The organism is Phyllobacterium brassicacearum, from assembly GCF_003010955.1.
Lineage (GTDB): Bacteria > Pseudomonadota > Alphaproteobacteria > Rhizobiales > Rhizobiaceae > Phyllobacterium > Phyllobacterium brassicacearum.
On the sequence record NZ_PGGO01000015.1, the window covers coordinates 57,672 to 151,923 of the forward strand.

The 94,252-nt window shown below is 57.6% G+C and carries 97 protein-coding genes and 1 pseudogene (1 of these 98 running past the window's edge); 43 read left to right on the forward strand and 55 right to left on the reverse strand.

Features of this window, described 5'->3' with window-relative positions:
* From CU102_RS18830 to ppa, 5 genes are all read left to right on the forward strand, one after another.
* A protein-coding gene (locus CU102_RS18830; protein ID WP_106712644.1) for a GcvT family protein crosses the window boundary here: on the forward strand, window positions 1-877 show its 3' portion. The gene continues 1,565 nt to the left of window position 1, outside the view; only the last 877 of its 2,442 coding nucleotides appear in the window; its start codon lies beyond the left edge, outside the window; its stop codon occupies window positions 875-877.
* 436 nt (window positions 878-1,313) lie between these two features.
* The gene (gene mgtE / locus CU102_RS18835) at window positions 1,314-2,699 is read left to right on the forward strand and encodes a magnesium transporter (protein WP_208113855.1); all 1,386 of its coding nucleotides are present in this window, start codon (window positions 1,314-1,316) and stop codon (window positions 2,697-2,699) included.
* Between the two features lie 136 nt (window positions 2,700-2,835).
* A complete protein-coding gene (typA, locus tag CU102_RS18840) occupies window positions 2,836-4,665 on the forward strand; it encodes a translational GTPase TypA (protein ID WP_106712731.1) in 1,830 nt (609 codons plus the stop codon).
* Between the two features lie 128 nt (window positions 4,666-4,793).
* Window positions 4,794-5,300, forward strand: a complete 507-nt coding sequence (locus CU102_RS18845) for a GNAT family N-acetyltransferase (protein ID WP_106712646.1) — start codon at window positions 4,794-4,796, stop codon at window positions 5,298-5,300.
* A gap of 187 nt (window positions 5,301-5,487) precedes the next feature.
* Entirely contained in the window at window positions 5,488-6,024 is a 537-nt protein-coding gene (ppa, locus tag CU102_RS18850) for an inorganic diphosphatase (RefSeq protein WP_106712647.1), read from the forward strand.
* 1 nt (window position 6,025) lies between these two features.
* Here ppa and CU102_RS18855 read toward each other — a convergent pair whose 3' ends face one another.
* Both CU102_RS18855 and CU102_RS18860 read right to left on the reverse strand, forming a co-directional pair.
* Entirely contained in the window at window positions 6,026-6,355 is a 330-nt protein-coding gene (locus CU102_RS18855; protein WP_106712732.1) for a DUF167 family protein, read from the reverse strand.
* On the reverse strand, window positions 6,352-6,642 hold the full coding sequence (locus CU102_RS18860; protein WP_106712648.1) for a YggT family protein: 291 nt from the start codon (window positions 6,640-6,642) through the stop codon (window positions 6,352-6,354). Before CU102_RS18860 ends, CU102_RS18855 begins: the two co-directional genes overlap by 4 nt.
* A 259-nt stretch (window positions 6,643-6,901) precedes the next feature.
* On the opposite strand from CU102_RS18860, the gene aqpZ reads away from it, so the two are divergent.
* Window positions 6,902-7,624 (forward strand): aquaporin Z, encoded by a 723-nt coding sequence (gene aqpZ, locus CU102_RS18865; protein WP_106712649.1) that lies wholly within the window; start codon window positions 6,902-6,904, stop codon window positions 7,622-7,624.
* Window positions 7,625-7,752: 128 nt separating this feature from the next.
* Complete coding sequence (locus tag CU102_RS18870; protein WP_106712650.1) at window positions 7,753-8,994, forward strand: MFS transporter; 1,242 nt, start codon at window positions 7,753-7,755, stop codon at window positions 8,992-8,994.
* Window positions 8,995-9,003: 9 nt separating this feature from the next.
* On the opposite strand, the gene CU102_RS18875 is transcribed toward CU102_RS18870, so the two are convergent.
* The 6 genes from CU102_RS18875 to hemC all read right to left on the reverse strand — a co-directional run bounded on the left by CU102_RS18875 (window position 9,004) and on the right by hemC (window position 15,083).
* Window positions 9,004-9,738, reverse strand: a complete 735-nt coding sequence (locus CU102_RS18875; RefSeq protein WP_245425413.1) for a glutamine amidotransferase — start codon at window positions 9,736-9,738, stop codon at window positions 9,004-9,006.
* An 11-nt stretch (window positions 9,739-9,749) separates the two neighbouring features.
* The gene (locus CU102_RS18880) at window positions 9,750-10,226 is read right to left on the reverse strand and encodes a tellurite resistance TerB family protein (protein ID WP_106712652.1); all 477 of its coding nucleotides are present in this window, start codon (window positions 10,224-10,226) and stop codon (window positions 9,750-9,752) included.
* 117 nt (window positions 10,227-10,343) lie between these two features.
* Window positions 10,344-12,026 carry a heme biosynthesis protein HemY gene (locus CU102_RS18885; protein WP_106712653.1) on the reverse strand — a complete coding sequence of 561 codons (1,683 nt, stop codon included), beginning with the start codon at window positions 12,024-12,026 and terminating at the stop codon, window positions 10,344-10,346.
* A 13-nt stretch (window positions 12,027-12,039) separates the two neighbouring features.
* Entirely contained in the window at window positions 12,040-13,341 is a 1,302-nt protein-coding gene (locus tag CU102_RS18890) for a COG4223 family protein (RefSeq protein ID WP_106712654.1), read from the reverse strand.
* 99 nt (window positions 13,342-13,440) lie between these two features.
* Window positions 13,441-14,151 carry a uroporphyrinogen-III synthase gene (locus CU102_RS18895; RefSeq protein ID WP_106712655.1) on the reverse strand — a complete coding sequence of 237 codons (711 nt, stop codon included), beginning with the start codon at window positions 14,149-14,151 and terminating at the stop codon, window positions 13,441-13,443.
* A gap of 2 nt (window positions 14,152-14,153) precedes the next feature.
* A complete protein-coding gene (hemC, locus tag CU102_RS18900) occupies window positions 14,154-15,083 on the reverse strand; it encodes a hydroxymethylbilane synthase (protein WP_106712656.1) in 930 nt (309 codons plus the stop codon).
* Window positions 15,084-15,177: 94 nt separating this feature from the next.
* Between hemC and tsaD the strand changes: the two genes are divergently transcribed.
* From tsaD to CU102_RS18925, 5 genes are read left to right on the forward strand one after another with little or no spacing between them, the layout of a single operon-like run.
* Window positions 15,178-16,260 carry a tRNA (adenosine(37)-N6)-threonylcarbamoyltransferase complex transferase subunit TsaD gene (gene tsaD, locus CU102_RS18905; RefSeq protein WP_106712657.1) on the forward strand — a complete coding sequence of 361 codons (1,083 nt, stop codon included), beginning with the start codon at window positions 15,178-15,180 and terminating at the stop codon, window positions 16,258-16,260.
* Window positions 16,257-17,243, forward strand: a complete 987-nt coding sequence (locus tag CU102_RS18910; RefSeq protein WP_106712658.1) for an NAD(P)H-dependent glycerol-3-phosphate dehydrogenase — start codon at window positions 16,257-16,259, stop codon at window positions 17,241-17,243. The genes tsaD and CU102_RS18910 overlap by 4 nt, the downstream gene beginning before the upstream one ends.
* Before the next feature lie 14 nt (window positions 17,244-17,257).
* A complete protein-coding gene (locus CU102_RS18915; protein WP_106712659.1) occupies window positions 17,258-17,548 on the forward strand; it encodes a YciI-like protein in 291 nt (96 codons plus the stop codon).
* A gap of 9 nt (window positions 17,549-17,557) precedes the next feature.
* A complete protein-coding gene (locus CU102_RS18920; protein ID WP_106712660.1) occupies window positions 17,558-17,986 on the forward strand; it encodes an EVE domain-containing protein in 429 nt (142 codons plus the stop codon).
* A 9-nt stretch (window positions 17,987-17,995) separates the two neighbouring features.
* Window positions 17,996-18,667, forward strand: a complete 672-nt coding sequence (locus tag CU102_RS18925; RefSeq protein ID WP_106712661.1) for a class I SAM-dependent methyltransferase — start codon at window positions 17,996-17,998, stop codon at window positions 18,665-18,667.
* Here CU102_RS18925 and CU102_RS18930 read toward each other — a convergent pair.
* Window positions 18,664-19,197, reverse strand: coding sequence for a L,D-transpeptidase family protein (locus tag CU102_RS18930; RefSeq protein WP_106712662.1), 534 nt, complete (start codon window positions 19,195-19,197; stop codon window positions 18,664-18,666). The genes CU102_RS18925 and CU102_RS18930 overlap by 4 nt on opposite strands.
* Window positions 19,198-19,327: 130 nt before the next feature.
* Here CU102_RS18930 and CU102_RS18935 point away from each other — a divergent pair, with 130 nt between their 5' ends.
* Complete coding sequence (locus CU102_RS18935) at window positions 19,328-20,011, forward strand: response regulator transcription factor (protein ID WP_106712663.1); 684 nt, start codon at window positions 19,328-19,330, stop codon at window positions 20,009-20,011.
* Between the two features lie 38 nt (window positions 20,012-20,049).
* Window positions 20,050-20,508, forward strand: a complete 459-nt coding sequence (locus CU102_RS18940; protein WP_106712664.1) for a cyclic nucleotide-binding domain-containing protein — start codon at window positions 20,050-20,052, stop codon at window positions 20,506-20,508.
* A 133-nt stretch (window positions 20,509-20,641) separates the two neighbouring features.
* Here the strand turns inward: CU102_RS18940 and CU102_RS18945 are convergent, their stop codons facing one another.
* The 6 genes from CU102_RS18945 to tesB form a co-directional block, all read right to left on the reverse strand.
* On the reverse strand, window positions 20,642-21,448 hold the full coding sequence (locus CU102_RS18945; protein WP_106712665.1) for an exodeoxyribonuclease III: 807 nt from the start codon (window positions 21,446-21,448) through the stop codon (window positions 20,642-20,644).
* A 97-nt stretch (window positions 21,449-21,545) separates the two neighbouring features.
* Window positions 21,546-22,217 carry an outer membrane lipoprotein carrier protein LolA gene (locus CU102_RS18950; RefSeq protein ID WP_106712666.1) on the reverse strand — a complete coding sequence of 224 codons (672 nt, stop codon included), beginning with the start codon at window positions 22,215-22,217 and terminating at the stop codon, window positions 21,546-21,548.
* Between the two features lie 191 nt (window positions 22,218-22,408).
* On the reverse strand, window positions 22,409-25,036 hold the full coding sequence (locus CU102_RS18955; protein WP_106712733.1) for a DNA translocase FtsK: 2,628 nt from the start codon (window positions 25,034-25,036) through the stop codon (window positions 22,409-22,411).
* A gap of 201 nt (window positions 25,037-25,237) precedes the next feature.
* Complete coding sequence (locus CU102_RS18960) at window positions 25,238-26,662, reverse strand: ammonium transporter (protein WP_106712734.1); 1,425 nt, start codon at window positions 26,660-26,662, stop codon at window positions 25,238-25,240.
* A gap of 26 nt (window positions 26,663-26,688) precedes the next feature.
* The gene (locus CU102_RS18965) at window positions 26,689-27,027 is read right to left on the reverse strand and encodes a P-II family nitrogen regulator (protein ID WP_106712667.1); all 339 of its coding nucleotides are present in this window, start codon (window positions 27,025-27,027) and stop codon (window positions 26,689-26,691) included.
* A 252-nt stretch (window positions 27,028-27,279) separates the two neighbouring features.
* A complete protein-coding gene (gene tesB / locus CU102_RS18970) occupies window positions 27,280-28,149 on the reverse strand; it encodes an acyl-CoA thioesterase II (RefSeq protein WP_106712668.1) in 870 nt (289 codons plus the stop codon).
* Window positions 28,150-28,243: 94 nt separating this feature from the next.
* Between tesB and CU102_RS18975 the strand changes: the two genes are divergently transcribed.
* Window positions 28,244-29,485, forward strand: coding sequence for a ubiquinone biosynthesis hydroxylase (locus tag CU102_RS18975; protein ID WP_106712735.1), 1,242 nt, complete (start codon window positions 28,244-28,246; stop codon window positions 29,483-29,485).
* Here the strand turns inward: CU102_RS18975 and CU102_RS18980 are convergent.
* On the reverse strand, window positions 29,482-30,516 hold the full coding sequence (locus tag CU102_RS18980) for an aldo/keto reductase (protein ID WP_106712736.1): 1,035 nt from the start codon (window positions 30,514-30,516) through the stop codon (window positions 29,482-29,484). The two genes, CU102_RS18975 and CU102_RS18980, sit on opposite strands and share 4 nt — an antisense overlap.
* 37 nt (window positions 30,517-30,553) lie before the next feature.
* The gene (locus CU102_RS18985; protein WP_106712669.1) at window positions 30,554-31,009 is read right to left on the reverse strand and encodes a hypothetical protein; all 456 of its coding nucleotides are present in this window, start codon (window positions 31,007-31,009) and stop codon (window positions 30,554-30,556) included.
* 252 nt (window positions 31,010-31,261) lie between these two features.
* On the opposite strand from CU102_RS18985, the gene CU102_RS18990 reads away from it, so the two are divergent.
* Window positions 31,262-31,699, forward strand: coding sequence for an OsmC family protein (locus CU102_RS18990; RefSeq protein ID WP_106712670.1), 438 nt, complete (start codon window positions 31,262-31,264; stop codon window positions 31,697-31,699).
* Between the two features lie 217 nt (window positions 31,700-31,916).
* On the opposite strand, the gene CU102_RS18995 is transcribed toward CU102_RS18990, so the two are convergent.
* From CU102_RS18995 to CU102_RS19015, 5 genes are all read right to left on the reverse strand, one after another.
* Complete coding sequence (locus CU102_RS18995) at window positions 31,917-32,696, reverse strand: succinate dehydrogenase iron-sulfur subunit (RefSeq protein WP_106662103.1); 780 nt, start codon at window positions 32,694-32,696, stop codon at window positions 31,917-31,919.
* Window positions 32,697-32,714: 18 nt separating this feature from the next.
* Window positions 32,715-34,538 (reverse strand): succinate dehydrogenase flavoprotein subunit, encoded by a 1,824-nt coding sequence (gene sdhA / locus CU102_RS19000; protein WP_106712671.1) that lies wholly within the window; start codon window positions 34,536-34,538, stop codon window positions 32,715-32,717.
* An 8-nt stretch (window positions 34,539-34,546) separates the two neighbouring features.
* A complete protein-coding gene (gene sdhD / locus CU102_RS19005) occupies window positions 34,547-34,930 on the reverse strand; it encodes a succinate dehydrogenase, hydrophobic membrane anchor protein (RefSeq protein WP_106712672.1) in 384 nt (127 codons plus the stop codon).
* 13 nt (window positions 34,931-34,943) lie between these two features.
* Window positions 34,944-35,342, reverse strand: a complete 399-nt coding sequence (gene sdhC / locus CU102_RS19010; RefSeq protein WP_106712673.1) for a succinate dehydrogenase, cytochrome b556 subunit — start codon at window positions 35,340-35,342, stop codon at window positions 34,944-34,946.
* A gap of 371 nt (window positions 35,343-35,713) precedes the next feature.
* Window positions 35,714-36,187 (reverse strand): GNAT family N-acetyltransferase, encoded by a 474-nt coding sequence (locus CU102_RS19015; protein WP_106712737.1) that lies wholly within the window; start codon window positions 36,185-36,187, stop codon window positions 35,714-35,716.
* A 174-nt stretch (window positions 36,188-36,361) separates the two neighbouring features.
* Between CU102_RS19015 and CU102_RS19020 the strand changes: the two genes are divergently transcribed.
* From CU102_RS19020 to queF, 5 genes are all read left to right on the forward strand, one after another.
* The gene (locus CU102_RS19020) at window positions 36,362-36,766 is read left to right on the forward strand and encodes a hypothetical protein (protein ID WP_106712674.1); all 405 of its coding nucleotides are present in this window, start codon (window positions 36,362-36,364) and stop codon (window positions 36,764-36,766) included.
* A gap of 77 nt (window positions 36,767-36,843) precedes the next feature.
* Complete coding sequence (gene queC / locus CU102_RS19025; RefSeq protein ID WP_106712675.1) at window positions 36,844-37,554, forward strand: 7-cyano-7-deazaguanine synthase QueC; 711 nt, start codon at window positions 36,844-36,846, stop codon at window positions 37,552-37,554.
* Window positions 37,551-38,210, forward strand: coding sequence for a 7-carboxy-7-deazaguanine synthase (queE, locus tag CU102_RS19030; protein WP_106712738.1), 660 nt, complete (start codon window positions 37,551-37,553; stop codon window positions 38,208-38,210). The genes queC and queE overlap by 4 nt, the downstream gene beginning before the upstream one ends.
* Window positions 38,211-38,318: 108 nt before the next feature.
* Window positions 38,319-38,705 carry a 6-pyruvoyl trahydropterin synthase family protein gene (locus tag CU102_RS19035; RefSeq protein ID WP_106712676.1) on the forward strand — a complete coding sequence of 129 codons (387 nt, stop codon included), beginning with the start codon at window positions 38,319-38,321 and terminating at the stop codon, window positions 38,703-38,705.
* Window positions 38,702-39,163, forward strand: coding sequence for a preQ(1) synthase (gene queF, locus CU102_RS19040; protein ID WP_106712677.1), 462 nt, complete (start codon window positions 38,702-38,704; stop codon window positions 39,161-39,163). The genes CU102_RS19035 and queF overlap by 4 nt, the downstream gene beginning before the upstream one ends.
* 63 nt (window positions 39,164-39,226) lie before the next feature.
* On the opposite strand, the gene leuC is transcribed toward queF, so the two are convergent.
* The 6 genes from leuC to rimM form a co-directional block, all read right to left on the reverse strand.
* Window positions 39,227-40,636 carry a 3-isopropylmalate dehydratase large subunit gene (leuC, locus tag CU102_RS19045; protein WP_106712678.1) on the reverse strand — a complete coding sequence of 470 codons (1,410 nt, stop codon included), beginning with the start codon at window positions 40,634-40,636 and terminating at the stop codon, window positions 39,227-39,229.
* A gap of 153 nt (window positions 40,637-40,789) precedes the next feature.
* Complete coding sequence (locus CU102_RS19050; RefSeq protein WP_245425415.1) at window positions 40,790-41,626, reverse strand: amino acid ABC transporter permease; 837 nt, start codon at window positions 41,624-41,626, stop codon at window positions 40,790-40,792.
* Window positions 41,616-42,410 carry a transporter substrate-binding domain-containing protein gene (locus CU102_RS19055; RefSeq protein WP_106712680.1) on the reverse strand — a complete coding sequence of 265 codons (795 nt, stop codon included), beginning with the start codon at window positions 42,408-42,410 and terminating at the stop codon, window positions 41,616-41,618. The genes CU102_RS19050 and CU102_RS19055 overlap by 11 nt, the downstream gene beginning before the upstream one ends.
* A gap of 152 nt (window positions 42,411-42,562) precedes the next feature.
* On the reverse strand, window positions 42,563-43,015 hold the full coding sequence (rplS, locus tag CU102_RS19060) for a 50S ribosomal protein L19 (RefSeq protein ID WP_106712739.1): 453 nt from the start codon (window positions 43,013-43,015) through the stop codon (window positions 42,563-42,565).
* Window positions 43,016-43,234: 219 nt separating this feature from the next.
* Window positions 43,235-43,945 (reverse strand): tRNA (guanosine(37)-N1)-methyltransferase TrmD, encoded by a 711-nt coding sequence (gene trmD / locus CU102_RS19065; RefSeq protein WP_106712681.1) that lies wholly within the window; start codon window positions 43,943-43,945, stop codon window positions 43,235-43,237.
* Window positions 43,942-44,523, reverse strand: coding sequence for a ribosome maturation factor RimM (gene rimM, locus CU102_RS19070; RefSeq protein ID WP_106712740.1), 582 nt, complete (start codon window positions 44,521-44,523; stop codon window positions 43,942-43,944). The genes trmD and rimM overlap by 4 nt, the downstream gene beginning before the upstream one ends.
* Before the next feature lie 122 nt (window positions 44,524-44,645).
* Here rimM and CU102_RS19075 point away from each other — a divergent pair, with 122 nt between their 5' ends.
* The 3 genes from CU102_RS19075 to CU102_RS19085 all read left to right on the forward strand — a co-directional run bounded on the left by CU102_RS19075 (window position 44,646) and on the right by CU102_RS19085 (window position 47,239).
* Window positions 44,646-45,602: a tyrosine recombinase XerC gene (locus tag CU102_RS19075; RefSeq protein WP_106712682.1), complete on the forward strand. Its 957-nt coding sequence runs from the start codon at window positions 44,646-44,648 to the stop codon at window positions 45,600-45,602.
* 81 nt (window positions 45,603-45,683) lie between these two features.
* Window positions 45,684-46,751, forward strand: a complete 1,068-nt coding sequence (locus tag CU102_RS19080) for a TraB/GumN family protein (RefSeq protein WP_106712683.1) — start codon at window positions 45,684-45,686, stop codon at window positions 46,749-46,751.
* 152 nt (window positions 46,752-46,903) lie between these two features.
* Window positions 46,904-47,239, forward strand: a complete 336-nt coding sequence (locus CU102_RS19085; protein ID WP_208113854.1) for a hypothetical protein — start codon at window positions 46,904-46,906, stop codon at window positions 47,237-47,239.
* 72 nt (window positions 47,240-47,311) lie between these two features.
* On the opposite strand, the gene lpdA is transcribed toward CU102_RS19085, so the two are convergent.
* The 11 genes from lpdA to CU102_RS19140 all read right to left on the reverse strand — a co-directional run bounded on the left by lpdA (window position 47,312) and on the right by CU102_RS19140 (window position 60,235).
* Window positions 47,312-48,718: a dihydrolipoyl dehydrogenase gene (gene lpdA, locus CU102_RS19090; protein ID WP_106712684.1), complete on the reverse strand. Its 1,407-nt coding sequence runs from the start codon at window positions 48,716-48,718 to the stop codon at window positions 47,312-47,314.
* A gap of 34 nt (window positions 48,719-48,752) precedes the next feature.
* Window positions 48,753-49,283, reverse strand: coding sequence for a hypothetical protein (locus CU102_RS19095; protein WP_133624618.1), 531 nt, complete (start codon window positions 49,281-49,283; stop codon window positions 48,753-48,755).
* A gap of 8 nt (window positions 49,284-49,291) precedes the next feature.
* On the reverse strand, window positions 49,292-49,930 hold the full coding sequence (locus CU102_RS19100) for a LysE family translocator (RefSeq protein ID WP_106712686.1): 639 nt from the start codon (window positions 49,928-49,930) through the stop codon (window positions 49,292-49,294).
* A gap of 2 nt (window positions 49,931-49,932) precedes the next feature.
* A complete protein-coding gene (locus tag CU102_RS19105; RefSeq protein WP_106712742.1) occupies window positions 49,933-50,370 on the reverse strand; it encodes a VOC family protein in 438 nt (145 codons plus the stop codon).
* A gap of 175 nt (window positions 50,371-50,545) precedes the next feature.
* Window positions 50,546-51,829 (reverse strand): 2-oxoglutarate dehydrogenase complex dihydrolipoyllysine-residue succinyltransferase, encoded by a 1,284-nt coding sequence (odhB, locus tag CU102_RS19110; RefSeq protein ID WP_106712687.1) that lies wholly within the window; start codon window positions 51,827-51,829, stop codon window positions 50,546-50,548.
* 27 nt (window positions 51,830-51,856) lie between these two features.
* Window positions 51,857-54,874 carry a 2-oxoglutarate dehydrogenase E1 component gene (locus tag CU102_RS19115; protein ID WP_106712688.1) on the reverse strand — a complete coding sequence of 1,006 codons (3,018 nt, stop codon included), beginning with the start codon at window positions 54,872-54,874 and terminating at the stop codon, window positions 51,857-51,859.
* A 140-nt stretch (window positions 54,875-55,014) separates the two neighbouring features.
* A complete protein-coding gene (sucD, locus tag CU102_RS19120) occupies window positions 55,015-55,929 on the reverse strand; it encodes a succinate--CoA ligase subunit alpha (protein WP_106712689.1) in 915 nt (304 codons plus the stop codon).
* A 3-nt stretch (window positions 55,930-55,932) separates the two neighbouring features.
* Window positions 55,933-57,129 (reverse strand): ADP-forming succinate--CoA ligase subunit beta, encoded by a 1,197-nt coding sequence (sucC, locus tag CU102_RS19125; protein WP_106712690.1) that lies wholly within the window; start codon window positions 57,127-57,129, stop codon window positions 55,933-55,935.
* Window positions 57,130-57,199: 70 nt separating this feature from the next.
* Window positions 57,200-58,162 carry a malate dehydrogenase gene (gene mdh / locus CU102_RS19130; protein ID WP_106712743.1) on the reverse strand — a complete coding sequence of 321 codons (963 nt, stop codon included), beginning with the start codon at window positions 58,160-58,162 and terminating at the stop codon, window positions 57,200-57,202.
* Window positions 58,163-58,464: 302 nt separating this feature from the next.
* Window positions 58,465-59,658 (reverse strand): cell division protein ZapE, encoded by a 1,194-nt coding sequence (gene zapE, locus CU102_RS19135; protein ID WP_106712691.1) that lies wholly within the window; start codon window positions 59,656-59,658, stop codon window positions 58,465-58,467.
* Window positions 59,659-59,698: 40 nt separating this feature from the next.
* Window positions 59,699-60,235 carry a protease inhibitor Inh/omp19 family protein gene (locus tag CU102_RS19140; protein ID WP_106712692.1) on the reverse strand — a complete coding sequence of 179 codons (537 nt, stop codon included), beginning with the start codon at window positions 60,233-60,235 and terminating at the stop codon, window positions 59,699-59,701.
* A 332-nt stretch (window positions 60,236-60,567) separates the two neighbouring features.
* On the opposite strand from CU102_RS19140, the gene CU102_RS19145 reads away from it, so the two are divergent.
* From CU102_RS19145 to CU102_RS19170, 6 genes are all read left to right on the forward strand, one after another.
* Window positions 60,568-61,374, forward strand: coding sequence for a siderophore-interacting protein (locus CU102_RS19145; protein ID WP_106712693.1), 807 nt, complete (start codon window positions 60,568-60,570; stop codon window positions 61,372-61,374).
* A gap of 132 nt (window positions 61,375-61,506) precedes the next feature.
* Window positions 61,507-62,397 carry a diaminopimelate epimerase gene (dapF, locus tag CU102_RS19150; RefSeq protein WP_106712694.1) on the forward strand — a complete coding sequence of 297 codons (891 nt, stop codon included), beginning with the start codon at window positions 61,507-61,509 and terminating at the stop codon, window positions 62,395-62,397.
* Window positions 62,397-63,683, forward strand: a complete 1,287-nt coding sequence (mtaB, locus tag CU102_RS19155) for a tRNA (N(6)-L-threonylcarbamoyladenosine(37)-C(2))-methylthiotransferase MtaB (RefSeq protein ID WP_106712744.1) — start codon at window positions 62,397-62,399, stop codon at window positions 63,681-63,683. The genes dapF and mtaB overlap by 1 nt, the downstream gene beginning before the upstream one ends.
* Before the next feature lie 25 nt (window positions 63,684-63,708).
* A complete protein-coding gene (ftsY, locus tag CU102_RS19160) occupies window positions 63,709-65,241 on the forward strand; it encodes a signal recognition particle-docking protein FtsY (RefSeq protein ID WP_106712745.1) in 1,533 nt (510 codons plus the stop codon).
* Window positions 65,241-65,909, forward strand: a complete 669-nt coding sequence (locus tag CU102_RS19165; RefSeq protein ID WP_106712695.1) for a septation protein A — start codon at window positions 65,241-65,243, stop codon at window positions 65,907-65,909. The genes ftsY and CU102_RS19165 overlap by 1 nt, the downstream gene beginning before the upstream one ends.
* Window positions 65,910-66,014: 105 nt before the next feature.
* Entirely contained in the window at window positions 66,015-66,440 is a 426-nt protein-coding gene (locus tag CU102_RS19170; protein WP_106712696.1) for a hypothetical protein, read from the forward strand.
* Window positions 66,441-66,447: 7 nt separating this feature from the next.
* On the opposite strand, the gene CU102_RS19175 is transcribed toward CU102_RS19170, so the two are convergent.
* From CU102_RS19175 to ccmA, 5 genes are read right to left on the reverse strand one after another with little or no spacing between them, the layout of a single operon-like run.
* Window positions 66,448-67,047 carry a DsbE family thiol:disulfide interchange protein gene (locus tag CU102_RS19175; RefSeq protein ID WP_106712697.1) on the reverse strand — a complete coding sequence of 200 codons (600 nt, stop codon included), beginning with the start codon at window positions 67,045-67,047 and terminating at the stop codon, window positions 66,448-66,450.
* Window positions 67,044-67,217, reverse strand: a complete 174-nt coding sequence (gene ccmD / locus CU102_RS19180; RefSeq protein ID WP_106712698.1) for a heme exporter protein CcmD — start codon at window positions 67,215-67,217, stop codon at window positions 67,044-67,046. The genes CU102_RS19175 and ccmD overlap by 4 nt, the downstream gene beginning before the upstream one ends.
* A complete protein-coding gene (locus CU102_RS19185; protein ID WP_106712699.1) occupies window positions 67,214-67,996 on the reverse strand; it encodes a heme ABC transporter permease in 783 nt (260 codons plus the stop codon). The genes ccmD and CU102_RS19185 overlap by 4 nt, the downstream gene beginning before the upstream one ends.
* Window positions 67,997-68,043: 47 nt before the next feature.
* Window positions 68,044-68,709, reverse strand: coding sequence for a heme exporter protein CcmB (gene ccmB, locus CU102_RS19190; RefSeq protein WP_106712700.1), 666 nt, complete (start codon window positions 68,707-68,709; stop codon window positions 68,044-68,046).
* Window positions 68,709-69,314, reverse strand: a complete 606-nt coding sequence (gene ccmA, locus CU102_RS19195; RefSeq protein WP_106712701.1) for a heme ABC exporter ATP-binding protein CcmA — start codon at window positions 69,312-69,314, stop codon at window positions 68,709-68,711. Before ccmA ends, ccmB begins: the two co-directional genes overlap by 1 nt.
* Window positions 69,315-69,603: 289 nt before the next feature.
* On the opposite strand from ccmA, the gene acnA reads away from it, so the two are divergent.
* From acnA to CU102_RS19215, 3 genes and pseudogenes are all read left to right on the forward strand, one after another.
* A complete protein-coding gene (gene acnA / locus CU102_RS19205; RefSeq protein ID WP_106712703.1) occupies window positions 69,604-72,291 on the forward strand; it encodes an aconitate hydratase AcnA in 2,688 nt (895 codons plus the stop codon).
* 188 nt (window positions 72,292-72,479) lie between these two features.
* Entirely contained in the window at window positions 72,480-73,253 is a 774-nt protein-coding gene (locus CU102_RS19210) for a DUF1223 domain-containing protein (RefSeq protein ID WP_245425417.1), read from the forward strand.
* A 471-nt stretch (window positions 73,254-73,724) separates the two neighbouring features.
* Window positions 73,725-74,012: pseudogene (locus CU102_RS19215) on the forward strand (DUF2794 domain-containing protein); the annotation flags it as partial.
* A gap of 15 nt (window positions 74,013-74,027) precedes the next feature.
* Here the strand turns inward: CU102_RS19215 and CU102_RS19220 are convergent.
* The 4 genes from CU102_RS19220 to CU102_RS19235 form a co-directional block, all read right to left on the reverse strand.
* The gene (locus CU102_RS19220) at window positions 74,028-74,576 is read right to left on the reverse strand and encodes a GNAT family N-acetyltransferase (RefSeq protein WP_106712746.1); all 549 of its coding nucleotides are present in this window, start codon (window positions 74,574-74,576) and stop codon (window positions 74,028-74,030) included.
* A 167-nt stretch (window positions 74,577-74,743) separates the two neighbouring features.
* Complete coding sequence (locus CU102_RS19225; RefSeq protein ID WP_106712706.1) at window positions 74,744-75,520, reverse strand: Bax inhibitor-1/YccA family protein; 777 nt, start codon at window positions 75,518-75,520, stop codon at window positions 74,744-74,746.
* Between the two features lie 190 nt (window positions 75,521-75,710).
* Window positions 75,711-78,260, reverse strand: coding sequence for an ABC transporter permease (locus CU102_RS19230; protein WP_106712747.1), 2,550 nt, complete (start codon window positions 78,258-78,260; stop codon window positions 75,711-75,713).
* Window positions 78,261-78,274: 14 nt separating this feature from the next.
* Window positions 78,275-78,979 carry an ABC transporter ATP-binding protein gene (locus tag CU102_RS19235; protein WP_106712707.1) on the reverse strand — a complete coding sequence of 235 codons (705 nt, stop codon included), beginning with the start codon at window positions 78,977-78,979 and terminating at the stop codon, window positions 78,275-78,277.
* A gap of 70 nt (window positions 78,980-79,049) precedes the next feature.
* On the opposite strand from CU102_RS19235, the gene CU102_RS19240 reads away from it, so the two are divergent.
* Together CU102_RS19240 and thpR are read left to right on the forward strand one after the other, a co-directional pair.
* A complete protein-coding gene (locus CU102_RS19240; protein WP_106712708.1) occupies window positions 79,050-79,715 on the forward strand; it encodes an arylesterase in 666 nt (221 codons plus the stop codon).
* Window positions 79,716-79,868: 153 nt separating this feature from the next.
* A complete protein-coding gene (thpR, locus tag CU102_RS19245) occupies window positions 79,869-80,465 on the forward strand; it encodes an RNA 2',3'-cyclic phosphodiesterase (RefSeq protein WP_106712709.1) in 597 nt (198 codons plus the stop codon).
* Here the strand turns inward: thpR and CU102_RS19250 are convergent.
* Window positions 80,417-80,887, reverse strand: a complete 471-nt coding sequence (locus CU102_RS19250) for a low molecular weight protein-tyrosine-phosphatase (protein ID WP_106712710.1) — start codon at window positions 80,885-80,887, stop codon at window positions 80,417-80,419. The genes thpR and CU102_RS19250 overlap by 49 nt on opposite strands.
* Before the next feature lie 213 nt (window positions 80,888-81,100).
* Here CU102_RS19250 and CU102_RS19255 point away from each other — a divergent pair, with 213 nt between their 5' ends.
* The 4 genes from CU102_RS19255 to CU102_RS19270 all read left to right on the forward strand — a co-directional run bounded on the left by CU102_RS19255 (window position 81,101) and on the right by CU102_RS19270 (window position 84,073).
* On the forward strand, window positions 81,101-81,499 hold the full coding sequence (locus CU102_RS19255) for a YkvA family protein (protein WP_106712711.1): 399 nt from the start codon (window positions 81,101-81,103) through the stop codon (window positions 81,497-81,499).
* Between the two features lie 286 nt (window positions 81,500-81,785).
* A complete protein-coding gene (locus CU102_RS19260) occupies window positions 81,786-82,289 on the forward strand; it encodes an invasion associated locus B family protein (RefSeq protein ID WP_106712712.1) in 504 nt (167 codons plus the stop codon).
* Window positions 82,290-82,415: 126 nt separating this feature from the next.
* A complete protein-coding gene (rlmN, locus tag CU102_RS19265) occupies window positions 82,416-83,654 on the forward strand; it encodes a dual-specificity RNA methyltransferase RlmN (protein WP_106712713.1) in 1,239 nt (412 codons plus the stop codon).
* Window positions 83,651-84,073, forward strand: a complete 423-nt coding sequence (locus CU102_RS19270; RefSeq protein WP_106712714.1) for a hypothetical protein — start codon at window positions 83,651-83,653, stop codon at window positions 84,071-84,073. Before rlmN ends, CU102_RS19270 begins: the two co-directional genes overlap by 4 nt.
* 8 nt (window positions 84,074-84,081) lie before the next feature.
* On the opposite strand, the gene CU102_RS19275 is transcribed toward CU102_RS19270, so the two are convergent.
* A complete protein-coding gene (locus CU102_RS19275; RefSeq protein ID WP_106712715.1) occupies window positions 84,082-84,723 on the reverse strand; it encodes a LysE family translocator in 642 nt (213 codons plus the stop codon).
* A 317-nt stretch (window positions 84,724-85,040) separates the two neighbouring features.
* On the opposite strand from CU102_RS19275, the gene CU102_RS19280 reads away from it, so the two are divergent.
* The gene (locus tag CU102_RS19280; protein ID WP_106712716.1) at window positions 85,041-86,264 is read left to right on the forward strand and encodes an argininosuccinate synthase; all 1,224 of its coding nucleotides are present in this window, start codon (window positions 85,041-85,043) and stop codon (window positions 86,262-86,264) included.
* A gap of 155 nt (window positions 86,265-86,419) precedes the next feature.
* On the forward strand, window positions 86,420-88,471 hold the full coding sequence (locus CU102_RS19285) for a M3 family metallopeptidase (protein ID WP_106712717.1): 2,052 nt from the start codon (window positions 86,420-86,422) through the stop codon (window positions 88,469-88,471).
* Between the two features lie 6 nt (window positions 88,472-88,477).
* Here CU102_RS19285 and CU102_RS19290 read toward each other — a convergent pair whose 3' ends face one another.
* Together CU102_RS19290 and CU102_RS19295 are read right to left on the reverse strand one after the other, a co-directional pair.
* The gene (locus CU102_RS19290; RefSeq protein ID WP_106712748.1) at window positions 88,478-89,299 is read right to left on the reverse strand and encodes an alpha/beta fold hydrolase; all 822 of its coding nucleotides are present in this window, start codon (window positions 89,297-89,299) and stop codon (window positions 88,478-88,480) included.
* A 196-nt stretch (window positions 89,300-89,495) separates the two neighbouring features.
* The gene (locus tag CU102_RS19295) at window positions 89,496-89,918 is read right to left on the reverse strand and encodes an organic hydroperoxide resistance protein (RefSeq protein WP_106712718.1); all 423 of its coding nucleotides are present in this window, start codon (window positions 89,916-89,918) and stop codon (window positions 89,496-89,498) included.
* Window positions 89,919-90,079: 161 nt separating this feature from the next.
* On the opposite strand from CU102_RS19295, the gene CU102_RS19300 reads away from it, so the two are divergent.
* The gene (locus CU102_RS19300) at window positions 90,080-90,550 is read left to right on the forward strand and encodes a MarR family winged helix-turn-helix transcriptional regulator (RefSeq protein ID WP_106712719.1); all 471 of its coding nucleotides are present in this window, start codon (window positions 90,080-90,082) and stop codon (window positions 90,548-90,550) included.
* A gap of 46 nt (window positions 90,551-90,596) precedes the next feature.
* On the opposite strand, the gene CU102_RS19305 is transcribed toward CU102_RS19300, so the two are convergent.
* Window positions 90,597-91,631 carry an aspartate-semialdehyde dehydrogenase gene (locus CU102_RS19305; RefSeq protein WP_106712720.1) on the reverse strand — a complete coding sequence of 345 codons (1,035 nt, stop codon included), beginning with the start codon at window positions 91,629-91,631 and terminating at the stop codon, window positions 90,597-90,599.
* Between the two features lie 104 nt (window positions 91,632-91,735).
* Window positions 91,736-91,867, reverse strand: coding sequence for a hypothetical protein (locus CU102_RS30880; protein ID WP_280951909.1), 132 nt, complete (start codon window positions 91,865-91,867; stop codon window positions 91,736-91,738).
* Window positions 91,868-92,206: 339 nt separating this feature from the next.
* On the opposite strand from CU102_RS30880, the gene CU102_RS19315 reads away from it, so the two are divergent.
* A complete protein-coding gene (locus CU102_RS19315; protein WP_106712722.1) occupies window positions 92,207-94,093 on the forward strand; it encodes an MFS transporter in 1,887 nt (628 codons plus the stop codon).
* Window positions 94,094-94,159: 66 nt separating this feature from the next.
* Here the strand turns inward: CU102_RS19315 and CU102_RS19320 are convergent.
* The coding region (locus CU102_RS19320) for an IS3 family transposase (protein WP_146146475.1) at window positions 94,160-94,252 on the reverse strand (93 nt) is incomplete at its 5' end.

The following is a 94,252-nucleotide window of genomic DNA, read 5'->3' on the forward strand; positions in this document are numbered from 1 at the left end:
CCTCAATACGCGCGGGGGCATCGAATGCGACCTGACCGTTGCACGGCTCTCCGATGAGAGGTTCTACGTCGTCACCGGCACCGGCTTTCGCACTCATGACTTCGCCTGGATCCGGGATCACATCGGCAAAGACCTGGATGTGAAACTCACCGACGTAACCGAGGACTTCGGTACCCTGTCGCTGATGGGCCCCAAGGCCCGCGAAGTCTTGCGCCAGGTCACCAACACCGATGTCAGCAACAACGCCTTTCCGTTTGGCCATGTTCGCGAGATCGAAATCGCAGGGAAAACCGTTCGCGCCCTACGTATCACCTATGTCGGCGAACTCGGCTGGGAGTTGCACGTTCCGATCGCTGCAACCGGCGCTGTCTTTGACGCTCTCATGCAGGCCGGCGCGGAATTCGATATCCGGCCGACCGGCTATCGCGCTATTGAATCGCTGCGGCTCGAAAAGGGCTACCGCGCCTGGGGTTCCGACATCACTCCAAATGACTCGCCGCTCGAATCCGGACACGGCTGGGCTGTCAAACTCGGCAAGAACATCGACTTCATCGGACGCAAGGCGAGCGAGGCCATTCACGCCGTCCCGCTGAAAAAACGCCTCGCCTGTTTCACGATTGCAGACAAGAGCGTTGTCCTCCTCGGCCGAGAGACGATCCTGCGCAACGGCGAACCGGTCGGTTACCTGACGAGCGGCGGTTATGGCTACACCGTCGATCAACCCATCGGCTTCGGCTACGTCCGTAATGCCGACCATGTGAGCGACGAATTCCTGGCCAGCGGCAAGTACGAGCTTGTCGTCGCCAATGAACGCTTCGCTGCCAATGTTCATCTGGAGCCACTTTACGATCCCGGCAATGAACGGGTTAGGGGGTGAGCCCTGCTGCGACAAAATCGCCCTGACCGCAAGGCATCCAAACGGCGTCGAGAACTCTCGGACGTGCGAATCTGAATCCGGAACTGTTTTTGGACGAGATGACACGGATCTTGTACAAGAATCATCAAAAGCGGCACAGGAATTCCAGATTCTGGTACAAGATTCTCAATCTCAGCGGGTATTTAAGGTGCACGAAGTTGTGTTGGTGCCAGCCAATCGCTGGGGGTTGACTTTGCCAGCGGACGGGACCAAATGACCCCACGCAGAACGTGCATCTCGCAAGCCCTGCGTAATTTCAACCGGAGTTTATCTCTTATGCCCAACGACGACAGTCATAGTCGATTGTTTGCGCCGTCCCTCGGCGATCGTGGCCTGATTTAGAGATCAGCTCGCCTCGATCCCCTGTGACGGCGGATCGACAGAAAGGCGAGCTAAAATGAACGACCTTCGCTTTACGATGGATGCTGTCCATGCCGGACACGCACCTGTTTTGACCCTTCCCGAGCAGCTTGCAACCATGCAGGCTGCTGATGCCGTCGAGCTACTCAACGAGCTTGAACTGGCTGATGCCATTGACATTATCGCCGGAATGCCGCGCGATCATGCCGTGTTGATCCTCGATCAGCCTGAGCTGCATTCGGCTGCCGAGATCATCGAGGCCCTGCCCGTCGCAACCGCGCAGGAACTACTCGACGCCATGTCGGCAGACCGCGTCACCGACATTTTCCACGAATTCGATACCGAGACCCGTTCCCGCCTCGTTCCTGGCCTCGGCCACGAAACGAAACTGGCGTTGAACAAGCTCCTGCGCTACCCGCCTCACACGGCTGGCAGCCTGATGACGACCGAATTCGTGAGCGTTCCGGCCGACTGGAGCGTTGCCCGGACGCTGCAGCATATCCGTGAGGTGGAGCGTTCGCGCGAGACCATTTATGCCATTTATGTCATTGATCCTGCTACAAATAGATTGTTGCGGGCGGTGGCTCTGCGCCGGCTGATCACCACTGAGCCAGACGTATCCATCATGCATGTCGGCCGCGATGTCGCCCCGGTGACGGTCGCACCGCTGGCCGATCAGGAAGACGTTGCCCGGCTCTTCCGCAAGCATGATTTGCTCGCCGTTCCAGTAGTCAATGACGGCAACCAGATCATCGGCATCGTGACTGTCGATGATGTGATCGACGCCATGACCCAGGAAATGACCGAGGACACTTTGAAGTTCGGCGGCATGGAAGCTTTGAACAAACCCTACATGCAGATCGGTTTTCTCCACATGATCCGCAAGCGTGCCGGCTGGCTCGGTATTTTGTTCCTCAGCGAGATGCTGACCGCCAGCGCTATGCAGCATTTCGAGGGCGAACTGGAAAAGGCGGTCGTCCTGACCCTGTTCATCCCGCTGATCATGAGTTCCGGTGGCAATTCCGGTTCGCAGGCCACCTCTCTGCTGATCCGAGCTCTGGCGCTGCAGGAATTGCGCCTGAAAGACTGGTGGCGGGTTGCCTTGCGTGAAATTCCCACCGGCCTTGTGCTCGGCTCTTTCCTTGGGCTGATCGGTGTTGTCCGCATCACCACATGGCAAATGCTCGGGCTCTACGATTATGGCGAGCATTGGCCGCTTATCGCCGCAACCGTGGGTACGGCCCTCATCGGAATTGTGACCTTCGGGTCGCTCACAGGCTCCATGCTGCCTTTCATTCTGCAGAAGACAGGCTTTGATCCCGCCAGCGCCTCGGCGCCTTTTGTTGCCACATTGGTCGATGTCACCGGACTGGTAATCTACTTCAGTATTGCCGTGGCAATCCTGTCAGGGACACTGCTTTAATCCATGGCCTGCATGGCAGCCATGCAGGCCATAACGCTTTGCCCCCTTTCGCGATTGCGAAAAAACATGTATGGAGCGCGCAAATGTAAAGCGGCGCATCATATGTGGCGTCCACAATCCTCCAAAAGAGATATTCATGAAACTGCGCAACATCGCGATCATCGCACACGTTGACCATGGCAAGACCACCCTTGTCGACGAACTATTGAAACAGTCCGGTAATTTCCGCGACAATCAGCGCGTTGCCGAGCGCATGATGGATTCCAACGACATCGAAAAGGAACGCGGGATCACCATTCTCGCCAAGGCGACGTCGGTTGTCTGGAAAGACACGCGCATCAATATTGTCGACACGCCCGGCCACGCCGATTTCGGTGGCGAAGTCGAACGTATCCTCAGCATGGTCGACGGCGCGATCGTTCTTGTCGATGCTGCCGAGGGCCCAATGCCGCAGACGAAATTCGTCGTTGGCAAGGCTCTTAAGGTTGGCCTGCGCCCGATCGTCGCCATCAACAAGATCGATCGCCCCGATGCGCGCCACGAAGAAGTCGTGAACGAAGTCTTCGATCTCTTCGCTGCGCTCGACGCGACCGACGAACAGCTCGATTTCCCCATCCTTTACGGCTCGGGCCGCAGCGGCTGGATGGCCAAGAACCCGGAGGGTCCGCAGGACCAGGGTCTCGGCCCGCTTTTTGATCTGGTTCTCGACCACGTACCGGAACCAACTGTTGGCGAGGGCCCGTTCCGCATGATCGGCACGATCCTCGAAGCCGACCCTTTCCTCGGCCGCATCATCACCGGACGCATCCACTCGGGCACGGTCAAGTCGAACCAGCAGGTCAAGGTTCTGCACGGCGACGGTACACAGCTTGAAACCGGCCGCATTTCCAAGATCCTGGCTTTCCGCGGCCTTGAACGCCAGCCGGTTGAAGAAGCCCATGCGGGTGACATCGTGGCGATCGCCGGCCTGCAGAAAGGCACCGTTGCTGACACGTTCTGCGCGCCCGAAGTTACCGAACCGCTCCAGGCCCAGCCAATCGATCCGCCGACCGTTACCATGTCCTTCATCGTCAACGATTCTCCGCTGGCCGGCACCGAAGGTGACAAGGTAACGAGCCGCGTCATCCGTGATCGCCTGCTCAAGGAAGCGGAAGGCAATGTTGCCTTGAAGATCGAGGAATCGAGCGACAAGGATTCGTTCTTCGTTTCCGGCCGCGGCGAATTGCAGCTCGCCGTTCTCATCGAGAACATGCGACGTGAAGGCTTTGAGCTTGGTGTATCGCGCCCGCGTGTCGTCATGCAGAAAGACGAAGACGGCAACATGCTCGAGCCGATTGAGGAAGTGCTTATCGACGTCGATGAGGAATATTCCGGCACGGTTGTGCAGAAGATGTCCGAGCGCAAGGCCGAAATGGTCGAACTTCGTCCGTCCGGCGGCAATCGCGTGCGCATGGTGTTCTACGCACCAACCCGCGGCCTCATCGGCTATCAGTCGGAGCTTCTCACCGATACGCGCGGTACTGCGATCATGAACCGCCTCTTCCGCGCCTATGAGCCTTACAAAGGCGAAATCGCCGGTCGTAACAATGGCGTTCTGATCTCCAATGATCAGGGCGAGTCCGTGGCGTTTGCCATGTGGAACCTCGAGGATCGCGGTCCGATGGTTATCGACGCGGGCGTCAAGGTCTATGCCGGCATGATCATCGGTATCCATTCGCGCGACAACGATCTTGAGGTAAATGTACTCAAGGGCAAGAAGCTGACCAATATCCGTGCTGCCGGCAAGGACGAAGCGGTCAAGCTGACGCCGCCGATCCGCATGACACTGGAACGCGCTCTGTCCTGGATCCAGGATGACGAACTCGTCGAGGTTACGCCGAAATCCATCCGGCTGCGCAAGCTCTATCTCGATTCGAACGAACGCAAGCGTTTCGAAAAGGGCAGCAAAACTGCAGGCGCGGCGTAACACGCCATCACCGCCAAGAACTGAGAAAGCGGCGAAACTCGCCGCTTTTCTTTTTCGTGCGAGAAACCAAGATTCATTTTCGCGGATAGTTGCGAAACCTTGGGCAGCGGGTCTATGGTTAAAGAACCATGAACACCCGTGTGATCGAAATTAGACGAGCTGAGTTGGCCGACGCTGAGGCGATTTCGGACATACACCTCGCTGCATGGAAGGGTGCCTACGCAGGAATCATTCCGCATCGGGCCCTCAATACCATGCTGGAGCGGCGTGGGACCGCCTGGTGGACACGTGCTATTCGGCGTTCAACACAAGTTCTAGTTGCCGACGTGGGCGGCGTTGTCGCCGGTTACGCCACGCTCGGACCCAATCGTGCGCGGCAACTTCCCCAAAAAGGCGAAGTCTACGAGCTATACATCAGACCGGAATACCAAGGCTTCGGGCTTGGTACCCGGCTTTTGGGCGCGGCCCGTCGCAGTCTGGTTGACCAAGGTCTCAAGGGCCTGGTTGTATGGGCTCTTGACGACAATGACATCGCGCTTTCGTTCTATCGTGGCGCTGGCGGGCGCGACGTCGCCGAGGGCGTTGAGTGCTTTGAAGGCAAGACGCTCAAGAAAATCGCCTTCGTCTGGAATTGACGGCGAAACGGGATGACATTCGCTCCCTTTGACGCTTCCGTACGCCGCCAGTTCGGCCTCGTTTTTTGCCAATCCAGGTCAAAAAGTCTATCAAACTCCCTCATAGCCGCCTAATGGGCGCGCGAATTGTTGCGCCGCGGCGTAAAAATCAGTACAGCACTCCCAAACCAACAAGGACTCTGAAAACATGCGCATCGATGCCATTTCTGTCGGCAACAATCCCCCTGAAGATGTCAACGTAATCATCGAGGTTCCGGTCGGCGGTCAACCGATCAAATATGAGCTCGACAAGGACTCCGGCGCACTGTTCGTCGATCGCTTCCTGCACACGCCAATGACCTATCCGGGCAACTACGGCTTCGTACCGCACACGCTCTCGGACGACGGTGATCCTATCGATGTTCTGATCTGCAATACCCGTGCGTTGATGCCAACAAGCGTGATCAATGTGCGCCCGATTGGCGTTCTGGTGATGGAAGACAACAAGGGCCAGGATGAGAAGATCATCGCTGTGCCTTCACCGCACCTGACCCTACGCTACGAAAAGGTGCACAACTACACCGATCTGCCCGAGATAACACTCAAGCAGATCCAGCACTTCTTTGAGCACTACAAGGACCTGGAACCCGGCAAATGGGTGAAGATCGGCGACTGGGGCGATGAAGATGCGGCCCGTCAGCTTATCACCGAGGCCATCGAGCGCCACAAGGCCAAAAAGGCCTGATCTATGATTGCTCGGGCGGTGCGAGAGCGAAAAGCTTAACAGCCAAAGCTTCCGGATCGCCCGAAATTCTTATCTGCTTCAGCCGCGATGTTGCACCCGACGCAATCGTTACGTCCCGCGGAGCAAGCTCCAGCCATTTCGCCAACAGCTTCTCCAGTGCCGCATTTGCCTTTCCGTCTTCCGGAACCGCACGAACACGTGCTTTGATATAAGCCCGCCCGTCATCCGTTGTTTCCAAACCTTCAATCGCATCCCTGGAAGACTTCGGCGTCAGCCGAACGAAGAGCGTGACGCCGTTGTCGTCCTTGCGAAAGAAGCAGGGTGTGTTCAAACCAGCATCGGTGCGATTGTAGTCCACAGAAGCTGCCGAATGAAAAAGATGATCAACAGGAGGACAATCGGTGAAATATCGATCCCGCCCAGATCTGGAAGAAAGCGGCGGATCGGCCGCAAAGCCGGTTCCGTGACACGGTAGAGAAAATCTCCAACAGAAGCGACGAAACGGTTGCTGGAATTGATCACGTTGAAAGCGAACAGCCACGAAAAGATCGCACTGGCAATGATGATCCAGGTGTAGATATCGAGAGCCAGATCGATGGTACGGATAAGGGCGAGCATATATTTCTCCTAGAGCAATCACGCGACATGTAGCGATTGGCTGGCTCGCGAGCAAGGGGTTGTCGCGAATGCCGCCTGAATGTCCGAGATGCCCGGAGCGCTTTATAGTATTCGTGGCAAGATGATCGACGGAAATACGAAAGTCTAAGGTATTCGTTCAACACGATATTGAACGATATTGTTGAATTCAAAAAACAGGAATAACTTTGCGCTTGTGATTCGGGCTATCCCGGCCTGCTCTCCATCCAAGGGGGTTTCCATGCTCAATAAACTGTCAGCCGAATTCTTTGGCACATTCTGGCTCGTCTTGGGCGGTTGCGGCAGCGCTGTTATTGCCGCTGCATTTCCCGATGTCGGTATCGGTTTGCTTGGCGTTTCCTTTGCATTTGGTCTTACCGTACTAACAATGGCCTACGCTGTTGGCGGTATTTCCGGCGGCCATTTCAATCCTGCTGTTTCGCTTGGTCTTGCCGTCGCGGGACGGTTCGACTTCAAAGATCTGATCCCGTATTGGGTCGCACAGGTTGCGGGTGCGATTGCAGCAGCGACAGTGCTCTATCTGATCGCATCCGGCAAAGCCGACTTTGTAGCCGGCGGCTTCGCGTCCAACGGCTACGGCGAACTTTCGCCCGGCAAATACGGTCTGACCGCCGCGCTTGTCGCAGAAATTATTTTCACTGCCTTCTTCATCATCATTATTCTTGGCGCAACGTCGGCTGCTGTCCCGGCCGGGTTTGCACCAATCCCCATTGGCCTTGGTCTGACACTGATCCATCTGGTTTCGATCCCGGTGACCAATACCTCGGTCAATCCGGCGCGCTCCACGGGCGTTGCCCTTTTTGCTGAAACTGCAGCGCTCGGCCAGCTCTGGTTGTTCTGGGTTGCTCCGCTCATTGGCGCGGTGCTCGGTGCAATCATCTGGAAATCCCTGCTAAGCAATGATTCCAACGCTTCTGTAACCGACACTGTAAATGCAGCTTGAATCGAAACAGGCCGGCTCCGGCCGGCCCCATTTCATTCCCTGCCACGTCTTGTTCCTGATTTTTCTTATCCCCATTCTCCCCGAACTGGTCTAGAAGAAGGCTCCAGATTCCGGAGCCTTTCAACGAAATGTCCGTCCCCGAAATGACCGCGGCCGATGATCGCTATGCCGCTTTCCGCCATTCGTCATTCACCCTCTATTGGCTGGCCCGCTTCTTCGGTTCCTTCGCCATACAGATCATCAGCGTGTCTGTCGGTTGGCAAATCTACGATTTGACACGAGACCCTTACTATCTGGGTATCGTTGGCCTCGTTCAGTTTGCTCCATCACTGCTGCTTGTGCTGGTTACTGGTGCAGCATCCGACCGATTCGGACGGCGGCTGATTATGGGCCTGTCCCTCTGCGTGGAAGTCATCTGCGCCGCACTGCTCCTCCTGCTGACGGTGACCCATCAATTTACGCCAGGCCTCGTCTTCGTCATTCTCGCTGGCTTTGGTGTCGGGCGCGCTTTCCTTGGGCCCGCCTCGGCATCGCTTGTGATCAATCTCGTCCCGACCGAAACTTTCTCAAATGCCGTATCGTGGAATTCGTCGGCCTGGCAGGTCGCAACGATTGTCGGTCCCGTAGTGGGCGGACTGCTATACGGCATTTCGCCCACGGTCGCTTATGGCGTTGCCAGCATCATGCTCGCGATAGCCACCATCTGTACGTTTGCCATACCCAAGCCCGCTCAGCACACTTTATCTGAAAAGAGGTCGCTTCAGACACTGCTTGCCGGCTTCCATTACATCTGGAAAGAGAAGGTTGTTCTGGGTGCAATCTCACTCGATCTCTTCGCCGTTCTGCTGGGTGGTGCCGTTGCCCTGCTTCCTGTCTATGCACGCGATTTTCTCCAGCTCGGCCCCTGGGGCCTCGGCATGCTGCGCGCGGCACCTGGCATCGGTGCCATCCTGACCGCCGTCTGGCTGACCGGCCATCCGATCCGGGACCATGCGGGATTGATCATGTTCGCCTTCGTCGCGCTGTTTGGCCTGCTCACCATCATGTTTGGGGTGTCGAACATCGCGTGGCTGTCGATCATTGTGCTCGCGCTGATGGGCGCGGCAGATATGATCAGCGTCTATATTCGCGAAACGCTGCTGCAGCTGTGGACACCCGATCATGTGCGTGGCCGCGTCAATGCCGTCAACATGGTCTTCGTCGGAGCATCCAATGAGCTGGGTGAATTCCGTGCCGGCATCATGGCTTCGTTAATCGGAACGGTTCCTGCTGTGGTATTTGGCGGCTTCGGAACCGTGGCTGTCGCGGCCCTTTGGGCTTATTGGTTCCCGCAATTGCGCAAGGCGCGCAACCTCCAGGGCAGAAGCTGAAGACACGTCTCAGGCAAGGACAGGGGTTCCAAAAATCGTGCCAAGAAATTGGTGCAGCCAAGCCTTGAGCACAGCATCATGGATCATCCTGCCTTCCAGATGATCCCTGCCATGCTGCGCGCCGCATAGCGCAAAGCGTTCGGAGCCGCGCACAACCCAGCGCTGCATCATGGCGCGCGTGAGTTCGGCATGGAACTGCACACCCCAAGCATTTTTGCCGTACCGAAAAGCCTGGTTCGGATAGTTCTCGCCAGTCGCGAGCAGAGTTGCCGTCTGCGGCAGTTCAAAGCCCTCACGATGGAAATGATAGACCATCGAAGGCCAGTACATCAGCGCCTGTCCGGCAGCGGTCGGCTCCAAAGGGTACCAGCCAATTTCGACAAGCCCGTCTGGATGCGGGGCAACCCTTCCGCCGATATGGTTGGCAAGCATCTGCGCTCCAAGGCAAATGCCAAGGAACGGCTTGTCTTCTTTCAAGGGTACCGCGAGCCAATCGGTTTCAGCACGGACGAAATCTTCGGGATCATTGGCACTCATTGGACCGCCAAAGATCACAGCGCCTGCATGATCTTCCAGGGTTTGGGGGAGGGGATCACCAAGGGGCGGACGCCGGATGTCGAGCGCGAAACCGGCTTCGACTAGCAGGTGACCGACCCTGCCGGGACTGGACCTTTCCTGATGCAACACCGTCAGGATTTTCGGGCGTCGTGACTGCCTGCTTTCCATCCAGTCGGTCTGGAACATCCGCCTTGGTCCTATTCCTCTTGCACCGTTTGCTTGGCGCGAAGTGCGGCCTTCTGCTTCATCATCACGCGATCACGCGTCGAGACACCAATCAATTCCGCAACCCGCCAGACGACATTGTCCTCCAGCTCATGAGCGCTTCCATCTGCGAAAACGACGTCCCACATGAGCTCAATGAATCGGATACGTGCCGCTTCGTCAAGATTGCGTTTGATGATGCTGGTGAAGCTATAAAGGTCGACCGCTTCCTGATCCGCCTGCTCGCCATCATTCAGCAAGCGTTTCAACGCTTCGCCCTTGAGACCATATGCTTCGGAAATAAGCTGCGAGACACGCTTCCGCTCAACGCTAAGGCTCTCACCATCCGCATCCATGACGTGGAACAGCAAGGCCGCAGCTGCGAGGCGCGGATCATTCCTGGAAAAGTGCTCCTTACCGTTTTCTCCAGGCGGCAAGGATTTAAGAAACGTCACAAGACGGTCGAGCATATAGGAATATCTTTCAGGTTCACCATGGGCAGTGTGGAATCAACAGATAGCGTGCCAATACTGTTCCCGCTACTGTTCATCTTGCCGCAAAGGGCCACTGAACATCTTTATCCTCCATCAGAAAAGCCGGAACTTCTTGCCCGATCGTTCCGCTTCATCCTCGGGGCGCACGCCCGGGTCGTCCGGTACGGGAAAGGCAAGATCTTCGTCTTTCTGCTTGGAATCGACCTTCTGCTCCTGAAAAGGCGGCAAAACCGACGCGATTCGCTCATTGCCGTCCGATTGCGCCGACTTTGGGCCAGCCTGATTCGATGCCTTTGCACGAGGCTCCAACTGCAAGACCTCAGCGTCCAAGATATCTTCCTTGTCCAGTCGCACTTTGGAAAGCGTCTCGGCAGTGACTGATTTTGCCGGGATAAGGGGCTTCAAATCTTCGCGAGGTGGCGCGGACCGCACAGGTTCCGTGGCAAGCGCTTCATCGAAATCGCCACGATAGTCGATCACGGGCCCCAGCTGTTCGACCGGAACTTTCCACTCAAACGCATTAAGTCTACCGGTGACTGGCGAAGCGGGCGCCCAGCGATCGGACACATAACCGTCAGCCGTCCATGCTGGATCGCGTGGTGCCTTGACCGCGCGGGACAGCCACTGACGTACCCTGCCCTGATCGCCCGTCTGGGCTTCCTCGATATCGGCTAGCAACAGGTACGCACTTTCGCGCGGCGCAGTGCGTAGAACGGCCTCCGCCGCCTCCCGCGCTTCCTTGAGTTCGCCTGCCGCAAGAGCGGCATGCGCGATCGCAAGGCTGGATTCCGGATGATGCGGATACATCGCCGCCAAATGGCGGGCTCGCTTCAGGCGGTCGATCGCTGAATCGCCGATTCGGGCATGAACATAGGTCTCCGCAACTTCCGGATGCGGCTGCTTCTTCCACGTATATTCGAGGATCTTGGATCCCTTGCGCAGATCGCCTTGCTGGAACAGCGCTTTCGCAGCGATAATTGCTGCCGGCACCAGATCCGGCGCCAGCTTGTTGGCTTCGACAGCAATTGTTTTGGCGCTCATCGGATCCGCGTCGAATGTTTCCATTGCCTTGGCAGTCAGCAATGCTGCGCGCTCACGTTTGGCCTTTTCCTTGTCGATCTGCTTGGTTGCCTTTTGCTTCTCGAGTAGCAGCAGTGCTCCATCCCAATCGCCATGCGTGGTCTTTTGCCCGAGAGCGGCCGACGACGCCCACTCGACATTGGGCGCGAGCAAAGCGGCTTCCTCGGCGTAGTGACGCGAGGCGTCACGAGCGCCAAGACGCTGCGCTTCCAGATAAAGTCCGCGCAGGCCAAGCAGCTTCGTTTCCGGATCATCGAGCATCGCCTCGAATTTGGCTCGCGCATCCTCCGCGCGGCCTTCCAGCATGGCTGCCTGCGCATCGAGCAGCTTGATCAGTGGCTCCTGATCGACATTCAGCAACTTTTGGGCCTGGCCAATCATCCGTCGTGCTGTCTGGCCGTCACCGGCACCGGCAGCGATCAGACCTGTCGATAGGGACTGGTAACCGCGGTCTCGTTTCCGGGCACGAAAATGCCTGCGCAGCGCATAGGGCGATGCAACAAGGCTCTTGATGATCCACCAGGTGAGCATGACAGCCGCGACGATCGCCACAACGGCCGAGGCTGCCACCATGAGGGTAACCTTGTACTGCATACCGGCAAAGGTGATGACGAGGTCGCCGGGCCGGTCGGCAAGCCATGCAAAACCGGCACCGAGTAAGAGAACAACGAAGAAGAAGCATAGAATACGGATCATGATCTTCTTGCTCCTAATTAGCCGCCGGCGATTTGATCCCGGTCAATGCATCCGATAGCGCCTTCGACACGAGCTCTCCCGCTGCCTGGCGCGCCTTCATTGTATTGGCAAAATCCATGGAAACGGCTTTGGCGTTTTCGGGCAGCTTTTCCCACTCGGCAATGGCCACTGGAAGATCGCCAGCGTTCAGATGCGCCTCGATGCGCGCTGTTATTGCGTCGACCCCCTCGCCCTCGACCATCCCGACGGGACGGGCTTCAACAAGGCCCTCGGCACTTGCCCATAGGCGATCCAAAACGCCCGCATTGGGGTCGACGTTACGGGCAGTTGCAACAATTTTCGGCGCCACATCGCCAAACTGGCTCGCGAGCATGCTGACTGTCGGCACACCCTTTGCCGCAGAAGCACGAAGACCGTCAATGGCACCAGGGTCAGCCGCCACTGCCGCATAGGTCTCAAGTTCAGCTGCAAAGGGCGCGCCTCGTTCAATCGCGGCCTTCAGACCGGTCGCCGCCATCGCAAGTGCCATATTTGTCTGGCCGGATGCGTCATTGACCTTTGCTTCCAATGCGTTCAACCGCTCTGTTGCTCCGGAAGCCGCACCATCGGCATGTTCGGCTGTCTGCTGACTGGCGTTCAGCCGCGTTTCGAGCGCTGCGATGCGTTCATCAATGGCGCTGGTGTCAGCGCCTGCACCCGCAGCCGCATTCTTCTGAATGTCGGCGATGGTTTGTTTGATCGAACCGATCTCATCCGCAAGGCTTGTCATCTGACCAACGGCCTGTTTGGCATTCTCTACGGCACCGTTCAGCGCCACCTGTGCTCCTTCATCCAGCGCCTGTCCTGTCGCAGGCGTAATTCGCAATTCTGCAATCTGACGTTCAAGCGCCGAAATGTCCGTGCTCGGGGAGGGCAGTATCCCGGACCATTGCAGGGCAGCGGCACCCAGGAGTGCGATGACACCGCCAATGAGTCCCGCTCCGAGGCGGCCAAACATATCATTTGATACCTGCCTGGATACTGGAACCACCTTATCCTCCCTGGCAGCGCCAGAAGATTGCTCGCGCCCAAACGATTGCGATTGGGCCGATGGGGCGGTCACTGCCGGTTGCGCGTCATCGTGAGGTGCAAAGCCGTCACTGGTCGCACTCGTCTCTGCATGCTTCGCATTGATATCCGGTTCAAAGCCAACCGGTTCGGGCTGGGGTACGGTCTTCGACGTCGGCTTTGTCTCGGCCGCAGGCGAAGACTCCAGTTCTATGGTTGCCGGCTTGCGGGCGGATTTTGAATGACGCGGGACGGAAGGTCTGGCCATGAAATGATTCTCTCGGGCTAAAATCTGGTCAGTGAGAGGCTAGCAAGGAAGTTCCGCGGACGAAACGGTACAATTTTAAGCGAGACGAGACAAAAAGGATTACCTCCGTTGGATAAGTTCAAGGAGAGCGCTCTCGTTCGGCTTGTCTGCGACATAAATCAAGGTCTTGTCCAATCCATTCAACGCCTCTGCAATCCGGGGAGAAAGGCAGAAAATAGGCGTATTATCAAAATGATGCGCGATCTCATCCCTGCTGATCAAGCGCCTGAATTCTTCCGCACCCCAGTGGGAATAGAGGAGGCAGCAATCAATCCTCCCCGCACTGAAAAATTTCACCAAAAAATCAGTTGTATAACTGACTGAAACCGTATCATAGGTCTTCATCGTGCGAAAATGAACGCCGGATTTTCGCAATGCGTGCTCGAAATCTGGCACGCGGACACGCCCCGTCAAATAGAGAATACGGTGTTTGGTGCACAACTCCTCAACCACCGTCTGCGCGAGGGAGGAGCCATCTCCATCCCCCGTCGTAACCGTTTCGAACCCACGGGAACGGGCCGCTGCGGCCGTCGCTTCGCCAACGACGAAACAAGGCAATCTGAGGAGCGGCTCCAGCGTCTGGTCCGGAGCCTGCCGCAATGCGCTCGCGCTCGTTACCGCAACAGCGTGAAACTTGCCGCTAGGACTTTTCACCGGCAGCGGAACAATCTCCGTCAACGGCAAAACCAGGGGTAAGAAACCGCTACAGAGCAAGCGTTCGGACGTTTTGGTCGCACCAGGCTGAGGGCGTGTGACCAAAACGGTTCTCATAACTAGATCCAATCCGTGAAGAAATGTGCACCGGCCTGCTTTCTGATCCGCAACGCTGCGTCCCGGCCAATTTCTATGGCGTCAGAAAGTGCGCCCTCTCCCATCACTTCATGGGCTTCGCTTCCGTCCGGCAGAAGAACCATCCCGTGGAACTGCACGCTCTCGCCCGAAACCGTAGCAAGACCGGCTATCGGCGTCCGGCAGGAGCCATCAAGGCCGGCAAGGAAGGCACGTTCGCAGTTGAGCGCCGTTGACGTGGGCAAATGATTGAGGGGCGCAAGCAGTGCATCGATCCGCTTATCGCCGATGCGACTCTCCACCGTAATTGCCCCCTGCCCAGGTGCAGGGGGAAAGGTTCTGACATCCATCAACTCGGTAACGACATCCGCAAGGCCGAGACGGCGCAAGCCAGCATAGGCGAGGAACGTCGCGTCAACGTCGCCAGAGCTGAGCTTGCGCAGGCGTGTTTCGACATTGCCGCGAAAATTGACGATCTTGAGATCGGGACGGACACGGCGGATCAGTGCCTGCCGCCGCAAGGAAGCAGAGCCGACCACAGCCCCGTGCGGCAAATCAAGCAGCCGCTCGACATCCCGGCCTATGAATGCATCGCGGGGGTCCTCACGCTCCAGGAAGATCGAGAGATGCAAGCCCTCAGGCAGGAAGGTGGGCATGTCCTTTGATGAGTGAACCGCGAGATCGATACGGCCATCAGCCAGCTGTTCTTCGATCTCAAGCGTAAACAGACCCTTGCCCCCGACTTCCGCCAGGGGCCGGTCCTGAATACGGTCGCCGCTGGTGGAAATGACAACGATCTCGATTTCTTCCTCGCGAAGTCCGTGTGCTTTTATCAGCCGGTCACGCGTCTCACGGGCTTGTGCGAGCGCGAGCGCACTCCCACGTGTACCGATCTTGAGCGTTTTTGTTTGCATTGGCCGCTGTCCGTGTTACGCGAGTTCAGATTGGAAGATCTAATAACGACCTTCCCTTCGACGGGCAATGCGGCGAAGGATATCAGAATTATCGATGCGTGTTCTGGGAATTGAGACAAGTTGTGACGAAACAGCGGCTGCGATCGTCGAGCGCGACGATCAGGGCCACGGCCGCATTTTGTCGAACGTCGTTCTAAGCCAGATTGCCGACCATGCGCCCTATGGCGGCGTGGTTCCGGAGATCGCGGCGCGTGCCCATGTCGAAGTGCTGGACCGTCTGATCGGCCAGGCATTGCAAGAGGCGCACATCACGCTGGACGATGTCGATGCAGTGGCCGCTACCGCGGGTCCAGGATTGGTGGGCGGTTTGATCGTCGGACTGATGACCGGAAAAGCAATTGCCATGGCGGCACAAAAGCCTTTTTACGCCATCAACCACCTCGAAGGTCATGCACTAACCCCGCGCCTGACAGATCGCATCGATTTTCCCTATTTGCTTCTGCTGGTATCCGGCGGTCATACACAGATGGTGCTTGTCAAAGGTCTCGGTGACTATGAGCGCCTTGGCACGACCATCGATGACGCGCTTGGCGAAGCCTTCGACAAGACCGCCAAATTGCTTGGACTTCCTTATCCCGGCGGGCCCGAGGTGGAGAAGGCGGCCGTTCTGGGCGATCCCGACCGTTTTACTTTGCCGCGCCCGTTAAAGGGCGAAGAGCGCCTGGATTTCTCGTTCTCCGGTCTGAAGACGGCGGTGCGCCAGTTGGCTACAACATTGGAGCCACTGTCTCAAACAGACATCAACGATATTTGTGCCGCATTCCAGACTGCTGTCGCAGACACTCTCGACGATCGGGTATCCCGGTCTCTGCGGCGATTTCGTCAGAGCTTCCCCGATGTCGAGGAGCCTGCACTGGTCGTCGCAGGAGGCGTTGCCGCCAACAAGGTCTTGCGTGATGGTCTGCAAGAGCTCTGCTCGGAAAATGGCTTTCGCTTCGTCGCGCCACCACTGGCGCTGTGTACCGACAATGCCGCAATGATTGCCTGGGCAGGTGCCGAACGCGCCAGTGATCAGGCGCCGGCCGATTCCCTTGACATTGCGCCGCGCTCGCGGTGGCCTCTAGATATGCAATCGACACCATTGATTGGTGCTGGCCGAAGAGGTGCCAAGGCATGAGCAGTCAACCAACAATCGCAGTCCTCGGCGGCGGCGCCTGGGGTACCGCCCTCGGCACGATGGCGGCTTCCAACGGCAATGCGGTTCGTCTCTATGCGCGCGATGCTCTGGCCGTTGATTCCATTAACAGAAATCACCGCAACAACACTTATCTTCCGGACATCGATCTCCATCCGATGCTGAAGGCCAGCACCGACGCCGAAGAAGTGATGAGCAACAGCGACCTCATCCTGTGTGTCGTTCCAGCTCAGTCCCTGGCAGATGCGATGGAAGGATGGAAAGACCTGATCCCAACGGCAACGCCGCTCGTCGTCTGTGCCAAGGGCATTGAGCGCAAGAGCGGACTGCTCATGTCCGATCTCGTCGCCAAAATTTTGCCGGGTCATGCACTTGGAGCTTTATCCGGACCAAGCTTTGCCACCGACGTGGCCAAAGGACTGCCGACCGCCGTGACCGTGGCTGCACGCAGTCAGGCGCTTGCCGACCGTATCGCACAGATACTGTCGGGCCCAACCTTCCGCTGCTATTCGACCGACGATCTGACTGGCGTGGAGGTCGGTGGAGCGCTCAAGAATGTGCTCGCCATCGCCGCGGGGGCGGCAGTTGGAAGGGGGTTCGGCGCCAGCGCCCAGGCGGCACTTGTTACGCGCGGATTTGTGGAGCTGCGCCGCATCGGCCAAGCGCTTGGCGCAAAGCCGGAGACTATCATGGGGCTTTCCGGCCTTGGGGATCTGATGCTTACCTGCTCGACGCCACAATCGCGTAACTATTCCTATGGGCTTGCCCTCGGCAGAGGCGAGGACTTGGACGGTCGACCGCTTGCGGAGGGCGTTGCAACAGCCGCTGTCGCTGCCGAGCTCGCCGTCCGCCACAAGATCGAAGCGCCGATCATCGCAGCCGTGGCGGAAATCCTCGACCGCCGCATTACCATTGACGAAGCGATGGAGGCCCTGCTTGCGCGTCCGCTCAAGAACGAAGACTAACCCGGAGACGACGAATGCTCTATGCCCTCCTTTGCACCGACAAGCCCGACCACCTGCAGGTGCGCCTTGACACTCGCGCCGCACATCTCGACTATTTGAATGGCTTAAGTGATCAGATAAAATTTGCCGGGCCATTCCTCGGTGAGGATGGGAAGCCCAATGGCAGTCTCGTCGTCGTCGACGCTGCCGATCCTATGGCAGCAAAAAATATCGCCGCCAGCGATCCTTACTCCAAGGCTGGCCTCTTCGCTTCTGTCGAGATTCGCCCATGGAACTGGGCAATCAAAAACCCGGACAACAATTAAGGCTCCAAAATGGCTTTCTGGCTTTTCAAATCCGAACCGGACGCATGGTCGTGGGATAAACAAAAGGCGGCTGGTGCCAAGGGCACAGAGTGGACCGGCGTGCGCAACTACCAGGCACGCAACAACATGCGCGCCATGCAAATCGGCGACAAAGGCTTCTTCTATCACTCCAATGAGGGGCTGGAAGTTGTCGGTATTGTCGAGGTATGCGCGCTGGCACATCACGATTCGACGACGGACGATCCGCGCTGGGAATGCGTCGATATCCGTGCCGTCAAGGATGTACCCGTTCCTGTGACCTTGAAGGACGTCAAGGTCAATCCGAAGCTGGAAAAGATGGCGCTGGTCACGTCCATGCGGTTGTCGGTGCAGCCGGTAACAGCGGACGAATGGAAAGAAGTCTGCCGTATGGGCGGACTCGTCCCGGCTCCGGAATGACCTTCGCCGATGGATGAGGCTGCCCTCGACCCTGACACTGATCGCTATCGCCGGTTCGTGCTGGCCAACACTGTTCTCCAATCGCCGCCACACGTGCCGGAAATAGCGCTTTATCTTGCCGATGAAGCTCATGATCTCTGGCACCGGACGGAAGAGGAACTGACAACACTCGGATTACCGCCACCATTCTGGGCCTTCGCCTGGGCGGGCGGTCAAGGCGTGGCACGCTACGTCCTCGACAATCCTGTGACCGTCGCCAATGCCGCCGTGCTCGATTTTGCATCGGGTTCCGGTCTCGTCGGCATTGCGGCGACCAAGTCGGGCGCTGCGCGCACTATCGCCTGCGATATCGATCCGTTTGCCCGTCCGGCAATTGCACTCAATGCCAATGCAAATCAGGTGACCCTCGAAGTCAGTATCGAGAATTTGATCGGGAGTGACGGCGGTTGGGATGTCGTGCTGGCGGGTGACGTTTTCTACGACAAGACGCTGGCCGACCAGCTCCTGCCCTGGTTCACGCGCCTTGCGAAACGTGGCGCCAGCATCATTATAGGCGATCCGGGCCGATCCTATCTTCCCAAGGATATCCTCGAACCTCTCGCCGTCTACTCGGTTCCGGTGACGCGGGCGCTCGAGGATACCGAGGTCAAGCGGACGACTGTCTGGCGCTTCAAGCCCTAGCGCAATACGCGAATAATGGTTCGGCAGGACAGATGCGGAAGGAGCCGATCCATATCGGCACGGCTCAACGCAATGCAGCCTTCGGTCGGTGTGTATCCCGGTCTTGCAAGGTGAAAGAAAATGGCGCTGCCATTGGCGCGGCGCCGTGGCCTTATGTTCCAGTCCATGACGATGCAGATATCGTACAGACTATCCTTGCGCCACATCGTCTCGTGGCTCGCGCCATATGGTATGCGAACTCTACGGTTGTAGTTGCGATCGCTACTAACTTCGCACCAGCCGTCATTGCTGCGCAGTGGACTTAATCTCAGCGCGCTGGGGCTTGCCACGTTCTTGTCGGGACGTTTGAAGCCATAAAGGAGCCGCATCTGTGCGAGCGGCGTCGCACCGTCACCCTCACGTTTGAAAGCCGTGATTCCGCCTTTGCCAAGCGCGCAACGAAGAATGTTGTTGCCGGCGATCAACTGGCCCTGACTAGGGTGACCTGGCCTCGGACGAACATCAATCAATTTCAATAACCTGCGACTCATGCTTGCCTCATAAAAAGCATTTTTGTGTCAGACTGATGCGCTGCATACGCAATATCAAGTCGATGCTCTTTCTTTCCTGTCTAATTCGACTTAAATTCCAACGACTTCTTTCCAATTTGCGGGAGATCTGATGACAGCGCGTACCATTCTTATCGTCGACGACGATTCGGACCTGCGAGCAATCCTGGTTGAACAGCTCAGCCTTTATGAGGAGTTCCAGATCATAGAGGAAGACAACGCGACCAAGGGTGTCCAGGCAGCACGAAACGGGGTCGTCGATCTTCTGATCATGGATGTCGGCCTGCCCGACATGGATGGACGCGAGGCGGTAAAACTGCTTCGCAAGGGTGGATTCAAGGCTCCCGTTATCATGCTGACCGGCCATGACACCGATTCGGACACCATTCTCGGTCTTGAATCGGGTGCTAATGACTATGTGACCAAGCCTTTCCGGTTTGCGGTGCTGCTAGCGCGCATCCGCGCGCAGCTTCGTCAGCATGAACAGAGCGAAGACGCGACCTTTGTCGTCGGGCCCTATACGTTCAAGCCCGGGCAAAAGATGCTGATCGACGCGAAGGGCGGCAAGATCCGGCTGACCGAGAAGGAAGTCGCCATCATAAAATATCTTTACCGCGCGGGGGGTAAGGTCATCACCCGCGATGTTCTGCTGGAAGAGGTTTGGGGTTACAATTCGGGGGTGACCACGCACACGCTGGAAACCCACGTCTACAGGTTGCGGCAAAAAATTGAGCACGATCCGTCGAATTCGACCATACTCGTTACCGAAAGCGGGGGATACAAGCTCATTCCTTGATGCCGATGGGGCCAATCTAGGTATATGTCTGTAATTGCATGGCAATTGAAGATGATATTCGCATTCTGGAGACGGTGGGGCTGTTCGAGACGTTTACGCGCGACCAGTTGCGGTTGCTTGCCTTCGGAACGGAGCGGCTTGTCTTAAGGGAGGGCCGCGAGCTTTACCGCGAAGGTCAGTCCGCCGATTGCGCCTATGTCATTGATCGCGGTGAGATTTCTCTGTTTCGCGAAGGGCCGTCAGGTCGCATTGTCTTGAAAACCGTGGGGCCTGGCGCTGTCCTCGGTGAGATGGCCATAATTGCCCAGACCAAGCGATTGACCAGCGCCATGGCCGAGACCGAGACTGAAGTCATCCGCCTCAATCGCTCGCTTTTCCGGCGCATTCTCGAGGAGTATCCCGAAATTGCCGCCGCCCTGCACGATCAGATCGCCGCGGACCTGAACGATATGATCGAGGCCATCACCGGGTACGAGCATCTGTTCGGCGAACGCTAAGTACGCGTCAGCACAACCAAATTTCCCGCGCCAGTTGAGAATCTTGTACCAGAATCGCGAATCCCAGGATGGGAATCACCAGAACCTGTACGGAATTCGAACCATTCTGTCCGATTCGTGTTTCTGATTCCGATCAATCGAGATCGAATCGGGCAATGACCGGCACATGGTCCGAGGGTCGATCCCAGCCGCGCGCCTCACGCAGCACGGTGATATCGGTGAGGTCGTTTTCGAGGTCTGGCGAACCCCAGATGTGGTCGAGGCGGCGGCCACGATCGGCAGCCGCCCAATCGGCCGCGCGGTAGCTCCACCAAGTGTAGATTTTCTCATGTCGCGGAATGTGGTGGCGCATGAGATCGCTCCAGCCGCCATTCTTCCGCAGGGCTTCCAGTCCCTCGGTCTCGATCGGCGTATGACTTACAACCTTCAGCAACTGTTTGTGCGACCAGACATCGGTTTCCAATGGCGCAATATTGAGATCGCCGACAAGCAGGGATGCATGTCCATCGCCATAATCGCCATTCATGGCCTTCATCTCGTCGAGGAAGCCAAGCTTGTGAGCGAACTTCGGATTGATCTCCGGGTCTGGCTCGTCACCGCCGGCCGGGACGTAGAAATTGTGAATGCGCAGACGTTTCGATCCGGCAGTCACCACTGTGCTCAGATGCCGGCAATCCGCAATATTGCAAAACCCTACCCTTGCCGTATCCCTCAAGGGACGACGCGAAAGCGTAGCAACGCCGTGATAGCCCTTTTGGCCGCTGACTTCGACATGTTCGTATCCCGCCTCGCGAAAGGCATCGCGCGGAAAGAACTCATCGGGGCATTTCGTTTCCTGCAAGCACAACACATCCGGCTGATGATCAGCAAGGAACTGCAGAACCAGCGGCAAGCGCAGGCGCACCGAATTGATGTTCCAGGTAGCAACGGAGAAAGGCATGGGAGGCTGGTCTCGCGGTATGGGAATGGAGCCGTGAGACTAGTCGAAGTGCCGTCGAATGAAAACCAAAAGGCCGGTCATCCACAGGAGCCGATGGTTACTTCTTCATCGCAATCCGGGTGTAGTCGATTTTGAACATGTCATCGGCAAAACGAACGCCGGTACGAACGTTTGTGATCATCACCGTCGTATCCAGCCCCTGGGCATCGGTGATCGTCCACTGACGCAGATCGTATGATCTCGGGTCGAACATCATCGTGATGGTTGAATTACCGAAGACCGACTTGTCGCCAAGCACGATTGTGGTCATGTCCGGTTCCTGTTTGACCGATTTGACCTTGCCGCCGGAAAGATCGATCTGATTGCTGAGAAGCAGCTTCAACGGAGTTTTCGACAGCGGGTAAAGGTCCCATGTGTCGAGTTTGCGATTGTTGATCACAACCGAACTGCCGTCCGAGATCACGCGTATCGGCGATGGTTTGTTATAGTTGAAGCGTATCTTGCCTGGCCGTTCGATATAGAACGTGCCTTCGGTCTGTTCGCCGCGCGGGCCGAACTGAACGAAATTTCCTGTCAGCGTTTTAACGCCAGAGAATTTGTTGGCTATTTCTTGCGCCGCACCTATTCCGGCGGGCGCCGCCTGGGCGAGAGCCGGGGTTACCAGTGCGGCGCTTGCACCAACAAGCAATCCCATTCCGACCATGGACGCAACCGCCGAAGCTCTGGCCAGCGAGCCAATTGCGCGAAACGGTACTCTTGTCTTTGTCATGGTCGTATCTCCTGTCGTCTTGTCTCGCTTCTACGCTGCCAGTTTGGCTTCAGTATGGCTAAGAAACGGCAGCTGCCCGTTTCTTGTTCCGCATTGACGTTACGTAACCGCACTATTTGAGCGTTATGTAATGATCCCATCGTAATCATACCATAACAGACCGCAAATTCGTTACGTTACGGCACATTTTGTCAAAACTCGTCATCCTGTGTCGGCACGAGAATTTCTCGCTTACCAGCGTGGTTGGCCGGTCCGACGAGCCCTTCCTGTTCCATGCGTTCGATGATGGAAGCCGCGCGATTGTAACCGATACCAAGCCGGCGCTGGATGTAACTGGTCGAGGCCTTCTTGTCGCGAAGAACGACCGCAACCGCCTGGTCGTAAGGATCATCGGAATCCTCGAGGTTGGTGGTCCCCACTGGCCCGCCGCCCTCATCCTCGTCATCCTCTTCGGTAATGGAATCGAGATATTCCGGAACACCCTGCAGCTTCAGATGCTGAACGATCTTTTCCACCTCGTCATCGCCTACAAATGGTCCGTGCACGCGCTGGATGCGACCGCCACCGGCCATGTAAAGCATGTCGCCCATTCCGAGCAGCTGCTCGCCGCCCTGCTCCCCGAGAATGGTGCGCGAATCGATTTTTGACGTCACCTGGAACGAGATACGGGTCGGGAAATTTGCCTTGATTGTACCGGTGATCACGTCAACCGACGGGCGCTGCGTCGCCATGATCACATGAATCCCCGCCGCACGCGCCATCTGTGCCAGGCGCTGCACCGCGCCCTCGATGTCCTTGCCGGCAACCATCATCAGGTCGGCCATCTCATCGATGATGACAACGATGTAGGGCATCGGCTTCAGATCGAGTTCTTCCGTCTCGTATACGGCTTCGCCCGTTGCCCGGTCGAAGCCGGTCTGCACAGTACGGGCAATGCGCTCACCCTTCTTGTGCGCCTGTTCGACACGCTGGTTGAAGCCGTCAATATTGCGCACGCCGACCTTCGACATCTTCCGGTAGCGGTCTTCCATCTCCTTGACCGTCCACTTGAGCGCAACGACGGCCTTCTTCGGATCGGTGACGACTGGCGTTAGAAGATGCGGAATCCCGTCATAGATCGACAGTTCCAGCATCTTGGGATCAATCATGATCAGGCGGCACTGCTCCGGGGTCATCCGGTAGAGCAGCGAAAGGATCATTGTATTGATGGCAACGGATTTACCCGAACCGGTGGTGCCGGCCACCAGAAGATGCGGCATTTTCGCAAGATCGGCGATGACCGCTTCGCCATTGATGGTCTTGCCTAGCGCTAGCGCCAGCTTGGTCTTGGTCTGTTCGAAATCCCGACTCGCCAGAAGTTCGCGCAGATAAACCATCTCGCGAGTCTGGTTCGGCAGTTCGATGCCGATGGCGTTCCGTCCAGGGACAACGGCGACACGTGCAGCGATGGCGCTCATCGATCTGGCGATATCATCGGCAAGCGTGATGACCCGCGAAGACTTGATACCGGGCGCGGGTTCCAGTTCGTAAAGTGTAACGACGGGGCCTGGACGAACATGGATGATCTCTCCACGCACGCCGAAATCTTCAAGGACGCCTTCCAGCAACCTTGCATTCTGTTCCAGAGCCTCCTTGGACAGGCTCGGGTTGCGCACGACATTCTTGGGTTCGCTGAGAAAGTGCAGGGATGGCATCTCGAATTCATCAGATTTGATGAGTGAGGCTTGAGCCTCGCGCTGAACACGCGCACCGGCCCGTGGCGCGGGTGCCGGCGTATCGATGCGTGCCGTGACGGGGCGGGCGGGCGGCATGGCTTCCGCTCGTCCGGGCGCCCTTTGCGGCGCCCAATCGTCGATATCCTCGTCCTCATCGTCGAATGCAACCGGATCAAAGCGATTGGACCTCTCATCGAAGTCGCGCCCGATATCGATCGATGGCGCCTCGACCCGTGGTGCTTCGTCATAGAATCCGGGCTCACGGCGCACACTGCTACCATGCTGGCGCGGGGCCGGAACGTCGTCGAGGAAATCGTCCTCACTCCGGCGGATGTTGCGGGCGCTACCATAGAGACCTGCGCCATGCCCGAAAATACGGCGGAACAGTGCCTTTGCGCTCAGGAACCAGTGGGTGAGGGCGCCGAGAGCCAGCAGGCCGCCGCCCTCGTCCTCATCATCCTCATCATCGCCATAGTCATCATCCTCCGCCACATGGCGCTTGGATTTCTTGAGGATGGCTGGTTCGCTGTCGCGGTAAGTGATCCCGCTGGCGAAGGCAAAGGTCCAAAGGGTCGGGATGGCCAGGACGGCAACGAGGATCATTGCCAGGCCGCCGCGGGGAAATGTACCGATGAAGATCCCTGGAATCTTGAGGACCATATCGCCAAAAACGCCGCCAAGACCGATCGGCATCGGCCAGCTTGCGGGAATCGCAAAACAACCGGCCATAGCGGCGGCCATCAGCGAAGCACAGAACCAGGCAATAATGCGGCGCGGCATGCGGTCGACACCGCGCCCGGTCAACAGCAAACCACCCCAGAAGAGCGCGGGCATCAGCGCAGCAAGCATCGACAGTCCGAAGAACTGCATGCCGAGATCGGAGAAGACTGCACCGGGGTATCCGAGGGCATTGCGGGTCGGATTCGACGTGGCGTGACTGAAGCTGGGATCGGTAACGTTCCACGTGGCAAGGCTGCCAATGGCGAAGGCAACAAAGCAAAACAGCACCAGACCCCAGAGGATATGAATCTGCCTGCGGAAGATGCGGGTCAACCCCTGCCGCTCGTCCTCAATTGCATAAGACGCTGAATAAGCTTGACGCATGAAATCCGGTCCCACGTGAACGCATATTGGCGGCTGTGACATGCCGCAGATTCGAGAGCTCTCAAATTAAGACGCGGATGGTTAAGGGGGCATTAACCATGGGAAGGAGCAGGGCGAATTTAACGAAAGGACAGGTTGGGCCCCAAAAAACAGATGGGCCAGGAGAACCAGGCCCATCGGATTGCAGTCAAAGCAAGCCTGTTACGAGTGATAGGCAGCTTCGCCGTGCGAGGTGAGGTCGAGACCTTCACGTTCGGCTTCAGGAGCGGCACGCAGACCGACAATCAGATCGACGATCTTGTAGAGGATCGCACTGCCGATGCCAGACCACAGGAGCGTAACAGCTACGCCCTTGAACTGCGCCCAAACCTGAGTTGCAGTTCCTGCGTAACCGGCAGCAAAGTCGGCCGTCGAATAATCGACAATGCCCGCACCGCCGAGAGCCGGGTTGACCAGGATGCCAGTACCGAGAGCACCGACGATGCCGCCAACGCAATGGATGCCGAAGACATCGAGACTGTCATCATAGTCGAATGTGTTCTTCACGACGGCAACGAAGAAGTAGCAGACGACCGTTACGATGGCGCCGAGAACGATGGCGCCCATTGGACCGGCAAAGCCGGCTGCAGGCGTAACCGCAACAAGACCGGCAACGGCACCCGAAACCGCACCCAGCATGGAAGCTTTTCCGCGCAGGATGGATTCCAGCAGGATCCACACGACGGTCGCCGCGGCGGTTGCCACGAAGGTGTTGATCATTGCAAGAACGGCATAGGCATTGGCTTCGAGGTTCGAGCCTGCATTGAAGCCAAACCAGCCCACCCACAGCAACGAAGCACCGACCATGGTGAGTGTCATGGAGTGAGGCGCCATGATGTCTTTCTTGTAGCCGGCACGCTTGCCGATCATGAGGGCGCCAACCAGGCCGGCAATACCAGCATTGATGTGAACGACCGTACCGCCGGCGAAGTCGATTGCCCCAAAGCCAAAGATCAGACCTGACGGGTCAGAATAGGCGCTTGGACCGCCCCAGAACCACACCATATGGGCGATGGGGAAATAGACGAACGTGACCCAGAGGATGACAAACAGCACGACTGCCGAGAACTTGATACGTTCGGCAAAAGCGCCGACGATCAAAGCGGGCGTGATGCAGGCGAACGTCATCTGAAAGACGACGAAGACCAGTTCAGGGATGGCAACGCCCTTCGAGAAGGTTTCCGACAGCGTCGTCACGTCTACGCCGGCCAGAAATGCCTTGGAGAACCCGCCGAAGAATGCATTGCCCGGCGTGAATGCAAGGCTGTAGCCATAGAACACCCAGATCAGCATCACGACGGCCGTGATGGTGAAGACCTGCATGAGAACCGACAGCATGTTTTTGGCGCGGACAAGCCCGCCATAGAAGAGGGCGAGGCCCGGAATGGTCATCAACAGCACGAGGACCGTTGAGATCATCATCCAGGTGGTGTCACCTTTGTCGACTGTAAAGGCTGGCGCTGCGGCGGCGGGAGCAGCTGGCGCGGCTTCCTGAGCGAAGGCAGCCAGCGAACCGAATGCGATCAGCGCCAGCGATCCCAATAGGGTGCTGCGCGCCGCAGATGTCAGACTGGTTGGAATTTTCATTATGCTCTCCTTGAACCCCAAATAACTCATAACGCGTCGGTGTCGGTTTCGCCGGTGCGAATACGGACTGCCTGCTCGATACTAAGAACGAAGATTTTTCCGTCGCCGATCTGGCCGGTTTTCGCGGCTGTTGTAATGGCTTCGACGGCGGTGTCGACGAGCTCGGAAGCGACCGCCACCTCGATTTTCAGTTTTGGCAGAAAGCTGACCGCATATTCGGCACCGCGATAAATCTCGGTGTGCCCTTTCTGGCGGCCATAACCTTTCACCTCGGTGACGGTCAGGCCCTGGATGCCGACAGCGGTGAGTGCTTCCCGCACTTCGTCCAGCTTGAACGGCTTGATGATGGCCATCACAATTTTCATTGACTATACCCCTGCGCTAGCGCGGTACCCCCGGGTGGAATTACCCGAAGAGCAGCAAACCGCGTTGAACCCATCGCCTAAAGCCCTAATGGCCATGGTGACTGCTCAGGAGTATTCAAGTTCCGTGCCAGACTCGAAGGAGGCCGCCAACTTATTGATTACAAATAGATATTTTTAGTCGACAGTGATTACACTATACGATTCGCAGCAACATGCTTAAAAAATAGGCAGCTACGAGGGATTCAATAAATCTCATTCCTTAGGATGCACACGAATTAGGCCCTCTTGGGCCGTCGAGGCAATCAAAGCGCCGTCACGGCTATAGATTGCACCACGATTGAAGCCACGCGCACCGGATGTACTCGGGCTGTCTGCCGTATAAAGCAGCCAGTCATCGAAACGGCAGGGCCTGTGGAACCACATGGCGTGGTCGAGGCTGGCGACCTGCAAATCGCGATCGAAGATCGACCGGCCGTGCGCATAGAGCGAGGTATCGAGGAGCGTCATGTCCGACAGGTAGGCGAGAACGGCCGCCTGCACCGCGCGGTCATCCGGCACGGGTCCGGTGGCTCTGATCCAGACATTTTGTTCCGGCGGCAGCTTTTCACGCGAGAAATAGTGCGTCAGCGATAGCGGCTTCAACTCGATCGGCCGGTCCTGCTCCCAGTACCTGCGGATATTGGCAGGCGCATTCTGCAGATATTGTTCTTTCAGGTCCTTGTCGCTGATCAGCTGCTCGGGGGGCGTAATATCGAGCGGGCGCGGCTTCTGGTGGTCCAGCCCTGCCTCCTCGATCTGGAACGATGCCTCCAGTGAGAAGATTGCGTGGCCATGCTGGATGCCGACGACACGGCGGGTAGTGAAACTCGAGCCGTCTCGGATCCGGTCGACTTCGTAGATGATCGGCACTTTCGGATCACCCGCGCGCATGAAATAACCGTGCAGCGAATGTACGTGCCGGGCAGGATCGACGGTGCGCTGCGCCGCGACCAAAGCCTGACCAATGACCTGTCCGCCAAAGACCCGCTGCCAGCCGACCTGCGGGCTGCGACCTCGAAACAGATTGTGTTCCAGCGTCTCAAGGTCGAGTATGGACAAAAGCTCTTTCATGGCGTCAGACATGATCGTGCATCTCCTGTTGGCGTATCTTCAACGCTTGCAACAGGAACAGGCAAACAAGTCAAGCACTGCATTGGGCACAAACCCGGAGGCAACCATGGTTGAACGAACCCGGAAACAGGAACCAGCCACCGACGTCATCATCGCCGGCGCAGGCTATGTTGGTCTCGCGACCGCGGTGGCGCTGAAATCCTCGGCGCCGCATTTGGGCGTTACGGTCATTGACGCGGCACCCGCGGGCGTCTGGCGCAACGATACGCGCGCCTCGGCCATTGCAGCGGCAGCAAGCCGCATGCTCGACAGGCTGGGCTGCTGGGACGCGATTCTTCCTGAGGCGCAGCCGATCAACGAAATGACTGTTACCGATTCGCGCACCGCCGATCCGGTGCGGCCGGTATTCCTGACCTTTAATGGCGAGATCGAGCCGGGTGAACCCTTCGCGCACATGGTGGAGAACCGCGTGCTCAATGCGTCGCTGCGCGCCAGGGCCGAAGAGCTCGGCGTTAGCTTCATCGAAGGGGCGCCGGTGGGCGGCTTCGAGCACGGCGAAGCACACCTGACGGTCCACTATGCAAACGGCAAGAGCCTGCGTACGCGGCTCCTGATCGCTGCCGACGGCGTGAAATCGCGGCTGCGTGACATGGCGGGAATCAAGACGGTCAATTGGGAATATGGCCAGTCCGGCATCGTCTGCACCGTCGCACATGAGCGTCCGCATCATGGCCGCGCCGAGGAGCATTTCCTGCCTGCCGGCCCCTTTGCGATCCTGCCGCTCAAGGGCAACCGCTCATCGCTGGTATGGACCGAACGGACGGACGATGCCGAGCGGCTGATCAAAGAGGACGATTTCGTCTTCGAACATGAGCTCGAACAGCGCTTTGGCCTGAAGCTCGGCGAGCTGCGCGTCGAAGGCGGCCGTAAATCATTCCAGCTCGGCCTGACGCTGGCGCGCGATTTCGTCAAACCGCGCTTTGCCCTTGCCGGCGACGCGGCGCACGGCATTCACCCGATCGCCGGCCAGGGCCTCAATCTCGGCTTCAAGGATGCGGCAGCACTTGCAGAGACGATCGTCGACGCCGACCGGCTCGGGCTCGATATCGGCTCGGTGGCGGTACTCGAGCGCTACCAGACCTGGCGGCGCTTCGATACGGTGCAGATGGGCGTTACCACCGATGTGTTGAACCGGCTGTTTTCGAATGACAGCGTGCCGGTACGGGCGCTGCGCGACTTCGGGCTCGGCCTCGTCGAACGGATGCCGCGGCTCAAGGGATTCTTCATCCGCCAGGCCGCGGGATTGTCGACGACAGCGCCGAAACTACTGCAGGGCCAGCCGATCTAAAGCGGGCGCGGATATTTCCGGTAGATCGCTTCGATTTCCTTGAGTACCTCGGATGAAAGCGTGACCGTGCTTGCCCAGATGTCGGTCTTCAATTGCTCCATCGTCGTCGCTCCGATGATGACAGAGGTCATGAACGGCCGCGTCAGGGCGAAGGCGATCGCCATCTGCGCCACATCGAGCCCGTGCTTGCGCGCCAGGTCGATATATGCCCTCACCGCGGGTACGGAATGCTCATTGTTGCGCCAGAGACCGCCCGGCTGGATCGCGCCGCGTGTTCCGGGCGGCGTCTTCCCGTCGAGATACTTGCCGGTCAGGACGCCGGAGGCCAGCGAAGAATAAGCCAGCAGCCCGACATCCTCGTGGTGACTGACTTCGGCAAGATCGAGATCGAACACGCGCTGCAGCAGGCTGTATTCGTTCTGCACCGAGGACACGCGCGGTAGGTCGTGGCGTTCGGCGAGCTTCAGCCATTGGCCGATGCCCCACGCCGTCTCGTTGGAAAGACCAATATGCCGGATCTTGCCTTCCTTCACCATGTCGTCGAGGCCAAGTAGCGCGTCTTCGATCTGCGCGGTGACGCGCTGCTTGTCCTGGTTCTGCGGCGCATATTTCCAGGCCGAGCCGAAATGATAATGCCCGCGGGCAGGATAATGGACCTGATAGAGATCGATGTAATCGGTTTGGAGCCGCTTGAGACTGCCTTCCACTGCCTCGCGCACCGATGTCCGGTCCGGAGGCGTTCCGTGGCGAATCCAGCTGTTGCCTCCTCCGGATATTTTGGTGGCAAGCACAAACTGGTCACGCTTGCCAGTCTTCTTGAACCATGTGCCGATATAGGTCTCGGTCTTGCCATAGGTCTCGGGGCTTGACGGAATCGCATAGACTTCCGCCGTATCCATGAAATTGACGCCTGCATCGAGCGCATAGTCTATCTGCCGATGCGCATCCTCTTCCGTGTTCTGCACGCCCCAGGTCATCGTGCCGAGGCAAATTTCCGTAACGTCGATATCCGTTCGGCCAAGCTTTTTCAGTTTCACGGGCTTTTCCTGTTTTTGATCTTGGGTTTGATCAGTCGACTTGGAGGCCAAGCCTCTGCTTTAGCTTTCTGACGCGCTGGCCGTAATGATGGGAGACAGGAACGGCGGCAGCGGCCACGCCTACCATATCAATCAATTCGCACTTTTCCAGTTCACTAAGCTGCTGACGCAAAAACGGTGAGATTTTTTCGATCACGATCGCGGTATCACCAACCTGGCTGAAAGCCCACTTTGCGTAGATCATCGCCTCATCCGCCTTTTTCGGACTGCTGATATCAAGGATCACGCTCCTCACGACATCGAAATGGCCATCCGTAATCAGCACATCCTCGGCGAGGATCGCTAAGATCAATGTCGCGGCAGCAAGCACCGGATCCTCGATCGCGGTCAGCGGCGAATGCTCCGCCTGCAGTCGGATTCTCCTGCGTCGGAAATATCCTCGCATGCGCCCGGCACCGTCGATGACATCACCCGCCGCCTCGCCCAATACCTTCAACCTGTACTACCAGAAGAGCCCTCCGCCGAGGAGCCCGAGAACTGCCAGAACAATATGCATGATTAAAATCCCTCAATGAAAAAGGCCATTCTTACGAGAGGGAGATGGGACCGTAAATTAGGCGATGGAATAATGCGGTGCCATGGATATGATACGGAACCATGCTAGCACGGAACCGTTATTGCCAAGCCCGATCACGGCGCACCAAACGTCTTGCAACCAACTTCAACGAGGGAGATAGAAATGGACAGACAAGCAACGGCAATCTGGAAAGGCGCTCTTACCGACGGGTCCGGCACACTCGAGACGCAAAGCGGGGCGCTCAATGATCTTCCCTACAATTTTAAGGCACGCTTTCAGGACGAAAGCGGCACGTCCGGGACCAATCCGGAAGAGCTGCTTGCCGCAGCTCACGCCGGATGCTTCGCCATGCAGCTTTCGCACTTCCTCGCGGAGAACGGCACCCCGGCGGAGAATCTCGAGGCCAAGGCAAAGGTGACCGTCAATCCTGCAGCCGGCGGCGGCTTCGAGATTACCAAAAGCGCATTGACACTGGTTGGCACTGTTCCGGGCATCGATGACGCGACGTTCCAGAAGCTCGCAGGACAGGCGAAAGCCAGCTGCCCGTTGTCGAAGGCACTCGGTGCGATTGAAGTGACATTGGATGCGAAATTGGGATGATTGAGCCGACCTGGTCTTGAAGCAGAACGGGCGCCATTGGCGCCCGTTTCATTTTATTCTGGCCACTCGACTATGTGCATGGTTCGACAAGCTCACCATGAAGGAGGGCTGTTGATTGCATGGACCCTGGTTGGCAGTGCTCCACCAGTGTCATGCGGTTCGACCCACTTCATGGTGAGCTTGTCGAACCACGCGCAGCAGTACTGCATCCGTCAGATCAAACCCGACGTTCCACCATCATCTTCTTGATCTCGGCGATTGCCTTAGCCGGGTTCAGACCCTTGGGGCAGGTCTGCGCACAATTCATGATCGTGTGGCAGCGATAGAGCCGGAACGGGTCTTCGAGGTTGTCGAGACGCTCGCCCGTCGCCTCGTCGCGGCTGTCGATGAGCCAGCGATAGGCCTGCAAGAGCACGGCCGGACCGAGATAGCGGTCGCCATTCCACCAATAGCTCGGGCAGGACGTCGAACAGCAGGCGCACAGAATGCACTCATAAAGGCCGTCGAGCTTGGCGCGGTCTTCGTGGCTCTGCAGCCACTCTTTAGCCGGCTCAGGCGAGACCGTCTTCAGCCACGGCTCGATCGAGCGGTGCTGCGCGTAGAAGTTGGAAAGATCGGGCACCAGATCCTTGACGACAGGCAGATGCGGCAATGGGTAGATCTTCACCGGGCCCTTGATCTCATCCATGCCCTTGGTGCAGGCGAGTGTATTGGTGCCATCGATGTTCATGGCGCAGGAACCGCAAATGCCCTCGCGGCAGGAACGGCGCAGCGTCAAGGTCGGATCGATCTTGTTCTTGATCCACAACAGTCCATCAAGGACCATCGGCCCGCAATCGTCGAGATCGACATAATAGGTGTCGATACGCGGATTCTCGCCATCATCCGGCGACCAGCGGTAAATCCGGTACTCGCGCAGATTGTTGGCGCCCTGCGGGCGGTCCCAGGTTTTGCCGGGCCGCATCTGCGAATTCTTGGGAAGGGCAAGTTCAACCATGATATTCTGGTTCCTAAATCAATACACACGCGCTTTCGGCGCGATCTTGGCGAGGCTGATGCCGCCATCCTCCTCCTTGACCAGCGGGTCAAGGTGGACAGGACGATAGCCGAGCGTGACCTTGCCGTCCGGAGCAAGCCAGGCAAGGCTGTGCTTGCGCCAGTTGACGTCATCGCGGCTCGGGAAATCCTCATGCGCATGGGCGCCGCGGCTTTCCTTGCGGGCTTCGGCAGCAACAACCGTAGTCAAAGCGTTGGCCATCAGGTTTTCCAGCTCCAGCGTCTCGACCAGATCGGAATTCCAGATCATCGAGCGGTCCGTAACCTTGATATCCGGCAGTTCGCTCCAGATCTTTTCCATGCGGTCCACGCCGGACTTCAGTGATTCCGATGTGCGGAAGACGGCGGCGTCTTCCTGCATGGTCCGCTGCATCTTTTCGCGCAAAGCTGCCGTCGGCGTGCCGCCATTGGCATGACGCAGGCGGTCGAAGCGATCCATGATCTTCGTCACCGAAGCCTCATTGATATCCGGCACCTTGGAGTTGCGATCGATGACCTGACCGGCGCGGATTGCCGCAGCACGGCCAAACACGACAAGGTCAATGAGCGAATTGGAGCCGAGGCGGTTGGCTCCATGCACCGAAGCACAGCCTGCTTCACCCACGGCCATCAGGCCGGGCTGGATGCGGTCGGGATCTTCCTTGGTCGGATTGAGCGCTTCACCCCAATAATTGGTCGGAATGCCGCCCATATTATAGTGAACCGTCGGCAGAACCGGGATGGGTTCCTTCGTCAGATCAACGCTAGCGAAAATCTTAGCCGATTCGGAAATACCCGGCAGGCGTTCATGCAGGACCGCTGGATCAAGGTGATCTAGGTGCAGGAAGATATGGTCCTTGTTCTTGCCAACGCCGCGGCCTTCGCGGATTTCCAGCGTCATGCAACGCGAAACCACATCGCGCGATGCCAGATCCTTGGCGGAAGGCGCGTAACGCTCCATGAAGCGTTCGCCTTCGGAATTGACGAGGTAACCGCCCTCGCCGCGTGCGCCTTCGGTAATCAGGCAGCCGGCGCCATAGATGCCGGTCGGATGGAATTGCACGAATTCCATATCCTGCAGAGGCAGGCCGGCGCGGGCGACCATGCCGCCGCCATCACCCGTACAGGTGTGAGCGGAGGTTGCAGAGAAATAGGAGCGTCCATAGCCGCCCGTCGCCATGACAACCATCTTGGCCGCAAAGCGATGGATCGTGCCATCGTCGAGATTCCAGGCAACAACGCCCGTAATTGTGCCGTCTTCATCCTGGATGAGATCGAGCGCGAAATATTCGATGAAGAACTGCGCATTGTTGCGCAAGGACTGGCCATATAGCGTGTGCAGAATGGCATGGCCGGTGCGGTCCGCCGCGGCGCAGGTGCGCTGCACGGGGGGCCCATCGCCGTAGTTCATCATGTGGCCACCGAAAGGGCGCTGGTAGATCTTGCCCGCTTCCGTGCGCGAGAATGGCACGCCGTAATGTTCAAGCTCGTAGACGGCAGCCGGTGCTTCACGCGCAAGATATTCCATGGCGTCGGTATCGCCGAGCCAGTCGGAACCCTTGACGGTGTCATACATATGCCATTGCCAGGAGTCCGGGCCCATATTGCTGAGCGAGGCGGCAATGCCGCCCTGCGCCGCCACCGTGTGCGAACGGGTTGGGAATACCTTGGTGATGCAGGCCGTCTTCAGGCCCTGCTCGGCCATGCCGAGGGTTGCTCGCAGGCCAGCGCCGCCAGCGCCAACCACAACCACATCGAATTTGTGGTCGACGAATGTATAGGCCTTGGTATCTGTTGGTGCCATGATTAGGCTCAGCCTCCGAAGCTCAGCTTGAGAATTGCAAAGATGCAGGCAACGCCGACCGCCAGGGCGAAAAACGTATTGAGCATCAACAGCACGATCTTCATGCCTTCGCCGTGTACATAATCCTCAATGATGGCCTGCATGCCGAGGCGCATGTGATAGAGGCCGGAGATGACCACCATCAATAGGACCAGCGAAGTTAGCGGGTGAGATAGGGCCGCCCGCGTTTCGACATAGCCCGCGCCATGCAGGGACAGGATTAACCCGATGAAAAACAACATTAGCGGAACATTGGACACGGCCGTCAGCCGCTGACGCCAGAAATGATCCGTACCCTCTTTCGCAGAACCCAATCCGCGAACCTTGCCAAGCGGCGTGCGCATATCGCCCATCGTTCGGCCTCCTTTAAGCTATTGTGAATGCGGCGATCCAGACCAGGATCGTCAGAATGACGGAAAGAACGAGCGAAGCCCACGCCATCTTCGTGGTGGTCTCTTTTTCAAGGCCACGCCCGGTATCCCAGATCAGGTGGCGTATACCGCCGATCATGTGATGGATGAGCGCCCATGTGTAACCGAGCAGGACGAGACGACCGATCCAGGAGCCGTAGATCGCATTGACGAAATTGAAATAGTCTTCATTCGTCGATGCAGCGATCAGCCACCAGGCAACCAGCAGCGTGCCGAAATAGAGGGCCCCACCGGTGATACGGTGAACGATCGACATGACCATGGTTGGAATTGGCTTGTAGATTTGCAAATGCGGCGACAGTGGCCGATTCGCATGCAGGTTTGTCTTGCTCATAGCGTCCCCAAGAGTAGCGCCGCGCCTGAACTGGCGGGCAGGGCCGAAAAGGCTGGATAGAGGCAATTTAGAAGGGTTTTAATCCGGTTTTTGCACTGCGTCAAAGCCCCATTCCGCACCCTCATGCGGCGAATTGGCACCAATAGCAAGTCAATAAGGTTTTTGCTTAAAATTCAATCGTTTAAAGCCCGTGAAACGACCTCGAAAGCGTAAATTTCTGACGCCATGTGGTGCAAAAAAATAATTGACTGAGTCCGTCCGTTGTGGGTCAAGATTGCTTGTTTCGGGCTCGTTCGAACAATGTTTGTATGCGACAAGCCGGGTCGTTCGCAGAATGCCGCCCCATCGCGGCACTCTGCAACGAACTTCAGTTATTGATTGCCGAAGCGAATAATGAAGCTGGTCCAGTCGGCTGGGGCGGCAACCTGTTCGTAAAGCTTGCGCCCGTCTTCCGGAACGCGCGGTGCGTTGAGCGAGAGTTTGGTCCAGCCGCGCTCCTCCGCCTTGTCGGCGAGCACGTCAATCAGGGCCTTGGCGATGCCTTTGCCGCGGTGGTCGTGATGGACATAGATGTGGTCGACCTGACCGGCGCGCATGCCGGAAACCGGCTCGGGCAGATCGTAGAAGATCACAAAGCCGACGAGATGCCCGTCCAGACGTGCACCGGCGATCTCGGCCGCGCGATCGCGCAGGAGATTTTCCGCATAGTAATCATCAGGCCTGCGCGGGGCGCCCCGTTTCAACGCCTGGGCGTAACTGGCAAGCAGCGGAGCGAACTCATGGGCATCGCTCAGATGCAATAGGGAAATGTCGATGGCGTGTTCATCTGCAGTCTTTTTGCTCATGATTGCTTCCGTCCCTTCATGCCTGCTCTCGTTCGCCTGAGGATTGGTTGATTGTGTCGCGCCCGTCAACCTGTGCCCGGTATGAAAATCGATTTGATTAGACTTTGGGCAGATGACAATTGTTAATAAAGGGTTAATCTCGGGTACAGGAAAATTCGACCATCCGAGGCGGCCATGTTCCATACGAAAAATCTTACTTGCTCAGTACTGGCGTCACTGGCGCTCGCAATCAGTTCGCAGGTTGCGGCGGCAGACGAGTTCAATCCCAGCAACAGCTACGGCGACGAATATGGCAATGTGGTCCTGCATAAGGCGGGCGGCCCCAAGATCATCTTTATCGGCGCGGCCGCAGCGAAATCCGACAAGCTGGGCAGGGACATCCGGCGGCAGGTGCCGGTCTACAAGCGCGCCAAAGGCCCGTCGGTGATCTCGCCAGTCAGCGATCCGCTCGTCGTTGGCGTCGTCCCGGCGCCCAACACCGGGGGCTGCAACAGCCCCTTTGTCATTCAAGGACGCGGCTACATGTATGGTCTCGACCGCAACGAAACGCCCGTCCTCGGTCATCCCGACTGCGACTAGGAGCGGCTTGCGCCAAGATTTGATTTGCCTCCGTTAGCTGCGCCCTGTATTGGGGCCGCTTTCCACGAGGTAGTAACATGGCTCGCAACTCCGACGGCGCACTCGTCCTTTTTTCCGGCGGGCAGGATTCTGCCACGTGCCTCGCCTGGGCGCTGGCAAACTTCGATCGCGTCGAGACCGTTGGTTTCGATTACGGCCAGCGCCACCGGATCGAGCTCGAGGTGCGCCACCAGTTTCGTGAGGCGATCACAGCCACCTTTCCGCAATGGGCGGCACGGCTGGGCGACGATCATATGCTCGATGCGGGCATTGTCGGCCAACTCGGCGCATCGGCAATGACCAACGACATAGCCATCGAGATGGCTGACAACGGCCTGCCCAATACCTTTGTGCCCGGCCGCAATCTCCTGTTTTTCACGCTTGCGGGCGCACTGGCCTACCGCCGCGGTTTGCGGGTCATCGTCGGCGGCATGTGCGAGACCGATTATTCCGGCTATCCCGACTGCCGCGACGATACGCTGAAAGCGCAGCAGGTGGCGCTGTCGCTCGGCCTCGACCGCCGCGTTACCATCGAGACTCCGTTGATGTGGCTCGACAAGGCCGAGACCTTTGCGCTGGCGCAGGATCTAGGCGGCGAAGCACTGCTCAACCTGATCGTCGAAAATACCCATACCTGCTATCTCGGCGACCGCTCCAACCGGCACGCATGGGGCTATGGCTGCGGCACCTGCCCGGCCTGCGAATTGCGATCGGCGGGATGGCAGAAGTTCAAGGCGGAGGCCGCATGACCTACGCCGTCAAGGAAATCTACCTGACCCTGCAGGGTGAGGGCAATCATACCGGACGAGCCGCCGTGTTCATGCGCTTTGCCGGCTGCAATCTTTGGTCCGGACTCGAGCGCGATCGCGAGGAAGCGGTGTGCCAATTCTGCGATACGGATTTTGTTGGCCTGAATGGACCGGGCGGCGGCAAGTTCAAGACCGCTGATGCGCTGGCTGATGCGGTTGCGGCGCATTGGCCCGACGCGCATAATTCAGGCGGGAAGCCCTATGTCATCTGCACGGGCGGCGAACCGCTGCTGCAACTCGACTTGGCCCTGATCGACGCCTTCCACGTGCGCGGCTTCGAAGTGGGGGTCGAGACCAATGGTACCATCGCCGCGCCAGCCGGTCTCGACTGGATCTGCGTCTCACCCAAGGCAGCCGCACCACTGGTTCAGACCAGCGGCAACGAGCTCAAGCTCGTGTTTCCGCAGAAGGAAGCGGAGACGCATCCATCACGCTTCGAGCAGCTTTCCTTCGAGCATTTCTATTTGCAACCACTTGACGTTATCGGCGATCCGGCGCAAACCGCATCGCATGTGGCATCTGCAGCGGCCTATTGCCTCGCCCACCCGCTTTGGCGGCTGAGCACGCAGACACATAAACTGATCGGCTTGCCCTGAGGGCAAGCTCTTTGTTTACCGCAGTTCCGATTGCCAAAACCGTTACACAGTTTTGCTGGAATTGCTTTAGCGGGCGCCTGTATTGCGCCAGAGCTGACGGAGCATCAATTGAGAATCTTCAACGAATTCACGTTCGAAGCGGCACACCATTTGCCGCACATTTTTCCTGACGGGCATGTCAACACGCGCCTGCACGGCCACAGTTTTCGCGTTCGCGTAACACTGGAAGGTAAACCGGACGCGAGGACAGGCCTCATTTCCGATCTCGGGGTTGTCAAGGACGCCTTTGACAGTGCCCTCGAGCTCCTCGATCACCGGTACCTCAACGAGATCAGAGGGCTCGAAACACCGACGCTTGAGAACATTGCGATCTGGCTTTGGCGGCATTTCGCGGCGGTCCTGCCCGGTCTGGCGCAGGTTGGCGTGTACCGCGATACGTGCGGCGAGGGCTGCGAATATCAGGGTGAATACGAAAAAAGAGAGGTGACAGCATGAGCCATTATGCAGAACAGGCGACGATGCTCGGCAAGGATGTGAAGATCCCGCAACATCCTGACGAGGCAATGCTCGACGCCGTCCCCAACCCGCAGGCCGGAACGCTCTTTCTCGCGCGCTTCGCCTGCCCTGAGTTCACCTCACTGTGCCCGGTCACCGGCCAGCCGGACTTCGGTCACCTGGTGATTGACTATGCACCGGACCAGAGCCTTGTCGAATCCAAATCGCTGAAGTTGTTTCTTGGCAGCTTCCGCAATCATGGCGCTTTCCATGAAGATTGCACCGTCAACATCGGCAAGCGCATCGTCGAGGCGGTAAAACCCTTATGGCTGCGCATTGGCGGCTACTGGTATCCGCGTGGCGGCATTCCGATCGATGTCTTCTGGCAGACCGGGCCGGTACCGGAAGGCCTGTGGCTCCCGGACCAGGGCGTTCCGCCCTATCGCGGGCGCGGGTGAAGCAAATGAAAACGGGGCTCCGGGGCCCCGTTTTTTTCTAGCCCGTCGGGCCGTTTCAGGCTGCTATTTCCACTCTCTAATATCAACAAAATGTCCCGCAATCGCCGCGGCTGCCGCCATGGCGGGCGACACGAGATGCGTGCGGCCCTTGAAGCCCTGACGCCCTTCGAAGTTGCGGTTTGAAGTTGACGCACAGCGCTCGCCCGGCTTCAGACGATCGTCATTCATGGCGAGGCACATGGAGCAGCCCGGCTCGCGCCAATCAAATCCTGCCGCCTTGAAGATCTTGTCGAGGCCCTCGGCTTCCGCCTGTTCCTTGACGAGGCCAGATCCCGGTACGATCATTGCATCAACCGTCTCGCTGACCCTGCGGCCTTCGACAACCTTGGCAACCTCGCGCAAATCCTCGATGCGGCCATTGGTGCAGGAACCGATGAACACGCGGTCAAGCTTGATGTCGGTGATCGGCGTGCCGGGCTTCAGGCCCATATAGTCGAGTGCACGCCACTTCGACGAACGCTTGGTTTCGTCGGCAATCTCGTCCGGGTTTGGCACTGCGCCAGTGACCGAGATCACATCTTCCGGTGAAGACCCCCAGGAAACGATGGGCGGCAGATCAGCCGCGTTCAACACGACGACCTTGTCGAAATGTGCGCCCTCATCGCTCTTCAGCGTCTTCCAGTATTCGACGGCCTGCTCGAAGGCTGCGCCCTTTGGTGCGCGCGGCTTATCTTTGACGTAGGCGAATGTCGTCTCGTCGGGAGCAATCAAACCTGCGCGAGCACCGCCTTCGATCGACATGTTGCAGATCGTCATGCGGCCTTCCATCGACAGCGCGCGAATGGCCTCGCCCGCATATTCGATGACATATCCGGTGCCGCCAGCAGTCCCGATCTCGCCGATAATGGCAAGGATGATGTCCTTTGCGGTAACGCCAGCCGGAAGCACGCCATCGACACGCACCAGCATGTTCTTGGCTTTCGACTGGATCAGCGTCTGGGTGGCGAGAACGTGCTCGACTTCCGACGTGCCGATGCCGTGTGCCAACGCGCCGAAGGCGCCATGCGTGGACGTGTGGCTGTCGCCACAAACAATGGTCATTCCCGGCAGGGTGAAGCCCTGCTCCGGTCCAATGATGTGAACGATACCCTGGCGGATATCCTTCTCTGAGTAATATTCGACGCCGAAATCCGCAGCATTCCTGGCAAGCGCCTCGACCTGGATGCGGCTTTCCTCGTTCTTGATACCGTGGATCCGGTCCGGCGAGGTTGGCACGTTGTGATCGACGACAGCCAATGTCTTTTCCGGATGACGGACCTTGCGGCCCGCTACGCGCAAGCCTTCGAAAGCCTGCGGGCTGGTTACCTCATGCACAAGATGGCGATCAATATAGAGAAGGCACGTGCCGTCAGCTTGGCTGTCGACCAGATGGTCATCCCATATCTTGTCATAGAGTGTACGTGGCGCAGTCATAGCAACATCCTCGGCACGGTTTCGTGCTTTTCAATTATTTCGTGGACATATGCACTCGAGGTCCACTTACGTCAAGAAACAAGCGAAAAAAGTAATATTCCGGCGACAATGCGCCGCTCTTTGACTGCTATCCGTTGCCTGGTCAGAACCATTTCACCCGCGCTCGGTCCGACCCATTCTCCGCTCCACCCAGCGCAGCCCGAGCGACAGGCTGATCGTCAGGATCAGATAGACATAGGCAACGACGGAATAGGTCTCGAAGAAGCGGAAGGAGCCGGACGCATAGACCTTGCCCATCTGCGTCACGTCGACAACACCAAGCACGGATACCAGCGAGGTATCCTTCACCATCGAGATGAAATCATTGCCATAGGGCGGAAGGATCGTGCGGATGGCCTGCGGCATGATGATGAGACGAAAGCGTTGAAATCGCTTCAGCCCGACTGCCTTGGCGGCTTCGATCTGGCCCTTGTCGACGGACTGGATTCCGGCACGGAAGATTTCGGCAAGGAAGGCTGCATAGGCAAGCATGAGCGCGATGATGGCGCGCCAGAGCAGCGAAAAGTCCCGGACCATCATAGGCTCGAAGATCCCGGCGCTCTGCAAGGGCTGGGTGAGGAAATTCCACAGGGCAACAACAGCCGGTGCACCGACGAAGGCAATATAGAACAGAAGCACGAGGAGGGGGATGCCGCGTACGATCTCGACATAGAACCGTGCAACCTGCCGCACGGCGATATGGTCAGACAGGCTCATTACCGCCAGAAGCAGGCCGAATGCCGAAGCCAGAAAGAACGCGAGAAGCGAAACCCAGACAGTAATCCAGATGCCCTGGGACACCGTGGCAAAGACCTGCCCGTAAATGGGGCTGACAAGGATTGCGATTCCGAGAACAATGGCAATGGCCACAGCAACAAGCAGCCACCATGGGAAATCCTTCTTCTCCGAAGGTTTCCTTTTCTGAGCGTTGTCCGTCAGCTTACTGGCCAAGCTTGTAATCAAGGAACCATTTCTTGTTGAGCGACTCGAATGTGCCATCGGCCTTCAGAGCGGCGATCGCAGCATTGACCGGTGCCACCAGATCCGAGCCCTTCGGGAAGATAAAGCCGAAATCCTCCGCACCGAGCGGTCCGCCAATCAGCTTCAAAGCGCCGTCCGATGCATCGACATAGCCCTTGCCGGCCGTACTGTCAGTGAGGACAAGATCGACATCTCCAGTCTTCAGGGCCTGGATGGTCGCGCCGAAGGTTTCGAACAGCTTGATGCGCGGGTTCTGCTCATTGCCGTCAAGAACATTATAGACCGCGACGTAGAAATTGGTCGTGCCCGGCTGCGCGCCGACAAGCGTATCCTTGGTTTCAGCGAAACTCTTTGCGTCGGTGAAGCGTTTTTCATCGCTGCGCACCAGCATGAACTGTTCGGAACGCATGTATGGTTCCGAGAATTCGACCTTCTGCTTGCGCTCGTCATTGATAGTGATGCCGGTCATACCGACCTGATACTGGTTGTCCGAAACCGCCTGGATCATCGCATCCCAGCTCGTGTTGAGATACTCAACCTTGAAGTTCAGCCGCTTGGCGATCTCGTTCATCGCATCATACTCCCACCCGACCGGCTTGCCGGTCTTGGGATCAACGAACTGCAAGGGCGGGTAGGCATTCTCCGTCACAACCGTGACCTGCTTGCCGCCAAGATCGGGGAGGTCGGCGGCCAAAGCGGATATTGGCGTCACGGCGAGCATCAGCCCGGCCAAAAGAATCGATCGCACGTTCATCTCAAACCCCTGTCACGTGGTTGCGTCGGCAACAGATTTCACCTTGTCACCGGCGCGTCAATCCCCCTGCTCCCCACAAGGGGAGGGCAAATGCAGCAAACAAAAAAAGGCGGCCCGGAGACCGCCTTTTTCAGAACTGATACGAACTGTGCTTATTCAGCAGCAGGTGCCTTGGCAACAGTTGCTTCCGTTACGACCTCGGCTGCGCCGGTGGCCGGAACAACAGTCTTGCCCTTGCGGTTGTCTTTCTTTTCGGCAATACGGGCTGCCTTGCCGGTCAGGCCGCGCAGGTAATAGAGCTTGGCGCGACGAACCTTGCCGCGGCGAACGACTTCAACGCCTTCAACGAGTGGGGAAATGACCGGGAATACGCGCTCGACGCCTTCGCCGTAGGAAATCTTGCGAACTGTGAAGTTCTCGTTGATGCCAGCGCCATTACGGGCAATACAAACGCCTTCATAGGCCTGCACGCGGGTACGGGTACCTTCCGTCACGCGGACATTGACACGAACCGTGTCGCCGGGGCGGAAATCCGGAAGGGTGCGCTTTGCTTCGATCTTTGCTCTTTGCTCCAAATCGAGCTGACGAATAATTTCGACGGTCATCGTCTTCATCCTTTTCTTGTCTTCTCGAACAGTCAGAGCGCTCGACACTTGGCACGCAGCAATTCTAGCCGCATTTCTATGCCTCCGGTGGAGGCAGGAGCGAATTCACCATTCATTGATTAATGGCCATTGATAATGGACTTGGGTTTTCCCGAGTTGGCGGGCTGATACACCATAAAAGCCACTTTGTCACGTCTGGCAGCGATTCTTTTTGCCCGCTCATTTTTCTTGCGGGGTCTTGTGGACTTCCCAGAGGTCGGGGCGTCTCTCCCGCGTCAGACGCTCGGCTTCCGCCCGCCGCCATTTGTCGATGGCACCGTGATTGCCGGAGAGCAGCACATCCGGAATGCGCCGGCCCTCCCATTCCTGGGGTTTGGTATAATGCGGGTGTTCGAGCAGACCGGTTTCAAAGCTCTCGGTTTCTCCGGAAAGCACATTGCCCATGACGCCGGGCAGGAGCCGGACGATGGCATCGAGAACGACGATCGCCGCGGTTTCGCCGCCTGAGAGGATATAGTCGCCGATGGAGATTTCTTCAAAACCCCTCGCCTCGATCAATCGTTCGTCGACCCCTTCGAAGCGTCCGCAAAGCACAATCGCACCGGGACCCGAGCTAAGTTCGCGCACGCGTGCCTGACTGAGCGGCTTGCCGCGTGGACTCATGAACAATTTCGGCCGACTGTCAGCAACATGATCGACTGCACGGGCCAGCACATCCGGCTTCATCACCATGCCCGCTCCGCCGCCAGCCGGCGTGTCGTCGACCATGCGGTGTTTGTCAGTCGCAAAATCGCGGATTTGCACCGTCTCCAGCGACCAAGCTCCATCCTGCAACGCCTTGCCGGCAAGGGAAATGCCGAGCGGTCCCGGAAACATTTCCGGATAGAGCGTCAGCACCGTTGCGCGAAAACCGCCTTCTGGCGTTGTCATGGCCGATTCTTCCCGCCGCCTTCGCCGCCAAGCTGACGGCGGCGCTCCTCATCCTCGTTCTCGTCAGCAATGAGACCGGCCGCAGCAGGATCAATGACAATATGTCCCGCCTTGACGTCGACATGCGGCACGGCGGCCTGCGTGAACGGGATCAACATGGGACGCTTGCCCGGAATTGTCAGCTCGAGGAGATCGCCGCCACCAAAGTCGAACATGGCGGATACCTTGCCGTGGCGCTTGCCTTCCGCATCGATCGCCTCGAGGCCGATCAGGTCGGAATGATAATATTCGTCCTCGTCCAGATCCTGCGGCAGTTGCGATCGGTCGATGAACAGGGTCGTCCCGTTCAGTGCCTCAGCCATATTGCGGTCGTTCACGCCGCGGAAGCGCACGACGACAACCGTCTTGGCCGGACGGATATCCAGAACCTCGAAAGCCCTGCCCGTTACGTCGTAAAGCATGCCATAATCGCCGAGCGCCATCGGATCGCCGGTAAAGGTTTTCACCCTGAGTTCGCCGCGCGTTCCATGCGCCGCGCCGATTACCGCCAACTGTACCGGATCATTTAACTTCGCCATGGGTTTTTCCATTTTCATGCATTCAGCCCGAATTAGAGCAAAGCGCGAGCAAAACCAAGGCTGAAACGTTCTCGTAAGGAGTCCTGTGCCAGGGTTGCCGTCTAGAATCGAGGAATGATGCCATGGGCGTGCAGCCGCAGACCGAACAATTTCTGGTTTCCGCCAAAGCCGACCTGATCGAAGCGCGCGAAAACTGGCTAAAGTCGCTGAAGAACACAAGGCGCCTGGCCGCGAACACGCTGGAGGCCTATGAGCGGGACACGCGCCAGTTCTTCCAGTTTCTCACCGGTCACCTCGGCGAACCTCCCGCCTTGACGGACGTGGCTACGTTGCGCATCGCCGATCTGCGTTCCTTTCTGGCGCGCAGGCGCAATGATGGCGCAGGCGCACGGACGCTTGGCCGTGGACTTGCTGGCATACGTTCCTTCCTGCGCCATCTGGAAAAACAGGGCATGGCGAACGCAGCGGCATCGATCGCCATGCGCGCACCGCGCCAGCCAAAGTCGCTGCCAAAGCCGCTGACCTTGGTGGATGCGAGGCGCGTGGTCGAAACAGGCGAGCAATTGAATGAGCAACCATGGATTGCCGCGCGCAATGCCGCCGTGCTCACCCTGCTTTACGGGTGCGGCCTGCGCATCTCCGAGGCGCTCGGCCTTGATGGCGGCTCTCTTACCGACCCTGAAGCCCGCTCGATTGCAATCACGGGCAAGGGCGGAAAGACCCGGATGGTGCCGCTGCTGCCGGTGGTGCACAGGGCTGTCGCTGAGTATCGCAAACTCTGCCCCTACACGCTTGATGAAGGCAAGCCGCTGTTTCGAGGCGCACGCGGCGGCGAGCTGCACTCGGCCATCATTCAGCGTGACATGCAGCGCATGCGCGGCGCGCTCGGTCTTCCGGACACCGCGACCCCCCACGCGTTGCGGCATTCTTTCGCCACGCACCTGCTTGGCCGCGGCGGTGACCTGCGCACGATCCAGGAACTGCTCGGCCACGCGAGCCTGTCGACCACGCAGGTCTATACCGGCGTCGATACGGAACGATTGATGGAAATCTACGACAAGGCGCATCCCCGCGCCTGAACCCGCATGAATTTCATACTGTAGACAATTTGCTGGCAGAGAGTAACGCTTTCTCCGCAGGCGCACGGATAGAACCTCGTTATGAACGACAAAGACATTTTCCCTGCTCTCGACCGTATCGCCGACGGCATTCTGCGGCTCTGCCTGGCTCTGAGCTGGCTGTTGGTCGCCTCATTTCTCGCGGTCGCTTTCAGCGCCACGCGCATTCGGGCGCAGGAGATCGGCTGCGGCGGTCACGATCTGATCGCCGACATGGCAAAGTCCGACCCGGCAAAGCTGGAAGCACTGCGCAAGGAGGCCGCTGAAACCATCAACGGGAAGGGATTGCTTTGGAAAATTGAAAAAACCGGCGTGAAGCCGTCATACCTGTTCGGAACGATGCACCTGACCGATCCTCGCGTGCTCAAACTCTCCGAGGCGGCCGAAACAGCCTATGAAGGGGCAGACACAATTGTCATCGAGACAGAAGAAGTGCTTGACCCCAAGGCGCCCATGAAGGTGATGGCCGAAACGCCGGATCTCATGATGTTTACGGACGGCACGACGCTGGATAAGCTCATCCCCAAAGACAAGCTTGAGACTGTCAAGACTGCCCTTTCCGAGCGCGGTATTTCCCTTGCAGCGGTCAACCGCATGCAGCCCTGGATGCTGACAAGCATGCTTGCCATGCCAGCCTGTGAACTGGCACGCAAGAAGGAAGGAAAGAACTTCCTCGATATCAAGCTGGCCGAGGAGGCAAGAAACCACGGCAAACAGATCGCCGGACTTGAGACCATCAAGGACCAGCTCGGAGCCATGGCGTCGCTCCCGACGCAATTTCACATCGACGGCCTGATCGAAACGCTGACACTGGGGCCGAAACTGCCGGACGTCTTCGAAACGATGACTGTTCTCTACACGCAAGGTGATATCGGCATGATCTTCCCGCTTATGCGCTCGGTATCCCCCGATGGCACCGAAAGCGGCCAGAATTACGCGGAATTCGAAGAGAAGATGATCAATACTCGCAACCGGACCATGGCGGAGCGTGCCGCCCCGATTATCGACAGGGGCAATGCATTCGTTGCGGTGGGCGCCCTACATCTTCCGGGCGAGCAAGGTCTTGTCTCACTGTTGAAAAACAAGGGATATACAATCACGGCCCATTGATCGAGTACGCAAGTATTTAACCGCAAGTCGGACGTAAAACTGCATACCACTATCAATCATACCTCTGCATTTGTTGGATGTTCTGGAACAAACCGGTGAAATGGCCGTTGTTGATTTATCCTTGTGCAAAGGAATGTCACGGAGGACACGAAATGACCTATGATCCAAACTTGCAGCAGCGGCCGATGGAGTCCGATCCGACTAATCCGAAATCCACTGTGATCAAGTCTGGCGGTGGCGGCAGCGGTTTTCTGATCGCCGGCATTCTTATCGCGGCGCTGGTAGTGGGAAGTTACTATTACTTCAACCGTGGTGGCAGTGAAATGACCGCTCCAACGCCGCCAGCTCCGACGAGCGAGGCACCGGCTCCGGCAACGCCACCGGCACCTGACGCAATGGCACCTGCGCCGACAGCTCCGGCTCCAGCCGAGCCTGCCCCGGCACCGTCTACGGCGCCTGCACCGACAACCCCGGCTCCCGCACAGTAATCATTAACGCATGAGCCGAAACAAAAAGGCCCGAGAGATCTCGGGCCTTTTTCACGTGCAATCGCTGGCGGATTACATATGGATCGGCTTGGCGAAGGTAGCGAGTGCTGCCTCGCGCACGGCTTCCGACATCGTCGGGTGCGCATGTGTCGTGCGTGCCAGGTCCTCCGACGACCCACCGAATTCCATTAAGACGGTCGCCTCATGGATCATTTCGCCAGCGCCATAACCGAGAATGTGAACACCGAGGACGCGGTCAGTCGCCTTGTCAGCCAGAATCTTGACGAAACCGTCTGTGTGCAACATGGCGCGCGCACGGCCATTGGCCGTGAACGGAAATTTGCCGGCTTTGTATTCGATGCCGGCCGCTTTCAGTTCTTCCTCGGACTTGCCGACAGACGCCACTTCCGGCTGCGTGTACACGACATTCGGGATGGCATCGTAATTGACATGTCCGGCCTGGCCGGCAAGGATTTCGGCAACGGCAATACCCTCATCTTCCGCCTTGTGCGCCAGCATCGGGCCGTCGACCACATCGCCAATGGCGTAAATTCCTGGAACGTTGGTTTGCCAATGATCATTGATGGCGACGCGGCCGCGATCGTCCACAGCTACACCGGCTTCCTTAAGGCCAAGCGCATCGGTATAGGGTCTGCGCCCCGTGGAGACGAGCACCACGTCGGCATCAATCGTCTGGGCTCCGCCCCCCTTGACCGGTTCGAAGGTAACCTTGGCGTCCTTGCCGGATTTTTCCACACCGGTGACTTTGGCGCCCATCTTGAACTCGATACCCTGCTTTTCCAGCATCCGCTGGAACTGCCTCGAAACTTCGCCGTCCATCGATCCAAGGATCTTGTCCAGATATTCGACAACAGTCACTTTAGACCCAAGGCGGCTCCAGACCGAGCCGAGTTCGAGCCCGATGACGCCACCGCCAACGACGACGAGACGTTCCGGCACCTTCTGGAATTCGAGTGCTCCGGTCGAGGAAACGATGACCTTCTCGTCAAATTCGACCTTGACGCCGGGGATGCTCGCGACGTCGGAACCGGTTGCAATGACAATGTTCTTTGCCTCGATCTCCTGCACGGACCCATCATCGGCAGTCACGGAAACCTTGCCGGCGCTCAACACTTTGCCAGTGCCGATAAACGCGTCGATCTTGTTCTTCTTGAACAGGAACGCGACGCCGTTGACGTTGGCTTCCACTGTTGCGTCCTTATGGGCCAGCATAGCCTTCAGGTTGAGCTTGGGTGTGCCGACGTCGACGCCAAGCGTGGCGTGCGAATGACCGGCCTCGTGGAACACTTCTGAAGCGTGAAGCATCGCCTTTGAAGGAATGCAGCCAATGTTCAGGCAAGTCCCGCCGAATGTTGCGCGCTTCTCGATCACTGCGGTCTTCAAGCCAAGCTGCGCGGCCTTGATCGCGCACACATAGCCACCCGGACCTGTTCCGATGACGACGACATCATAAGCCATAATTCAATCCTTCTTTTGGGGAGCTCACGCGAAATTACTGTTCGGGTATGCATTCTTTGAAACGGAAGACTTCCCAGGGGAAAGTCTCGATGGGTTTTTCGAGTTTGAAGTTGAAGCCGCTGATGGAGCTGGCAAAGCCCGGCAAGAGTATAGCCTGCGCCGCCGGCTCCTTGGCCTTGGGCAGGAGGTCGGCGTCCGCACCCTCCGTCAGGGCGTAGATGACGCCTCGCCATACCGTGCATTGTTCAAGTTCATCACCGGTGACATCCCCGGTCGGGCACCTGTACATGATGATGCCGTTGGGGCGGGGCACACTGTCACTCCACATCACCACGCCATCCATTTTCAGATCGCTGCCATTCATCTGGAGCGAGAATTCGTTGGATGTCATCACCGGCAGGTTTTCCGGCACGGTTATGAAGGTGAGTGTATAGGCGTCATCCCGATCCGCATAAATGGCGCGGTCCTGTGTGCAGGCAGCAAAGGCTGGCGCTGCCACGAATGAAGCCGCGGCCATCAGCGTAGTGACGGCAAATACGAAATGGGAACGGGCGCAAGCAGCCATCGGATTTTCTAACTCGCCTGCTGGGTGGCAAGCTTGACACCAAGCCCTATGAACACAACGCCTGTGACGCGGTTGAACCAGCGTCCCCAGGCAACAAAGCGGTCGCGCACGGATTGCATGGTGAAGAATACGGAAACAGCGATGAACCATGATATGAGCGCTGTCGACATGACCACGCCGTAACCGGCCTGGACCAGGATGGGTGTTTCGTGACTGACCAGTGCCGAAAACAGCGACAGGAAGAACAGCACAGCTTTCGGATTCAGTGCGTTCGTGACGAACCCCATCAGGAAACAGCGCAGGCCGGAGAGCTGCCGGGTCGGCTTGCTTTCTGCCACCCCGGCTGGAGCTTCTGGCGCCGGGGCCCGCAACGCCTTGACGCCAAGATAGAACAGATAGGCGGCCCCCGCCCATTTGAGCATGCTGAAGAGGTAGAGGGATTTTGATACGATAAGCCCGAGTCCCAGCACGGTATAGCTGATATGGAACAGCAGTGATGCGCCGATGCCGAAGCTGGTGATGATGGCGCTGCGTCGTCCGTACACAATGCTTTGCCGGACGACGAGCGCGAAATCAGCACCCGGCGATACGATCATGATCGAAAACACCGCCATGAGGCCGAGCAGCTCGTAGAAATATTGCGACATGCCTATGCTCCGGGCGCCGCTTCACCGAGCGGTGCATTGAACGCCCAGACATGGCCAAATGGATCCCTCACGCGTCCATAACGCGCGTTCCAGAAGGTATCTTCAATGGGCATGATGAGTGTTGCACCCGCCTTGACCGCGCGGTCGACTGCCTGGTCAACATCAGCAGCCTTCGGCAAGTTGATGTCGATCGCAACGCTCGCGCCGCCGCGGCTGACCGGCGACAAAACATCGCCGCCAAACTCCTGAAACTCGTCATGCATCATGATCGTGCCACCAAACAGTGACAGATTGGCGTGCAGAACGCGTTTTCCGTCCTCGGTCATCTGCTTGAACGTTTTCGTGGCGCCGAAAGCCTCTTCATAAAAAGCGATGGCTTCGAGACCCCCCTTAACGCAGATGTGGGGTTCGACAGGTGGGAAATGAGGTACATCAGCCATTTTGCTTTGCCTTTCATCGTATGCCGGCAATTCAATCGACGGCAGATTATTGATACGAGACATCACAACCAACCAAACACACATTTTACTCTGGCCGTTGGCCGAGACTATGCGATTTCAGTTCGATGTACCACGGGGCCGCGTCAGCCACAGCCCCGCTAATTGACGGCATGTATTACAGATCGAGAACGAGGCGTTCGGGATCCTCCAGGCTTTCCTTGACGCGAACGAGGAAAGTAACCGCTTCCTTGCCGTCAACGATGCGGTGATCGTAGCTGAGCGCAAGATACATCATCGGACGGATAACGATCTGTCCACCGACGACAACCGGGCGATCCTGGATCTTGTGCATGCCAAGAATACCGGACTGCGGCGCATTCAGGATAGGCGAGGACATGAGAGAGCCATAGACACCGCCATTGGAGATGGTGAAGGTGCCGCCCTGCATATCCGCCATGGAAAGCGCACCATCGCGTGCGGCTCTGCCGAGACGGCCGATTTCCTTTTCGATCTCGGCGATCGACATCTGGTCGGCATTGCGTACGACCGGGACAACGAGGCCCTTGTCCGTACCGACGGCGACGCCAACATGGGCAAAATTCTTGTAGATGATGTCCGTGCCGTCGATTTCCGCGTTAACCGCAGGAATTTCCTTCAGTGCATGGGTGACTGCCTTGGTGAAGAAGCCCATGAAGCCAAGCTTCACGCCATGCTTCTTCTCGAAGATGTCCTTGTAGCGGTTGCGCAAATCCATCACTGCCGACATGTCCACCTCATTGTAGGTGGTCAGCATGGCAGCGCTGTTTTGTGCATCCTTGAGGCGTTTTGCGATCGTCAGACGCAAACGGGTCATCTTCACCCGCTCCTCGCGCGAAGCATCGTCGGTTGAGGATGCAGGGCGTGCGACAGCTGCCGGCGCCTCGGTAGCTGGTGCGGGGATGCCCTTGGCAACGGCATCGAGCACATCCCCCTTGAGGACCTGACCGCGTTTGCCCGAACCTTCGACCTGCGATGGGGATACACCCTTTTCGGCCAAGAGCTTGGAGGCAGCGGGTGATGCCGGCATTTCACTGGGTTTGCGCTCGGCAATCGCCGGCTCACCGGCAACTTCGGCGGTCTTTGTCGCGGCTTCTGAAGTCGTCGCAGCGGCCGCGGCGCCCGATGCCTGGGCTACAGCTTCCGGCTTTGCCTCCTGCTTTGCCGGGGCGGCTGCCGCGCCATCGCCCGACCCGATCATACCGAGCAAAGCGCCAACCTCGACCGTATCACCTTCCTTGGCGGTGATTTCAGCGAGCGATCCGGCAGCTGCTGCCGGAACCTCAATCGTTACCTTGTCAGTCTCAAGCTCAACCAGAGGTTCGTCAACGGCAATGACCTCGCCGACCTTTTTGAACCACTTGCCAATGGTCGCTTCGGAAACGGATTCGCCCAGCGTTGGGACGCGTATTTCGGTTGCCATGTTCTTAGCTCTCGTTGATCTGTCTAATTATGAACCCAGAGCATCTTCAAGGAATGCTTCGAGCTGTGCAAGGTGTTTGGACATCAGGCCGGTTGCGGTTGATGCGGCCGCAGGACGTCCGGTGTAACGGACGCGCTGATGCTTTGCATCGATATGCGCCAGGACCCATTCCAGATAGGGATCGATAAAGGCCCAGGCGCCCATGTTCTTGGGCTCCTCCTGACACCAGACCATTTCCGCATTCCGGAAGCGGGAGAGCTCGGTGATCAGGGCCTTTGCCGGGAATGGATAAAGCTGCTCGACACGCAGGAGATAGACGTCGTCGATACCGCGCTTCTCGCGCTCCTCGTAAAGGTCGTAATAGACCTTGCCCGAGCATAGGACCACGCGGCGGATCTTCGAATCCTTCTGCAGCTTGATCGGCTGATCCTTCAACAATTGTGCATCGTCCCACAGCAAGCGGTGGAACGAGGAATCCCCCGTGAATTCGCCGATCGAAGAAACCGCGCGCTTGTGGCGCAGCAACGATTTCGGCGTCATCAGGATCAGCGGCTTGCGGAAGTCACGCTTCATCTGGCGGCGCAGGATGTGGAAGAGGTTGGCAGGCGTCGTGCAGTTCGCGACCTGCATGTTGTCTTCCGCACAAAGCTGCAGATAGCGCTCAAGACGGGCCGAGGAATGTTCCGGTCCCTGGCCCTCATAGCCATGCGGCAAGAGGCAGACGAGACCGGACATACGCAGCCACTTGCGCTCGCCGGAGGAGATAAACTGGTCGAAGATGACCTGCGCCCCATTGGCGAAATCGCCGAACTGCGCTTCCCACAAGGTCAGGGCGCGTGGGTCGGACAGCGAGTAGCCATATTCGAAGCCGAGCACGGCTTCTTCAGAAAGCATCGAGTTGATGACTTCGTAAAGCGCCTGGCCCTTCTGCAGGTTGTTGAGCGGGATATAGCGTTGTTCGGTATCCTGGTCGTAGAGCACCGAATGACGCTGGCTGAACGTGCCGCGCTCGACATCCTGACCGGACAGACGCACCGGATGGCCCTCGGTAACGAGCGAACCGAATGCCAGGGCTTCCGCCGTCGCCCAATCGAAACCTTCGCCGGTCTCGATCATCTTGGCGCGATTGTCCTGGAAACGTTGGATGGTACGGTGAACATTGAGGCCAGCCGGAACTTCGGCAAGCTTCTTGCCGATTTCCTTGAGCGTCTTTACCGGCAGTCCGGTCTTGCCGCGGCGCTGCTCATCGGCATTGTCCGCCGTGCGCAAACCGCTCCAGGCGCCATCCAGCCAATCGGCCTTGTTCGGCTTGTAAGCCTGGCCCGCTTCGAACTCCTGCTCGAGATTCTCTCGCCAAGCGGCGCGCATCTTTTCGAGTTCGGCCTCGTTGATGAGCCCCTCCTCGATCAGCTTGGTCGAATAGAGCTGGACCGTGGTCTTCTGGCTGCGGATCGTCTTGTACATGATCGGCTGCGTGAATGCCGGCTCATCGCCTTCATTGTGACCGAACCGGCGATAGCAGAACATGTCGATGACGACCGGCTTGTGGAACGTCATGCGGTACTCGGTGGCAATCTTTGCCACGTAGACCACAGCTTCCGGATCATCGCCATTGACGTGGAAGATCGGCGCCTCGATCATCTTCGCCACGTCGGAAGGATAGGGCGAGGAACGCGAGAAACGCGGATTGGTGGTGAACCCGATCTGGTTGTTGATGATGAAATGCACAGTACCGGCAACACGGTGTCCGCGCAGACCGGAGAGACCCAGACATTCCGCGACCACACCCTGGCCGGCAAAGGCGGCATCGCCGTGCAGGAGCAGCGGCATGACCTTCGAACGCTCGGACAAAGGTACGATCTCGTCACGCTCGCGGCCGGCGAGCAGATCCTGCTTCGCACGTGCCTTGCCCATGACCACCGGATTGACGATTTCGAGATGCGACGGGTTGGCAGTCAGCGACAAGTGAACCTTGTTGCCGTCGAACTCGCGATCCGACGAGGCACCGAGATGGTACTTCACGTCGCCGGAACCTTCGACGTCGTCCGGCGTGTAGGAGCCGCCCTTGAACTCATGGAAAATGGCGCGATGCGGCTTGCGCATGAACTGGCTGAGCACGTTCAGACGGCCGCGATGCGCCATGCCGAGGACGATTTCCTTGAGGCCCATGGAACCGCCACGCTTGACGATCTGCTCCAGTGCCGGAATGAGCGACTCGCCACCGTCCAGACCAAAGCGCTTGGTGCCCTTGTATTTGACGTCGATGAACTGCTCAAAGCCTTCCGCTTCGATCAACTTCGACAGGATTGCCCTCTTGCCTTCCGCGGTGAAGGCGACACCCTTGTCGGGACCTTCGATGCGCTCCTGGATCCAGGACTTCTCTACCGGATCAGAAATGTGCATGAACTCGACGCCGATGGTCGAACAATAGGTGCGCTTGAGGATATCGAGCATCTGCGGGATCGTCGCATACTCGAGGCCCAGCACATTATCGATGAAGATCTTTCGGTCGTAATCGGCCGGCGAGAAGCCATAGCTCTCCGGTGAGAGCTCGTTATAGTCTTCCTTTACTTCCGCAAGCCCGAGCGGATCGAGCTTGGCATGCAGGTGGCCACGCATGCGATAGGCGCGGATCATCATGATCGCGCGGACGGAATCGCGCGCTGCATGAATGATATCTGCGTCGGATGCGGTCACTGCGGGAGCTGCAACACCGTTCGCCGCGGCGGCGCCGTTTGCGCTCTTGGCCTTCAGCTTGTCGGTGATGTGCTTTTCGACTTCGCCCCAATTGCCATCGAGTGCCGAGACGAGTTCGCCGTTGCCCGCGATAGGCCAGTTCGGCTTCTCCCACGACGCGCCCTTGGCGTTCTTGAGAACATCCTCCTTGGGGTCGTTCAGATTGGCGAAGAATTCCTGCCATTCGGGACCGACCGATGCCGGATCTTTCTCATAGCTCGCGTGTAGTTCCTCGATATAGTGGGCATTGCCACCATAGAGAAACGAGGTGAGCGCAAAAATGTCGTTGGCCTGTTCTTGACGTGCCATGATTGTGACCGGAGCCCGCGCTCCGTCTCCCTTGATGAGAGTTCACCGGCTCAACCGGAGACACTCTGGCTTGAGGCCCGCTTGGCCCCGTGGATTGGTCGGGGCGGCAACCGCCCCGATCCATGTCTGTTATGTCGATCTTAGCCCTTGAGGACTTCGACCAATGTCTTGCCAAGCTGCGCAGGCGACGGCGACACGCGGATACCCGCAGCTTCCATGGCCGCGATCTTGTCTTCCGCACCACCCTTGCCACCGGAAATGACGGCACCGGCATGGCCCATCGTGCGTCCGGGAGGAGCCGTGCGTCCGGCGATGAAACCGGCCATCGGCTTCTTGCGGCCACGCTTTGCTTCGTCGGCAAGGAACTGCGCTGCATCTTCTTCGGCCGAGCCACCGATTTCACCGATCATGATGATCGATTTCGTCGCTTCGTCGGCAAGGAACATTTCCAGTACATCAATGAATTCCGTGCCCTTCACAGGATCGCCGCCGATACCGACAGCGGTGGTCTGGCCAAGGCCTTCATTGGTGGTCTGGAACACAGCTTCATAGGTAAGTGTTCCGGAGCGGGATACAACACCCACGGAACCCTTCTTGAAGATGTTACCCGGCATAATGCCGATCTTGCATTCTTCCGGTGTCAGCACGCCCGGGCAGTTCGGGCCGATCAGACGCGATGTGGAGCGGTCAAGGCGAGCCTTGACCCTCACCATGTCCATGACCGGGATACCCTCAGTGATGCAGATGATCAGCGGAATTTCCGCGTCGATCGCCTCGATAATGGCTTCTGCGGCGCCTGCTGGCGGAACATAGATCACAGAGGCATTGGCGCCGGTGCGGTCCCTGCCTTCGGCAACGGAGGCGAAAATCGGGAGCTGGGCGTTCGAACCGGTCGGCAGCTTGCCGTCCCAGGTCTCACCACCCTTTTTCGGATGGATACCGCCGACCATCTGCGTGCCGTAATAGGCCAGAGCCTGTTCGGTATGGAATGTACCGGTCTTGCCGGTCAGGCCCTGAACGAGAACCTTGGTGTCTTTGTTGACGAGAATAGACATGCCTTAGTTTCCCTTCACGGCCTTGACGATCTTCTGCGCGGCGTCATCGAGATCATCGGCGGAGACGACATTGAGGCCGCTTTCATTGATGATCTTCTTGCCGAGTACAGCATTGGTGCCTTCGAGACGAACGACCAGCGGAACCTTGAGGCCGACTTCCTTGACAGCTGCGATCACGCCTTCGGCAATGACGTCACACTTCATGATGCCGCCGAAAATATTGATCAGGATGCCTTCGACCGCAGGATCGGCAGTGATGATCTTGAATGCTGCCGTTACCTTCTCCTTGCTGGCTCCGCCGCCAACGTCGAGGAAGTTAGCCGGCTCAGCACCATACAACTTGATGATATCCATCGTTGCCATGGCGAGACCGGCGCCATTGACCATGCAGCCGATATTGCCGTCGAGGGCGACATAGGCGAGATCATATTTCGATGCTTCGATTTCTTTGTCGTCTTCTTCCGTCACGTCCCGCAGCTCGACCACGTCCGGATGACGGAACAGTGCATTGCCGTCGAATGATACCTTGGCGTCGAGTACGCGCAGACGGCCATCCTTCATGACGATCAGCGGGTTGACCTCGAGCAGGCTCATATCCTTCTCGGTGAAGGCCTTGTAGAGGATCGGGAACAGCACTTCCCCGTCCTTCCGCGCTTCGCCGGTGAGGCCGTAGGCGTCATTGATCTTCGCGGTGTCTTCGGCGGTTACACCGTTTTCCGGATCAATCGCCACGGTCAGGATCTTTTCCGGCGTGTCATGGGCGACCGCTTCGATGTCCATGCCGCCTTCCGTGGAAACAACAAAGGCCGGGCGGCCAACAGAACGGTCGACGAGGATCGACAGATACAGCTCGCGCTCGATGTCGGCGCCGTCTTCGATATAAAGGCGATTGACCTGCTTGCCCGCCGGGCCGGTCTGCTTCGTCACAAGCGTGTTGCCCAGCATTTCCTTGGCGTTGGCGACGACTTCCTCGACCGACCGCGACAGGCGAACGCCGCCCTTCGCATCGGGGCCGAGTTCCTTAAACTTGCCCTTGCCGCGACCACCAGCATGAATCTGGCTCTTGACCACATAGAGGGGTCCGGGGAGCGTCTTTGCCCACTCTTCCGCCTGTTCGACCGAGTAGACGGCGACGCCATTGGCAATCGGCGCACCAAAACTGTGCAGCAGACGCTTGGCCTGGTATTCGTGAATATTCATTATCTAATTTCCTTTACGAAGAATCCTGGCAAGCATGGTCAGGATCGTTTCAGGATGAATTCAGGCCGGATTACTTGAGGTTCGGCGCGATGGCGATGCAGGCTTCGCAAAGACCGGCGACAGAAGCGACGGAATTTTCGAAGGCCTTTTCTTCGGTTTTGTTGAGGTCGATTTCGATGATGCGCTCGACACCGCCTGCGCCAATCACGACCGGCACGCCGACATACATGTCCTTGACGCCATATTGGCCCGAGAGGTGAGCCGCGACTGGCAGCACGCGCTTCTTGTCTTTCAGGAAAGCCTCGGCCATCTGAACTGCCGAGGACGCAGGCGCATAGAACGCAGAGCCGGTTTTCAGCAAGCCGACGATCTCGGCGCCACCATCGCGGGTGCGCTGGACGATCTGGTCGAGCTTCTCCTGGCTGGTCCATCCCATCTTGACCAGATCCGGCAGAGGGATGCCGGCAACGGTCGAGTAGCGGGTGAGCGGTACCATGGAATCGCCGTGGCCGCCGAGAACGAAGGCCGTGACATCCTCAACGGAGACTTTGAACTCGTCAGCAAGGAAATAACGGAAGCGTGCGCTATCGAGAATGCCGGCCATGCCGACAACCATGTTCTTCGGCAGGCCGGAGAACTTCTGCAGTGCCCAGACCATGGCGTCTAGCGGATTGGTGATGCAGATCACGAAAGCGCCGGGGGCGTACTTCTTTATGCCCGCGCCAACCTGCTCCATGACCTTGAGGTTGATGCCGAGAAGGTCATCGCGGCTCATGCCCGGCTTGCGCGGTACGCCTGCAGTAACGATGACAACATCCGCGCCCTCAATAGCCGAATAGTCATTGGCGCCGACGAGCTTCGCGTCGAAATCGTCAACAGGCGACGACTGGGCGATGTCCAGTCCCTTGCCCTGCGGTATGCCTTCTGCGATGTCGAAAAGCACGATGTCACCGAGCTCCTTGAGCCCGATCAAATGTGCAAGCGTTCCACCGATCATGCCTGAACCGATGAGGGCGATTTTGTTACGTGCCATGCTGGTTGCTTCCCTGATCTGAAGTCTTGACGGACGCCAAAGAACATATTCGATAGTCGGACCGCCAGACGGCAAACCTCACACCACATGCCTTCGCGTTGGGACGTTCGAATATTCCCCTTTGCAAAATAACTCAACCGAAAATTTTCGCCTCAATAAATTCAATCGTTTAGATTTAATGGGATTTACGTAAACGTCAAATATTTCGAATAGCAGCAATGCAAAAGTCTACTAATTCTACCATAAACAACATATCAAATTGATGAAAATATGGAGGTCTGCAAGACCCAAAAACCACACGTTCAGCCCTCGGCGGAACGCGCCTCTGCGACTGGACTGAGCTTGCCGGTTACGGCCAGATACTCTTCGCTCTGCATCTCAAAAAGCCGCGACGCCGTCCGGTCAAATTCGAACGCCTCGGTTCCCGACTTCGCCGCATAAAGCTTGTCCGGAGACGCGGTCGCAGAGATCACAAGATGGACGTTTTGGTCATATAGAATGTCGATCAGGATGATGAACCGCTTGGCCTCATTCCGCCTTGGATAATCCAGGATCGGCACGGCATCGATGAAGATGGTTCGGTAATGCTGGACAATCGCGGTGTAATCTGCAGCACCGAGCGGCTTGGAACAGAGATCCGCGAACGTAAAGCGAGCTGCGGCCGTATGTGGCGCGGCCTGCGGGATAAGCACGGTGTGGCCTTTCACCTTCAAGCTATCCTGCACCACGATGGCTCCGCTCGTTGCTGCGTGCCAGGCCTCGTTCATCAACCGGTCAGTTTCTTCATTCAGAGGTGAAAGATAAACCGGCAAACGGTTCAGCTTCTCCAGGCGGTAATCTGTGCGGGCGTCGAGATTGACGACATCCACATGCGTTTTCAGGAGCTCTACGAACGGCAGGAAAAGCTGGCGATTGAGTCCGTCGCGATAAAGATCGTCTGGCTGGACATTTGAGGTGGCGACGAGCACAACGCCGCGCTCGAAAAGCGCACGGAACAGCCGTGACAGGATCATTGCGTCAGCAATATCCGTCACAGTAAATTCATCGAAACACAAAACCCACGCCTGTTCCGCCAGCGCGTCGGCTACGGGCGGTATGGGATCATCCTGCTTGGTCTCACCGTTTTTCAATGCCTGGCGGTGAGCATTGATGCGCTCGTGCACATCGGCCATGAAATCAAGAAAATGCGCGCGGCGCTTGCGTTTGGCCGGCACGAGCTGGTGAAACATATCCATCAGCATCGTCTTGCCGCGCCCGACCTCACCGTGAATGTAGAGACCCTTGATGATCTCGCGACGCGGCGCACGGCGACTGAACAACCAGCCCAGCGCACTTGACTTGGTGGCGAGCCGCGTTGTCGCGAGCTCCCGGATCAGCAGATCAAAACGGTCAGCCAGCTGCTGTTGTGCCGGATCCACATCAATATCCCCTGCCTGCACGAGCGCATCGTAGCGCTCGCGCACGGAGGGGAAGACTTTCAGATTATCGTGCGACAATACAGTCTCCGGGCGCGCTTAAGAAAAGCGCGCTCCTTGTTTAGCGTGACAGGCTTAGATTCTGCCCGCCTGATGTCTGGCCGTCGAACTTGGACGGCGCCGACGAATAGAGGCGCGCGACAGTGCCGCCAGCAGCGTCGTAAAGGACAAGCTGCTTACCGCTGACCGCCCATGACGAAAGGTTGGCAAGCTCACCCGGGCAGCGTAGCGGACCCGCACGGTACCCCTGGCCGAACTTTGTCTGTGGCGTTGCAATCTTGCAGCTCTGTCCACCCATCGATGCATTCCAGACGCCGGCGACACTGCTGGCCGTAAGGTCCGGAGCGTTTGCCGGTGGCAAGGCCGCGACCTGGGTATTGCCTTGTGTGCCCGGTGCCGCGGTGCCCGTCGTTGGGGCGGTCGGGAACTGATTGGCACCGCCGGGTGGCGGCAACTGGCTCTGGCTGACTGCGCCCGAGGGCGCGGCCTGAAGTGGCGCGGGTGCGGTCGAGACGGGGTCCATTCGTGAACTCTGGCATCCCGCCATCACCATGCCGACAGCGGCAACGGTCAGCAAATTGACTTTCAAAGTCCCCATAACCTCAGTTCTCCATCTGCGCATCCATGTGAGGATTGCGATTCCATTTGGGTTCTTAACCATACACAATGGCGATCTTGGCAAAATTTCAACCCGCGCATTAGAAAATCCGGTCATATTTGGCCGTTTCTCGCGCCTGGACCATCAAAAAATGGCTGAAATGACAATATCGCCACACTCTCCAGCATCTGTCTTCGATAGCAAGAATCGACGACATTAACCAATTCAATCATTTCAAAGTGAATAAAGTCTTATACAAATTCTCACCCGTATAACGGAAATGTGTGAGAACCCCAATTGAAACGATGAGTGCGTCGCGATATTTGTTGACAATGACACTCATAAATAAATCTCCCCAAAGAATCCGCCATGAGACCCGCCTGCGGCGGCTCGAAGTTCAGGCGATCAAACATATCACCCCACTCATGCTGCGCGTGACGCTTGCGGGCGACGAGTTGCAAGGCTTTACCAGCCCCGGCTATGCCGACCACATCAAGATTTTCTTCCCAACTGCCGGCAGTGAACCGGTTTTGCCGATACTCGGCCCCGACGGTCTCACATTCCCTACCGACAAGCCCCGTCCGGAAATGCGCGATTACACACCGCGTTCTTACGATGCAGCATCGAACACCCTCGACGTCGACTTTGTTGTGCATGGCGACGGCCCTGCCTCAAACTGGGCAGCGCAGGCGGAAATCGGCCAAAAGATCGTGATCGGTGGCCCGCGCGGCTCCATGATCATTCCGGACGCCTTCGACTGGTATCTGCTCGCCGGCGACGAAACCGCCCTGCCCGCGATCGGTCGCCGTCTTGAAGAGTTGCCCACTACGGCACGCGCCCTTGCCGTCATCGAGGTTGCCGGTAAGGAAGCAGAGCAGGCATTAAGGACGGATGCCGGGGCGGAAATCTTCTGGGTGCATCGCAATGGTGCCGAGGCTGGCAACAATGATCTGCTGCTCCAGACCATCGCACAGCTCAACTTACCTGAGGGCGACTGCTATGCCTTCATCGCCGGTGAAAGCAGCATCTCCAGAGCCGTGCGCAGTCATCTTGTCGAACAGCGCGGCTTCAATGGCGAATGGGTCAAGGCGGCAGGCTATTGGCTGCGCGGCGTCGCCGACGCCCATGAGCCGCATTGATTCATTATCAGAACGTCGAGCCCGTGCCATCTGAACGCAGCTTTGATTTGCGCTGGCACTGGCATTTCCTCCCCTTTTCCGCCATATAAGCCCTCTACGACCAGAAATAGTATCCAAGGGCTTACGACGAGCATGGTGGCGCACGCGCAATTTGCAAAGATGAACGGGCTCGGAAACGAAATTATCGTTGCCGATATGCGCGGACGTGCGGACCGGATTACGCCGGAGGCGGCCATCGCGCTCGATCGCGATACGGCGACGAAATTTGACCAGATCATGGCCATTCACTCCGCCAGAACCGACGGCACGGAAGCCTATATCGAGATCATCAATTCTGACGGTACGCAGGCCCAGGCCTGCGGCAACGGCATGCGATGCGTCGTCCAGGCACTGAGTTCCGAAACGGGCAAGCACGAATTCACATTCGAGACCATCGCCGGCATTCTGACCGCCCAGGAACATCCGGACGGGCAGATCTCGGTCGACATGGGGATGCCGCGCTTCGACTGGCAGGACATTCCGCTGGCAGAACCGTTTCATGACACGCGCAAGATCGAGTTGCAAATTGGCCCGATCGATGCGCCGGTCCTGCATTCGCCTTCGGTTGCCAGCATGGGTAATCCGCATGCAATATTCTGGGTCGACCAGGACGTCTGGACCTACGATATGGAACGGTTCGGGCCTCTCCTCGAAAACCATCCGATCTTTCCCGAGCGCGCCAACATTTCCATTGCTCATGTGACCAGCCGTCATGCCATTACCTTGCGCACCTGGGAACGCGGCGCCGGGCTGACCCGCGCCTGTGGCTCGGCTGCCTGCGCCGCTGCCGTTTCGGCCGTGCGCACGGGGCGCACTGACCGGACCGTCACGGTTACCGTTCCGGGCGGACCTTTGCTGATCGAGTGGCTTGAAAACGATCATGTGATCATGACCGGCCCGGCCGAATGGGAGTTCTCCGGATCCCTCGATCCACAAACCGGTGCATGGCAGCGCGACGAAACGCCATCGCAGGGAGCCGCCTGATGGCAGTCGACATCGTTACCTTCGGGTGCCGCCTCAACACTTATGAATCCGAAGTGATGAAGCGCGAAGCCGATGCGGCCGGCCTCGGCACGCTGGAAAACGGTGCCATCATCTTCAACACCTGTGCCGTCACCAGCGAAGCGGTGCGCCAAGCGCGGCAGGCAATTCGCAAAGCACGCCGCGACAACCCCGATGCACGCATCATCGTTACCGGGTGCGCCGCACAGACCGGAGCCGACGATTTCGCTGCAATGGACGAAGTCGACCTTGTCCTCGGCAATGAGGAAAAGCTGAAATCCAACTCCTACCGCATGCTGCCGGATTTCGGTGTCAACCAGTTCGAAAAAGTCCGCGTCAACGACATCATGGAGGTGCGCGAAACCGCATCGCATATGGTCGACGCGATCGAGGGCCGCGCCCGGGCCTTTGTCCAAGTGCAGAACGGCTGCGATCATCGCTGCACCTTCTGCATCATTCCCTACGGCCGCGGCAATTCCCGCTCTGTCCCGATGGGCGGCGTGGTCGAACAGGTGAAACGGCTGGTCGGTAACGGCTACAATGAAGTGGTGCTGACCGGCGTCGACATGACCAGCTATGGACCGGATCTTCCGGGAAACTTGCGGCTGGGCAAGCTGGTGAAGACCGTACTCAGGGAAGTACCGGACTTGCAGCGGCTGCGCCTTTCGTCGATCGACTCAATCGAGGCCGACGAGGATCTGATGGAAGCGCTCGCAAACGAGAACCGGTTGATGCCTCATCTGCATCTGTCGCTGCAATCGGGCGACAACATGATCCTGAAGCGCATGAAGCGCCGGCACCTGCGCGAAGACTCGATCGAGTTCTGCGAGAATGTCCGCCGCATACGTCCTGACATCGTCTTCGGCGCTGATATCATTGCCGGCTTTCCGACCGAGACCGATGAGATGTTCGAAAATTCCATCCGGATCGTCGAGGAATGCGGCTTGACGCATCTGCACGTTTTTCCGTTCAGCCCGCGTGAAGGCACACCCGCTGCGCGCATGCCGCAGGTCAACAGGCAGGTCGTGAAGGCGCGTGCCTCGCGGCTCCGCGCTGCCGGTGATGCGGCCTATCGCAGCCACCTGGAAAGTCTGGTCGGTACGGGGCAAAAAATTCTCATTGAACGCGAAGGCATCGGCCGTACGGAAGGGTTCACCCTTGTCGGTGTTGACGGCGGGACACCGGGCCATATCACCACGCGCACCATAGACGGGCATGACGGCGACAAGCTGCTGGCCAGAGATAGCGGCAATCGGCGCGCAGCATAAACATTTAGCAAGCAAAGCAGCATTCATGGCTCTGGGTTTCATCAAGAAGATTTTTTCCTTCGGCAAGAAAGAGGTCGAAGAGGTTCCGGCCGAGGAAGTCCTTCATCCGAAGGAGGCACTTCCAACGGTCGAGCAGACCTATGAAGACACGGCAGCTGAGGAAGCGCTGCCTGTCGCAGACGATGTTGAAGCGGTTGCAGACGAACGGGTTGAAGATCGTGGGGCTTTTGCTGAGCGCGAAGCCATTGATGAACCTGCGCCGGAACCCGATCTCCTGCCGGAGATCGAACCGGCCATCATTTATCAGGTCGAAATCGATGTAACTACGGCCGAAGAGGCCGGTGTCGCAGAGGTTGAATCCCCACCCGCATTCGTGCCACCAGTACAGCCGGCCGAAACAACGGCTCCTGAAGAAGAAACGGTCGTCGACGAGACGCCAGAAATCTCCGCCGAGGCCGTCGAATTGCCGATGGACGAAGTCGAGATCGAACCGGTCGCAGTTCCAGCGCCGGAGGCTCCGACCGCAGAGGTTGCCGAACCTCTCCCCACTCCGGCGAAACAATCGCCATCCAAAGTGACCGTCAGCAGGACGGTCGAGGAAAAGCAAGCCGACGAACCAATTCCTGTTGCGCCAGAAAAGCGCCTCGCCTGGTTCGAACGCCTGCGCAAGGGACTGTCGCGCTCGTCGCAGCAACTGGGCGATTCCATCGGAGGCATCTTTACCAAGCGCAAGCTCGATGAGGACACGCTGCAGGATCTGGAAGACGTCCTCATCCAGGCCGATCTCGGCATGGAAACTGCAATCCGCATCACCGACAGCTTGAGCGCCACGCGTTACGGCAAGGACATCAGCACGGAAGAAGTCCGCACCATCATGGCGTCGGAGATCGAAAAGGTGCTGGGGCCGGTGGCCAAGCCGCTGGAGCTTGATCTTTCGCACAAGCCGCATGTCATCCTCGTCGTTGGTGTCAACGGCACGGGGAAAACGACGACGATTGGCAAGCTGGCCGCGAAACTGACCGCAGGCGGCCTCAATGTCATGCTGGCCGCTGGCGACACGTTCCGCGCCGCAGCCATCGAGCAGTTGCACATATGGGGCAAGCGTACCGGGGCGCCCGTCGTCTCGAGCAAGCTTGGTGCGGATGCTGCGGGGCTTGCCTTCGATGCCTGGAAGCAGGCGAAGGAAGCCGGAAGCGACGTACTGATTATCGATACGGCCGGCCGACTGCAGAACAGGGCGGAATTGATGGACGAACTGGCGAAGATCGTTCGCGTTCTTGGTAAGAACGATCCCGAGGCACCCCACACGGTGCTGCAGACGCTAGACGCGACAACGGGCCAGAATGCGCTCAACCAGGTCGAGATCTTCAAGAACATCGCCGGTGTCAATGGTCTGGTCATGACCAAACTTGACGGCACGGCACGAGGTGGCATTCTTGTTGCCATCTCGGCGAAGCACAAACTGCCCGTCTATTTCATTGGCGTGGGCGAACAGGTCGATGACCTCGAGCCCTTCGCCGCTAGAGATTTTGCCAAAGCCATTGCGGGAGTTGCATGATGGAAGAATCCGTATTCGAACGCGATCCGTCCGATCCGGCGCGCAAGGAGATCCAGCCCCTGTTGAAACTTGCGCTGGAACTTGGACCCCTCATGGTCTTCTTCTTTGCCAATGCGCGTGGTGAATGGCTGATCGAGCGCTTTCCCGGTTTGTCCAATATTGGCGAGCCCATTTTCATCGCCACTGCCCTTTTCATGGCCGCCACGGCAATTGCCCTTGCTGTTTCCTGGATCCTCACCCGCAGCCTGCCGATCATGCCGTTGGTCTCCGGCATCGTCGTTCTGGTGTTCGGCGCGCTCACGCTTTGGCTGCACAACGAGACCTTCATCAAGATGAAGCCGACCATCGTCAACACGCTGTTCGGTGTCATTCTGCTCGGTGGGCTCTATTTCGGAAAATCCTTGCTCGGTTATGTGTTCGATAGCGCCTTCAAGCTCAACGCTGAGGGCTGGCGTAAGCTGACCCTGCGCTGGGGCGTATTTTTTCTTTTCCTTGCCGTGTTGAACGAAGTGGTCTGGCGCAGTTTCTCGACGGACTTCTGGGTCGCATTCAAAGTCTGGGGCACCATGCCGATTACACTGCTCTTCACCTTTGCGCAGATGCCATTGGTCATGAAGTATTCGATCGAACAGGCAACGCCCGAAAAAGCGGCAAGCAAGGATAAGTAAATCCGCCAAACGGCCATAATTTACACCTGATCGCGACGAAATCCCGCCGCGATCCGCGCTCAAGAATTGCGGTGCCGGCAACGAATTCTGAGAAAGCGCGACCCCATGAAAACGGCTCTCATCGTAATGACCCTGATGGGTTGCGACTGCGATGCGAAAATCTGCGAATATATCAAGACCGCGGATGCCGGCTGGACCAGCGTCGAGCGCTGCCGCGCCGATCTTGAAAGTGAGATTCGTCGGAACACCAAGGCCGACTATCCGCTGATCACTGCCACGTGCACGGAGAGATCTACACCGGGGGCAGCAGTCGCCAGCCGGTCTTTCACGGTGCCAGCGCCTGCGGCCGACCGGCCGATCGAGACCTTGGCCGTTGGCACGCCGATCGATGCGCCGGTTACGGTTGCGACAAAGACCAGCTTTGGCTACCGGATGATCACCGTCCCCCTCACCCATGCCTACGACAGCACGGCGACCGCAGCAACCCGAGCTGCGGGCTGGGTACGGCACTATGCCATGCTGCAAAACTGAACCGTTTTTACTTCGCCTTGAGCGCGGCTTCGACCGCAGGCATCAGATCGTCACGGATAGACTCTGCGGTGAACGGCCCGACGTGCTTGTAGACGACGTTGCCATCGCGACCGACCAGGAAGGTTTCCGGCACGCCATAGACACCCCATTCGATTGCTGCGCGCCCATTGTTGTCTGCACCAATCATCGCATAGGGGTTGCCAAGTTCGTCGAGAAAACTCCGCGCGTTTTCGGTTTTATCCTTGTAGTTCAAGCCAGCCAGACGAATTCGAGTGTCCTGCGCAAGTTGCATCAGCAGCGGATGCTCAACCCGGCAGGGCAAGCACCAGGAACCAAAGACGTTGACGAGAGTGACCTGCCCCTTGAAACCCGCGGGATCAAGGCCGGGTACCGGCTGCCCGTCTTTCAGGAGACCCTCGACCGGAGGTAACGACAGGTTTGGCGCTGGCTTGCCGATCAGGGCGGATGGGATAACGGATTCATCGCGGCCGGAGGCCAGCTGGAACGCGAATATGCCCGCAAGTGCAGCGAAGAGAATGAGCGGCAGAAACACGAACAGCGAACTGCGTTTTGCCGGGGTCTTTTCGACTTGATCCTGTCCGGTCACGATGCGCTATCCGCCTTTGTCTCCGACCGGCGGCGGACGCCGCGTGATTCAAGCTCCTGCAGGGCCTGACGCTGAATACGCTGATCCATAAATATCCATCCGATCAAGCCGGCAAGAACAACAAAGCTTGCGCCGTAGGACGCGAGGATGAAAGCGGTATGACCCATCATTGCCCCCCCTCTTGTGTCATTGGCCTCCGTTCCGCGCTGCGGGCAGCGACTCGGCGCATTGCAATGACCCGGCGGCGCCAGATTTCATTGCGCATCGCCATGATGTGCATCGTGAAGAACAGCAGGGTGAAGCCAACAGCCATCACCAGCAGTGGCCAAAGCAATGACGGGTCGATGGTCGAACCGCCCATGCGCAACACCGATGCGGGCTGGTGCAACGTGTTCCACCAATCGACCGAAAACTTGATGATGGGAATGTTGATGAACCCAACCAGCGTGAGGATAGCTGTCGCTTTGGCCGATTTCGCCGGGTCATCCATGGCGCGGGTGAGCGCGATAATGCCGAGATACATCAGAAAGAGTACGAAAACCGAGGTGAGCCGCGCGTCCCAGACCCACCAGGTGCCCCACATCGGCTTGCCCCAAAGCGAGCCGGTGATCAGCGCAAGCGCGGTGAATACCGCGCCGATTGGCGCAGCGGCCTTGGCGGATACATCGGCCAGGGGATGCCGCCAGACCAACGTGCCGAGCGCCGCAATCGTCATGATGGTGTAGCACATCATCGAGAGCCAGGCGAAAGGCACATGTATGAACATGATCTTGACGGTCGCGCCCTGTTGGTAATCGTCTGGCGCCTGCATGGACAACCAGAAACCAATGGCAAGTACAAGCGCGGTCAACCCGCCAAGCCATGGCAAAATGGCTCCGGCGAGGCTCAAAAACCTGGTTGGATTGGCCAGGTCGATCCATCGTCCAGTCTTGGAAACAGCATCACTCATGATGTTCTCTTAGCTTTCTGGTGCCCTTTTCGCAATTCACTCCTCTGTCAGTCCGTCGAGGATTTCAGCGCTGCGGCAGCTGCCAACGGTCCCAGTACCGCAAAAAACAGGGTAATCGCAGCGAGAATAAGGAAGGGTGCCAGAAACGGTGCCGGGTCTTCAACTGCGCCATAGGACGCAGATACACCAAAAATCAGCACCGGTATGGTCAGCGGCAGGATGATCACCGAGACAAGAAGGCCGCCGCGCGGCAGTGAAACGGCGACGGCCGCCCCCACAGCTCCAATCAACGTGATCGCTGGTGTTCCGACGAGCAGCGTCAGTGTCGTCGCTCCGATCGCCGGCGGCTCCATATTCATGAACAGACCAAGAAGCGGCGAGGCGATCACCAGCGGCAGGACGCTTACAGTCCAATGCGACAGGCACTTTACCAGAATGGTGAGTGCCAGCATGTGCCGCTCTTGCGCCATGATCAAAAGATCCAGCGATCCATCATCCCTGTCTGCCTGAAACAGCCGGTCGAGGCCGAGCAGTGTCGCAAGCAGTGCGCCGATCCACAGCATGGCCGGACCAATGCGGGCGAGCAGTTTCAAATCGGGACCAACACCGAAGGGAATGACTGCGATCACCGCGAGGAAGAACAGGATGCCGATCAGCACACCACCTCCCGCGCGCAGCCCCAACCGGATATCGCGAATGAATAAGGCTCCCATTACGCGGCCGCCCCCAAGGAAAGTTCTTTCGCTGCAAGCCCTAGCGGCAGATGCGTCGCGGCGACAATGATCCCGCCACCAGCAAGGTGCTGTTGCATCGACCCGGTGAACTGCATCTCCGATGCCTTGTCCAAGCCGGCAGTCGGTTCATCCAGCAGCCATACTGGACGATCACTGATCAGCAGTCGGGCAATACTGGCGCGGCGCTTTTGACCGGTCGAAAGATACCCGAACGGCAAATGGCCGATATCCGCGAGGCCAACGCGTTCGAGCGCCTCCACAATGGAACATCGTCCGGCGCCGTTGAACGACTGCCAGAAACGCAGATTTTCATCGATGCTGAGAACCGGCTTCATCGCATTCAGATGGCCAAGGTAGTGCGTGGCGGCGACAAGGCTCTCATATGGCTGCGGCGGTGATTCCAGATGAACGGCGCCCTCGGCCTGCACGAGAAGCCCGGCAATGATTCGGAGCAGGGTGGATTTTCCTGCACCGTTTGGTCCCGTGACAAGCAGCGCGTTGCCGGCGGAAACCGCAAAATCAAGGCCGGAAAACAATCGCTCGCCGCCTCGTTCTCCGCCCAAGTTTTCCGCAACCAGCCGCATGAATGTCCTGCTTTTTTTCCAACCCCAAATGCCGCGTGATCATTTCGACGCAGCACGCATTTTTGACGAACATCGGTCTGGCACAGATCGACGAAAAACTCTATATAGCTGGCAACCATGCCAGCGGTCGGTGTGGAAACCATTTTTGGCCGATCTCGATACGGGTTCCGTTTTTGGACCTGTTGCGGGACGGACAGCGGAAATGACTGCACCCGCACCTTAGCGCGTCCTTGAAACGCGGCAAAGGCGTTCGTCCCGGGTTAGGCCTCAGCATAAGGACGAACGAAAAATGTCTCAGATTGACAGTTTCAAATGCCGTAAAACCCTCTCCGTGGGGGATAAGGAATATGTCTATTACAGTTTGACCGAAGCCGAAAAAAACGGCTTGGAAGGCATCTCCAAACTTCCGTTCTCCATGAAAGTCCTGCTCGAAAATCTGCTTCGTTTTGAAGACAACCGCTCGGTCTTCAAGAAGGATATCGAGAATGTCGCCAAATGGCTTGTCGACCGCGGCAGTGCCGGCGCAGAAATCGCCTATCGTCCGGCGCGCGTTCTGATGCAGGACTTTACCGGTGTTCCAGCAGTCGTGGATCTTGCAGCCATGCGCGACGCCATGGTCAATCTGGGTGGCGATCCCGAGAAGATCAATCCGCTCGTCCCGGTTGATCTTGTTATCGACCATTCGGTGATCGTCGACGAATTCGGCAATCCCCAGGCCTTCAAGCGCAATGTCGATCTTGAGTATGAGCGCAACGGCGAACGTTATCGCTTCCTGAAATGGGGCCAGCAGGCATTCAAGAACTTCCGCGTCGTTCCGCCCGGCACAGGCATATGCCACCAGGTGAACCTCGAATATCTGGCACAGGCTGTATGGACCAAGGAAGAAGACGGTGTAACCGTCGCCTATCCGGATACGTGCGTTGGCACCGACTCGCACACAACCATGGTCAACGGCCTCGGCGTGCTCGGCTGGGGCGTTGGCGGTATCGAGGCCGAGGCTTCCATGCTCGGCCAGCCAGTATCCATGCTCCTGCCCGAAGTCATCGGGTTTCGCCTGACCGGTAAGGTCAAGGAAGGCGTGACAGCAACCGATCTTGTCCTCACCGTGGTGCAGATGCTGCGCAAGAAGGGTGTGGTCGGCAAGTTTGTCGAATTCTTCGGACCTGGCTTGGAAAGCATGACCCTGGCCGACCGTGCCACCATCGGCAATATGGGCCCGGAATACGGCGCAACATGCGGCTTCTTCCCGATCGACCGCGAGACAATCAACTACATGCATATGTCGGGCCGCGATGAAGACCGCCTGGCCCTCGTCGAAGCCTATTCGAAAGCACAGGGCATGTGGCGCGAGCCGGACTCTGCCGATCCGGTATTCACGGACACGCTGGAGCTGGATCTTGGAACCGTTGTGCCGTCCATGGCCGGACCAAAGCGTCCGGAAGGTCGTATCGCGCTTGAGGGCATTGCATCCGGCTTCCATGAATCGCTGCAGAACGAGTACAAGAAGACCACGCAGCTCGACACCCGATATGCTGTCGAAGGCGAGGACTACGATCTCGGCCACGGCGATGTCGCCATCGCTGCAATCACCTCCTGCACCAACACGTCCAATCCGAGCGTTTTGATTGCGGCCGGTCTTCTCGCCCGCAATGCCGCTGCCAAGGGCCTGAAGTCCAAGCCATGGGTCAAGACATCGCTGGCACCGGGCTCGCAGGTGGTTGCTGCCTATCTCGAAAACGCCGGACTGCAGAAGGAGCTCGACAAGCTCGGCTTTAATCTCGTTGGTTTCGGCTGCACGACATGCATCGGCAATTCCGGTCCGCTCCCGGCACCGGTCTCCAAGACCATCAACGACAAGGGTCTGATCGCTGCGGCCGTGCTTTCCGGCAACCGCAACTTCGAGGGACGCGTGTCACCCGACGTGCAGGCAAACTACCTGGCCTCGCCGCCTCTCGTCGTTGCCTACGCATTGGCTGGCACCGTGACCAAGGATCTGACGACCGAGCCGCTCGGCGAGGATCAAAACGGCAATCCGGTGTTCCTCAAGGATATCTGGCCGTCTTCGCACGAGATCCAGGAATTCATCACCAAGAACGTCACCCGCAAGCTGTTTGCAGCAAAATATGCAGACGTGTTCAAGGGCGACGAGAACTGGCAGGCTGTCAAGGTACCGGCAGGTCAGACCTACGCTTGGGATGACCAGTCGACCTATGTGCAGAACCCTCCTTACTTCGTCGGCATGGGCAAGACGCCCGGCAAGGTAAACGACATCAAGGGAGCGCGCATTCTCGGCCTGTTTGGCGACAAGATCACAACCGATCACATTTCGCCCGCCGGTTCAATCAAGGCAGCTTCTCCGGCTGGCAAGTATCTCACCGACCACGGCGTTGCTCCGCTGGATTTCAACCAGTACGGCACGCGCCGCGGCAACCATGAGGTGATGATGCGCGGCACGTTTGCCAATATCCGCATCCGCAACCACATGCTGGGTGAAAACGGTCGCGAGGGCGGCTACACGATCCACTATCCTTCCAAGGAAGAGATGCCGATCTATGATGCGGCGATGCTGTATCGTGCGGAGAGTGTTCCTCTCGTGATCTTTGCCGGCGTGGAATATGGCAATGGCTCGTCACGTGACTGGGCGGCTAAAGGCACCAATCTGCTCGGCGTACGCGCCGTCATTGCGCAATCCTTCGAACGCATCCACCGTTCGAACCTGGTTGGCATGGGCATCGTGCCATTCGTTCTCGAAGAGGGCACAAGCTGGCAATCCCTGGGACTGAAGGGTGACGAAGTCGTCTCGATCGAGGGACTGGCCTCGATCCAGCCGCGTCAGAAGACGTTTGCCACAGTGACCTATGCCGATGGCAGCAGCAAGCAGGTCCCGTTGATCTGCCGGATTGATACCATCGACGAGCTGGAATACCTCAAGAACGGCGGCATTTTGCAGTACGTTCTGCGCGATCTGGCTGCGTAAACTGCAGCCGACCGACCCTGAAGAAAGACCGCCGGCTGCCCGGCGGTCTTTTTGTTGGGTGAGCCCGCGAAACGTGATCGAATTCACCTCAAAGTGACTTCCTCTTGAGACGCACGGCTCCTATCAATCATCTCGCAATCATTTTATCCGACAACAAGCCCATTCAAATTGGGAAGTGAATAGAACCTGTGCCTTTGCCCGCTCTGTCCAGACGTATTCTGATTGGCGCTCCGCTTCTGGCGGCCGCCGCATATGTGCTGCCGGTCTGTGCGGAGAATGTCGGCAAAAAGCCAGACGGCGTCGTCGAGCTCTACACGTCCCAGGGATGTGGCTCCTGCCCACCTGCGGATGCCATTCTTAAACAGCTCGCGACGGAGGGGAAAGTTGTCGCCCTCGCCTTTCACGTCGATTATTGGGACTATCGCGGCTGGACGGACAATCTTGCACTGCCGGAAAATACCGATCGCCAAAACGCTTACAGGACTGCTCTTGGCCTGAATGGCATCTATACACCTCAAGTGATTATCAACGGCCGTGAGCATGTGAACGGGCAGGACGGACAGAAAATTCGCAGGCGCATCTCGGAAATGCGCGACACGGGGACTGGCCTGACCGTTCCCGTTTCCATCGACAAGACTGCGCCCGACCGTTTGCTGATCGATATCGGCGCCGGTCAGGCCACAAAGAATCCGGTCCGGGTCCTGCTTGCCTACTTTAATCGGGAAACCATCGTCGCCATACCTGATGGTGAGAATGTTGGCCGCAAGGTGAATTATTCCAACAGTGTGCGGGCGATGGAAACCGTCGGGATGTGGGATGGCAATGCCCAGCAAATTGAAATTCCGCTGAGTGAGATCGCCAGCAAAAAGGCGACCGGGTGTGCCGTATTGTTGCAGGAAATGCTCGGCGAAGGCAAGCCGGGTCCAATTATCGGCGCTTCGATCATGGCCGCCAAATCCTGATTATAATGGTCCCCAAACAAAAACAGGCCGGATAAATCCGGCCTGAGGTATTGGGGCATGTTGCCAAATAGGGAGACTAAATGGTTCGGACCCAACCAACCCGTTGGGCGGGGGGCTTGGGGTATCGGGCTGTTCGAGGCGAACCGTCTCAGACAACATGTGCCGATGGTGGGTTTCGAATGGGGCGGCAATGCGAACAGATTATGGCGAGAATATGTCGTATCATCACCATTGGAATCAATCCGTATTGCTTCGTGAGAACGATCAAAAACCGATTCTAAAGCCAATTATTGCCCATTTCACGATCATTCCGGCCTTGTAAAAACAAGCGGAACAGGTCACCTTTATGTCATCCAGGTGTCACACGACAGTTAAGGCGGTTGATTGATGGACAGCAATGCGAGTGGCGATGAATCGCAACAGCAGGCGAAACTTATCTCTCTAGTACGCACCGGTGATCCGCCCGTTACCTTTAACCGGCGCGAGCTTGATCAAATTCTCCATATATACGGCTTCATGGTTTCCGCAGGTGAATGGCGTGATTATGCCATTGATCATTTGATGGATCGCGCGGTCTTCTCCATTTTTCGTCGGACCAGCGAAGTGCCAATGTTCCGTGTCGAGAAAAACCCCAGGCTTGCCCGCAAGCAGGGCGCATATAGCGTGATCGCAGCAAGCGGGCTCATCCTCAAACGGGGCCATGAGCTCGACCGAGTGCTCCGGGTATTCGACAAGGGTTTGAGCGTCGTGCGGGGATAGGCTCTGCCGATGTGGCTATGCTCTCAGTGGCGGCCTGCCGGGTAACGTCTCGGAGCCGCCATTCATGTCGAGCTGCATGAGCACCGTATCCAGCCAGCGGCCATGCTTGAACCCTGAACTCTTGATGGTTCCCGAGTACTTGAAGCCAGAACTGGCGTGTAGTTTGACCGACGCCGAATTATCATGGCCGTCTCCAATAACGGCGATGAATTGTCGAAAGCCCAGCGCGGTACAGTCAACGATCAGCTGTTTCAACAGTGCCTTGCCAAGGCCCCTGCCTTTGGCCTCCGGCGCAATATAGATCGAGTCCTCCACGGTCCACCAATAGGCAGGCCTGGTCCTGAAGTAGCTTGCATAGGCATAGCCCGCTACCTTGCCGTCGATCTCCGACACGATATAGGGGAAACCCTCAGCGGTAATCGCATGAAATCGCCGCACCATTTCCTCATAGTCAGGCGGATCGATCTCATAAGTCGCAGTTCCATGAAGGACAGCGTCGCGATAGATTTCGGTGATGACGGTAAGATCGGCAGGACGAGCCGAGCGGGTTTCTAATGGAGACATGGGCTTCGCAGGCAAAGGATCAATCGTGATTGTTTCATGCGCCTCTTTGCCGATAATTTGAAGGGCCGACGCCGGAAAATTTTCATGCGACGCCAATTGGGACAACTCTCGCACAAAAGAAAAGGGCAGCGTTTCCGCTGCCCTGATCCCAATTCATGTTCGAGCGATTACTCGCGATTGCCCAGGAACTGCAGCAGGAACATGAACATGTTGATGAAGTCGAGGTAGAGACGCAGCGCGCCCATGATTGCCTTGCGGCCATAGGTATCCGCAGCATCGCCTTCGTAATACATTTCCTTGATGTTCTGCGTGTCATAGGCGGTCAAGCCGGCAAAGACCAGCACTCCGATGGCCGAGATTGCGAACTGCAATGCGCTCGACGCAAGGAAGATATTGACCAGCGAAGCCAGGATGATGCCGATCAAGCCCATGAACAGGAACGAGCCCATACCGGACAGATCACGCTTTGTGGTGTAGCCGTACAGTGACAGCGCGCCAAACGACGCAGCTGTGATAAAGAACGTCTGAACGATGCTTCCAGAAGTATAAACGAGGAAGATCGAGGACAGCGAAATACCAACAAGGGCGGCATAGGCCCAGAAGGTAGTCTGGGCCGCGGCCACGCTCATCTTTTCGATGCGGAAACTCAGGAAGAACACTGCGGCAAGCGGCGCAAGCATCACAACCCAGCGCAGGGGCGAGCCATAAAGCGCAACGCCGAGATTTGTCAGCATTTTACCGTTAGGCAATTGAGCCGCGGCAAGAGACGCATCGTTGGTGGTTGCGAAATAAACAGTTGCAAGAGCAGCAAGACCGGTCACTGCAAGACCGATCCCCATCAGATTGTAGACCTTCAGCATGTAACTGCGCAGACCCTGATCGATCCCCGCGTCCACACGCACTCCGGCCGAAGTACGGGCCTGGATGTTGCGATAGTCAGCCATGATTAACCTCATTTGCTTCGTCCCGTCGGGTGTCGGGTTTATCCCCAGGCGCCGCTGGCGGGACCCCAGCATGCCTTGGGACAAATTATGGGGATTCGTGCGATCCATAACAAGACCTGATTTACTCAAGAATGCGTGTAATTGGCCAAAAGGCGATGAATCGAACGAAAATTACACTCTTTTAACGATTTCAGAGGTTTCGCAGGACTGGCGCCGCCTTTTGGCCAAGGATACGCCACGTGCCCGCAAGGCCAAATCCGACAGTCAAGACCAGCGCAATGATCACGGTCATGACGGCGACATCCGGCTGGAAGGATGCGGGCAGTGTCATGACCCTGACGATCACGTACCAGGCTGCCAGACCGCCAGCAAAGAGTGCGAAAACCGCCGTGGCGAGACCGAGCAGCATGTATTCGAGGGTGAAAGCCCTGATGAGCGTTCGTCTCGTCGCGCCGAGAGTCTTCAGAACCACCGCGTCGTGAACGCGCGCCCGGTTACCTGCCGCCAGCGCACCACCGAGCACGAGGATCGAGGCGATCAATGCCACCGATGCCGCCGCACGAATTGCAACGGCCAGCTGGCCGACGAGCTCGTTGGCAATCGTGATCGCGTCTTTGACGCGAACAGTGGTGACAGCCGGAAACGCGCGGGTCACGTCACGCATGACCGTTGCCTCCTGCTGTGGTGTCGACGAGATGTCGGTCAGGGTCGCCAGCCAGGCGTGCGGGGCACCGGCAAAGGTATTCGGCGAGAAAACCATAACGAAATTAATGGCCAGCGATTCCCATTGCAGCTGGCGGAAATTGGCGATGCGTGCCGTGACATTGCGGCCAAGCACGTTGACTGTCACCGTATCGCCAATCTTGAGGCCAAGATTGTTGGCCTCTTCCGCAGAGAACGACACAAGAGGCTCGCCCGAATAGTCTGCGGGCCACCACGTACCACGCGTCAGTTCGGAGTTTTCCGGCACGTTCCGGGCATAGGTTATCCCGCGATCGCCACGTAGTACCCACGCCCCTTCCGGAGGTATCGTCAGCTTGTCGACGCCTGTTCCGTTGAACGCAACGATGCGGCCGCGCAGCATGGGCGCGCTTACGATCTTGCCGTTGGGCGCCGCCTTCTGCACGAGACTAGTAAACTGATCCACCTGCTTGCTCTGGATGTCGACGAAGAAGAAGTTTGGAGCCCTTTCCGGCAGGTTGCCGGCCAGCTGCCGGCGCAAGCTGCCATCGATGAGCGCAAGCGTGACAAGTAAGGTCAGTCCAAGACCCAGAGACAGGACCACAGAGGGTGTGAGGGCGCCCGGACGGTGGATATTGCCGATGGCAAGACGCAGTGCCGTGGAACGAACTCGCGGCGCTCGGCGTGCCGCCCATTGGACCAGGCCCGATACCGCTCGCAGAACCACGAATGAAAACGCGACTGCGCCGATGAATATCGCGGCTATCCTCCGGTCATAGGCGAAGAGAACGGCGAGCAGGCAAAGGACGGCAATCAGGACGGCAGCAACGGCCACATAGAACAGCTTTGGCCAGCCCCGCTGTTCAAAGCCCTGCTCCCGGAATAGGGCTGTTGCCGGAACATCGCGCGCACGCCCGAGAGGCAGGATCGCAAAGGCAAGCGTCGTCAGGAGTCCGAACAACGCCGCCCACGCCAATGCACCCGGATAAAATCCGCCCTTGGCTGCGATGGGCAGAACATCCCTGAGGGCGTAGCCGGCCGCATAGGGAATGATAGCCGCAATCACCAGACCGATAGCGATGCCGATAAGTGCAATGATTGTGATCTGGATCAGATACACCGCAATAACAAACCAGCCGGGCGCTCCGAGCGATTTGAACGTCGCGATGACACCGCGTTTGCCGTCGAGATAGGCCCTGACCGCATTGGCGACGCCAACACCGCCGACAATCAGCGCTGTCAGGCCGACCAATGTCAGGAACTGCGAGAACCGCTCAATATTGGCGCTGAGCGATGGGGCCGCATTGGTCCGGCTACGTATGGTCCAACCGGCCTCTGGGAATTCGAGCCGCGCCTCATTGCGGATAGCCGTGATCGCGGCTTCGCTCGTACCGGCAGGGAGCGCGAGTTTGTAGCTGTGATCGACGAGGCTGCCCGGTTGGACCAGGCCGGCAGCCGCGAGACCTTCGAGCGAAACCATGAAACGTGGCGCAAAACCGAAACCATCGGATAGTAGATCGGGTTCATTGGTGATTATAGAACGCAATTCGAAAGTCGCCGATCCCAGCAGAACGTGGTCACCAATTTTGAGGTTGAGCCGGTCGAGAAAGATTTGGGCAACGGCTGCGCCAAACGCTCCATCCTTTTCAATGAACAACGCCTCGTGGTCGAGTGCCGGCGCCGTCTCCAGCTTGCCATAGAGCGGATAGGCTTTATCCACCGCCTTTACTTCGACCAGCGACTGGTCGGATCCATCAACTAGTCGCGCCATGGACCGCATATTGGCGCTGACCGCGACGCGGCCCTTGGCATCAAGAAATGCGCGCTCTTCGGGAGTGACTTCGCGCTGGTTCAGTTGAAAGCGGATATCACCACCGAGAATGCTTTGCCCCTGCGTGGAGATGCCTGCGGTCACGGAATTGGCGACCGAGTTGACACCGCCAATGGCCGCCACACCGAGCGCGATGCAGGCGAGGAATATATAGAACCCGGACAAGCCGCTGCGCATTTCGCGCAAGGCAAAACGCAGGGCCAGTTTGAGCGATGGCGATGAGCGGATTGACGAGACGTCACTCATGCGCTTTTCGCCAGTTCCGGTGCGCCTTCGTCCGCCTCGATCAAACCGGACCGGACCCGGATTTCACGGTCACACCGCGCTGCGAGGGTGGCGTCATGGGTGACAAGAACCAAAGTGAGGCCGAGTTCCTTCTGCTTTTCGAACAGAAGGTCGGCAATTTGCTTGCCGGTCGCGGTGTCGAGGTTCCCCGTGGGCTCGTCGGCAATGAGAATCTTTGGCGAAGGTGCGAGGGCACGGGCGATCGCAACCCGCTGCTGTTCGCCACCGGAGAGCTCTCCCGGATAATGCGTAACGCGATCGGCAAGCCCGACCGCCGCAAGGACACGCTCTGCAACGGCAAAAGCATCAGGATTGCCAGCCAGCTCCAGGGGAACAGCGACATTTTCGAGCGCCGTCATGTTGGGAATGAGGTGAAAGGACTGAAAGACGATGCCGATATTCTTGCCGCGAAACGCTGCAGCCTCGTCCTCATTCATGATCTCCAGCTTCTCGCCAGCGATCCGAACAGAACCGGAATCCACACGTTCCAGACCGGCAAGAACCATAAGCAAGGTGGATTTCCCGGAACCGGACGGCCCGACAATGCCGACGGACTGGCCGGAATTGATGTTCAGCGAGATACCTTTCAGCACATGGACGGAGGAAGCACCCGTACCTAGTGTCAACTCAATGTGATCAAGCGCGATGACGGATTCAGTCACGAAACGACTTCCTTTGCGATATGGTCGGCACCGACTCTGGTTGCAGCTGGTCAGATATGGGTACCCAAAAATGAGATTCAAACCATTGATACAATTCCTGGTTTCACTTGGTCTTGTTGCCTTGCCGTCCTTGGCATTGGCCAATCAAAAAAGCGTGTCCGACCACCCGCTGACAGTTGTTGGTTTCGGGGACAGCCTGATGTCGGGCTTTGAGCTGCCGATGCAGGACTCGTTCACCGCACAGCTGGAGCAGGCCATGAGAGCAAAGGGTATCAATGTTACGATTGCCAATGCCGGCGTAGCCGGAGAGACCACAACAGACGGTCTCTCCCGCCTCGATTGGTCCGTGCCGGAGGGGACAGATCTCGTCATTCTCGAGTTTGGTGCCAACGACGCTTTGCGCGGCATATCACCGGAGCTAAGTGAAAAGAATCTCGCAGAGATCATCGAGAAACTGAAGCAGAGAAATGTGCAGGTCATTGTCGCCGGCATGCTTGCACCACCCAACATGGGCGACGACTACGAAGCGAGGTTCAACGCAATCTTCCCGCGTCTGGCCGATAAATATGATGTGCCGCTCTACCCATTTTTCATGGAGGGTGTGGCCACTGAAAAATCATTGCAGCTGGAGGATGGTATGCATCCCAATGCCAAGGGTGTCGCAAGGATGGTCGAAGGCTTCATGCCCGTCATCGAGAAGACCATAGCGGAAACCAGCTCTGCCATATCGCAGTAGCAATCGCTGTCGCTCCCAAGAAATCGTCTTCGGGGAGAGCAAAGACATGCGTGGCCAATTTGTCGCGCGGGAAAAGAATGTGATTTTCCGCCTTGCTCCCGGACTCATTCAATGATTCTCTAGAGTTACAACTCGATTCGGGGAGGATGCCTTATGCCGCGTCTCTTTACTGCCCTCGAAATCCCGAGGGACGCCGCTCTCTCACTATCGCTCTTGCGCGGTGGTTTGCCAGGCGCCCGATGGATCGACGTCGAAAACTATCACATCACATTGCGTTTTATCGGCGACGTTGAAGGCCATGTTGCCGACGAAGTAGCCAATGCGCTTGATCGTATACGGCGGCCGGAATTCACTCTCAAGCTTTCCGGCGTCAATGCGTTCGGTTCGAAAAAGCCGCACAGCGTCTTTGCCGGGGTGTCGCCATCGCCGGATATTCAGGCGCTGCAGGCCGAGATCGAACGTATATGCCAGCGCCTGATGCTGCCGGCCGACCCGCGCAAATTCACTCCACATGTGACGCTCGCCCGACTGCGCAATGTGCGCAATGAAGAGGTCGCGCATTACCTCTCCTCGCGCGGTAACTTCGCCACGGCACCGTTCACGATTGGACGGTTCGTGTTGATGTCGTCGCGCGATTCGATTGGTGGCGGGCCCTATATCGTCGAGGAGGCGTGGCCCCTTGAAGCACCGCGCTCCACGCGTCAGAACAGCTTCGAAAGACCATCCGAAGCTGCCCGGATCATCCGGTAGACACGCTCGAAATCGGCATTGGTGCCATAATACGGATCGGGAATTTGACGGCTCTCGCCTAGCGCGATTTCATAGAAGAGCCCGATCCTTGAACGAGCATTGACGGGCCGGCGCGCCTCGATTGCGGCTACATTGGCGTGGTCCATGCCGACGATCAGATCGAAACGAACATAATCCTCTACGGTCAGTTGCCGGCAACGTTGATGTGAAATATCGATCCCATATCTGCTCGCGACAGCAATGGACCGTTGATCCGGCGTCTCGCCCGTATGGTATCCGTTGGTACCGGCAGAATCGATAGTTGCACCCTCGGCTTTTCCCGACGCTACGAGCGCCGTCCTGAAGACGCCTTCTGCCAAGGGCGACCGGCAAATATTGCCAAGACAGACGAAGAGAACCGAGCGGAAGGGAGGTATTTCCATAGATAAGGGCACCGTGACCGGAAGTTGATCTACGGCCAGATATGAAGAAAAGCCATCATGCGCAACCTGTAAGACCCGCGCCTTGGCTACGTTCCACCAGCACAGAGTTCTGGATCCTCTCTGGAACTGATAAATTCACGGCAATTTGATCGAAACTCTTGCAGCTGGCCGCGAGCCTACCCATGTCTTCAAACGCAACCTGAAGGAAGAGGGATGGACGACATTAAAATTGGCGAAATTCTTGAGCCGGGGAGCGAGGACAACCAGCGTTCTCGCGAAGAGCGTGTCCGCGCGCGGTTCTGGAAGACAGCAAGCAAAGCAGCAAAGGCCATTCCATTCCTGGACGAGGTGATTGCTGGCTATTTCTGTGCACTCGATCCTGCAACGCCGACAAGAGTGCGAGGAGTTCTTTTGGCGTCGCTGGCCTATTTTGTTCTGCCGCTCGACTTCATTCCCGACTTTCTCCTTGGCCTCGGATTCACCGATGACATGGCCGTTCTGATGGCGGCTTTGACCGCAATTCGCACCAACATTACGCCAGCCCACCGCGCTGCAGCGAAGAAGGCACTCGAAGACTTGGATCGGGATAGCTCGCCGCAGGGCGGCCTGTAAACGGCTCAACCTGCCGGCGTAACCAGAAACACCGGATCACAACGATGTGATCGTGGGAAGCGTCAAAGTCTCGCCGCTTTTGTTTGGCTGGAGTTTCCGAATGGGACTTCGATTAGGATGTGACCTTCTCGGCTCTCGATCAGCTTTTTTGACCCGGTCTTCACCGTTTGGTAACCCAGATTAAGTCAAATTAAGAGGAGCGAACTGGACAATGCGGCATCCGGATATTTCCGGACCATTGCCGGTTCACGAGTTGTGAAGCGTACGACAGAAACTGGTAGGTAAAATGTTTGGAAAATCAATCGTAGCGACCTCTGTGCTCATGCTTGGGCTGACAGGAACAGCTCTTGCCCAGACCCCAAGCCAGATTAGCCAGTTTAACGCGTGGGGTGCTTATAGCTACCAGCAGGGCAACGGCAAGGTTTGCTACGTCTTGTCCGTCCCGATCGATAAGCAGCCAGCAAGCGTTGATCACGGTGATAACTTCTTCATGGTGAGCCAGAAGCCCGGACAGAATGTGAACTTTGAGCCGCAGTTCAAGGCTGGCTATGATCTGCAACAGAATTCGAAAGTCACCGTGACAATCGACAATCGCAACTTTTCGATGTTCACCAATGGCAGCCACGGATGGATGGAGAACGCCGCCGAGGAACCGCAGCTCGTCGCCGCTCTGCGTTCCGGGCAGAAAATGTCAATTAGCGCAGTTTCAAAGCGCGGTACCAAGACCAGCTATGCCTATTCGCTGAAGGGCGTGTCAGCCGCCTTGAAGGCGATAGCGACCTGCAAATAGTCGGCACCAGCGCTGCTTTTCAAATCAAGGCCGGACAGCAGTGTCCGGCCTTTTCGTGTCCGGAGGTGACGCGGGCCCTGGAACGTGATATGAGCCCCGCTTCCGATAAGAACGTTAGAAAACCCCATGTCCGTATTGCTTGACCTGACACATCCTGTTGCCCGGGACAAATCCCGCGACGCCCTTCGCACCTCGCTGGCAGAAATGCCTTCGTTGATCGGTCTGTCGCGTGCGGAAATGAGCGAAGCCCTCTTGGCCATCGGCGTTCCGGAACGGCAGGTCAAGATGCGGGTGGCACAGCTTTGGCACTGGCTATATGTGCGCGGAGTGTCCGATTTTGCCGACATGCTGAATATCTCGCGCGACATGCGCGAGCTTCTTGCCCGGCATTTCACCATTGCCCGTCCGGAGATCGTCGAAGAACAAATCTCCAACGACGGCACGCGCAAGTGGCTTTTCCGCTTTCCGCCACGCGGTGCCGGACGCCCGGTCGAGATCGAAACCGTTTACATCCCCGAAGAAGGTCGCGGTACGCTGTGCATTTCCAGCCAGGTCGGCTGCACCCTTACTTGCTCCTTCTGCCATACCGGAACTCAAAAGCTGGTGCGCAATCTGACAGCGGAAGAGATCCTGTCGCAATTGCTGATCGCCCGGGATCGGCTCGGCGATTTCCCGGATCGCAACACGCCAGACGGCGCCATCGTCCCGGCCGAGGGCCGCAAGGTTTCCAACATCGTCATGATGGGTATGGGCGAGCCCCTCTACAATTTCGAAAATGTGAAGAAGGCCCTCCTTATCGCCTCCGACGGCGACGGGCTCTCTTTGTCGAAGCGTCGCATCACGCTCTCGACATCTGGTGTGGTGCCGGAGATTTACCGCACAGGTGAGGAAATCGGCGTGATGCTGGCTATCTCGCTGCACGCCGTGAACGACGACCTGCGCGACATGCTCGTGCCGATCAACAAGAAATATCCGCTGAAGGAATTGCTTGACGCATGCCGGGCTTACCCCAGCCTTTCCAATTCCAAGCGCATCACGTTTGAGTACGTCATGCTCAAGGGCGTCAATGATTCTCTCGACGATGCGAAGGAACTCGTTCGCCTGCTCAAAGGCATTCCTGCCAAGATCAACCTGATCCCATTCAATCCGTGGCCGGGCGTCAACTACCAGTGTTCCGACTGGGAACAGATCGAGAAATTTGCTGATTACGTGAACAATGCCGGCTATGCCTCGCCGATACGCACACCCCGCGGCCGGGACATCCTGGCCGCCTGCGGCCAATTGAAGTCGGAATCGGAACGCATGAAAAAGACCGAACGTCTTGCATTCGAGGCGGCGATGATCGCCGGGCATGGTGAAGATTGAGCCAGTTCCTGCTCTACATTCTGCGTTTCGCGCTCATCGTTCTCGGCTTTGTGTTTGCCATCGTGGCAGCATCGCTTTTTCTCAACATGCTGCTTCTCGGCAGTTCCCAACTCATAGGCGCAGAGGGGCCGTTCCTCTATTCAACAGTGCCGGTTTTTGCGGTCGTCATCGGCTATAGCGTATTCTTCCCGGCAGCAGCCCTTATCCTTTATGCCGAATTGACTGGTTGGCGCGACTGGCTTTTCTATGCTCTTGGCGGCGCAGCCATCGCTGTTGTCGTCATCGTTTGGAAGTGGCAGCCGCAGACCGAAGATATCGGTACCTTCGCGGCGATCCTCGCTACAGGCGTCGTCGGCGGCTTTTCCTACTGGCTGGTTTCCGGACGCAGCGCTGGCCTAATGGCCCTGTCAAGAAGCTGACGCAGGCGCTACTTCGCCTGTGCCATCAGAATTTTTGCGGCGAACGCAGAGAACACTCCCGCGAACAGCCGATCGGTGATCCGCGTCACGGTCGGATTCTTCTTGAGCAGTCTTGAAAATCTGTCCGCGGCGATGATCATTGGCGCCACGACCGGCAGGGCCAAAGGAATGAACAGGACACCCAAAAAGAACAACTTTCCCGGAGCGTGCGGATCTGTGGCCGATACGAACTGCGGCAGAAACGTCATGAAGAACAGGATGATCTTCGGGTTCAGCAGATTGATCCCAAGCCCGGTCAGCCAATTCTGGAACAACGTGTGCGACTGGCCAACCTTTTTCTCCGGCGAGAACGCCGAACCATTGCGGATTGCCTGATAGGCTAGCCAGACCAGATAGCCCGCGCCTACAATTTTGAGGGCGAAGAACGCGCTCGGCGACGCGACGATCAATGCCGAAAGGCCAATGGCAACCATCGTCGTATGAATGACAATACCGCTGCTGGCACCCACCAGACAGGCGAACCCGGCCGCCTTGCCTTCCGACAGCGCCCGGCCGACAAAGAGCGTCATGTCGGGACCCGGCGTGATGGACAGGACAAAAGTTGCAATTGTAAACTGCAGGATAATTGGCCATTCCGGAATAAACGTCATGATGGGCTCCGTCTCAACTGGCGGAAGCTAACGCGAACGACGAGCTTTCGCTACCCGATTCAACAGAATGCGTGCCCATTGCGAAGAGTTTTTCTTCGCAATGGGCTGCCTGAGACTTTCCCAACGCACGTGATCGCCCTTGCAATATGGCCGCATCAGCAAAGGCGGCGCATGGTTCAGGCCGCCCCTCCGATTGCCGCCCACAAAACACCAGAACCTTGCTTCGACTGCTCCTGCCAACACTGACCTTGCCAACATTGCGTCAACTGTTAAAAGACCGGCAGAATGATAATCGGTACCGGATCCAGGGATACACTATGAACAAGTGGAAAGACGTCAAGAAAGTCGTGCTGGCCTATTCGGGCGGCCTCGATACATCCATCATCCTGAAATGGCTGCAGACGGAGATCGGGGCTGAAGTCGTGACCTTCACGGCCGATCTTGGCCAGGGCGAAGAACTCGAGCCGGCGCGCAAGAAGGCCGAAATGCTCGGCATCAAGGAAATCTACATCGAGGACGTGCGCGAAGAATTCGTCCGGGATTTCGTCTTCCCGATGTTCCGCGCCAACGCCGTCTACGAGGGTGTCTATCTGCTGGGTACCTCCATCGCCCGGCCATTGATCTCCAAACATCTGGTGGAGATTGCCGCCCGGACCGGCGCCGACGCGATCGCCCATGGTGCCACCGGCAAGGGCAACGACCAGGTGCGCTTCGAACTTTCCGCCTACGCCCTCAATCCCGATATCAAGGTGATCGCGCCGTGGCGCGACTGGACGTTCAAATCCCGTACGGATCTCTTGGAGTTTGCTCGCGAACATCAGATTCCGATCGCCAAAGATAAACTCGGCGAGGCACCGTTCTCTGTCGACGCCAACCTTCTGCACTCATCATCCGAGGGCAAGGTCCTCGAAGATCCTTGGCAGGAGGCGCCGGAATATGTGCACCAGCGCACGATTTCGCCGATGGACGCCCCGGACATTGTGACTGAGATTGAGGTATCTTTCGAAAAGGGCGATGCAGTTGCCATCAATGGCAAGCCACTGTCACCAGCGACCCTCCTGAAGACGCTCAATGATCTTGGTCGCGATAATGGCATTGGCCGTCTTGATCTGGTCGAAAACCGGTTCGTCGGCATGAAATCGCGCGGCGTCTACGAGACCCCTGGTGGAACCATTCTGCTGGCTGCCCATCGCGCGATGGAATCCATCACTCTGGACCGTGGAGCCGCTCACCTGAAGGACGAGTTCATGCCACGCTATGCCGAACTCATCTATAACGGCTTCTGGTTCTCGCCAGAGCGCGAAATGCTGCAGGCAATGATCGACAAGAGCCAGGAAGACGTTGAAGGCAGCGTCCGCCTGAAACTTTACAAGGGCAATGTCATGGTTTCCGGCCGCAAGTCGAAGAAGTCACTTTATTCCGATGCTCTCGTCACTTTCGAGGACGACCGCGGCGCCTATGACCAGAAGGATGCAGCAGGGTTCATCCGCCTCAATGCGTTGCGTCTGCGGACACTGGCTGCGCGCAAGCGCTCCAGCTGACAACCCACCGGCTACAAAACCAAGCGGGGCCCTGCCCCGCTTTTTTTGTTTTCGATTGAGGCCCCGACACTTTCTTGACGGCGTGGCTTGTGGCAGCACCGTCTCCGTCCTAGATGTTAGAACCCTGTTGTTCTTGCCAATTGACGGAGCGCCCTATGTCCTCAACCAAAACGGCCATCAATCCCGCACTGACCGAATGGACTGGACCACTGGGGTTGCCGGATTTTACTGCTTTTAGCGACGATGATTTCGCCGCTGCCTTTGACGCTGCCCTCGCCAGTGACCTCGCGGACATCGACGCGATTGTCAATCACCACGAGGTTTCGACGGTCGACAACACCCTGAAGGCGTTGCAGCTGTCTGGAAAAGACCTTGACCGTGTCTCGGCCATCTTCTGGCTGCGTGCCGGTGCCCACACCAACGATGCGATCCAGGCACTGGAGCGTGTCATCGCCCCAAAAATGTCGCGTCACTCTTCATCGATCATGATGAACCCGCTGCTCTTCTCCCGGATCGACTCACTCTACGAACAGCGCGATCTCCTCGGGCTTGATCACGAGACGGACCGCGTGCTGGAAAAGACATGGAAAGGTTTCGTGCGTAGTGGCGCGCGACTGGATGAGAAGGGCAAGGCCCGGCTTGCCGACATCAACGAAAGACTGGCCAGTCTGGGTGCGCAATTCGGTCAGAATGTCCTCAAGGACGAAGCAGAATGGGCGCTTTTCATCACCGATGAGACAGAGCTGGCCGGCTTACCGGATTTCGTGCGCGATGCGATGCGCGGCGCTGCCGAGGAGCGCGACCGCCCAGAGGCATGGGCGGTAACTTTGTCGCGCTCGATCATCGAGCCATTCCTGTCGTTCTCGGAAAACCGGGCTTTGCGCGAGAAGGCATTCCGGGCCTGGGCAGCGCGTGGAGAGAACGGGGGTGAAACGGACAATACGGCAATCGTCGCCGAAATGGTGAAACTGCGCGCTGAGAAAGCAGGTCTGCTGGGTTATCAAAGTTTTGCGGCCTTCAAGCTCGACGATACGATGGCGAAGACACCGAAGGCAGTCATGGATCTGCTCGAACCGGTCTGGGACAAGGCTCGGGCCCGCGCCGCTGAAGAAGAAATAGATCTGCAGCGGCTGATCGCCGGTGAAGGCCGTAATCACAAGGTCGAGCCATGGGACTGGCGCTATTATGCCGAAAAACTGCGCAATGAGCGTTTTGCCTTCGATGAGACCGAATTGAAGCCCTATCTGCAGCTGGAAAAGATCATTGAAGCCTGTTTCGATGTCGCAACCCGTCTTTTCGGTATTCGCTTTCAGGAAAAGACTGGTATCCCGACATGGCATCCCGACGTACGCGTCTGGGAGGTCCTCAATCCTGATGGCAGCGAGCGGGGTCTGTTCCTCGGCGACTATTTCAATCGCCAATCGAAACGGTCCGGTGCCTGGATGAGCGCGCTGCAGTCACAATACAAGCTGGACGGTGAGCACAAACCTATCATCTATAATGTGATGAACTTCGCCAAGCCGCCGAGGGGAGAGCCCGCTCTGCTTTCCCTCGATGGCGCCCGGACCTTGTTCCATGAATTTGGCCATGCATTACATGGCCTGCTGTCGGATGTGACCTGGCCAGCAGTTTCAGGCACATCCGTGTCGCGCGATTTTGTAGAGCTGCCGTCGCAGCTCTATGAACACTGGCTGACGGTACCGGCCATCCTGGAAACATATGCGATCCATTACCGGACCGGCGAAGCCATGCCCAGAGCTTTGCTCGACAAGGTACTTGCGGCAAACACATTCAATGCCGGCTTCAACACCGTGGAGTTCACGTCCTCCGCTTTGGTGGACATGGCGTTCCATGCGGACGGAACACCGCCAACGGACCCGATCCGCTTCGAAGCCGATACGTTGAAACAGCTCCAGATGCCCGATGCCATCATCATGCGTCACCGCACCCCTCACTTCAATCATGTGTTTTCCGGCGATGGCTACTCCGCCGGCTACTATTCCTACATGTGGTCCGAAGTGCTCGATGCAGATGCCTTCAAGGCTTTCGAGGAAACCGGAGACGTGTTCAATGCCGATCTGGCGGCTAAACTGAAGCGGTACATTTATTCCGCCGGGGGAAGCCGCGATCCCGAAGAACTGTACAAGGCGTTTCGCGGGAAGATGCCCACGCCCGATGCGATGATCGAAAAGCGTGGGCTTGGTTGAGCCTGCTCAGGCCTTGGCGAAGGCGAGCAGGTCCTTGTTGAGCTCATCCTTGTGCGTCGTGGCAAGGCCATGCGGCGCCCCTGGATATACTTTCAAGGTCGCATTCTCTACGAGCTTGACTGCCTTGCGCGCAGCGTCGTCGATTGGCACGATCTGGTCGTCATCGCCGTGGATGAACAACGTCGGCACGTCGATTTTCTTCAGGTCTTCGGTGAAGTCGGTTTCGGAAAACGCCTTGATGCAAAAATACGAGGCCGGCATCCCCGCCATCATTCCCTGCAACCAGAAAGCTTGTTGCACGCCTTCGGAAATTTTCGCACCAGGGCGATTGTAGCTGTAGAAGGGAAGTGTCAGGTCCTTGAAGAACTGCGAGCGATCGGCAATGACACCGTCGCGTATGCCGTTGAAGACATCGATCGGCAGACCTTCCGGATTGAGGTCCGTCTTCAACATCAGCGGCGGCACTGCTCCGACTAACACAGCCTTGGAGACACGTTTCGTGCCGTGCCTTCCGATATAGCGCGCAACTTCACCGCCGCCGGTTGAATGGCCGACCATTATTGCATCCTTCAGGTCGAGCTTTTCAAACAGCTCCGCCAGATCATCAGCATATTGATCCATGTGGTTGCCCTCCCACGGCTGGCTTGACCGGCCATGACCGCGGCGGTCATGCGCGATGACCCGGTAGCCATTGGAAGCCAGGAAGAACATCTGGTCCTCCCAGGCGTCGGCGGTGAGCGGCCAGCCATGGCTGAACACGATTGGCTGGCCCTTGCCCCAATCCTTATAGTAAATCTCCGTTCCGTCCTTCGTCGTGATCGTGGTCATCGTATTGTGTCCTTTCACAGATTGGCTGGATTTTGGTGTTTTGGGTGTTGCAGCAGAGACGTTCACCGCCGGCAGACTGATTGCGGCTACAAGGCCGGCTCCGGCAGTCAGAAAAGAACGGCGGGATGTACGGTGGGGTGGCGCATCATTCATCGTGTAGCTCCCGTTGATGACGGTAGTGCAACAACCTTAGGTGTCAATTGATCGAAATACGTACATTCAGGTTGCTTCGGGTTGCTTCCGAATAGGGGCATACGACGTGTGCTCCATCGACGATTTCGCGCGCCTGTTCTTCTTCGATTCCTGGCAGCGTAATGGCGAGCGCCACATCCAGGCCGAAGCCTTTGCCATCGTCGCGCGGACCAATACCGACAGTTGCGGTAACGGCCGTTTCTTCGGAAAGTTTGATCTTCTTCTGCGAGGCCACATACTTCATGGCACCAAGAAAGCAGGCCGAGTAACCGGCGGCGAAAAGCTGCTCGGGGTTCGTGCCATCGGCGCCATTGCCGCCGAGTTCCTTCGGCGTTGAAAGCGCAACGGCCAAACGTCCATCTTCACTGTTGGCGCGGCCATCGCGACCGCCAGTTGCTGTTGCCCTGGTTGTATAGAGAATGCTCATTTGTCGATCCTTTCGGTCCAAGTTTGCTTGACGCATATTAACTTGCACACAATTTAATTGTGCGCAATATGAAATCTGTTATAAATGATGAAAAATTAAATGATGCGCAATTGATCGCGTATGGCTATCGTGCGCTGTAGACGGACAAGGAGTGGTCCCGGATGGAAAATACGGCGGTGGGTGACCAGAAATCACAGCTGAAGCTATCAAACTTCCTGTGCTTTGCCATCTATTCAACGGCAAATGCGGTTACGCGGGCTTACCAGCCGCGTCTCGCTGCGCTCGGACTGACCTACCCGCAATATCTTGTGATGGTGGTTTTGTGGGAGGAGGAAAACCAGACAGTGAAGGCGATAGGTAACAAGCTCAGCCTCGATTCCGGAACCCTCACGCCGTTGTTGAAGCGTCTTGAGACCGCAAGATTGATTACCAGACGGCGTGACACATTCGACGAGCGTCAGGTGCTTATCGGCCTTACGGAAGAGGGCCGATCAATGCGCGAGCGCGCTGAAGCAGTGCCTGTCGCCATGGGACAGGCCTTCGGCTGCACGATGGACGAAGCTCAGGCGATGCGGTCCGAGCTGATCACCATGCGCGACAATCTTGTGGCGAGTATTGACGAGGCAAAATAAAAAGGGCGCGGTTTCCCGCGCCTTTTACACACGGTGCCACTTCTGATCAGGCCGCAATCCTCTTTGGCTGAATGAGGCCGCGAGCGACGAGAAGCTCGGCGATCTGGATGGTGTTGAGCGCGGCGCCCTTGCGCAGATTGTCGGAGACAACCCACAAGGAAAGGCCGTTCTCGACAGTGATGTCTTCGCGGATGCGGGAAATATAGGTCGCATCCTCGCCGGCAGCATCGTAGGGCGTGATATAGCCACCGTCTTCAGCACGATCGACGACGAGGCAGCCCGGCGCATTGCTCAGGATCTCACGGGCGTCTTCGGCGCTCATCGGGCTCTCGAACTCGATATTGACTGCTTCCGAGTGGCCAATGAAAACCGGCACACGGACACAGGTCGCCGTGAGCTTGATCTTGGGATCGAGCATCTTCTTGGTCTCGGCGACCATTTTCCACTCTTCCTTCGTGTAGCCGTCTTCCATGAAGACGTCGATGTGCGGAATGACGTTGAAGGCGATTCGCTTGGTGAACTTCTTTGCCGTCACTGGGTCGGCGACAAACACTGCGCGGGACTGCTCGAACAGCTCATCCATGCCTTCCTTGCCGGCACCCGAAACGGATTGATACGTCGAGACAACGACACGCTTGATCTTCGCCTTGTCATGCAATGGCTTGAGGGCGACGACAAGCTGCGCCGTGGAGCAGTTCGGATTGGCGATGATGTTCTTCTTTGTGAAGCCCGAAATCGCATCAGGATTCACTTCCGGTACGATCAACGGCACATTTGAATCGTAGCGCCAAGCCGATGAATTATCGATAACGACGCAACCCTGCGCGCCGATCTTGGGCGACCATTCCTTGGAGATGTTGCCGCCGGCAGACATGAGGCAGATATCTGTATCGGAAAAATCGTAGGTATCGAGCGCCTTCACCTTCAGTGTCTTGTCGCCAAACGACACTTCGGTTCCCAGCGACCGCCGCGAGGCCAACGCGACAACTTCGCTAACCGGGAAGCCGCGCTCTTCCAGTATTGTAAGCATTTCGCGGCCCACATTGCCTGTGGCGCCAACAACTGCAACCTTGAAACTCATCTGTAGTATCTCCTATCCCTCTCTGCTGTTCAGAAACCCGCTGGCCACTGCGGGTCTTTCTCCCCCGGGCCGGACCCGGGAGGGGGCGAGCAGGCCAAGGGAAATCAGACCGTTTTGGTGGTCGTTTTCGCAGTCTGTTTGGCCGAAACGTCAAGGATAAGGACGGGCGCACCAGCGCATCCGGCGACGTTGCCGGAACCGTTCGTCAAAAACAGCGCTGTTGATTCGCTACCCACGTTAAGCGTCTCCTTGTCCGCTTGTGCTTGTACGCGGTTTCCAAAAAGAGTCAATTGTCTCTTCAAATGACAAGAATATGTCGTGTTACGCACAATTTTAGACAATTGACGTAAGATGCGGGCTTTGCTTTCATCAATAATTGTTGAACACTCCGCGCGTGCGTAAGGCGAATGACCTTGGGGGAGGATCCTCCGAAGGACATGAGCCGGCGTGTGGCTTGCCCTACCGAGAATGTTCGGCAAAGGTGCCATGCGTAGTTTCAATGGTTGAGGGCATGATGGAGGGGTTAGAACTAATCATGTCCTTGGCTTAACTGCTGTTTTCTGGGAGGGATAGTAATGGCAACCACTTCTGTGGCCGACACTTCTAGTCGGGGTATGACGAGGGAAGAAAAGAAGGTTATCTTCGCTTCTTCACTCGGAACGGTTTTTGAATGGTACGATTTTTATCTGTATGGCTCTCTGGCCGCTTTTATCGGCGCAGCCTTTTTCAGTGAATATCCGGAAGCAACGCGCAATATCTTTGCGCTGCTCGCGTTCGCGGCAGGCTTCCTGGTTAGACCTTTTGGTGCATTGGTCTTTGGTCGCATCGGCGATCTCGTAGGCCGCAAATATACATTCCTTGTCACCATCATGATCATGGGCCTGTCGACCTTCCTGGTGGGTGTGCTTCCCGGCTCGGCCAGCTGGGGCATCGCCGCGCCAATCATCCTGATTGGCTTGCGCATGCTGCAGGGGCTCGCACTTGGCGGCGAATATGGTGGCGCAGCGACCTATGTCGCCGAACACGCACCCGACAATAAGCGGGGTTACTACACTTCCTGGATCCAGACCACGGCAACACTCGGTCTGTTCCTTTCCCTGATCGTCATTCTGGTCATCCAGAACTGGCTCGGCAAAGACGCCTTTGCTGCCTGGGGCTGGCGCATTCCGTTCATCCTTTCTTTCGTTCTTCTCGGGATTTCGGTGTGGATTCGACTGTCGTTGAGTGAATCACCCACGTTCCAGCGCATGAAGGAAGAGGGCAAGGGCTCGAAGGCTCCGCTCTCCGAGGCCTTTGGTCAGTGGAAGAATGCCAAAATCGCCCTTCTCGCTCTGTTTGGTCTCACCGCCGGTCAGGCCGTCGTCTGGTATTCCGGACAATTCTACGCGCTGTTCTTCCTGCAGAACGTCCTGAAGGTTGACGGGCAGGCGGTCAACATCATGATCGCGATCGCCCTTCTGCTCGGCACCGGCTTCTTCGTCTTCTTCGGCTGGCTGTCGGACAAGATCGGCCGCAAGCCGATCATCATGGCTGGATTGGCGCTTGCCATCCTCACCTACTTCCCCCTGTTTAAGGCGCTGACGTGGGCGGCAAACCCAGCGCTCGCCGCTGCGCAGCAGGATGTTCGTGCGACGGTGACGGCTGCGCCTGGCGACTGCAAGTTCCAGTTCAACCCGACGGGCACGGCAAAGTTCACCACCTCTTGCGATATCGCGACATCATTCCTGACCCGGAACTCGGTACCGTATGACGTTGTTGCGACCGCTGCACCGGGCACGGCAGCGACGGTGAAGATCGGCCAGGAGACAGTCGAGTCCTACGATGCCGCCGCTGCCGGCGCCGATGCAAAGACCAAGGAAGCTGCTTTCGCAAAGGCAGTGAACATCGCACTTCAGGACGGTGGCTATCCCCTCGTCCGCGATCCGGTGAAGGTTGCCGACTCAAAGCTTGACGCTCTGGTCACGGCCAATCCGAAGCTGGCGCTCGATACAGCTGCTATCCGCGCTGGAGAAAAGACCATGGTTCCGGTCGACCAAGCCATCAAAGACAAGCTTATCACTGCAGAAGAGGCGGCTGGTGCGACTGAAGTAGCGGTCTACACGGTTCCGGGCGCAGGCGCCTTCAAGATGGTGGCTGATCCGGCTGCCGTTAGTTGGACCAAGGTCATTGCGATCCTCTTCGTGCTTGTGATCTATGTGACGATGGTCTACGGCCCGATCGCAGCGATCCTCGTCGAGATGTTCCCGACCCGCATCCGCTATACCGGCATGTCCTTGCCCTACCATATCGGTAACGGCTGGTTCGGCGGACTGCTTCCGGCAACCGTCTTCGCGATGAGCGCATTCAAGGGCGATATCTACTACGGGCTTTGGTACCCGATCGTTATTGCTGCGATGACCCTGATCATCGGGCTCATCTTCGTACGTGACACCAAGGACACTGATCTTCACGAAGTGAAGTAATCAGCCAAGACAGAAAAGCCCGGCGCGATCACTGAACTGACCCCGTAAAGTTGGACGGTTAATTGGCTAGGATAATAGGGACTGAGTTCTGTACTGCACAGGGCTCAGTCCCATTAGTTTCAGCTTAATGCGCTGATGATTGTAGTAGTGGATGTAGTC

Excerpts from the sequence above, each read along its gene's own strand:
- mgtE (WP_208113855.1), top strand. The coding sequence starts at position 1,314 with ATGAACGACCTTCGCTTTACGATGGATGCTGTCCATGCCGGACACGCA.
- typA (WP_106712731.1), top strand. The coding sequence starts at position 2,836 with ATGAAACTGCGCAACATCGCGATCATCGCACACGTTGACCATGGCAAG.
- CU102_RS18845 (WP_106712646.1), top strand. The coding sequence starts at position 4,794 with ATGAACACCCGTGTGATCGAAATTAGACGAGCTGAGTTGGCCGACGCT.
- ppa (WP_106712647.1), top strand. The coding sequence starts at position 5,488 with ATGCGCATCGATGCCATTTCTGTCGGCAACAATCCCCCTGAAGATGTC.
- CU102_RS18860 (WP_106712648.1), bottom strand. The coding sequence starts at position 6,642 with ATGCTCGCCCTTATCCGTACCATCGATCTGGCTCTCGATATCTACACC.
- aqpZ (WP_106712649.1), top strand. The coding sequence starts at position 6,902 with ATGCTCAATAAACTGTCAGCCGAATTCTTTGGCACATTCTGGCTCGTC.
- CU102_RS18870 (WP_106712650.1), top strand. The coding sequence starts at position 7,753 with ATGTCCGTCCCCGAAATGACCGCGGCCGATGATCGCTATGCCGCTTTC.
- CU102_RS18875 (WP_245425413.1), bottom strand. The coding sequence starts at position 9,738 with ATGTTCCAGACCGACTGGATGGAAAGCAGGCAGTCACGACGCCCGAAA.
- CU102_RS18880 (WP_106712652.1), bottom strand. The coding sequence starts at position 10,226 with ATGCTCGACCGTCTTGTGACGTTTCTTAAATCCTTGCCGCCTGGAGAA.
- CU102_RS18885 (WP_106712653.1), bottom strand. The coding sequence starts at position 12,026 with ATGATCCGTATTCTATGCTTCTTCTTCGTTGTTCTCTTACTCGGTGCC.
- CU102_RS18890 (WP_106712654.1), bottom strand. The coding sequence starts at position 13,341 with ATGGCCAGACCTTCCGTCCCGCGTCATTCAAAATCCGCCCGCAAGCCG.
- CU102_RS18895 (WP_106712655.1), bottom strand. The coding sequence starts at position 14,151 with ATGAGAACCGTTTTGGTCACACGCCCTCAGCCTGGTGCGACCAAAACG.
- hemC (WP_106712656.1), bottom strand. The coding sequence starts at position 15,083 with ATGCAAACAAAAACGCTCAAGATCGGTACACGTGGGAGTGCGCTCGCG.
- tsaD (WP_106712657.1), top strand. The coding sequence starts at position 15,178 with ATGCGTGTTCTGGGAATTGAGACAAGTTGTGACGAAACAGCGGCTGCG.
- CU102_RS18910 (WP_106712658.1), top strand. The coding sequence starts at position 16,257 with ATGAGCAGTCAACCAACAATCGCAGTCCTCGGCGGCGGCGCCTGGGGT.
- CU102_RS18915 (WP_106712659.1), top strand. The coding sequence starts at position 17,258 with ATGCTCTATGCCCTCCTTTGCACCGACAAGCCCGACCACCTGCAGGTG.
- CU102_RS18920 (WP_106712660.1), top strand. The coding sequence starts at position 17,558 with ATGGCTTTCTGGCTTTTCAAATCCGAACCGGACGCATGGTCGTGGGAT.
- CU102_RS18925 (WP_106712661.1), top strand. The coding sequence starts at position 17,996 with ATGGATGAGGCTGCCCTCGACCCTGACACTGATCGCTATCGCCGGTTC.
- CU102_RS18930 (WP_106712662.1), bottom strand. The coding sequence starts at position 19,197 with ATGAGTCGCAGGTTATTGAAATTGATTGATGTTCGTCCGAGGCCAGGT.
- CU102_RS18935 (WP_106712663.1), top strand. The coding sequence starts at position 19,328 with ATGACAGCGCGTACCATTCTTATCGTCGACGACGATTCGGACCTGCGA.
- CU102_RS18940 (WP_106712664.1), top strand. The coding sequence starts at position 20,050 with ATGGCAATTGAAGATGATATTCGCATTCTGGAGACGGTGGGGCTGTTC.
- CU102_RS18945 (WP_106712665.1), bottom strand. The coding sequence starts at position 21,448 with ATGCCTTTCTCCGTTGCTACCTGGAACATCAATTCGGTGCGCCTGCGC.
- CU102_RS18950 (WP_106712666.1), bottom strand. The coding sequence starts at position 22,217 with ATGACAAAGACAAGAGTACCGTTTCGCGCAATTGGCTCGCTGGCCAGA.
- CU102_RS18955 (WP_106712733.1), bottom strand. The coding sequence starts at position 25,036 with ATGCGTCAAGCTTATTCAGCGTCTTATGCAATTGAGGACGAGCGGCAG.
- CU102_RS18960 (WP_106712734.1), bottom strand. The coding sequence starts at position 26,662 with ATGAAAATTCCAACCAGTCTGACATCTGCGGCGCGCAGCACCCTATTG.
- CU102_RS18965 (WP_106712667.1), bottom strand. The coding sequence starts at position 27,027 with ATGAAAATTGTGATGGCCATCATCAAGCCGTTCAAGCTGGACGAAGTG.
- tesB (WP_106712668.1), bottom strand. The coding sequence starts at position 28,149 with ATGTCTGACGCCATGAAAGAGCTTTTGTCCATACTCGACCTTGAGACG.
- CU102_RS18975 (WP_106712735.1), top strand. The coding sequence starts at position 28,244 with ATGGTTGAACGAACCCGGAAACAGGAACCAGCCACCGACGTCATCATC.
- CU102_RS18990 (WP_106712670.1), top strand. The coding sequence starts at position 31,262 with ATGGACAGACAAGCAACGGCAATCTGGAAAGGCGCTCTTACCGACGGG.
- CU102_RS18995 (WP_106662103.1), bottom strand. The coding sequence starts at position 32,696 with ATGGTTGAACTTGCCCTTCCCAAGAATTCGCAGATGCGGCCCGGCAAA.
- sdhA (WP_106712671.1), bottom strand. The coding sequence starts at position 34,538 with ATGGCACCAACAGATACCAAGGCCTATACATTCGTCGACCACAAATTC.
- sdhD (WP_106712672.1), bottom strand. The coding sequence starts at position 34,930 with ATGGGCGATATGCGCACGCCGCTTGGCAAGGTTCGCGGATTGGGTTCT.
- sdhC (WP_106712673.1), bottom strand. The coding sequence starts at position 35,342 with ATGAGCAAGACAAACCTGCATGCGAATCGGCCACTGTCGCCGCATTTG.
- CU102_RS19015 (WP_106712737.1), bottom strand. The coding sequence starts at position 36,187 with ATGAGCAAAAAGACTGCAGATGAACACGCCATCGACATTTCCCTATTG.
- CU102_RS19020 (WP_106712674.1), top strand. The coding sequence starts at position 36,362 with ATGTTCCATACGAAAAATCTTACTTGCTCAGTACTGGCGTCACTGGCG.
- queC (WP_106712675.1), top strand. The coding sequence starts at position 36,844 with ATGGCTCGCAACTCCGACGGCGCACTCGTCCTTTTTTCCGGCGGGCAG.
- queE (WP_106712738.1), top strand. The coding sequence starts at position 37,551 with ATGACCTACGCCGTCAAGGAAATCTACCTGACCCTGCAGGGTGAGGGC.
- queF (WP_106712677.1), top strand. The coding sequence starts at position 38,702 with ATGAGCCATTATGCAGAACAGGCGACGATGCTCGGCAAGGATGTGAAG.
- leuC (WP_106712678.1), bottom strand. The coding sequence starts at position 40,636 with ATGACTGCGCCACGTACACTCTATGACAAGATATGGGATGACCATCTG.
- CU102_RS19055 (WP_106712680.1), bottom strand. The coding sequence starts at position 42,410 with ATGAACGTGCGATCGATTCTTTTGGCCGGGCTGATGCTCGCCGTGACG.
- rplS (WP_106712739.1), bottom strand. The coding sequence starts at position 43,015 with ATGACCGTCGAAATTATTCGTCAGCTCGATTTGGAGCAAAGAGCAAAG.
- trmD (WP_106712681.1), bottom strand. The coding sequence starts at position 43,945 with ATGACAACGCCAGAAGGCGGTTTTCGCGCAACGGTGCTGACGCTCTAT.
- rimM (WP_106712740.1), bottom strand. The coding sequence starts at position 44,523 with ATGGCGAAGTTAAATGATCCGGTACAGTTGGCGGTAATCGGCGCGGCG.
- CU102_RS19075 (WP_106712682.1), top strand. The coding sequence starts at position 44,646 with ATGGGCGTGCAGCCGCAGACCGAACAATTTCTGGTTTCCGCCAAAGCC.
- CU102_RS19080 (WP_106712683.1), top strand. The coding sequence starts at position 45,684 with ATGAACGACAAAGACATTTTCCCTGCTCTCGACCGTATCGCCGACGGC.
- CU102_RS19085 (WP_208113854.1), top strand. The coding sequence starts at position 46,904 with ATGACCTATGATCCAAACTTGCAGCAGCGGCCGATGGAGTCCGATCCG.
- lpdA (WP_106712684.1), bottom strand. The coding sequence starts at position 48,718 with ATGGCTTATGATGTCGTCGTCATCGGAACAGGTCCGGGTGGCTATGTG.
- CU102_RS19095 (WP_133624618.1), bottom strand. The coding sequence starts at position 49,283 with ATGGCTGCTTGCGCCCGTTCCCATTTCGTATTTGCCGTCACTACGCTG.
- CU102_RS19100 (WP_106712686.1), bottom strand. The coding sequence starts at position 49,930 with ATGTCGCAATATTTCTACGAGCTGCTCGGCCTCATGGCGGTGTTTTCG.
- CU102_RS19105 (WP_106712742.1), bottom strand. The coding sequence starts at position 50,370 with ATGGCTGATGTACCTCATTTCCCACCTGTCGAACCCCACATCTGCGTT.
- odhB (WP_106712687.1), bottom strand. The coding sequence starts at position 51,829 with ATGGCAACCGAAATACGCGTCCCAACGCTGGGCGAATCCGTTTCCGAA.
- CU102_RS19115 (WP_106712688.1), bottom strand. The coding sequence starts at position 54,874 with ATGGCACGTCAAGAACAGGCCAACGACATTTTTGCGCTCACCTCGTTT.
- sucD (WP_106712689.1), bottom strand. The coding sequence starts at position 55,929 with ATGTCTATTCTCGTCAACAAAGACACCAAGGTTCTCGTTCAGGGCCTG.
- sucC (WP_106712690.1), bottom strand. The coding sequence starts at position 57,129 with ATGAATATTCACGAATACCAGGCCAAGCGTCTGCTGCACAGTTTTGGT.
- mdh (WP_106712743.1), bottom strand. The coding sequence starts at position 58,162 with ATGGCACGTAACAAAATCGCCCTCATCGGTTCAGGCATGATCGGTGGA.
- CU102_RS19140 (WP_106712692.1), bottom strand. The coding sequence starts at position 60,235 with ATGGGGACTTTGAAAGTCAATTTGCTGACCGTTGCCGCTGTCGGCATG.
- CU102_RS19145 (WP_106712693.1), top strand. The coding sequence starts at position 60,568 with ATGACACTCATAAATAAATCTCCCCAAAGAATCCGCCATGAGACCCGC.
- dapF (WP_106712694.1), top strand. The coding sequence starts at position 61,507 with ATGGTGGCGCACGCGCAATTTGCAAAGATGAACGGGCTCGGAAACGAA.
- mtaB (WP_106712744.1), top strand. The coding sequence starts at position 62,397 with ATGGCAGTCGACATCGTTACCTTCGGGTGCCGCCTCAACACTTATGAA.
- ftsY (WP_106712745.1), top strand. The coding sequence starts at position 63,709 with ATGGCTCTGGGTTTCATCAAGAAGATTTTTTCCTTCGGCAAGAAAGAG.
- CU102_RS19165 (WP_106712695.1), top strand. The coding sequence starts at position 65,241 with ATGGAAGAATCCGTATTCGAACGCGATCCGTCCGATCCGGCGCGCAAG.
- CU102_RS19170 (WP_106712696.1), top strand. The coding sequence starts at position 66,015 with ATGAAAACGGCTCTCATCGTAATGACCCTGATGGGTTGCGACTGCGAT.
- ccmD (WP_106712698.1), bottom strand. The coding sequence starts at position 67,217 with ATGATGGGTCATACCGCTTTCATCCTCGCGTCCTACGGCGCAAGCTTT.
- CU102_RS19185 (WP_106712699.1), bottom strand. The coding sequence starts at position 67,996 with ATGAGTGATGCTGTTTCCAAGACTGGACGATGGATCGACCTGGCCAAT.
- ccmB (WP_106712700.1), bottom strand. The coding sequence starts at position 68,709 with ATGGGAGCCTTATTCATTCGCGATATCCGGTTGGGGCTGCGCGCGGGA.
- ccmA (WP_106712701.1), bottom strand. The coding sequence starts at position 69,314 with ATGCGGCTGGTTGCGGAAAACTTGGGCGGAGAACGAGGCGGCGAGCGA.
- acnA (WP_106712703.1), top strand. The coding sequence starts at position 69,604 with ATGTCTCAGATTGACAGTTTCAAATGCCGTAAAACCCTCTCCGTGGGG.
- CU102_RS19220 (WP_106712746.1), bottom strand. The coding sequence starts at position 74,576 with ATGTCTCCATTAGAAACCCGCTCGGCTCGTCCTGCCGATCTTACCGTC.
- CU102_RS19225 (WP_106712706.1), bottom strand. The coding sequence starts at position 75,520 with ATGGCTGACTATCGCAACATCCAGGCCCGTACTTCGGCCGGAGTGCGT.
- CU102_RS19240 (WP_106712708.1), top strand. The coding sequence starts at position 79,050 with ATGAGATTCAAACCATTGATACAATTCCTGGTTTCACTTGGTCTTGTT.
- thpR (WP_106712709.1), top strand. The coding sequence starts at position 79,869 with ATGCCGCGTCTCTTTACTGCCCTCGAAATCCCGAGGGACGCCGCTCTC.
- CU102_RS19250 (WP_106712710.1), bottom strand. The coding sequence starts at position 80,887 with ATGGAAATACCTCCCTTCCGCTCGGTTCTCTTCGTCTGTCTTGGCAAT.
- CU102_RS19255 (WP_106712711.1), top strand. The coding sequence starts at position 81,101 with ATGGACGACATTAAAATTGGCGAAATTCTTGAGCCGGGGAGCGAGGAC.
- CU102_RS19260 (WP_106712712.1), top strand. The coding sequence starts at position 81,786 with ATGTTTGGAAAATCAATCGTAGCGACCTCTGTGCTCATGCTTGGGCTG.
- rlmN (WP_106712713.1), top strand. The coding sequence starts at position 82,416 with ATGTCCGTATTGCTTGACCTGACACATCCTGTTGCCCGGGACAAATCC.
- CU102_RS19275 (WP_106712715.1), bottom strand. The coding sequence starts at position 84,723 with ATGACGTTTATTCCGGAATGGCCAATTATCCTGCAGTTTACAATTGCA.
- CU102_RS19280 (WP_106712716.1), top strand. The coding sequence starts at position 85,041 with ATGAACAAGTGGAAAGACGTCAAGAAAGTCGTGCTGGCCTATTCGGGC.
- CU102_RS19285 (WP_106712717.1), top strand. The coding sequence starts at position 86,420 with ATGTCCTCAACCAAAACGGCCATCAATCCCGCACTGACCGAATGGACT.
- CU102_RS19290 (WP_106712748.1), bottom strand. The coding sequence starts at position 89,299 with ATGACCACGATCACGACGAAGGACGGAACGGAGATTTACTATAAGGAT.
- CU102_RS19295 (WP_106712718.1), bottom strand. The coding sequence starts at position 89,918 with ATGAGCATTCTCTATACAACCAGGGCAACAGCAACTGGCGGTCGCGAT.
- CU102_RS19300 (WP_106712719.1), top strand. The coding sequence starts at position 90,080 with ATGGAAAATACGGCGGTGGGTGACCAGAAATCACAGCTGAAGCTATCA.
- CU102_RS19305 (WP_106712720.1), bottom strand. The coding sequence starts at position 91,631 with ATGAGTTTCAAGGTTGCAGTTGTTGGCGCCACAGGCAATGTGGGCCGC.
- CU102_RS19315 (WP_106712722.1), top strand. The coding sequence starts at position 92,207 with ATGGCAACCACTTCTGTGGCCGACACTTCTAGTCGGGGTATGACGAGG.